This window comes from Paracidovorax avenae ATCC 19860, from assembly GCF_000176855.2.
Taxonomy (GTDB): domain Bacteria; phylum Pseudomonadota; class Gammaproteobacteria; order Burkholderiales; family Burkholderiaceae_C; genus Paracidovorax; species Paracidovorax avenae.
This window is the reverse complement of sequence record NC_015138.1, coordinates 1,744,473-1,853,784: the sequence shown is the minus strand read 5'-3', so window position 1 is coordinate 1,853,784 and position 109,312 is coordinate 1,744,473. Positions and strand designations below refer to the sequence as shown.

The window sequence follows — 109,312 nt, the reverse complement described above, 5'->3', positions numbered from 1 at the left end:
GGGGCGAAGCATGTGTCGGGGTTTCCGACCTCGATCTCACAGTCCTGCTGCGGGAGCCGCCTACCCCGGCGGCGCGGGAACGGCTGGAGGGCTTGCGCCGCACGCTGGAAGCGCGGCACCCCGAGGTGGTGAAGATAGATCTCGACATCGGCAGTTGCACGGAAGCGCTCGACCCAGGCCAGACGTACCGCTGGGGCTTCTGGCTGCGGCACCACTGCCGCTGCCTCTGGGGTGAAGACCGGTCGCGCAGCTTCGGGCCCTTCCGCCCTTCCAGAGACATCGCCCTGGCAATGAATGGCGATTTCGAAGCGGTACTGGGCGGCTACCTGGCACGCCTCGGCCGGGTCGGCAACTTGCGGGACAGGCGGGTGCTGCAGCGTGCCGCATCGCGCAAGCTGCTGCGCGCCACCCAGATCCTTCAAGACGTGTACTGTGGGGAATGGCCCTGGTCGCTGGACGACCATGCGCAGCTTTTCCGAAGGCGGCATCCCGACAGGGCCGCCGAAACCACCTTCTTCCTGACCGAAGCCTACCAGCCTGCTGCCGGGCGCGAAGAATTCACCGCGCGGCTGCAGGCCCTGGTGGCGTGGATGGCCGACCAGCACAGGGCCATTTTGCAGAAGACGTCCCCATCCAGCGAAGCGGCCGGGTGAGGCCCTGCGTTCCGGGTGCGCCCGTCAGATCGGCCGGGCCACCAGATCGTGCCCCTGCACGCCGACGATCTGCGCGCGCGTGAATTCGCCCACCTTGAGCTGCTTGCTGATCTTCTCGGGCGGAAGCAGGTGCACCACACCGTCGATCTCGGGCGCATCCGCATAGCTGCGGCCCGTGCCGCCCTTGCGGCCCAGGGCCGGCGCATGGTCCACCAGCACCTGCATGGTCGCGCCCACGCGGCGGCGCAGGCGCTCGATGGACACCTCTTCGGCCACGGCCATGAAGCGCGCGCGGCGCTCCTCGCGCACTTCCATCGGCAGCATGCCCGGCAGCTCGTTGGCCACGGCACCGTTCACGTCGCTGTAGGCGAAGCAGCCCGCGCGGTCGATCTGCGCCTCGCGCAGGAAATCGAGCAGGTGCTGGAACTCCTCTTCCGTCTCGCCCGGGAAGCCGGCGATGAAGGTGCTGCGCACCACCAATTCGGGGCAGGCCTCGCGCCAGCGCTGGATGCGCTCCAGGTTGCGCTCGCCGCTGGCCGGCCGCTTCATGCGCCGGAGCACGTCGGGGTGGCTGTGCTGGAAAGGCACGTCCAGGTAGGGAAGGATCTTGCCCGTGGCCATGAACGGGATCACCTCGTCCACGCTCGGGTATGGGTACACGTAGTGCAGGCGCACCCAGGCGCCATAGGGTTCGGCGATCTCGCCCAGCGTCTGCACCAGCTCCAGCATGCGCGTCTTCACGGGCTTGCCGTCCCAGAAACCGGTGCGGTACTTCACGTCCACGCCGTAGGCCGACGTGTCCTGGCTGATCACCAGCAGTTCCTTCACGCCACCTTCGAAGAGCGCCTTCGCCTCGCTCAGCACGTCACCCACGGGGCGCGAGACCAGGTCGCCGCGCATCGAGGGGATGATGCAGAAGGTGCAGCGGTGGTTGCAGCCCTCGCTGATCTTGAGGTACGCATAGTGCTTGGGCGTGAGCTTGATACCCGCCACGCCGAAATTGCCGGGCACGAGGTCGATGAACGGATCGTGCGGCTTGGGCAGGTTCTGGTGGACGGCGTCCATCACCTCCTGCGTGGCGTGCGGACCGGTGACGGCCAGCACGCTGGGGTGCATCTCGCGCACCAGGTTGCCGCCGCCCTCGCCCGCGCGCGCGCCCAGGCAGCCGGTGACGATCACCTTGCCGTTCTCGGCCAGCGCTTCGCCGATGGTGTCGAGGCTTTCCTTGACCGCATCGTCGATGAAGCCGCAGGTGTTGACGATGACGAGGTCGGCACCCTCGAAGGTCTTGGAAGTCTGGTAACCCTCGGCGCTCAGCTGCGTGAGGATGAGTTCGGAATCCGTGAGGGCCTTCGGGCAGCCGAGGCTCACGAACCCGACCTTGGGGGTTTTCGTGGGGGAGAGAACGTCGCTCATCCGCGTATTGTCCCAGTTCCGGCCGGAGGGCGCCGGCCTTTCGCGCGGATTGCGAGTCAGTCGGGCGCCCTCTCTTTCAATCTCTCAGCCGTTGAACGGACTCCGAATCGACAGGTGGCCCCTCCCTGCAGACGCGGACCCACTTCCGGAAGAAGGTTCACGCTTATGGCAGCCACTCCATGCGCAGGGCACGAATTCTCGTTCGACGCGGTCCTGGAGAACTGGGCCGAGGGGATGGACTACTGCGCCATTCCCGTGCCGGCCGAGATCACCGAGGAGCTCGGAACCAAGAGCCCCGTCCCTGTTCTGGCGCGAGTCAATGGTTCAGAACCGTTCCAGATCAGCCTGTTTCCTGTCGGCGGGGGGCGGCATTACATCCGGATCAAGGCCAAGGTGCGCAAGGAAGCGTCCATCCGGACTGGCGACCGCATCAAAGTGCAGATCACTGTTCTGGAACGCGGCAATGTGGAGGTTCCGGATGACCTGCTGGCTGCATTGCGGGCCGAAGGTGTGCTGCAGGCTTTCGAGGCCCTGCCACCTGGCAAGCGAAGCTTTCTGGTCCGTCGCATCGACGAGGCCGCCAGGGCGGAGACGCGCGCCAGGAGGGTTCAGGAGGGCGTGGAGGCCGCGCACGAGCGGCGAGAAAAGCTGAAGCCCGTGCGGTAAAACGCAGTGCGACTTCTCCCGCAGTTTCGTCAGTACCGTTGCCCTGAGTCACCCATTCCAATCACCGCTCACGCCCGCCTACCCATGCCCTGGCCTCCTGAATACCAAAGAGCCTCTGCCGACTTCGAGAAGTTCATGGTGGCCGCACGCGATCACGCGGGCCTGGCGACCACGCACATGGCCTGGAACATGGTGGCAGGAGTGCTGCACGCCTTCCGCCGGAGGCTCGCGCCCGATCAAGCCTTTCGCTTTGCGGACCAATTGCTGCCAGCGATACGAGGTCTTTTCGTCGAGGGCTGGAGGCCCGGCGAGAAAGTCGGGCGCATCGGCACGCGAGCCGAGATACTGGAAGAGGTCCGCTCTCTTCGGCGGGACCACAACTTCTCTCCCGATAATGCCATTGAGGCGGTCGGCTTTGCACTGGCCACAGTGGTTCCGGCCGATGCTTTCGCTCGAGCGCTGCAGGCGCTGCCTTCCGAACTGAGACAACTGTGGAGAAACTTTGATGATGCCGCCCCGGCATCCCCGGTCGTGACCTGACCCTTTGGCAATGGGTGTGCCATTGTGCGCCCCTGCACACGCGAGTTTCAGGCGCTCTGGTACCCCATCGACGTGGAGATGCGCGCGGCGATGCTGCTCACGATGCCCTTCACCTCGTCCAGCGTGGGATTGGCCTGCGCGTCGATGCGCTCGATGTAGGGCACGTTGAGCGCGGCGATCACCTGCCCTCCCACGCCCAGGATGGGGAAGGCCGCATTGGTCACGCTGCGGATCTGGCGGCTGGGCATGACGGCGTGCCCGTGCTCGCGCACCTGGCGCAGGATCTCGAACAGCTCGCCCGGGTCCATCGTCAGTTCGCCATCCACCTTGATGTGCGCGGCCAGCATGCGCGCGCGCTCCACCTCGTCGCGGAAGGCCAGCAGCACATGGCCGGACGATGTGTCCGTGAGCCCCAGCATCACGCCGATCTTGAGGCCGAACGACCAGCGCTCGGGGCTGTCCACCTGCGCGATGACCACCACGCGCCCGCCCTGGTACATGGCCAGGTGGCACGACTGCCGGGCGCGGTGCGCCAGCTCCTGCAGCAGGGGCTGCGCCACGGTGACCAGCGAGCGCAGCGCATGCTGGCGGTGCGACAACTCGAACATCTTGATCGAGAGCGTGTAGCGGTTGTTGTCGTCCACCATCACGTAGCCGCACCGCTGCAGGGTGACGGCGATACGGAAGATCTCGCTCACGCTGCGGCCCAGCTGCCGGGCCATCTCGTTGAGGGTGAGGCCGTCGCGCACCGAGGACAGCAGTTCCAGGATGGCCAGCCCTTTCTCGAGTGCCGGCGCGGCGTAGTGCGGGCTGCTGCGCCGGGTGCCCGGGTCTTCGTCCGTGGAGCCGTTGGCGGGTGGTGTGGTCATTCCAGTTCGCGCGACCAGGCGCGCGTGGCCTGCTGCTGCTCGCCCAGGCCCTGGATGCCCACGCGCATGGTGTCGCCGGCCTTCAGGTACACGGGCGGCTTCTGGCCCAGCCCCACGCCCGGCGGGGTGCCGGTGCTGATGATGTCGCCCGGCAGCAGCGACATGAACTCGCTGATGTAGCTCACCAGTTTCGCCACGCCGAAGATCATGGTGCGGGTGCTGCCGTCCTGGAAGCGCTTGCCGTTGACTTCGAGCCACAGGGCCAGCGCCTGCGGGTCGGCCACCTCGTCCCGGGTCACCATCCACGGCCCGATGGGCGAGAAGGTGTCGCAGCCCTTGCCCTTGTCCCACTGGCCGCCGCGTTCGAGCTGGTACTCACGCTCCGACACGTCGTTGACGATGGTGTAGCCGGCCACGTAATCCAGCGCCTCCGCTTCGGTGACGTACGAGGCCTTCCTGCCGATCACCACGCCCAGTTCCACCTCCCAGTCGGTCTTGACCGAGCCGCGCGGGATCACCACCGTGTCGTCGGGCCCGATGATGGACGAGCTGGGCTTGAGGAACAGGATGGGCTCGGCCGGGATCGGCGCGCCGGTCTCGGCCGCATGGTCGGCGTAGTTCAGGCCCACGCAGATGATCTTGCCCACGCGGGCCACCGGCGGGCCATGGCGCACCGGGCCGCTGACCGCGGGCAGGCTGGCCGCATCGATGGCGGCGAGCTTTTGCAGCGACGCGGGCGACAGCGCGGCGCCGTCGATGTCCGCCACCTGGGCCGACAGGTCGCGCAGCTGGCCCTGGGCGTCGATCAGGCCCGGCTTTTCCTGGCCGGGCTGGCCGTAGCGTACCAATTTCATGTTCGATCTCCTGGGAATGATGGGTGAGGTGCGTTGTCAGTTGGACCAGCCGCCATCGATCATGTGGATGGTGCCGGTGGTGAAGGATGACTCGTCGCTCGCAAGGTACACCACCAGCGCGGCCACCTCTTCGGCGCGGCCCACGCGGCCGATGGGCTGGCGCGCCACGAACGCGGCACGCACCGAGGCCTCGTCGGTGCCGGCCTGCTGCGCCTGGGCGCGGATGCGGCCCTGCAGCGAAGGCGATTCCACCGTGCCGGGGCAGATGGCGTTGCAGCGGATGCCCTGCTGCACGAAGTCGGCCGCAACGGCCTTCGACAGCCCGATCACCGCCGCCTTCGAGGCGCCGTAGGCGAAGCGGTTGGGCACGCCCTTCACGCTCGACGCGGCCGAGGCCATGTTGATGATCGAGCCGCCGCCGCCCGCCAGCATCGCCGGCAGGAACGCGCGGATGGTGCGGTACATGGCCTTGGCGTTCAGGTCGAAGCTGAAGTCCCAGTCCTTTTCCTCGCACTGCAGGATCGAGCCGCTGTGCACGAAGCCCGCGCAGTTGAACAGCACGTCCAGCTTGCCGGCGCGCCCGGCGAAGGCTGTGACGGCGGCGGTGTCGAGCACGTCCAGGCGTGCCGTCTCCAGCGCGGCCAGCCCTTCGCCCGCGGCCTCGGCGGCCAGTTCGGCCAGTGCCTGGTCGTCCACGTCGGTGGCCCACACGGTGGCGCCTTCGCGTGCCAGCGCCAGTGCGCTCGCCCGGCCGATGCCCCGGCCCGCGGCGGTGACCAGGGCCGTCTTTCCTTGCACTCGCTTCATGCGCATCCTTGCTTGAAAGTAGATTTCTCTAATGAAATCGAATTTTGAACTACACGCATGATGCTGGGTGGGCAAGACCGGAAGAATCCGGGTTTACCCGAAACCACAGAACCTATCTCGCGACCAAGGGAAAGCACCATCGATTTCTCTTGCAAAAATTGATTTCATCCATGAGAACTTCTGCACTGCTTGGAGCAAGAAATGGATGCATCGTGAAAATCAAATCCACCATTGAAAAGATTCCTGGCGGGATGATGCTGGTGCCGCTGCTGCTGGGCGCGGTGCTGCACACCTTCTGGCCCGGCACGGGCAAATATTTCGGCTCGTTCACCAACGGGCTCATCACGGGCGTGGTGCCGATCCTCGCGGTCTGGCTGTTCTGCCTGGGCGCGTCGATCCATGTCCGCGCCACCGGCACGGTGCTGCGCAAGTCCGGCTCGCTGATAGCGGCGAAGATCGGTACGACGTGGCTGGCGGCCTTCCTGCTTTCGCGCTGGCTGCCGGTGGAAGGCATTCAGTCCGGCTTCTTCGCCGGCCTGTCGGTGCTGGCCGTGGTGGCCGCCATGGACATGACCAATGCCGGCCTCTATGCATCGCTGATGGAGCAGTACGGCACCAGGGAGGAAGCCGGCGCCGCGGTGCTGATCGGCATGGAGTCCGGTCCCCTGGTGACCATGCTCATCCTGGGCGCCACCGGACGGGCCGTGTTCGAGCCGCACCTGCTGGTGGGCGTGCTCATTCCCTTCCTGGCCGGATTCGCGCTGGGCAATCTCGACCCGGAACTGCGCGAATTCTTCGGCAGGGCCACGCGGATCCTGATCCCGTTCTTCGCGTTTTCGCTGGGCAACACCATCGACCTGGCGGTGATCGTGCATACCGGCGTGCTGGGCGTCCTGCTGGCCGTCGCGGTGATGGCCGTGTCGGGCCTGGCCCTCGTCGTGGCCGACATCGTGCTCGGCGGCGGCCGGGGCACTGCGGGCATCGCGGCGTCGAGCACGGCGGGTGCCGCCGTCGCGACGCCGCACCTCGTGGCCCAGGCCGCGCCGCAGTTCGCTCCCGCCGCGCCTGCGGCCACGGCCCTGGTGGCGGCCTGCGTGGTGGTCACCGCCATCCTCACGCCGGTGGTCGTGACACTCTGGGCCTCGCGCGTGGCGCCGCGCATCCGGCCATGAGCCAGTGCGGCTACCGCTCGTGTGCAGAGGAATCGCCGCCGGCGCCCGAGGCCTGCTCGATCCACCGCTCCTTCGACGCCAGCAGGTGGTTGAACATCGCGGCAGACGCCTGCTGCGGGTCGCGGGCCTCCAGCGCCGCATAGATCTTCTCGTGCTCCTGCAGCGCGGATTCCCAGGTGCGGCTGGTTTCCGCGCCCCTGGAGACACGCGTGGCGATCTGCCCATGGCGGCCGTCGAACAGCTCCCCCACCATGCGCGCCAGGATGGAGTTGCCCGTCAGTTCTGCGATCGCCACGTGGAAGCGGCGGTCGCTGTCCACCGGCGATTGCCCCCGCCTGACGTCCTGGCGCATGCCGTCCATGCTGGCGCGCACCCGCTCCAGCCCCTGCCGCGTGGCCTGGGCGGCCGCCAGAGAGATGACCGCACCTTCCAGCACCGAACGGGCCTGCATCAGTTCGCTGGGGCTCTCGCCCAGCGCCAGGGGTTCGGCCGCATCCGCCGCAGGCATCGCGCACACATACACGCCCGACCCCATCCGGATCTCGACCCGGCCCTGGATTTCGAGCGCGATCAAGGCCTCCCGCAGCGAAGGCCGCGAGACGCTCAGTTGGATGGCCAGGTCGCGTTCGGAGGGAAGCCGTGCCCCTGGCGGGTAATTACCGCGCTCGATCAGTTGCCGGATCTGGTCAGCCACCTGCTGGTACAGACGGCGCGGGTCCGTGGCCTTGGGTGAAAAGAGCATGAGTCCTCCGCGTGTCCTATGTCTGCCTGCATGGCCAACTGGTAAGGCCACATTGTGGACCGAAGCTTAACCCAGGGTCGCAATGACCCCGCGAGTCCCGGAAAACACCCCCCTGGGGTTTCCACTGGTAAGACAGCTAGCGTTTCATGGCACATTGGCCTTACCAATGTGATCTGACCAAAACAGACTACCGTGCAAGCCGATCTCCCACCCAGCGCGAACGCTCGCCACGCGATGCCGCTCCTGAAGCTCGAAGGAATCCGCAAGGGTTTCGACGGCACGCCCGTGCTGCACGGCGTGGATTTCGAAGTCCACGCAGGCGAAGTGCATGCCCTGTGCGGCGAGAACGGCGCAGGCAAGTCCACCCTCATGAAGATCATGAGCGGGGTGTACCAACCCGATGGCGGAAGCATCGCCTTCCGCGGCGACCCGGTGAGGTTCCCCACGACCCAGGTGGCCGAGGGGCTGGGAATCGTCATCATTCACCAGGAACTGAACCTGATCCCGCACCTGTCGGTGGCGGAAAACATCTACCTGGCACGCGAGCCCCGGCGCGGCTGGTTCATCGACCGGGCACGGTTGCGCACGGATGCGCAGCGGTGCCTCGACCGGCTGGGGGTGAGCATCGGCCCGGATGTGCTGGTGAAGTCGCTGTCGGTGGCCCAGCAGCAGATGGTCGAGATCGCCAAGGCCCTCTCGATGAATGCCACGGTCCTGATCATGGACGAGCCGACCTCGTCACTGACCGAATCGGAGACGACACAGCTGTTCAAGGTCATCCACGAACTCAAGGCCGGCGGTGTGGGCGTCGTCTATATCTCCCACCGCCTCGACGAGATGGCGCAGATCGTGGACCGGGTGACCGTGCTGCGCGACGGCAGGTGCGCCGGCTGCTGCGCCTTCTCCGAGACCACGGTGGACGGCATCGTGGCGATGATGGTGGGGCGTGCGCTGGAAGACAAGTTCCCGCCGCGCACCCGCCAGCTGCAGCCGGAGACGATCCTGGAAGTGCGCGACCTGCACCGCAGGAGCGTTTTCGCCCCCGTGAGCTTCGATCTCCAGCGCGGCGAGATCCTCGGGTTCGCAGGCCTCATGGGCGCGGGGCGCACCGAGGTCGCCCGGGCCCTCTTCGGCGCCGACCCCAAGGATGGCGGCTCGGTCCGCCTGCACGGCCAGGAGCTCGCCATCCGCAGCCCCAGCGACGCGATCCGCCAGGGCATCGCCTACGTATCGGAAGACCGGAAGGCCGATGGCCTGGCGGTGAAGATGACGGTGGCGCAGAACATCACGCTGGCCCACATGGGCGCGGTGTGCGGGCGCGCCGGGTTCGTCGATTCCAGCGCCGAAACCGCGGCCGCGCAGCACTTCATCCAGTCGCTCGGCATCCGAACCTCGGGCCCGCACCAGGTCGCCAGGCTGCTCTCCGGCGGCAACCAGCAGAAGGTGGCCATCAGCAAGTGGCTGTTCCGCCAGGCCCGCGTGTTCATCTTCGATGAACCCACGCGCGGCATCGACGTGGGCGCCAAGTATTCGATCTACGAGCTCATGGACCGCCTGGCCGCCGAGGGCGTCGGCGTGATCCTGATCAGTTCGGAACTGCCCGAAATCATGGGCCTGACCGACCGCGTCGCCGTCTTCCACGAAGGGCGCCTCACGAAGGTGCTGCGAACCCAGGACACCCATCAGGAAGAAATCATGCATTACGCGTCCGGCTGCGGCACGGCCGGTGCCGCGCCCGCAGCGTCCCCCGCCCCCGTGCGCCTCTCCGCCCTCGAACCGATTGCCCCATGAACGACCGCCGTAAAGATCTCATCCAGAAGTTCGCCGCGCTGGCCGGATTGCTCCTGCTCGTGCTGGTCTTCTCCCTCACGAGCGAAGCCTTCTTCACCGTCGGCAACGGCATGACGGTGGCGCTCCAGGTCACGTCGATCGCGCTGCTGGGCGTGGGCGCCACCTTCGTGATCATCGCCGGCGGCATCGACCTCTCCGTGGGCTCGGTGCTGGCGCTGGCCGGGGTGCTGGCGGCACTGGCCGTGAAGGCCGGCATGCCGGTCCCCATCGGCATGGCGCTCGGCATCCTCGCCGGCGCGGCCTGCGGCGCGATCAACGGCCTGCTGGTGACCCAGGCGAAGCTGCCGCCCTTCATCGCCACGCTGGGCATGATGCTGGTCGCGCGCGGCGTGGCGCTGCAGATCACCGGGGCCCGCGCCGTGTCCGGCCTGGGCGAATCCTTCGGCGAGCTGGGCAACGGCTCGTTGTTCCGCATCGAGCGCATCGACGCCCAGGGCTTCCCGGACGTCACCTTCCCGGGCATTCCGTACCCGGTGGTGCTGATGGTCGTCATCGCCGTCGCGGCGTCCATCCTGCTCACCCGCACACGCCTGGGGCGGCACATCCACGCCGTCGGTTCCAACGCGGAAGCGGCCCGCCTGTCGGGCGTGAAGGTGAATGCCGTGGTGCTGTTCACCTACGTGGTCTCCGGCGCCCTGGCGGGCCTGACCGGCTGCGTGCTGATGTCGCGCCTCGTGACGGCCCAGCCCAACGAAGGCGTGATGTACGAACTCGACGCCATCGCGGCCTCCGTGATCGGCGGCACCTCGCTGATCGGCGGCGTGGGAACCATCTCGGGGACCGCCATCGGCTCGTTCGTGATCGGCATCCTGCGCAACGGGCTGAACATGAACGGCGTGTCGGCCTTCACCCAGCAAATCATCATCGGACTGGTCATCCTGCTCACCGTGTGGATCGACCAGCTGCGCAACCGGAAATAGCCCCTGGCAGCGGCTCCGGCGAAGGTTTCCTGCCCCCTGTGTGTATTCATCCTCGAGGAGACAAAAAGTGAAGAAGATCGTGACCCGCTTGCTGGGTTTGACCGCCATCGCCCTGGCGTGCGGCACCGCGTCGGCCGGTGAAATCGCCGTGATCGTCAAGACCGTCAATTCGACGTTCTGGCAGAACGTCAACAAGGGCGCGGAGGACGCCATCAAGGACGTCAAGGGCCATACCATGACGTTCTCCGGCCCCGCTTCCGAATCGGCCATCGCCGAGGAGGTGAACCTGGTCGAGAACGCGGTGAACCGCAAGGTGGCCGGCATCGTGCTCGCCCCCTCGGATCCGGATGCGCTCATCCCGGCCCTCAAGAAAGCCTGGGAGGCCCGCATTCCCGTCGTGCTGATCGACTCGATGGTGTCCGACGCCGGCAAGAACTACTACCAGTCGTTCCTGTCCACCGACAACAAGCTGGCCGGCGAGCTCTGCGCGAAGCAACTCATCGCCAGGATCGGCACCACGGGCAAGGTCGCGGTCATGTCGTACGTTGCCGGTGCCGGCTCCGAGATCGGGCGCGTCGGCGGCTTCAAGGACTACATCCAGAAGAACTCCAAGCTGCAGATCGTCGGCCCCTTCTACTCGCAGTCGCAGATGGCGACCGCGATGAACCAGACCACCGACGTGCTGGCTTCGCACCCCGACCTCAAGGGCCTCTTCGCGGCCAACGAGCCGACCGCCGTCGGCGCCGGCCGGGCGCTGGTGCAGTCCGGCAAGGCCGGCAAGGTGGTGGCCATCGGCTTCGACGGCAACGATGACCTGCAGAAGTTCGTGAAGGACGGCACGTTCGAGGCGATCGCCGTGCAGGGCTCCTACCAGATGGGCCACCTCGGCGTCAAAACCATCGCCGACATCCTCGGCGGCAAGAAGGTGCCCAAGGCGATCGACACCGGCGTGGTGATGGTCAACAAGGACAACATCGACAAGCCTGAAGCGAAGAAGGTTCTCTACTGACGAGCACCTGGGGGCGCAGCACTGGTGGGATGCGCCCCCGCCCCGCAAACCACACGCACCGAACCATGAAGGTCACAGAAACACGCCGCATCGGCGAAGGCCCCGCACGGCTCACGCGCTTCGGCGTGGGTTGCGGCACGCTGGCCGGGCTGTACAAGCCCACGTCCGAGGCAGACGCCCGGGCCACGCTGCAGGCGGCATGGGATGCCGGCCTGCGCTACTTCGACACCGCCCCTTTCTACGGGCACACGCTGAGCGAGCACCGCGTGGGCGCCTTCCTGCGCGAGCAGCCCCGCGATGCCTTCGTCATCAGCACCAAGGTCGGCCGGCTGATGCGCCCCGATTCCTCCGTGCAGCCGATGGACAACGGCTGGGCCGCCCCGCTGCCGTTCCGCCCGGACTACGACTACAGCTACGGCGGCGTCATGCGCTCGTTCGAGGACAGCCTGCAGCGGCTCGGCCTGCAGCGCATCGACCTGCTGTTCGTGCACGACATCGGCACCTACACCCATGGCGACCGGAACGCCGGGCACTGGAAGGCCCTCACGGCACAAGGCGGCTTCCGCGCGCTGGAAGAGCTCCGGGCCGATGGCCGCATCGCCGGCTTCGGCCTGGGCGTCAACGAAGCCCAAGTCATCCTCGACAGCCTGCAGGAGACGCGGCTGGACTGCTCCCTGCTCGCCGGGCGCTACACGCTGCTGGAGCAGCATAGCCTGCCGCTCATGAACACATGCCAGCGGCTCGGCAGTGCCATCGTCATCGGCGGTCCGTTCAACTCCGGGCTGCTGGTGGGCAACGGCAAGTTCGACTATGCGGATGCGCCGGCGGACATGCTGGCGCGTGCCCAGGCGCTGGACGAGGCGTGCGCCGCGCACGGCGTGGCCCTGCCAGCGGCCGCGCTGCAATTTCCGATGGCCCATGGCGCCGTGGCATCGTGCGTCTCCGGCGCGCGCAACCCGGCCCAGCTGGACCAGACCGTGGGCTGGTTCGAGCAGGACATTCCCGCAGCGCTCTGGGCCGACCTGCAGCAGCAAGGCCTGATCGCGGAAGGCTGCCCCGTTCCCGGAGCCGCGCCATGAGCCGGGCCGCCCGGGTGGACGCCCACCAGCACTTCTGGAAGCTGGCCGAGCGCCGCGGCAGCTGGCCCCCGCCCGAGCTGACGGCGATCCACCGCGACTTCGGACCCGCGGACCTCGAGCCGCACCGCCGGCAGGCCGGCATCGACGGCACCGTGGCCGTGCAGTCGATGCCCAACGAGAACGACACCCGCTATCTGCTGCACCTGGCAGCGGAAAACCCTTTCATCTGGGGCGTCGTGGGCTGGGTGGACATGAAGGCAACCGGAGCGGCCGAACACATCGCCGAGCTCGCGGCCGCCCATCCGAAGCTGCGCGGGTTCCGGCCCATGCTGCAGGACCTGCCGGACGATGACTGGATCGCCGATGCGCGCGTGGACGCCGCGGCCCAGGCGATGGCGGAGCAGCACCTGGTGTTCGACGCCCTCGTGCTGACCCGCCACCTGGAGGCGCTGGAAACCTTCGTGGCCCGGCACCCCCGGCTGCAGATCGTGCTGGACCACGGCGCCAAGCCGCCCATCGCCACCGGCGAGACCGGGCCCTGGCTGCAGCACATCGCCCGCCTGGCGGCTTTCCCGAATGTGGCCTGCAAGCTGTCCGGCCTGCTGACGGAAGCCGGCGATACCCCGACCGAGGCCGCGCTGCGCCCCTGCGTGCAGGCGCTCTGGCAGCACTTCGGCAGCGACCGGCTGCTCTGGGGCAGCGACTGGCCGGTGCTGCGGCTGGCCGGCGGATACGGGCAATGGCACGCCATGAGCCACTCGCTTCTCCGCGCCATCGATCCATCGATCACCCCAAGCGCGCTGGACGCCGTCTTCGGCGGCAACGCGATGCGCATCTACGGGCTGGACAGCCCATCCACCCACTGACGCCGCCCCTGCCGAGCGGCCCAACCGGCCATACCCATGCTGACCATCATCTGCGAATCCCCGAAGAACCTCCAGGCCCTGGAGCAACCGCTGCCGGCCCGTGCCGCGGGCGAAGTGCTGCTGCGCGTGAAACGCGTGGGCGTGTGCGGCACCGACCTGCACATCTTCACCGGCAACCAGCCCTATCTGGCGTATCCGCGCGTCATGGGGCATGAACTCTCCGGCGTGGTCGAAGAGGCCGATGCAGGCAGCGGCCTGGCCCCGGGCGACCCCGTCTATGTGATGCCGTACCTGTCGTGCGGGCACTGCGTGGCCTGCCGGCAGGGAAAGACCAACTGCTGCGTGCGCATCCAGGTGCTCGGCGTGCACCGCGATGGCGCGATGACCGAGTTTCTCTCGGTGCCGCAGGGCTTCGTCCACAAGGCCGAAGGCATCACCCTGGACCAGGCGGCGATGCTGGAGTTTCTTGCCATCGGCGCCCATGCCGTGCGCCGCGGCGCCGTGGCGGCCGGCCAGCGCGTGCTCGTCGTGGGCGCGGGCCCCATCGGGCTGGCCGCGATGATCTTCTCCAGGCTGCGCGGTGCCCAGGTCACGGCCATCGACGGGCGCCAGGACCGGCTGGATTTCGCCCTGCAGAAGGTGGGTGTCGCATCGGCCGTGGCGCTGGGCGATGGGGACGAGGCGGAACTCTCCCGGCTCACCGGCGGTGAATTCTTCGACGTCGTGTTCGATGCCACCGGCAACGCCGGCGCGATGGAACGGGGCTTCCGCTTCATCGCGCACGGTGGCCGCTACGTGCTCGTCTCGATCGTGCAGGGCGACATCCAATTCTCCGACCCCGAGTTCCACAAGCGCGAAGCCACGCTGCTCAGCAGCCGCAATGCCACGACGGAAGATTTCGAGACCGTCATGGCAGCCATGCGCGCCGGCCAGGTGCCGGACAAGGCCCTGGCGACGCACCGCATGGCGCTGGGCGACGTGCCGGCGCAATTCGCCGGCCTGCTCGACCCTGGGGCCGGGGTCATCAAGGCCATCGTGGAATGCTGAACGGGCAGCCAGCGATGACCGGTTTTCCCATTCTGCAGTTCGGCACCAGCCGCTTCCTGCAGGCGCACGTGGATCTGTTCGTGTCGGAAGCGGCACATGCCGGCCAGGCGCTCGGCGGCATCACCGTGGTGCAGACCACCGGCAATCCGCAAAGCTCGGCGCGGACCGCCGCGCTGGCCCGCGCCGAAGGCTACGAAGTGATCGTGCGCGGCCTCGTCAAGGGCACACCGTTCGAGCAACGCAAGCGCTCGACCTCGGTGCGCGAGGCACTCGATACCGCCACCGGCTGGCAGGCGGTCCGCGAACGGGTGCGGGGGCCCGTGCAGGTCATCGTGTCCAACACCGGCGACTCGGGCTGGGCCTTGTCGGACCAGGACGGTCCGCAGCTGCTGGCGCGGGGCAGCCCGGCGCCTCAGTCGTTTCCGGCCAAGCTCGCCGTGCTGCTGCACGACCGGTGGATCTCCCAGCCCCAGGCGCCGCTCACCGTGCTTCCCTGCGAACTGGTCTCGCGCAATGGGGACCGCCTGCGCGACCTGGTGGTTTCCATCGCCCGGTCCTGGAACAGTCCGCAAGGGCCCATCGACTGGCTGCAGACGCATGTGGTCTGGGGCAATTCGCTGGTCGATCGCATCGTCTCGGAAGCGCTGGAGCCGGTGGGTGCCGTCGCGGAGCCCTACGCCCTCTGGGCCATCGAGCGCCAGCCCCGCCTGCAGCTGCCTTGCCGGCATGGCGCCATCGTGGTGACCGACGACCTCGCCCGGTTCGAGCGCCTGAAGCTGTTCCTGCTCAACCTGGGCCACACCGTCCTCGCCGACCTGTGGCTCAGGCAGGACGCAAGGGACGAAGGCATGACGGTGCAGCAGGCCATGAACTCCCCCGGCATGCGCGATCCGCTCGAAGCCGTTTGGACGCAGGAGGTGCTGCCGCTCTTCGATGCGCTGGGCGAAGGCGATATGGCCCGCAGCTACCTGGACGACCTTCGCGACCGGCTGCTGAACCCGTTCCTGCAGCACCGCCTGGCCGACATCGCGCAGAACCACGAACAAAAGAAGGCACGCCGCATCCGGCCGGTGGTCGAGATGGGTGGCACGCAGTGCCCCCCGATAGCCCAGCCGCTGCTGCGCGGCGTACTCCACCCCTGAAGAAAGAGGCTCCACATGCAGAGAATGGGTATGGTGATCGGGATCAAGCCCGAGCACATCGACGAATACAAGCGCCTGCACGCGGCCGTCTGGCCCGCCGTGCTGGCGCGGCTGGCCGAGGCGCATGTGCGCAACTACAGCATCTTCCTGCGCGAGCCGGAGAACCTGCTGTTCGGGTACTGGGAGTACCACGGCACCGACTACGCCGCCGACATGGAAGCCATCGCCCAGGATCCGGAAACCCGCCGCTGGTGGACCTTCTGCGGCCCCTGCCAGGAGCCGCTGGCAAGCCGCCAGCCCGGCGAACACTGGGCCCACATGGAGGAGGTGTTCCATGTCGACTGATGCACTGGCGACGCAGTCGCTGCTCATCCTGAACGACCGCGACAACGTGGCTGTCGCGCGCACCGAACTCGGCGCGGGCATGGAGCTTCGGCTGGCCGGCGGCGAAGTACTGGAGGTGATGGCCACTGTGCCCGCCGGCCACAAGATCGCACTCAGGCCCATCGCGAAGGGCGATGCCGTGCTGAAGTACGGCCAGGTCATCGGCGCTGCCAGCACGCCGATCGGGGCCGGCGAGCACGTGCATGTGCACAACGTCGAGATGGGCGACTCCAGCCCCACCCACCTGGTGGGCCGCGCCTACGTCCCGACCGATCCCGTGGAGCAGCCTGCGACCTTCATGGGCTACGTCAGGGCCGATGGGCGCGTCGGCACGCGCAACTACATCGGCGTCATTTCTTCGGTGAACTGCTCCGCCACGGTCTGCAAGGCCATCGCGCAGGCCTTCACGGGCCCGGCGCTCGGTGCCTATCCGGGTGTGGACGGTGTCGTCGCCATCACGCACGGCACCGGCTGCGGCATGAGCGGTGAAGGCGAAGGCATCGAACTCCTGCGCCGCACGCTCAGCGGCTACATCGCCCACCCCAATTTCGCCGCGGTGCTGGTGATCGGACTGGGCTGCGAGGTCAACCAGGTCGAGGGCCTGACCGGCCGCCTGCCGTTGCCGGAAGGCCGGGTGCGCACCATGACCATCCAGGACGCCGGTGGCACCCGCGAGGCCATCGCCCAGGGCATCGATATCGTGCGCGACATGGCAGCGGCGGCATCCGGCGCCCGGCGCACTCAGGTGCCGGCATCGCACCTCGTGGTGGGGCTGCAGTGCGGCGGATCGGACGGCTACTCGGGCATCAGCGCCAACCCGGTACTGGGCGCGGCGGTCGACATGCTGGTGCGCCACGGCGGCACGGCCATCCTGTCGGAAACACCCGAGATCTATGGCGCCGAGCATTTGCTGACGGCGCGCGCCGCATCGGCCGAAGTGGCAGAACGCCTGATGGCGCGCCTGGCCTGGTGGGAGGCCTACACCCAGCGCAACGGCGCGAACATGAACAACAACCCCTCGCCCGGCAACAAGGCCGGCGGCATCACCACCATCCTCGAGAAATCGCTGGGCGCGGTGGCCAAGGGCGGTGGCAGCGGGCTGATGGATGTGGTCGAATACGCGCAGCCCGTGCACAGCCGGGGCCTGGTGTTCATGGACACCCCCGGCTACGATCCGGTGTCGGCCACCGGCCAGGTCGCGGGCGGTGCCAACCTCATCTGTTTCACTACCGGGCGGGGATCGACCTACGGGTGCAAGCCCACGCCGTCGCTCAAGCTCGCCACCAACACCGCGCTGTTCCGCAACATGGGCATGGACATGGACTTCAACGCCGGCGACGTGGTGGACGGAACGCTGGGCATCGCGCAGGCGGGCCGCCATCTTTTCGAACTGATGCTCGCCACGGCGTCCGGCGACCGCACGCTGAGCGAGACGCACGGTCTGGGCGACAACGAATTCGTGCCCTGGCAGCTCGGCGCGGTGATGTGACGCAACCCCGACGATGAACGAAACCGATTTCGACGTGGTGACGATCGGCGAGGCGATGGTGCTCTTCGCCGCGCAGGCGCCCGGCGCGCTCGAAAGCGTGACACGTTTCCAGCGTTTCAGCGCTGGCGCGGAGCTCAACGTGGCCATCGGCCTCGCGCGCCTGGGGCTGCGCGTGGGCTACCTCAGCCGCCTGGGCGATGACTCCTTCGGCCGCAGCCTGCTCGGTGCGATGCGCCAGGAAGGCGTCTGCACCACCCTGGTCGAGACGACACCGGCACAGCCGACAGGCTTCATGCTCAAGTCCCGCTCCGACGATGGCAGCGATCCGCAGGTGGAGTATTTCCGGCGCGGATCGGCTGCCAGCGCGATGGGGCCGCAAGACCTGCATCGTTTGGCCGCCGTCCGTGCGCGGCACCTGCACCTGACCGGCATCAGCCCGGCCCTGTCACCCGGTTGCCGCGAACTCGTGTTCGAAACCCTGCGCTGGGCGCGCGGCCAGGGCATGGGCATCTCGTTCGACCCGAACCTGCGGCCTCGCCTCTGGCCCTCGGCAAAAGAGATGGCCCGCACGGTCAACGCGCTCGCGGGCCTGAGCGACATCGTGCTGCCGGGCGTCACGGAAGGACGGATGCTGACGGGCCGGGACAGCCCCCCGGACATCGCCCGGTTCTATCTCGACGCGGGCGCAGGCGAGGTCCTGGTGAAGCTCGGCGCCGAGGGAGCGTGGTGCGCATGCCGGAACGGCACCGCGTCCCATGTTCCGGGTTTTGCGGTGGACAAGGTCATCGACACCGTCGGCGCCGGAGACGGCTTTGCCGTCGGCGTGATCAGCGCCCGCCTGGAAGGGCTCGACCTGCACGCTGCCGCCCGGCGCGCCAATGCGATCGGCGCCCGCGTGGTGCAGTTTCCCGGCGACAGCGACGGGCTGCCCACGCGGGCCCAGCTCGAAGAGGCCCTGGACGCGCACGGCGTGGACTGAACGGCCGGGAACGCAACGGGCCATTCGCCTGGCCATCCATCGATTCGCAGGGCTGCTCCTGGTGCACCGGTACCTGGCCATAGGATGGATGTGACCCGGACATCCCATTGCCATCCATGAAGAAAATCTCCTTCAACAATCCGTTTCGCAGCAACCGCACCCATGGGCACCAGGAAGCCCGGGGCGAAAGTTCCAGGAGCACTTCCCGGTCGCACTCTGGCAGCACCGAGAATTTCTACATCGGCCCCCCGACCGGGCAGAGGACGCCGCCCCGCCCCGGCTCACCCTCGGCGATGCGCCCCCGGGCCTCATTGCACGGCGTTGGCTCGCCCACCCGCGCCCCCCATGCGGCAAGCCCCTCAGGTCCGGCAGCACGGGGCGAAAGCTCCGGAGTCGCTTCCCGGCCGCATTCGGGCAGTACCGAGAATTTCTACGTCGGCCCCCCGCTCCTGCAGAGGACGCCGCCCCGCGCCCTCCATACGGCAGGCCCTTCAGGCTCCTCTGTCCATTCGCCCGGCCGCCCTGCACCGCAGGCAGAGGTACTCGGGTCGCTGACGACGATGCCGCTGCTCCCCCTGGACAGGATCTCCGGGATGACCCACCGCGATGGGTCAAAGATTCACAAGAACGTGGTCGGTGCGTTCGCCCGCGGAGCCGTGCTCCAGCCAGCCATACCCGGCCAACCCAGGCCGTGGGACCATACAAGAATGGACGTGGATGTCATGGCCACCTCCACGGACGGAGCCGTCCGGCGCTATCCCCCGATGTCAGATGCCCGTCGTGACTGGATGCCCGATGGAGCCATTTGCGACATTCCCGCGGCGCACGTGAAGCAGCGCATAGGCGGCCTCGAACTCACCCCGGACAAAAAAGAGGCGGCATTCATGGTCGATGGCCACCCCGTGAGTCCCCTGAAGCTGGGGAAATTCCAGGGCCATCCCCTGCCGGACGGCAAGCTGCTGGTCCTGCAGCCGGACCAATACCAGGGCGCAATGGCATGCGCCCTCATGCTGCTGCTGGACCAGGGACACCTTCAAGCCGGGAAAGCCGCCGACTTCGAGCCCGAGACAGGCCAGCGCGGTGCCTCCTTGCAAAGCGTCATCGGCAAACTGAAGGGCATGACCGGCCAGGAGCCGGTGGTGGTGACCCACGAGGCCAATTTCCACCAATTCGGCCGTCGCCACGCGGCAAGGAACGCCTTCTGGGAGAAGATGGCTGCCAGCATCAACACCGGCACCATGGGATCGGCCATCCTGCAAAAGGGGGACCACTACCTGATGCTCGACAACGTCAGGAAGGAAGGCGGAAGCTACCGCATCACGATCAGGGACCCGTTCCACGGCACATGCGTCGAATTCAAGGACACGCACGACTTCTTCAAGGACCTCGACCACTCCGAGGGGAAGGCCCTCCTCACCGCCATACTCCTCCCACGCCCCTGAGGCCCGGCATCGGCTCCACCAGCCCTTCAGCGCTTGATGCCGAAGGCGCTCAGCATCTGCTCGGTCTGCTTCTGCATCTGCTCCTGCATCTGCGTGAACATGGCCTGCGACTGGTCGCGGTACTGGCCCATCATGCCCTGGTAGAGCGGCGACTGCGGGTTCATGAACTGGGTCCACATCTCCGGCGTGAAGCCCTGCGACTGCTCCGCCATGCGCGCCTGGAAGTCGGAGAACATCTGCACGTTCTTCTCCAGGTAGGCGCCCATGAAGCCCTGCATGGCATGGCCGTAGAAGCGGATGATGTTGGCCAGCACGGTCTCGGTGAACATGGGGGCGCCACCCGCCTCCTCTTCCAGGATGATCTGCAGCAGGATGCTGCGCGTCAGGTCCTCGCCGGTCTTGGCGTCGCGCACGGCCACTTCCTCGCCGTCGATGACGAGTTGCTTCACTTCCGCCAGCGTGATGTAGGTGGAGGTGGAGGTGTCGTAGAGCCGGCGGTTCGGGTACTTCTTGATGACCCGCTGCGGACAGCGGGGCGATGGGGATTCGGACGGGGACTCGGACACGGCGGGCTCCTTGCGCACCTGGGGCCAGGAGGGCCCCAGAACTTTTCGTTATGGCTGTGCACCCGATTCTAGGGAGGGGCGCACTGCCGGGCCGCAAAGGAATACCCTGACGCGCCGGCGGGGTCACATCCATGGCCATTCCGCTGTGCGGCATGCGCCCCTCCATGTCGTAAGATGGGTGAGCCCCTTCTTCCACCGGCACCCATCCCTGGAGGCCTCTTGTTCCCACCCCTGTGCATGGCCCTGTTGGCCGCCGCGCTGCCTGCCAGCGCCGGATCCGCGCAGCCGTCGCCGGCGGCGGCGGGCGCCACGGTGCTCCCGGAGGGTGCCCGCCGCACCGAGGAGTGGCTCACCATCCACGGCTTTCCCGAGGTGCCCGACGGCGACCTGGTGCAGATCAACCCGACCGCCCAGCAGTGGCAGGACCAGATCGCGGTGGACCTGCGCGTGTCGCGCAGCGGCATGCGCATGAACTACCGCAACGTGCCCTACCGGTCGTACCAGGGCATGGCCGTGTTCGACTGCGTGCGTCGCAAGGGCTGGTACCTGTCTTTGCAGTACTACCAGGAGCCGCTGTGGCGGGGCCCCGCCACCGCCAGGCTCGACTTCAAGGAGCATGAGGCTCCCGTGACTTTCGCGGGCATGCCGGGCGAGCCCGCCGACAAGCTCGTCCGGGCGGCCTGCCGCAAGCGCTAGCGGGAACGGCCGGCCCGCGAAGGCCCACGGGCATCGTCGCCATCGACCGACAGGCACCTGCCCGCCCGGCACCTAGATTGGAAGCTTTCACGTTCACAGGAGCTTTCCCATGGCATCGTCACCCCCCAATCCATCCAACGCGGGCCGCCGCGTCGCCCTGCTCGTCACCGACGGCTTCGAGCAGGCCGAGCTGGCCGGCCCCCGCGACGCCCTGCAACGCGCAGGATTCGACGCGCAGATCGTGGCCCCGAAGCCGGGCCAGGTCCAGGGATTCAACCACGTGGACAAGGCCGACCGCTTCGATGTGGACCAGACGCTGGACCAGGCATCGCCCGACACGTTCGATGCCGTCGTGCTGCCCGGCGGCGTGGTGAATGCGGACGAACTGCGTACCAACGAGAAGGCCCGGGCCTTCGTGCAGGCGATCGACCGCGCCGGCAAGCCCGTGGCGGTGATCTGCCATGGCGCCTGGCTGCTGATCGATGCGGGCCTGGTGAAGGGCAAGACGCTGACCAGCTGGCCGAGCCTCGCCACCGACCTGCGCAATGCGGGCGCCCAGTGGGTGGACCGCCCCGTGCAGGTCGAGGGCCGCTGGATCAGCAGCCGCAAGCCCGACGACATCCCCCAGTTCAACGAGCAGATCCTGAAGACGCTGCAGCAGGGCGCCGGCGCGGAACGCGAAGCCCGCAGCTGACCCGGGGAGACGCACCATGGTGACCCAGCTCGACTCCCCCGACGGCAAGCCCCGCAAGGACCCTGGCCGACCCAGCCCCGCCTTCGTGGAAACGGACGACCGCCGCAGCATCGAGAAAAAGCCCCGCCCGCCCTCGCACGGCGACATCGCGCAGCCGGACCGGGAAGGCAACCGCCAGGACGGCCTCACAGACTGAAACGGCATGCCGGCCGCCCCGGCCTATCATCGTCCCACCATTCGAAGAGGCCCGCACACCGGGCCCTGTCCAGGGAGGGACCATGCCACCGTATCGACCCGCGCTGCCGGCTGGCCCGGCCCGCGCGATCCGCCACGCCATCCTCGCCGCCGCACTGGCCTGCCTGGCCGCGCCGGGCGGCGCCCAGCCGGTCTATCGCTGCGGCAATGCCTACGGCCAGCAGGCCTGCGATGGCGGCCGCGTGGTGGACACGACCCCGCAGTCCATCACATCCGGCCCTGCACCGGGAACCGCCACCGTCTATCTCTGCCGCGCCCGTGCGGGCGGCAGGTTCTGGACGCCCCGCCACTGCCATGAGCACGGCGCCTGGGTGGACCGGACCGAAACCGTGCCCGCAGGCATGCGATGGGAAGAGCAGCGCGCCGCCGCCACCGCCCAGCGCCGGCAGATGGCGGCGCTCGCAGCGCCTGCGCCCCGCAGGCACGCGGCCGAGAACCCGCGGCGAAAGCACCGGCCAGAAGGCCTTGGCGCTGGCTGCAGCCGCAAGACACCGGACCTCCGCGAACCGCAAGCCCCCGGCACCCACAGTCCTCGCACCAGGGAACGCTGCTGAGCAGGCAGCAGAAAAACTGTCTGTCGCGGCGCTCCTTTCCTGGAATTCCGCAAAGTCCCAACCACCCCGTATCTTGCGCGCCACGCAAATTGCAACAGCCGTCCCCAGAGAGCGGAAGCCTCGCGCTAGCGTAACTTTTTATTGCTAGGATCCATTCGATAAAGCTATCGACCCTACTGGCAATGAACAATTACATTATCAGCATGGCGAGGGGGGCCCTGCTGGCGCTGGCACTCACTGCCGGCGCCGCTCACTCCGACACGTTCCTGGACACGTTCGGCAATACCCAGACCCGGCTGCGTTCCCCCTACGTTCCTCAATTCGCGGCCAGCGGCACGGTCAGCTACTACCGATTTGCCAACCCGGCCGGCAGCTCGGACGAGCAGACGATCAACGACGGGACCTACACGGTCCTCAACCCGAACCGCGTGCGGACCACGGGTGGCGGTTTCTGGTGGGAAAACGGCCAGACCGGCCCCGCAGCGAATTTCACCGACCACACCGGAGACGGTGGCGCCGTGCTGATCGTGAACCTGGGCAACGTGCAAAACGCCGTTTACCGCCGCGTCGTCTCGCTGGAAGGCGGCAAGACCTATACCCTCACGGCATGGCGCTACATCATCGCCGGCCCGACAGACCTCTCCTTCGAATTGCGCGAGCCCAACGACACGGCCAGCCTGGGCGGCTCCCCCAGTTTCACGACGTCCGGCAACACCGGCGTGGGGCAATGGACGCCCCTGACCTGGAACTTCACCACGCCCGGCGTCTGCACCACCCGGCAGTACGCGGTCAGCGTGCGGAACAACTCGCCGGTGACCAACGGCAATGACCTGTTCCTGGACGACATTTCCATAACGGAGGCGAACGGAGGAGCCGCCGGCCAGGTGACCTGCCCCACGACCTCGGTGCCCACCGTCACGGCCGTCAACGACACCGGCACGACGCCGCCGGGCCGCCCGGTCACCATCGCGCTGCGGGCCAACGATGCGTCGTCCAACCCCACGGCCGCCGCGCTCGGCCTGCCCTCGCAGGGCAATACCCAGGCGCAGCACGGCACCGTGGTGTTCAACAACGACGGAACCGCCACCTACACGCCGAACACGGGCTACACCGGCAACGATGCGTTTTCCTACGATATCTGCACCGTGGCGTCGCAGACCAATCCCACCCCGTTCTGCTCCACCGCGTCCGTCGCGGTCAGCGTGGCGGTTCCCACCGTGACCGCAGGCGACGATACGGCATCGACGCCAATGGGTCGCCCGGCCACGGTCAACCTGCTGGCCAACGACACCTCGTCCAACCCCGCGGTGGCACCGCTCGGCACGCCATCGGCAGGCAGCGTCTCGCCGCGCAACGGCTCCGTGGTGTTCAACGCGGACGGCACCGCCACCTATACGCCGAACCCCGGCTTCACCGGCACGGACTCGTTCTCGTACAAGGTCTGCACGGTGGTATCGGCCGGCAACCCCACCGCCTCCTGCTCGGAGGCGACCGTCAACCTCGCCGTGACCCTGCCCGCCATCCTCGCCGTCCCCACCCTGTCGGAATGGGGCATCCTGCTGATGTCGTCCCTGCTGGCGCTGCTGGGCATCGGCGCGGCCCGCCGCCGCACGCGCTGATCCCCGCCTGCCTCCGCCACGGGGCCCGGCGGCGATGGCCTGGCCTACACTGGCGGGCCATCGCCACCGAGCAGAGAGAGAGACAGCCCCATGGCCACACATACCGCCACCGTCGCCTGGCAGCGCGGCGCCGACGATTTCCTGGACAAGCGATATCACCGCGCCCACACGTGGCAGTTCGACGGCGGGGCCACGGTGGCGGCCTCGTCCTCGCCGCACGTCGTGCCGCTGCCCTACTCCGACGCGGCCGCGGTCGATCCCGAAGAGGCCTACATCGCCGCGCTCTCCAGCTGCCACATGCTGTGGTTCATGGACTTCGCCAGCCGCGCGGGCTATCGCCTCGACAGCTACACCGATGCGGCCACCGGCACCATGGCGAAAAACGAGGCCGGCCAGATCGCCGTCACCCATGTACAGCTGCGCCCCGTCACGCGCTTCGATGCCGCGCATGCGCCGACCGAGGAGCAACTGGCGGCCCTGCACCACCAGGCCCATGCGGCGTGCTTCCTCGCGAACTCCGTGAAGACACGCATCGACTGCGAGCCTGTGCTGGAGACCAGCGCAAACTGAAAAGCCCTCTTTCGAGGGCTTTGCTTTTGGGCAGGAAGGGAAATTTCAGTCCTGATGGCTGGCGCATTTCCCGTCGGCCTTGCGGTAGCCCGGCCCACCACGCGAACCGCAACCACCCCGGCTTCCTCCCCCGCCTCCGCCCCCCGTGAACGAAGCCCGGCCACGGCCGCCGCCGCGCGACGAACTGCCGCCGCCTCGCCGGCCTCGTGCAGCCGCATCACCAGCCACGGCCCCCAGGAGCGCGGCCATCAATGCAGAACCCAGCAAACGGCGCTTCATGGCTCTTTCGTCCCTTCCTTGCCGGTGTGCGGATTCACATTGCCCTTGGTGCCCCAGTTGTCCAGCCTGGTGCCGTTCGGATTGGTCGCGTGGCTCGGTGCCACATAGGTACCGTCCTTGCGGGTGTATCCACTCACCGAGTGGCTGGAGCCGTGGGCGCTTCCGGCACTGGAGGTGTGATGGCTGCCGGAATGGCCACCGCCGTGGCCACCACTTCCCTTGGCGATGGCGAAAGAGCACAGCGACAACGCCGCGACCAGGATCAGGGATTTCTTCATGTTGTGTTTCCTCTCACGCCGAGATAGGCGCGATGGCATCCTGCATGGAAACATTCAGCAACACAAGGGCTGCTCGTCAAAGCAACTGCAGCGTTTTCCCGGAGAACCGGTGTACGGTTCGGGAGCAGGTGGTGGGTCCGGTCGCAACAGCCCGGGCCGCGGATTCCAGAGGGCACCGAACTACCGCCAACCTGCTCTGCGCACCCGCGCTCAACCGCGGCGCCGGATCGTGCCGATCGCGAACAACGCCAGCAGCGACGACATGACCACCATGCCCCACTCGGACAGCGTCGGGATGGCCGCCACGGCCGACGGTGCCGCCACGGGGGCCGCGGGCCCCCCGGCCGTCGCGGACGCCGCGGTGCACACCTCCGCGCCCGGGGTGGTGCCCGTCTGGGCCTGCGGTGTCACGCAGAAGAACAGGAACTGGCCCGCGTCCGGTGCGGTCGGGGTGTAGGTGTTGCCGGTCCCGACCGTGACACCGCCCGCGGGCGAGGTGCCGGATGCGCTGCGGACCCAGCGGAAGGTCGATACCGACTCCGCATCGTTCTGCGCATCGCCGTAGGTATAGGTGCCCGTCAGCGGAACGCCCTGCTGCGGGGCCCCGCCGATCGTGACGGCAGTGGCCACCGGCGCGGTGTTGGGGTCCACGACGATGGTCACGGTGGCCGTGTCGCACTGCGTGGCGTTGGGTGCCGGCAGGCACAGCCGGTACTGGAACGTGTCGGTGCCGGTCACGTTGGGATTGGGAGTGTAGGTGTAGTCCCCGGTGGCCGGGTCCATCGTGACCGTGCCGCGCGTGGGCGAGGAGGACACGGTGAACGTGGCCCCCTGCGGGAAAACGTCGTTGTTCGGCACGCTGGAGCTGACCGGCGTGTTGGGCGCGGTGCTCGCCCTGTCGTCCACGGCATCGAGCCCGACGGTGATCCGGACCGTGGCGTTCGCGCACTGGTCAGTGTCCGGCGCGGGCTTGCACACCGTGTAGTCGAAGGAATCAACGCCGGTGAAGCCCGGCGCGGGCGTGTAGGTATAGGTTCCGTCGTCGTTCATCACGACCGAGCCGTTCGCCGGGTCGGAGGTCTTCGTCCACCGGGCACCTGCCGGCGCCGTGTCGTTCGCTGCGGCATTGCCGGAGACCGGCGTGCCCATCCGCGTTGCGCTGGTGTCGTTGGACGCCCCGACGGCACCCGGCGGCAGCGCCACGGGCTGGCTGCCATAGTCCACCCACGACGTATCGACCGGCACCGGGTCCGCGATGGCAATGTTGTCCAGCTCGAAGTTCGCGCCCCGGATCTCGATGCGGCCGAAACGCACGCTCGTGCCCTGCAGCAGCAGGTTCACGTAGCCGTACGGCTCCCGGTCGTTCATGCCCGCGAAATTGGGGTTCGGGTTGCCGTAGTACGCGGCCTTCGCATACTGCTGCCCATCCAGTGCCGTGATGTTGCCGGGTCCCTGCAGCAGGTTGACCAGCGAGGCGGTGGTGAACTCGGCGAGCAGGTTGTTGTCCGTGTCGTAGAACCGGATGATGTTGGTCGCATCCCCCGCGGACCACCAGAAGCCCACGTACTGCCGGTTGCCGGTCAGCGTGACCGAGATCGTGCCGGAGCCCACCGACAGGAACTGCCCGGTGCCGCCCGCGCCGCCGTACTGCGACGCGGCAGCACGGTTGCCCGACGTGGCCGTGTAATCGCCGATGGCCCAGGTGCCCGAGGTACCGATCGCGCCGGCAGAAAGAAAACGCTCGACCGTGGCACCCGTGCGCGTCGTGTCCTGCTGGCCGGGGGCCGAGAGATACATGCCGAGCGTCTGTGCAGACACCCCGGGGCTCCAGAGGGCGGCCGATGCGGAGAGTGCGGCGAGTGCGAGTTTCCAGGATGGGCGGAGGGAACGGGAGCGGAAGCGGCCTTGGTTCATTGGGCTTTTCTCTGAAAGATGGCAATAAAAGACGTCGATGGCGGATGCGGTGCATCGCGGTGGAACGCTTTTACGGCGGATAGCTTTCAGTAATCGCCAGTTGACAATGATTGACGTTTCAAGGCCTTTGGGGGTGCGGTCGCGTTGCGAGAACACCTCGACCGTGGGCTGCGGCACCTTCGGGCGGCCAGGCCCGGGCGGGCTTCAGGCCGGGAGGCGGAACACCGAGACCGCGCCCACCAGCTGGTCGGCCTGCGCCTTGAGGCTGGAGGCCGCCGCAGCGCTCTCCTCCACCAGAGCTGCGTTCTGCTGGGTGGCCTGGTCCATCTGCGTGACGGCTTCGCCGACCTGCGCCACCCCGTCGCTCTGCTCGCGCGTGGCGATGCTGATCTCCGAGACGATGGACGCCACCTTCTGGATGAGCTCCATCGCTGCCTGCACCGCGGAGCCCGCCTGCTCCGCCTGCTGCGAGCCGTCCTGCACCCGGTGGGTGCTGGTGGCGATCAGCTCCTTGATGTCCTTGGCGGCCGCGGCGCTGCGCTGGGCCAGGCTGCGCACCTCGCCTGCCACCACGGCGAAGCCCCGGCCCTGCTCGCCAGCACGGGCCGCCTCCACCGCCGCGTTCAGCGCGAGGATGTTGGTCTGGAACGCGATGCCGTCGATCAGGCCGATGATGTCGGCAATGCGCCGCGAGGCTTCGTCGATGGAACGCATGGTGCCCACCATCGTGCCCACCGCCTCGCCGCTGCGCGCAGCGGCCGAAGCGGCATCCTGCGCCAGCGCGCTGGCCTGCCGGGCATTGTCGGAGTTCTGGCGCACGGTGGAGCCGAGCTCCTCCATCGATGCCGCGGTCTGCTCCAGGGCCGAGGCCTGCTCTTCCGTGCGCGAGGACAGGTCGATATTGCCCTGCTCGATCTCGGCGCTGGCCGTGGCCACGCTTTCCGCATTGGCGCGCACCCCGCCGACCACCTGCGACAGGCCGTCGCGCATGCCGGCCAGGGCCTCCATGAGCTGCGCGGCCTCGTCGCGGCCCCGGGGCACGATGGGCATGGTCAGGTCGCCGGAGGCCACGCCCTGCGCGATCACCACGGCCTCGCGGATCGGCCGCGTGATCAGGCCCGTGATCCACCACGCCAGCGCCACCGCGATGGCCACCGCAGCCGCCACGAGGCCCGCCAGCGTCCACACCGCGCGGCCATACACCGTGCGCACGTTCTGCTCGGCGATATCCGCGGACTTCCGGTTGAAATCGGCGAGCGTGCCCAGGGCGCCGGCCATGGCATCGAAAGCCTGCTCCGACTCCCCGAAGAACATCCGGGTCGCTTCGGCCCGCGCATCGGGCGGCAGCGCGAGCAGGCGGGCCTGCACCTTCGCATAGGCATCGCGCGCTGCACGGTACTCGCCGAACAGGCGCTGCTCCTCGCCGGGCGTGACCAGGGGGGCATAGACCTGCTCGGCCTCCGCGAACTGCGCCATGCGGTGCGCAAGCTCCTCGCGGCGCTTCGCCGTGGCCTCGGTCGGCTCCGGCAGGAACAGTTCGCTCTCGGTACGGCGCACGCGGTTGGCCGCAGTGCGGGCGTTGCCGATCGCCTGCACGCTCGGCAGCCAGTTGCTGGCCAGGTCTTCGGCACCGGCCTGGATGGTGTGCATCTGCATCCATGCGGCCAGGCCCATGGCCAGGGTCAATGCGGTGGTGAGGGCAAAGGCGATGGCCAGCTTGAGGCCGATGCGGAGGTGCTGGAGGTTCATGGCGCAGGTCCGGGAGGTGATGCGCCTATTGGGGAACCGGGTACCTGAATGGATGCTGACTTGGCGATGGGATCTGGCTATCGCGGGCTTAGCTTTGGCGACTTCCGGCCAGTGGAACTTGCTGTCGAGCCAGCATGGATCGCTCTTGCCAATGCACGGGAACCCATCACGAGTGCCCCTGTGAGTCGACACCGATGAGCCCGGGGCATCGTCCCGGGCATTGCCGGCACAGTTCACCAGCGATAGGTCGCGGTCGCGATCAGCCCGCGCTGGTCTCCGTAGAAGCAGGACTGGGCAGCGCCGTCGCAGTTCGACAGGTACGTCTTGTCAGTCAGGTTGCACACATCGAGCGCCAGGCTCCGCTGCTGGAAATCGCAGCTGACCATGGCGTCCAGCAACAGGTATGCCGGGACCTTGGCCGGCGTGATGCCTCCCTTGCCGCAGGTCGAGCCCGTATCGCGCGCGCCCACCTTGACGCCGCCGACGAAGCGGTAATCCGCCTCACACCGCCAGCTGGTGGCGGGGCACGGCCAGGGCTTGCCTACCGATCTGCTCGGGGTTGGCGCTGGCAGTGACGATGGCCCGCGGCGTGTAGCTGTAAGTGGCCGTGAAATTCATGCGGGGCATCGGCTGCATGGTCGAAGATCGCGATGCTGTACATGTCGCGCGTGCCGGTGGGCTGGCAGCGCAGGCCCGCCTCGTACTGACGTCTGGACTCGGGTTCGAAAGGCCGCTGGGTCACCGGGTTGACGGCAGTGACGGGACTGAAGGACTCGGTATAGCTGACGTAGGGCGCCAGGCCATTGGGAGCCAGATACACCATCCCGGCACGGCCGGTGAACTTGCCGTCCGAGACGCTGGTGACCGCCCCGCCACCGAGCCGGTCCACATGGTCGGTTCGTGCCCAGTCGTACCGACCGCCCAGCGTGAACTGCCAGCAGTCGTGACCTGCCCCCAGTAGCCGTACCAATCATTGGGAGAGAGGTCCAGGGTGTTGCAGGTTAACTGATCCTGCATCGATGGTGGATGGTTCGCGGTGCCTGGCTGCAAATGCGGCAGGTGGTATCCGGCCAATGCTCCCGTGGGGTCGCACTTCGTTGTAATCCTGACGCCACAGGACGATGACCTCCCTGGCCTGGGCCAAGGTCTCGAACCAGTTCTCGTTGAGGCATTCGTCCCTGAACCGGCCGTTGAAGCTCTCGATATAGGCGTTCTGGGTGGGCTTTCCCGGCTGGATCAGGACGTGCTCGATGCCTCGCGCCTGCAGCCAGGCCATGAAGGCCCGGCAGGTGAATTCCGGGCCGTTGTCGGTCCGGATGGCCTGCGGGTAACCTCTGAAGCATGCTGCGCGCTCCAGCACCCGGACGACGTAGGCTCCGGGCATCGACAGATCCACCGCGATGTCGATGCACTCGCGGGTGAAGTCATCGGTGATGGTCAGGCTTTGATTCGCCGGCCATTGGCCAGTGCGTCGCTGACGAAATCCAGGCTCCAGGTCTGGTTGGCACGCATGGCGGCAATCAGCGGTGTCCGCTCGCCGCGGTACTTCCTGGCCTTGTTGCGCTTGCGTACCGCCAGGCCCTGCTCGCGGTAGAGGCGATACACCTTCTTGTGGTTGGTGCCCGGGAATTCGCTGCGCAGCATGTCATGCACACGGCGATACCCGAAGCGCCGCCGCTGCATGGCCACGGCGTGGATGCGCTCGCGCAGCCGGACCGTGCAGGCGCCGGGCTGCGGCGGGTGGCGCCAGGCATCGCGGGAGAGCCCCGCAAGACGGCAGGCCCTGCGCTCGGAGATCTGTGCGTGCTCCAGCATCCGGGCAATGGCCTTGCGCCTGTCCTGCGGGGCTAGCGCTTTACCCCGAAGCCGATCTTCAGGGCTTCGAGATCCAAGTGAGCCTCGGCCAGCAGCTTCTTGAGCCGGGCATTCTCGACCTCCAGCTCCTTCAGGCGCCGGGCTTCCTCGGCATCCATGCCGCCGTACCTGGCTCGCCACTTGTAGAACGTGGGCTCGCTGAAACCGCCCTGCCGGCAGACCTCTTGACCGCCAGGCCCGCTTCGGCCTGCTTCAGGAAACCGATGATCTGCTGCTCCGTGAATCGACTCTTCCTCATGTCCGTCATTCTCCGAGTTGACGGACCTCACTTCCATTCGGGTGGTATGGCTGCCGGGAAGCAGACCACAGTCACTATCCAAAAAAATGATTAGAAATGGATAGAATGGCAGACAGAAGTTGCAGCCTTTCGTTTTTCTTATTACACTCTGCGTCACCACATCCATCCGACCGGAATGAGAGGCCGCATGAACGAACAGCAAACGCTTACCGACGGGGCGGAGGAAGACTCTGCCGATGAAAGCAAAGGACGTCAGCGCTCCACTATTGCCTTCCCCTACACCGACTACGAGGCAGCAGCCCAGTTGGCCGCCACCCTGCATAAGAATGCTGGGCATGGAGCATGTTCTCTTGTGCAGTTGGCCGCGTGGATGGATCAGAGCGTAAAGAGCAGCAGCTTTCGCACGCTTATCTCTGCGGCGCGTCTATTTGGGCTTCTCGATAGCGACGGAACGGAGAGCTATCGACTAACCACGCTGGGAACGCGTGTGGTCGATCCCGCTCAGGAACGGGCTGCAAAAGCTGAGGCGTTTCTTAGGGTCCCCCTCTTTGCGGCCCTTTTCGAAAAATACAAAGCTGGAGTCACCCCGCCAGCAACGGCGCTGGAACGAGAGATTGTCGGGCTTGGAGTTGGAGAAAAGCAAAAGGCTCGAGCACGCCAAGTGTTTGAAAGCTCTGCAGACCAGACTGGCTTTCGAGCATATGGAGCGAACCGATTGGTGATGCCTGCTGTCGTTGTGCCGGCACCGTCCAGCTCGGCCGCGCCAGCGACAGAAAGCACTGGCGCTGGCAACTCGTGCGGCGGGGGAAACGGTGGAGGCCCCAGTGACGGGCTGAATCTCGATCCGTTATTGATTGCGCTGCTTCAAAAAATCCCTCCCCAAGGATCAGCCTGGCCCAAGGATCGTCGCGTGCGATGGTTCAGAACATTCGCGATGAACGTGAGTGAAGTCTATGACACGGAAGATGATCCAGTTGAACTGAACATCACACCCTTGTAGGGCGGCACTTCACATCAGGAGAGGAAATGGCTAGAAGAGATTTCGACCTCAGCAGCCCCGGACTGCCCAGCTGAGGCGGGTAAAGGAAAGGCTTCGTGATGTTGTGTACCTTGGCCGGCAACACATCACGAAGCCCGTGGCAGTCCACTTAACCCACTTTACGACGCGAGGGCAGATGACTCGCTGAAAGTTACCAGTAACGTTGACGCGTTACTGTGATGGAACGTCATCGTGGTCTTACCGACCGTCAGGCGCCCATTCCTATGCAGGAATGAATAGTTTACTCACTGGGTAACGGTGCTGGCAAGAAAGACCTTGTGCCCTTTTGGGAGTTCAGCAATGAAAAGTTGCGCGTACCCCAAGGCAGTTCACGTTTGCGCATACGTTCGCCGCCGGTTTGGCCGCTTCGAGCACGTGCGTGAACACTGCCGCTCGTACCCTGGACAGATGAGCCTGTTCTAAGGGCTAGGAGCCCTTCCGCCCGGCCTATGCCGGTGCCAGCATTCTGCTGCTGGGTCGCCCGCCAAGTGCGGGCTTTTTTTCGCCCAACTTGTGAAACTACAGCTTCTAACCGGAATTTTCAAGGGCATTCATCCGGTGCCCGGGCCAAACGAGGACTGTGCAAGCTGTGCGAACAACCGCTGCACCACGGCCCCTACACCGCGATGCGCGGATCGAACCATCTGCCGCCAGGACAGGGGGGGGGGGCCGCCCTGGCGGACTTCGGCGATCGGCGCTTTCGCACCGAGGTGGCCTGCGGGGGCTGTCTGCACAGCAGGCGGTTCATTTCTCTCCCTAGCCTCCCGTTATTTGCCTAGAATTACCGTTTGGTAATTCGGCCACGAAAAAGGCCGGCTCGAGGCCAGCATGATCTGGGCTATGCGGCAATCGCCCCTGTTTGCCGAAAGTGATAGGCGACCGTAGCGAACCCTTGCATTAGTTCCCGGTCTTCCTCTGTCTGCATGTTCGCGATGTCATGAGACCCCGGCTCGTCAAGAATCCACATGAGCAGGTGCCCGTAAGTCCCGTCGCTAGTGTAGACGAGGTGACGATCGCTGGTCCGTCGCCACCCCTCACCCCACGCCCGGTCCCATTTCTTCAGTGCGACCAAGTCGCTTACGGGAACCAAATGAACATGGCGCAATGCATACTGCTCAAGACCGACTTTGGGGATTCTGTAACCGCCGTCCTTGCCAAAGAAGTAGCTTTCGTCCTCGCCTGCCCCGCCTAGCGACTTCCAGTGATCAAACTCGGCGGCAAATACTTCCGCATCTAGGCCGTTTTCTTGCATGAGCTCGCGCAGGCAGTTTGTCAACTGGGTAGTCAACGGAGCACCAGATCAAATCTTGACGCGAGAGAAAGCCTTGCGCGCAGACTCCTTGGTGAAAAGGTGTGCGTTTGCGGGATCAGAGATGAAGGCGAAGGTCCGGCGGGTCTTTTCCGGCATCTCCGGCTTGGCCCGGGACGAGCCAGCCGCGGCGCCGCCCCGCGTACTGGCAGCAGCACGGTTGGTAGGTTGGCGGTTGTAAGTTGCGGCGGTCATGGTGGTGATCCCTCGAACAAAAATTTTGTTGTATGGGGCCCATGTTAGCGAAAATTAGTTCCCTGCGTTAGGGCTAGCTGACAACACTTCTTAGGTGAAGGACTATTTTCGTCGTGCCCAGACTACGCTACCAGTGCAGATCCGGAGGCTATTTGCGCGGCTTCGAAGGGGCAACGGCGGCCGGCTGAGGGGTCTGTTGGCTTTCGATGAGCGAGTCCATTCCACCTTTTGCCTTCACCGCACTACCTCCCGAGATCATCTGCCCTCCCAGCCCACGCACTGCGCCCGGTGGAGACGACATCTTCACACCGGGAGTGCCTACCTCTCCAGACTCGATTCCTTCCACTAAGTGGCGTGTCACTTTGTCCAAGGCCTGTTCTAGGGTGCCTAGCTTCTTTCGAACCGAGCAATCGCCCCAGCCGACCAAGGCTGGAGCTCGTGCGCACGCTCATGGGCTCCAGGGAGAGGTGAATTGTGTTCCCCGGCTCCTGCGCCGAGCCCCGATGCAGCGGACCGTTGCGAGGCTGGAGGCGACGAAACCATGGCCGATGGTCGGCAGCCAGGATGCGATCGATCAAGAGCTGGGCCGCCGGATCTTCGAGAACCCGAACACTGACCGGCCGTGGAATAACGAGAGGTGCCAGCGGTACACGTTTTGGCAGCCGGCGCTGCGCGCATGCGGCATCCGCAGGCGCCGGGCATACCAGACGCAGCACACCTACGGCACCAACGCACTATCGGAAGGCGCCAACCCGGCCTACATCGCGCGGCAGATGGGCCACAAGAACGCCAAGATGCTGTTTATCGTCTACGCAAAATGGATCGACGACGCCGACCGCGGGAGGGAGAAAGCGAAGATCGAGCAGATGCTGGTAGAAATGAAAAAGCCGCCTGGAAACGGCGGCTTGATCGGGACTGGAACTTAACAAAGTTCCCCAAGAGTTTCCTAAGATTCCGAAGCCTGGTCAACTTCAGAAGGAAAACCTGGTAGGCGCGATTGGACTCGAACCAACGACCCCCACCATGTCAAGGTGGTGCTCTAACCAGCTGAGCTACGCGCCTGTGTGTATTCGAGAAGCGAGAGTATAGCAGCAAAAAACCGGCCGCCGGACAAAGCGGCGAAATCTGCTGCAACCCACCTCACCGCCGCCGCGCGGAGCGCACCCCCGGCACGGCGGCGACGATGGACAGCACCTTGTTCAGGCGCCCGGAGTCCGACACCTCCACGGTGAAGGTCATCCACGCCGTGCCTTTCACCGACTGGGTCTGCACGCCGATCACGTTGGTCTTCTCGCGCGCGAACACTTCGGAGATGTCGCGCAGCAGGCCCTGGCGGTCGGCGGCCTCGACGGCCACGTCCACGGGATAGAGGGCGGCAGGATGGCCGCCCTGCCCGCCTCCCTGGGCCCCGCCGCCGGATCCGCCAGCGCTGCCCCATTCGACGTCGATGACACGCTCGGCGCTGCGGGCGGCCATCTCGCGGAAGTTGCTGCAGTCCGCGCGGTGCACGCTCACGCCCTTGCCGCGCGTGACGAAGCCGCGGATCGGGTCCGGCGGCGCGGGCCGGCAGCACTTGGCCAACTGGGTCATGAGGGAGTCGATGCCCACCACCAGCACGCCGCCCTTGGGTGCGTTCTCGTTCGTGCGCGCCTTCTTGAGCAGCAGGTAGTCGTCGGGCTGCAGCACGGGCTCGGGCGGGCGCAGCAGGGTCTCGATGGTGCGCAGGGAGAATTCGTCCTTGCCGACCACCTCGAAGAGCGCGTCGGCGGTCTTGAAGCCGAGCTGCACGGCCAGGTCCTCCAGCCGGATGGCGGTCTTGCCTTCGCGCTGCAGCAGTTTTTCGACGGCCTCGCGGCCCCGCGCCACGGTCTCGTGCGTGGCCTGGGCGTTGAACCAGGCGCGCACCTTGGCGCGGGCGCGGTGGCTGGTGAGGTAGCCGAGTTCGGGGTTGAGCCAGTCGCGCGAGGGCCGGCCTTCCTTCACCGTGGTGATCTCCACCGTCTGCCCGTTCTGCAGCGGCGTGTTGAGCGTCACCATGGCGCCGTCCACGCGCGCGCCGCGGCAGCGGTGCCCCACGCTGGTATGCACCGCATAGGCGAAATCCACCGGCGTGGCGCCCTGGGGCAGTTCCACCACCTCGGCGTTCGGCGTCAGCACGTAGATGCGGTCCTCGAACAGTCCGCGGTGCTGCACCGCGCCGGACATGTCGCGCTCCCACGCCAGCAACTGCCGCAGCACGGCGATCTTGGCGTCGTACTCGCTGCTGGCGGACACGCCCACATAGCCCTTGGCACCGGCCTCCTTGTAGGCCCAGTGCGCGGCCACGCCATGCTCCGCGTGGTCGTGCATGGCCTGGGTGCGGATCTGGATCTCGATGGCCTTGCCGGCCTCGTCGCGCACCACGGTGTGCAGCGACTGGTAGCCGTTGGGCTTGGGTTTGGCGATGTAGTCGTCGAACTCCGCGTCGATGGGCTTGAAGTGCGAATGCACCCACGACAGCGCGGCGTAGCAGTCCTTCACCGTGGGCACGACCACGCGCAGCGCGCGGATGTCGAACACCTGGTCGAAGTCGAGCGACTTGCCGCGCATCTTCTTGACGATGCTGTAGATGTGCTTGGGCCGGCCCTGCACGGTGGCGCTGATGCTGCGCGCGCGCAACTCGGATTCGAGCCGGCCGCGCAACTGCTCCATGTACACCTCGCGCTCGGCGCGCTTCTCGTCGAGCAGGCGGGCGATCTGCTTGTAGGTGTCGGGCTCCAGGAAGCGGAAGGACAGGTCTTCCAGCTCCCACTTCATCTGCCAGATGCCGAGGCGGTTGGCGAGCGACGCGAACACCTGCAGCGCCTCGCGGGCGATCGAGGGCGAGACGGGCCGCTTGCTGGCCGCGTAGAAACGCAGCGTCTGCAGGCGCGACGCCAGGCGCAGCATGACCACGCGCAGGTCGCGCGAGAAGGCCAGCAGCATCTTGCGCACGTTCTCGGTGTGGGTGGCCGGGTCGTCCACCGCATGGCCGGCCAGCTGCGCCTCGCGCGCATGGTGCTGCACGCGCATGAGCTTGGTGGTTTCGACGGCGAGCGTGGCGAAGTTCTGGCCGAAGGCCTTGGCGATGACCTCCTCGGGCTTGTTCAGGTGCGAGCAGGCGTGCACGAGGTAGCTGGCGGCCTGCATCGCTTCCGAGCCGCCGATGGCCTTGAGGATGGCCGCCACGGCCTCGGCATGGGCGAAGGTGTTCTCGCCCGTCTCCAGGGTTTCGGCGGAGAGCAGCGGTTCGGCGAACGCCCGGGCGCGTGCCAGGGCGCCGGCCTGCTCCGGCAATGCAAGGGAGGTGGCGGCGATGAGCTGGGGCACGGCCTCCTGGCCGGCCATGGTGTGCGGTGGCTGGGGTGCGGCGACGCTTCTCACGGGCGTCCCTCCTGCGGGGCCCGGCCGTCCGCCGGGGGCGTGCCGAACAGGAACTGCTCGACCACATCGACCTGGGCGGCCGCCACCAGGGTAGGTGCATGGCCCACGCCGGCCCATTCCACCACCCGCGCCCGCGGCCCGCGCTGCGCCATGGCCTGCGCCGTGCCGGGCAGCAGCAGGTCGGATTCCGCTCCCCGCAGCACCAGGGTCTGCGCACGGATCGCGTCATAGAGCTGCCACAGCTGGGCATCGCCGGCGCGCGCGGACTCGGGCGTCAGGCCACGGAAGTTCTCGGCGATGGCGGGGTCGTAATGCAGGCGCACGGAGCCGTCCGGCTGCGGGCGCAACAGAGGTTCGGACAGCGCCTGCCATTCCTCGGCGGTGTGCGGGCCGAAGCCCGTGGAGACGACGCGCAGCCCCTCGACCGCGGCCGCCACGCCGGGGAAGTCCACCACGCGGCCCACGTACTGGCCGATGCGCTGCAGCGCCGCCCATTCCAGGGCGGGGCCGACATCGTTGAGCACGAGCCGCCGCACCGGCGCGGGCAGCGGCAGCTCCGGCTGGCCGCACAGCGCCATGCCGATGAGCCCGCCCATGCTGGTGCCGACCCAGTCCAGCACGCGCACGGGCGCACGGGCATGGAGGTGGCCGAGCAGCGCGAGCATGTCGGCCGCATAGACGGGAATCTGGTAGTGCGAGGCATCGGCCAGCCAGTCGCTGTGGCCGCGCCCGGCCACGTCCGGGCAGACGATGCGGGCATGCCGCGCGAGCCGGCGCGCCAGCACGTCGAAGTCGCGGCCCTGCCGCGTGAGGCCATGCACGCAGACGACCACTTGGGGGTGCGCGGGGTCGCCCGTGGCGTTCCACTCCCAGTACGCCATGCGGTGCCCGCCCTCGCCCTCCCTGGATGCGCCCCCGGGGGATGCCGCGGCACCGGGGCAATGTACGTAGTTCAGCGTAGGCTCTGTCATGGGGGGCAATCGTCTCTGGGCCGCTCGATAATGGCCCTTCGTTCATCCTAATTCATTCGGAGAGACCGGCATGCTTCTCACTGGCAAGACTGCGCTCGTGACGGGTTCCACCAGCGGCATCGGACTGGGCATCGCCAAGGCCCTGGCACGCGAAGGGGCGAACATCGTCCTGAACGGTTTCGGCGATGTGGACGGGCCCAGGTCGGAAGTGCTGGCGGCCGGGCACGCCGCGGGCGCGCAGGTGGCCTACCACGGGGCGGACATGGGCAGCGTGCCCGAGATCGAGGACATGATGAAGTACGCCGCCGCACAGTTCGGCCGGGTGGACATCCTCGTGAACAACGCGGGCATCCAGCACGTCGCGCGCGTGGAGGATTTCCCGGTGGAGAAGTGGGACGCGATCCTGGCCATCAACCTGAGCAGCGCCTTCCACACCTCGCGCCTCGCGCTGCCGGCCATGCAGGCCGCGAACTGGGGGCGCATCGTCAACGTGGCCTCGGTGCACGGCCTGGTGGGATCGGCGCAGAAGTCGGCCTACGTGGCCGCCAAGCACGGCATCGTGGGCCTCACGAAGGTGACGGCGCTGGAGAACGCCACCACGGGCGTGACCTGCAATGCCATCTGCCCGGGCTGGGTGCTCACGCCGCTGGTGCAGAAGCAGGTGGATGCCAGGGCCGCCGAACACGGCATATCCGACGAGGAGGCCACGCGCCTGCTGCTGGGCGAGAAGGAGCCCTCGATGCAGTTCACCACGCCCGAGGAACTGGGCGAGCTGGCGGTGTTCTTCTGCTCGCCCGCCGCGAACAACGTGCGCGGCGTGGCATGGAACATGGACGGGGGCTGGGCCGCGCAGTAGGCCGCGACAGCCCTTCCCCACGCTGGTCAGCGCAGTTGCACCGACCCGGAGACGTGGACCACCACCTGGGTCTTGCCGGCCTCGACCGGCACGGACTCGTCGGCGGACATCATGGACGACTTGGCCTGCATGGCCATCATGCGGGGCGCGCGCGGCCCGGGCGACATCTCGTCGCTGTTGACCGACACCTCGCGCAGCGAATAGCCCGAGAAGCCGAAGCCCTTGGCCAGTTCGCCCGCGCGGTTCTTGAACTCCTCGATGGCCCGGGTCTGGGCCTCGGCCTGGACACGCGCCCGGGCCTCCTTGGACAAGTCGAACGCGATCTGGCTGATGGGCATGGACTGGATGCGGCCGGCCGTGGTGGTGATGCGCGAGAAGTCGCGCCCCTGCAGCACCAGTTCGGCGCGCCCCTGCCAGGCTGTGATCTTGCCGTCCTTGCCGTAGCGCGGGTACAGGCCGAACTGGCCGGTGCGCACCTCCATCTGTTCGGGCTGCGCGGCGCGCTTGGCTTCGGCCAGCCCGGCATCCAGCGCCTGCCGCAACTGCGTCTGCACGGTGGATGCATCCGCGCCCTCGCGCGTGGCCGCCAGGGTCAGCACCAGCAGATCCTGCTGGACATCCACCGAGCCGCTCGCGGCGAGCTGCAGCACGTTCTGCGGTGCCGGCGCGGCCACGTTCTGGGCAAACGCCGTGCCCGACACGGCGGCGATGGCACAGGCTGCTGCCAGGGGGGCGAGGAATTTCATGAAGGGACTCCCTGTATGGAAAAAATCGTGTGAAAACCTGCATGCCGGACACGCGCATGCGGGCGGGCCGCCCACGGTAACGCACGCGGCGGCCCCTGGAGATGTCGCACGGACAACCCCGCTGATAGCCTCCGCAAAATTTGTAACACTTGGTCAAACCCGCCGGAAAAACGCGAACTTCGGGCGGCAAGGTGGTCAGAATCGGCTCTGTTACAAATAGGACCCAGGAAACTCATGGCCTCTACAACCAACCGTACCGACAAGATCCTCGTGGTGGACGACGACGCGCGCATCCGTGATTTGCTGCGCCGCTATCTGACCCAGGAAGGCTTCGAAGTCATGGTGGCGGAAGACGGCAAGGCGCTCAACCGCATCCTGCTGCGCGAGACGGTCGAACTGATCGTTCTGGATCTCATGATGCCCGGCGAGGACGGGCTCTCCATCTGCCGCCGCCTGCGCGCGGCCAACGACCGTACCCCGATCATCATGCTCACCGCCAAGGGCGAGGACGTGGACCGCATCGTCGGACTGGAAGTGGGTGCGGACGACTACCTGGGCAAGCCCTTCAATCCCCGTGAACTGCTGGCGCGCATCCACGCCGTGCTGCGCCGCCGCCCGCCGCAGGAAGCCCCGGGCGCCCCTTCGGGCGACAACGAGGTCGTGACCTTCGGCCCCTTCACCTTCGACCTGGGCACGCGCGCCCTGCAGAAGAACGGCGAGGAACTGCCCCTCACCACCGGCGAATTCGCCATGCTCAAGGCCCTGGTGCGCCACCCGCGCCAGCCGCTGTCGCGCGAAAAGCTGGCCCTGCTGGCCCGTGGCCGCGAGTTCGAGCCCTTCGACCGCAGCCTGGACGTGCAGGTCTCGCGCCTGCGCAAGCTGGTCGAGGTGGATGCCGCCGCCCCCCGCTACATCCAGACCGTCTGGGGCGTGGGCTACGTGTTCGTGCCGGATGGAGCGAGCTGATCCACGGCCGACCACCCCGCGCGCGGGCACCGGGCCGGCACCCTGTGCAGCCCGGTGCCCGCTGCCCTTCCGCGGCCTGCAGCGGCCCGGCTCTTCTCCTGACCTGACATGAGCGCCTCCCATGATGCGTCCACGGACGCCACCAGCCCCGCGCCACTGGAGACGACGCCGAACCGGCGTGCGTCCCAGCGCACGCGCGTCGGCCTGAATCTTTTCTGGCGCACCTTCTTCCTGCTCGCCCTGCTGCTGGTGGGCAGCATCCTGGCCTGGCTGCAGACGCTGCGCGCGCTCGAATTCGAGCCCCGCACCCTGCAGACAGCGCAGCAGATCGCCTCCCTCGTGAACCTGAGCCGTGCCGCGCTGGTGCATGCGGACGCCATCGCCCGCGTCTCGCTCATCAAGACCATGGCAGACCAGGAGGGCGTGCGCATCCTGCCCCGCGAGCCCAGCGACCGCTTCGACCTCGTGGACGACACCGCGCTGGGCGTGCGCCTGACCGAAGAGCTCACCGAGCGACTCGGCCCGGGCACCATCGTGGCCGGCAGCGTGAACGGCGAGAGCGGCCTCTGGGTGGGCTTCACCATCAACGGAGATCCCAACTGGCTGCTGATGGACCGCTCGCGCCTGAGCACGGCGGGCGGCAAGACCTGGCTGATCTGGCTCATCACCGCAGCCGCCCTGTCGCTGGCGGGCGCCGCGGCGATCGCGCGGCTCATCAACCGGCCGCTCAAGCAACTCTCCTATGCCGCCAACCGCGTGCGCGACGGCGACTTCGCTGCCAGCCAGCTCGACGAGGAAGTGGTGACCAGCGAGATCCGCGAGGTGAACATCGGCTTCAACCGCATGGCCCAGAAGCTCGCGAAACTCGAGCAGGACCGGGCGGTGATGCTGGCCGGCATCTCGCACGACCTGCGCACCCCGCTGGCGCGGCTGCGGCTGGAAACCGAGATGAGCGTGATCGACGACGTGGCCCGCGAGCACATGGTGGCCGACATCGTGCAGCTCGACGCCACCATCGACAAGTTCCTGGACTACGCGCGGCCGGACCACGTGACCCTCACGCCGGTGAACCTGCACGGGGTGGTGTCTTCCTGCGTGTATGCGGTGCAGGACCACCGCGAACTGCAGATCTCCATGAGCGTGCCGGAAGACCTGATCGTGCTGGCCGACGAGGTGGAACTGGCACGCGTGATCTCCAACCTGCTGGAGAACGCCCGCCGCTACGGCAAGACACCCGAGAGCGGCACGGCGTCGGTGGAGATCGCCGCCAAGGGGCGCGAGAAATGGGTGCTGGTGAAGGTGCGCGACCACGGCCCGGGCGTGCCGCCCGACCAGTTGAGCAACCTGACCAAGCCCTTCTTCCGCGGCAACTCCGCGCGCACGGCGGCAGCGGGCGCGGGCCTGGGCCTCGCCATCGTGGACAAGACCGTGCAGCGCATGGGTGGCATCTTCGCGCTGGCCAATTCCGGCTCCGGCGGCCTGGTGGCGCACATCCAGCTGCAGCGCGCCTCGCAATTGCCCGCCGGCAAGGACCCCAAGCAGCGGCTGCAGCGTCCGCAGATCAAGCGCCAGCTGCCGCCCGATGCCGCCAAGGGCGGCAAGCCCGTCAAGCCGGCGAAGGCCTGAACAGCAGCACGGCCGCGCGCGCCTCCATGGCCAGGCCCTGCCCCACGGGGCCCATGCGCTCGGCGGTCTTGGCCTTCACGTTCACCTGGTAGGGCTGCAGGCCCAGCGACCGGGCGATGCCTTCCCGCATCGCGGGGATGTGCGGCGCGAGGCGCGGCGCCTGGGCGATCACGGTGCTGTCGATGTTGCCGATCTCGTGGCCGCGCTCGCGCACGCGCCGTGCGGCCTCCACCAGCAGGACCATGGAATCGGCGCCTTTGAAGCGCTCGTCCGTGTCCGGGAAATGGCTGCCGATGTCGCCCAGCCCGGCGGCGCCCAGCAGCGCGTCGGTCACCGCATGCAGCAGCACGTCGGCATCGGAGTGCCCGAGCAGGCCCATGGTGTGGGGGATGTCCACGCCGCCGATCACGAGGCGGCGGCCCGGCACCAGGGCATGGATGTCCCAGCCCTCGCCGATGCGGAATGGGGGAAGCGTCATGGGCAGTTGCGCCTTTGTCTGTCAGAAGAAAGTCTTGCCCGGCAGCGGCGCGCCCTGGGCGAGCGGCCCGCCGAAGCGCTCCAGGGTGGCCGGCAGCAGGCGCTGCGCCAGCACGGCCTCGGCCAGGGCGAAGTCGTCCGGATAGGTGACCTTGAAGTTCTGCGCCCCGCCCGGCACGAGGCGCGGGTGCAGGCCCATGGCCTCCATGGCGCTGGCCTCGTCGGTGGCCTGCGCGCCATACCGCACGAGCGCGGATTCGAGGGTGCCCAGGCGGAACATCTGCGGGGTCTGGGCAAGCCATTTGTCGCTGCGGTCCACCGTGGAGGCGACGCGCACGCCGCCCGGCCCCTCGCTGGCCGTCTTGAGCGTGTCGGCCAGCTTGTGGGCCAGCAGGCCACCCACGCTGTCGTGCTCGCAGGCATCGATGAGGGCGTCGATCTGCGCGGTGGTCACCAGGCAGCGCGCCGCGTCGTGCACCAGCACCCAGTCGCCCTCCTCCGCCCCGCGCTCGCGCAGCGCACGCAAGCCCCCGAGCACGGTGTCGGCGCGGGTGGCGCCGCCGCAGGCGACGGCGAAATGGAGGCCGGGGGGATGGGCGTCGAAGAAGGCATCACCCGGCGCCACGGCCACCAGCGTGCCCAGCAGACGCCGCACGCCCGCGAATGCCGCCAGGGTATGCAGCACGAGCGGCAGCCCGGCCACCGGCTGGTACTGCTTGGGCACGCCGGCCGCGGCGCCCGGCGCCACGGCGCGGGCACCGGTGCCCGCACAGGGCAGCAGGGCCCAGAAACGGCCCGGCGTGGCCGGAGACAAAAGGGTCGGTCGGGGCGGCAGCAGGTCGCTCATGGGGCGGCCATTGTAGGAGCGCGGCGCGCCCTGGCCGGCCGGCATGCCCCGCGCGCCCCGCCGGAATGGCCGCCGCCCTAGAATGCCTGCATGGCCGCGCCGCACCGCGCACGGCCCGCGGCGCCCCGGTGCGCCCAGCCAGTCCCCGCTTCCCCCATGGACCTCCCCAAACTCATCCCCGGCAAACGTTTCACCATGCCGCGCCCCGTGGGCAGCGCGGACGCCCTGCTGCTCGCGCGCGTCGCGGAGCGCGAGAAGGCCGCCCGGCGCACCACCGCCATCGTCACGGCCGACGCCACCGACGCGCAGCGCCTGATCGACGAGATGGCGTTCTTCGCGCCCGGGTTGCGCTGCGCGCTGTTCCCCGACTGGGAAACGCTGCCCTACGACACGTTCTCGCCGCACCAGGACCTCATCAGCGAGCGCCTGGCCACGCTCTGGCGCATCAGCCAGAAGGACCGGGACACCGGCGCCGACGTGGTGCTGGTGCCGGCCACCACGGCGCTCTACCGCCTTGCGCCACCCTCGTTCCTCGCGGCCTACACCTTCCATTTCAAGGTGAAGCAGAAGCTGGACGAGGCGAAGTTCCGCGCCCAGCTCACGCTGGCGGGCTACAGCCACGTCTCGCAGGTGGTGGGCCCTGGCGAATACGCGGTGCGCGGCGGGCTGATCGACCTCTTCCCCATGGGCTCGCCCGTGCCCTACCGGGTGGACCTGTTCGACGACGAGATCGACTCCATCCGCACCTTCGATCCCGACACGCAGCGCAGCCTCTACCCCGTGCCCGAGGTGCGCCTGCTGCCCGGCCGCGAGTTCCCCATGGACGACGCGGCCCGGGCCAAGTTCCGCAGCCGCTGGCGCGAGTTGCTGGAGGGCGATCCCACGAAAAGCCGCATCTACAAGGACATGGGCAACGGCGTGGCCACCGCCGGCATCGAGTACTACCTGCCGCTCTTCTTCGACGAGACGGCCACCGTCTTCGACTATCTTGGAGAGGACGCCACGGTGGTATTGCACGGCGACCTGGAGCCGGCCTTCCAGCGCTTCTGGCAGGACACGAAGGAGCGCTTCCGCCTGGTGCAGGGCGACCCCGACCGGCCCGCGCTGCCGCCCGAATCGCTGTTCCTGGGCATCGAGCAGTTCTACACCCGCGCCAACGCGCATGCGCAGCTCGCGCTGCGGCCGGGCGTGGAGGACGTGGAGGACAACCCGCACTTCCAGAAGCTGGGCGATTTGTCGGTGGTGCGCGGTGCCGAGGATCCGCTGGCGCGCCTGCATGCGCACATCCGCAACACGCAGCACCGGGTGCTGCTGCTCGCCGAGAGCGACGGCCGGCGCGAGAGCCTGCTGGACTTCCTGCGCGCCTCGCAGCTGAACCCGCCGGCCTTCGATTCGCTGGCCGAGTTCCAGGGCCAGGCCGACGAGCGGGTGGGCATCGCCACGGCCGCCCTGGCCACGGGTTTCGCCTGGATCGAGGAAGGCATCGATTTCGTCACCGAGACGGAGCTCTTCGCGGCCGGCACCACCACGCGCCGGCGCAAGAAGCAGGAGCAGGTGAGCGATGTCGAGGCGCTCATCAAGGACCTGTCGGAACTCACGCTGGGCGACCCGGTGGTGCACAGCGCGCACGGCATCGGCCGCTACCGGGGCCTGATCCACATGGACGTGGGCCAGAAGAACCCCGACGGCACGCCCGCCATGCAGGAGTTCCTGCACCTCGAATACGCCGACAAGGCCGTGCTCTACGTGCCGGTCAGCCAGTTGCAACTCATCAGCCGCTACACGGGCGTGTCCGCCGACGAGGCGCCCCTGCACAAGCTGGGCAGCGGCCAGTGGGAAAAAGCCAAGCGCAAGGCCGCCGAGCAGGTGCGCGATTCCGCCGCCGAGCTGCTCAACATCTACGCGCGCCGCGCGGCGCGCGAGGGCCACGCCTTCCGCTACAGCCCCCAGGACTACGAGCAGTTCGCCAACGATTTCGGCTTCGAGGAGACGGCCGACCAGAACGCCGCCATCCACGCGGTGATCCAGGACATGATCTCGCCCCGCCCCATGGACCGGCTGGTCTGCGGCGACGTGGGCTTCGGCAAGACCGAAGTCGCCTTGCGCGCAGCCTTCGTGGCCGTGACCGGCGGCAAGCAGGTGGCGTTCCTCGCGCCCACCACGCTGCTGGCCGAGCAGCACTACCAGACGCTGGTGGACCGCTTCTCCAAGTGGCCGGTGAAGATCGCGGAGGTCTCGCGCTTCCGCTCCGGCAAGGAGATCACCGCGGCCATCAAGGGCATCGGCGACGGCACGGTGGACATCGTGGTGGGCACGCACAAGCTGCTGAGTGAATCCACCAAGTTCCACAACCTGGGCCTGCTCATCATCGACGAGGAGCACCGCTTCGGGGTGCGCCACAAGGAGCAGATGAAGCAGTTGCGCGCCGAAGTGGACGTGCTCACGCTCACCGCCACCCCCATCCCGCGCACGCTGGGCATGGCGCTGGAAGGCCTGCGCGACCTGTCGGTGATCGCCACCGCGCCGCAGCGGCGCCTGGCGATCAAGACCTTCGTGCGCAACGAGGGCACGGGCGTGATCCGCGAGGCGGTGCTGCGCGAGTTGAAGCGCGGCGGCCAGTGCTACTTCCTGCACAACGAGGTGGAGACCATCGAGAACCGCCGCCAGAAGCTCGAGGAGATATTGCCCGAGGCGCGCATCGCCGTGGCCCACGGCCAGATGCCCGAGCGCGAGCTGGAGAAGGTGATGCGCGACTTCGTGGCGCAGCGCTACAACATCCTGCTGTGCTCGACCATCATCGAGACCGGCATCGACGTGCCCACGGCCAACACCATCATCATGAGCCGCGCCGACAAGTTCGGCCTGGCGCAGCTGCACCAGCTGCGCGGCCGCGTGGGCCGCAGCCACCACCAGGCCTATGCCTACCTGATGGTGCCGGACGTGGACGGCCTGACCAAGCAGGCGGCCCAGCGTCTGGATGCGATCCAGCAGATGGAGGAGCTGGGTTCGGGCTTCTACCTCGCCATGCACGACCTGGAGATCCGCGGCGCGGGCGAGGTGCTGGGCGAGAACCAGAGCGGCAACATGCTGGAGGTGGGCTTCCAGCTCTACAACGAGATGCTGTCCGAGGCCGTGAAGTCGCTCAAGGCCGGCAAGGAGCCCGACCTGCTGAGCCCCCTGTCGGTCACCACGGACATCAACCTGCATGCGCCGGCCCTGCTGCCCGACGACTACTGCGGCGATGTCCACCTGCGCCTGTCGTTCTACAAGAAGCTCGCCACCGCGAAGACCGCGGACCAGATCGACGCCCTGCTCGAGGAAATCGTGGACCGCTTCGGCAAGCTGCCGCCGCAGGCGCAGACGCTGATCGACGTGCACCGGCTGCGCGTGCTGTCGCAGCCCTACGGGGTCATCAAGGTGGATGCGGCACCGGGCGTGACGAACATCACGTTCCGGCCCCAGCCGCCAGTGGACCCGATGCAGATCATCCACCTGATCCAGAAGAATAGGCACATCAAGCTCGCGGGCAACGAAAAGCTGCGCATCGAGCGCGAACTGCCGGACGCGAAGGACCGGGCGCAGATGGTGCGCGACGTGCTGCGCAGCCTGGGCCAGCCCCTGGGGGCCGCGCAGGGCGCTCCGGCCTGACGCCGCCCGCGCGGGGCGCGCCGCCGCGGACCGCCGGGGCGCCGGGAGCGCCGGTTGCCGGAGCTGCCCACGGATGCCCCCATGCCCCTCGAAGCCGCCATCGTCCTGATCGCCCTCGCCGCCGCGGCCGCCACCCGCCCGTGGCGCCTGCTGGCGGCCGGGCCCGCTACCCACGCTCCGGAAGGCCCCGGGGGCGCTCCAGAGGCACGGCAGGCATCGCCCCTGCTCACGCCGCTGCTGGCCACGCTGGTGTTCCTGCCCTGGATATGGGCCCTGCCCACGCTGCACGCCATGCCGCTGCAATTGCAGCTGTCGGGCGCCTGCCTCGTCGTGCTGATGGTGGGCTGGCCGCTGGCCGTGCCCGTGCTGGCCACGGTGGCGGCGATGGCGGCCCTGCTCTCGCCCGCCCTGACGTGGAGCGAGGCGCTGGGCCTGGCGGCCTGGCAGGGCGTGGTGCCCGCCACCCTCGCGCTGCTGCTGGGCGCGCTGCTGCGCCGGCTGGCCGGCACGCACCTCTTCGTCTATGTGCTGGGCCGTGCCTTCCTCGGCACGGCCCTGTGCATGTTCGCGGCCAGCGGCCTTGCGCTCTGGAGCGGCCATGGCCTGCCGGGCGTGGACCCGGGCCTGGCCATGGTCGCCCGCTGGCTCATGGCCTGGGGCGACGCAGTGGTGACGGGCATGCTCTGCGCGGTGTTCGTGGCCTTCCGGCCCGAATGGCTGGCCACGTGGTCGGACCGGCTGTACCTGCGCTCCTGAGGCGCCCGCGCATCAGATGGCCGAGTCAGGTGGCCGAGCAGGTGAAGCTGTCGGCCCGGGACGGGTCCCCCGTGCCGTTGTAGCGCGGGAACCGGGGGTACTCGCAGACAGGCCGCTGCAATACCGGCGTGGCGCCGTCCGCCGCGAAGCGCGTGGTGACCAGGTCCTGCGGCGCGGCGCCCCGCTCCACCCAGGCATCGAGCGCGCCCAGCAGGTCGATCGAGCGCGGATCGCCGCCCGGGCCGTCCAGGTTGTGGCCGACCGAGGGGGTGGCGAACATGCGGGCGAAGCCGCGCACGCGGTCATCCCCCAGGCGCTCGCGCACCGTATCGAAATACGCCGCGGTGCGATAGACCGACACGCAGGTGTCCGCCAACCCGTACCAGATCAGCAGCTTGCCGCCGTGGGCGGCGAACGCCGACAGGTCCGGATCGGTGGTGTCCATCATGCCGGCCAGGCGCAGGTACTGCGACGGGAACTGCGTGGGATCGTGGTCCAGCAGGCTGCGCTGCGGATTGCCCTCGGCCACCCGCGCACCTTCCTGGGCGGCCATGAAATTGAAGGAATCGCGGGCCTGGAAACTGCTGCCGAAAATGTAGTCCTTCCAGTCCGAGGTGGCCGCGCCGCCGCGGCCATAGCCTGGATAGCCGCGCTCGCCCCGCGACAGGGTGACGGGGATGTCGTGCGCGCTGTGGATCAGCCGGATGGATTCGATCTGCCCCGCGGTCAGGCAGGCATCGTTCTCGGCGCCCTGGCACAGCAGTTCGGTGGGCACGTAGTTGCAGGCCTGCACGTTGCCGATGATGCCGTCCTGCAGGCCGTCCAGCGCATCGCAGGCCGCGGTCTCGGCGCGCGCATAGAGCGCGATCTTCTCCGCGCTCAGCCAGTTCTCGGGCCGCGAGAAAATGTGCCGCAGCACCGTCGCCCCCAGGTTCACCTGGTGCGCCTGCTGGCTGATGGCCGGCTCCATGGCGATGACGCCGTCGTAGTCCTGCGGGTACTTCTGCGCGGCCGCCAGCGCCGAGCGGCCGCCATTGGAGTGGCCCATGTGGTAGCGCCGCACCGGGCGCTGGCCGTAGAAGCCCGTGGCGATGGCGGTGCCCACGTCGAGCACGAAGTGGTTGGCGTCGTAGGCATGGTTGCGCAGCGCCACGTCGCTGGAGGCCCAGCCGAAGCCGCGCGACGGGTGGCCCGAGTCGGAGCTGATCTTCACGTAGGGATGGGCCGAAGGGCCGGCCAGTTGCTGGTACCAGGGATCGTCGGTAGGGATGAATCCGTCGAACCCGCCCCCGCCGATGGTGAGGGTCTTGCGGTTCCAGGCGGCCGGCTCCGGCAGCTCCACCGCCCAGCGGATGGTGGACTCCGGCGACGACACGATCTGCCCGCGCACGATGCACGCGTCGGGCTGCGTGCCCGAGCCCTTGCGCAGTTCGGTGCGCGTGACCACCGCGCCGTGCGGCAGGGGTGATGCCGCCGCATAGGCCTGGCAGGACTCGGCCAGCGGCCGCGCGACCAGGCCGCCCCCGCCGTCACCGCTGCCGCAGCCGGCAAGGCCCAGGGCGGCCAGCACGCCCCAGGCCCCCAGGGCACCCCGGCGCCGGAGAGGGGCCGGCCGGAGGACGGAGCAGCCCTGCGGCGGCCCCGGGCGGGTTGCGACGGACGGGACGGATCCCGGGAGGCGCCCGCGGGCCGGCGTGGCCGCGGTGATGGGGTCTCGGCGGAACATGGGTGGAAGTCTCCTTGGTGCGTTGTGGCAGGCCGCCATGCGGCCTGCCGGCACGATAGGACGCCATGCCCGTGCGAAGACCCCTGCAAATGCAGACGGCTGGGGAAAATCCCGAGCCCGCGCTCAATGGCGCGGGCCGCGCAGCGCCGCCGCCAGTTCCACCTTGTTGCGCACGCCCAGCACGGCATAGGCACTGCGCAGGTAGGTCCGCACCGTGGCAGGCGATAGGCCCAGCAGACCGGCGATGGCCTTGTAGCCATGTCCGTGCGCGTACAGCAGGGCGGCGCTCATTTCGCGCGGGGCGAGCGGCGACTTGCGCTGCCGCGATGGCAGGCGCAGGCACACCAGGGCCCCGCAGGCCTCCAGGTGCAGGCGGCACGATCTGCCGACCTCCAGGCTGCCGGGCAACTGCCGCAAGGCCGCATGACACTCGGGGGGCAAGGCCGTGCCGGACCATCCGGGATGGGCCTGCGCCAGTGCCTGGCCCACGCGCAATCCCAGGAATAGCAGCCGGCCCTCCGTATCGGCCAGCGCGTAGCTGTCCCAGGCCCGGGCGATGGAGGCGCTCTGCAGGGTTTCGAGCATGTGCCGCCAGTGGTCCAGCAGGTGCGGGACGAACTCACCGAACAGCGCCGCATCCTGCCCGGAGAACGGCGGGGCCAGGGGCTTGCGGTACACGCAGACGAAAAACTGCAGGCCGCTGTCCGGCAGCGCCACGGTGAAGGCCATGCTGTGGAACAGACCGTGGCGCTCGCAGAAGGCCTCCACCCGCGGCGAAGCGGACAGCGGCTGCCCGCTGCAGGCATTGCCCACGACCACCTGCCCGAGGCTGTCCAGCGATGCCTGCGCGAATTCGTCCTCCATGGACAGCTGGTTCCACTCCTGGGCGAACTGCCGGCTGAGGCCGATGCTGCCGTGCAGCCAGTTGCGCGGAGCCACCTGGGGCGTGCCGGCCGACACCTCGCCCCACCACGCCATGTCGAAGGGCACCAGCGTGCGCAGGATGTCGAGCGCGTCTCGCAGCATGGCCTGCGGGGCACCCTGGCGCGCACGCTCGGACAGCCGCAGCAGGCCGGCGCTGAAGGCCTGCAGCGGGCCGATCGCCGGCAAGGCGCGGGCCGGTGCCTGGCGGGTGCATGCGCTCATGGCGGGGCCGTCCTGCACGGCCTCCCATTCCTGCAAATGCATGGGCCTGTCTCCTGGTGGGTCTGTGGTCCCCGGAGCGGGTCCGGGTACTGCCTCTTCGGGGGCGGATGGTACGGGAGCGCCACCGCGCCGCACAAGCCCGGGCCGGTACGGAGATAACATCGCCGACTTTCCGCCACCGCTGTTCCGAGCACCATGACCCATGCCACCGAATTCGCCCCCGGCCTTGTCCTGCAGGGCATCGAGCCCCCGCTGTCCCTGTCGGACTACAAGCTCATCGCCTTCGACATGGACTCCACGCTGATCAACATCGAATGCGTGGACGAGATCGCGGATGCCGCCGGGCGCAAGGCCGAGGTGGCCGCCATCACCGAAGCCGCCATGCAGGGCCTCATCACGGATTACAAGGAGAGCCTGCGCCAGCGCGTGGCGCTGCTGCGCGGCGTGGGCGTGGAGCACATGGAGCAGGTCTTCCGCGAGCGCCTGCGCTTCAATCCTGGTGCGAAGGAACTCATCACTGCCGCCAAGGCCGCGGGCCTCGCCACGCTGCTGGTGTCGGGCGGCTTCACGTTCTTCTCGGACCGGGTGCGCGCCGGCCTGGGCATCGACCTTTCCCGCGCCAACGTGCTGGAGATCGAGGACGGCAGGCTCACGGGCCGCATGGTCGATCAGCCCTGGGGCGACATCTGCGACGGCGCCGAGAAGCGCCGCACGCTGCTGGAAGTGGCCTCGCTGATGGGCATCGACCCGTCGCAGGCGATCGCGGTGGGCGACGGGGCCAACGACCTGCCCATGATGGGCGTGGCCGGCCTGTCCGTGGCCTTCCATGCGAAGCCTGCCGTGCGCGCGCAGGCCAGGGTGGCGATCAACGAGGGCGGCCTCGACCGGCTGCTGGAAATCCTGCGCTGAGCCGCCGGCTGTGCATAAGCAGCAGTCGCGTTATATGGGTATGACGATAAAAACGTGGTGAGGCTGCGGGAAACTACCTAGACTTCCGGGCCATGGGTGACAGCCCCGGCGCGGCCGGGACGCCCCGAACCAACCGAAGAAAGCCCTTGTCCCGATGCTGAAGAAAGCCCTCTCCGCCCTGGCCCTCGCCGCGCTCGCCGTCTCCGCCCACGCAGCCGATACCGTCCTCAAGGTGGCGGCCTCCGCCGTGCCGCACGCCGAGATCCTGAACTTCGTGAAGCCGCAGCTCAAGGCCCAGGGCGTGGACCTGCAGGTGCGCGAATTCAGCGATTACATCCAGCCCAACGCCGCGGTGGAAGACAAGCAGCTCGACGCCAACTTCTTCCAGCACCAGCCCTACCTGGACAGCTACAACAAGGACCGCAAGAGCAGCATCGTGGCGGTGCCGGACGGCAAGGTCCACGTGGAGCCCTTCGGCGCCTATTCGAAGAAGATCAAGTCCGTGAGCGAGCTCAAGGACGGCGCCACCATCGCCATCCCCAACGACCCGTCGAACGCGGGCCGCGCGTTGATCCTGCTGCAGAAGCAGGGCCTCATCACGCTCAAGGACCCGAAGAACATCACTGCCACGCCGATCGACATCGTCAAGAACCCGAAGAAGCTCAAGTTCCGTGAACTGGAAGCCGCCCTGCTGCCCCGCGCGCTGCAGGACGTGGACCTGGCCCTGATCAACACCAACTACGCGATCGAGGCCAAGCTGAACCCGACCAAGGACGCGCTGTTCATCGAAGGCAGCGATTCGCCCTACGCCAACCTGATCGCCGCCCGTGCCGACCGCGCCAACGACCCGGCGATCGCCAAGCTGGTGAAGGCGCTGCACACGCCCGAAGTGAAGAAGTTCATCCAGGACAAGTACCAGGGTGCGATCGTGCCGGCGTTCTGACCGCCTGCGCCATCCGCTGCACAAGGCGCCGCTTTCGCGGCGCCTTTTTCATTCCAGCCCCTGCCAGAGCCAGAACGACAGCGTGAGCATGATGGCGCCCGTGAGGCCATCCAGCAGCCGCCAGGCCATCGGCTTCGCGAACACGCCCTGCAATTGCCGCCCGGCGAAGGCGAGCATCAGGAACCACAGCAGGCTGGCCGATGCCGCGCCGGCCACGAAGACCCACTTGAGGTCGCCCTCCTGACGGGCACCGATGGAGCCCACGAGCACCACGGTGTCCAGGTACACATGCGGGTTGAGCAGCGTGATCGCGGCCAGGGTGCCCAGCACGCCCAGCAGGCCCTGGCGGGTGCGGTCGCCGTCGGTGCGCAGGCCGGCGCCGGCACCGAACAGGGCACGGTGCCACGCGAACAGCCCGTAGGCCAGCAGGAACACGGCTCCGCCCAGGGTGAGCACATGTGCGAGGCCCGGGGCGCTCTCCAGCAACCGCGCCATGCCGGCCACGCCGGCGCCGATCAGCACCGCGTCGGCCAGCACGCACAGGGCCACGCAGGCCCGCACGTGCCGCCCGGCGACCGCCTGGCGCAGCACGTAGGCGTTCTGCGCGCCGATGGAGACGATCAGGGACATGCAGACCGTGAAGCCGGCCAGCCAGGCGGCGGACGCGGCCCCGCCGGAGAACGGGGAAGAGGAAGGAAGAAGTGCCCACATGCAGCCGATTCTGGGCGAGTGTAAAAATTATGTAAACTTAAAAACTCTAACCATCATTAAGCATTACTTCATGCTGGACTACGCCGGACTCGAGGCCCTTGCGGCCGTGGTGCGCGAGGGCAGTTTCGAACGTGCGGCGCGGCGCCTGCACGTCACGCCTTCAGCCGTCTCGCAGCGCGTGAAGCAACTGGAAGAGCGTGCAGGACAGGTGCTGGTGCAGCGCGGCACGCCCTGCACCGGCACCGAGGCCGGACGCCGGCTGTGCCTGCACCTGGAGCAGGTGGCCCTGCTGGAGAACGAGCTGCGCCGGGCCCACCCCGCGCTGGTGCCCGATGCCCACGCCCCCGCACCCACGGTCAGGCTGGCGGTGAACGACGATTCGCTGTCCACCTGGTTCATGGACGCGATGGCGGCCTTCGCCGAGGGCGGCAACGAGCAACTGGACGTGCGCATCGACGACCAGGAGCACACCGCGCAGCGGCTGCGCGAAGGCGAGGTGATCGCCGCCGTGACGGCCACCGCCGGCGCCATCGCGGGCTGCAACACCTGGCCGCTGGGATCCATGCACTACGTGGCGGCGGCCAGCCCGGCATTCGTGCGCCGCCATTTCGGGCCGGACGCGGGCGGCGTGACCCCGGACACCATCGCGCAGGCGCCGATGATGGTGTACAGCCGCAACGACCGCCTGCAGGACCAGTGGCTGCAGCGCCAGGGCCTCGGCTCGCGCCGCCATCCGCCGCGGCACTTCCTGCCGTCCAACCAGGGCTTCCTGCGCAGCTGCGAGATGGGCATCGGCTGGGGCATGCACCCGACGGTGCTGATCGAGCGGCAGCTCGCGGACGGCACCCTGGTGGAGATGCTGCCGGGCACCGGCATGGACGTGGCGCTCTACTGGGCCCATCCGCGTTCGGCCCAGGCGGGGCTGGAGCGGCTCACGCAGTGCGTGATGGCCGCCGCGCACGACTGGCTGGACACCGGCCGCGGCCCACGGCGGGCGGGCGCTTCGCGCAAGCCGGGGAAGAAGTAGCAGCAGGCGCCACCACTCCGGACCCGGCCTGTAGGACCCCGCCGCAAAAGCGCAGCGCATGGCAGGAACGCGGCCATGGCGCACATTTCCCGCCCCCCTGCCGGGCTACCATGAATGCGGCCCCGTAGAGGTCCCCACGCATGGGGCATGCCCCTTCCGGTGCGATGAAAGAACCCGCGTGATGTCCCACTACGACCTGATCGTCATCGGCAGCGGCCCTGGCGGCGCGAGCCTCGCGCACCGGCTCGCGCCGACCGGCAAGCGCATCCTGATCCTGGAGCGCGGCGACTACCTGCGGCGCGAGGAAGCGAACTGGAGCGCGCAGGCCGTGTTCGTGGAAGGCCGCTACCAGGCGCGCGAATCATGGATCGACCGGGACGGGCACCGGTTCGCCCCGCAGCTCCATTACTGCGTGGGCGGCAATTCGAAGGTGTACGGTGCCGCGTTGCTGCGGCTGCGCGAGCGCGACTTCGGCGAGGTACGCCACCACGGCGGCATCTCGCCGGCCTGGCCGCTGGCCTATGCCGATTTCGCGCCCTGGTACGACGAGGCCGAGGCGCTGTTCCACGTGCATGGCCTGCGCGGGGACGACCCGCTCGATCCGGGCACCACGCCCTACCCTTTCCCGCCTGTAAAGCACGAACCCAGGATCGCGCAATTGAACGACAGGCTGCGTGGCATCGGCCTGCATCCCTTCCACCTGCCGCTCGGCATCCTGCTCGACCAGCAGGACGACGGCTTCGCGACGCCGACGAGCACCTGCATGCGCTGCTCGTACTTCGACGGCTTTCCCTGCCTGCTCAATGGCAAGGCCGATGCCCAGGTGATGTGCATCGATCCGATGCTGCGCGACCACCCCAACATCACGCTGTTGACCGGCGCCTATGCCTCGCGCCTGGAGACCGATGCCAGCGGCCGGCGGGTGGAGGGAGTGGTGGTCGAACGCGGCGGCCGCGAGGAGCGCTACACCGCCGGCACGGTGGTGGTGGCCTGCGGCGCTTTGTCGTCCGCCCTGCTCTTGCTGCGCTCGGCGAACGAGCGGCACCCGAGGGGCCTCGCCAATGGCTCGGACCAGGTCGGCCGCAACTACATGCGCCACGAGATGTCGATCGTGATGGCGGTGATGAAGGAGGTCAACGAGACGGTCTTCCAGAAGACGCTCGCGCTCGGCGACTTCTACTTCGGCAGCGACGACTGGGAGCATCCGCTGGGGCTGATCCAGATGTGCGCGACCAGCCATGCGGACCAGATCAAGGGCGAAGCGCCGCTGCCCGGGCTGATGAAGCACCTGCCCGAAATGCCGTTCGAAGAGATGGCCCGGCATTCGATGGACTTCTGGCTGCAGGCCGAGGACCTGCCCATCCCCGAGAACCGCGTGTACTACCGGGACGGCAAGGTGCACCTCGACGTGCGCGCGACCAATGAGGAGGCGCTCAAGCGCCTGCAGGCCAAGCTCAAGCAGGTGCTCGACGCGATTGGCTGGCCCGCGGTGCTGGTGGAGCGCTCGCTCTACCTCGGCAAGGACATACCGCTGTCCGGCACCGCGCACCAGGCCGGCACCTGCCGCTTCGGCACCGACCCGGCCACCTCGGTGCTGGACCTCGACTGCCGGGCCCACGAGGTGGACAACCTCTACGTGACCGACGCGAGCTTCTTTCCCTCGATCGGCGCGGTAAACCCCACGCTCACCATCATCGCGAACGCGCTGCGCGTGGCCGACATCCTGAAGGGGCGCCTGTGACCGCCGCCATCGTCGTGGCCTTCCTCGTGCGCTGCGTGATGGTGCTGATCTTCCTGCCCTTCAGCGCGCTCGACAAGCTGCTGGGCTTCGGCCATGCGGTGGGGCAGGCGCAGGAGATGTTCAGGCCGCGCTGGCTGGCGCGCGCCGTGATCCTGGCCGGCCTGGCGATCGAGGTGGTGTGCAGCATCTGCGTGGTCACCGGCGTTTCGGACCGGGCGGCGGCCTTCGCGATCGCGGGCTACTGCTTTGCGACCGCGGTGCTGTTCAAGCCGTTCTGGAAGCCCGGGGACTTCTGGTCGAACCCCGACGGCAAGGCGCGCGGGCTGTTCTGGGATTTCCTCAAGAACCTGGCGCTGGGCGCCGGCTTTTTGCTGCTGGTGGCCGGCACCGATGGTTCCGGCCTGCAGCCTTTTCTCGATGCGCCCCTCGCGTCGAGCCAACCCTACCGGAGCCCCTGAATGTCCGATCCCGGCCCCCGCCCGTCCGTGCCGTACCAGCACCTCTACACCGATGCCGACGGCGTCAGCCGCTTCCAGGCCTGCGCGCTCACCGACTACGAGCTGCACCGCGTCGGCGCCGCCGATCCGCAGTGGAACAACGCCATGGAGCGCGGCGATTCGACCGTCGTCTTCACCGTGCAGCCGGTCGGCTGGGTGGGCGAGTGGCACGAGAACCCGGCCCCGCAATGGATCGTCGTGCTCTCGGGCCGCTGGTGGATCGAGGCGATGGATGGCACGCGCATCGAGCAGGGCCCGGGCGAGTTCTCGTTCGGGGGCGACCAGGGGTGCGCCGAGGTCGATGGCAAAAAGGGCCACCGCTCCGGCACCGTGGGCGACGAGCCCTGCTGCCTGATGACGGTGCAGCTGCACCGCGCGCCGGTGCGCCGGCCATGCGAGCTGGGCTGAGTCCGGGTATGCCGCCATGCAGCATGAGACAGCACTGAACCGCATCGCCGCCTTCTGCCTGGTGGCCCGCGATAGTGCGGCCCTGGTGCGGTTCTACAAAGCGCTGGGCTTTGTCCAGGAAGCATCGGCACCTCGGCCGATCGCGGCCGGCGAGGCGGCGCTGCTCGGTCTCGCGGGCGGCGGCATGCGGTACGCGATGGGCCTGGGTGCAGCCCGGTTGTGGATCGACCAGTACGACCGGCCCGGCCGGCCCTACCCGGACGGCACGGACGCCGCGTCGCGCTGCTTCCAGCATTTCGCGCTGGTCACGAATGACATCGCTGCCGCCTGGGAGCGCGTGCAGGCGGCAGGGGCCACGCCGGTCAGCCGCGCCAGTCCGGTCACGCTGCCCGCCTCCACGGGCAGAGCCATTGCGGTCAAGTTCCGCGACCCGGAAGGGCATCCGCTGGAGCTGATCCAGTTTCCGGACGGCGAAAGCCGCGGGTGGCAGGGCCACGGCATTCTCGGCATCGACCACAGCGCGATCGCAGTGGCGGATGCAGAGCGGTCCTGCGCGTTCTACCGTGCCCACGGCCTGGTAGGAGGCAGCGCCACGCTGAACCACGGCCCGACGCAGGCCGCGCTCGACGGCCTGGACGATGTGCACGTGGACGTGGTGCCGATGCATCCCGCAGGGCCGGGGCCGCATGTCGAATTGCTGCACTACCGGCATCCGCAGGGCGCACCGGCGGAACCCTGGGCGATCCACGACGTGGCCGCGACCCGCATCGTCTGGCAGGGTTCCGGGCCCGCGGTGCTGCGCGATCCGGACGGGCATATCCACCAGATCGACGGCACTGCGCAAGCCCGCGCATAGCCCACCGCGCTGGCGCCGGCGTGCGCGGAACGCCCCGGCTTTCAGCCCTCCCGCAGGTCGATCGCGAGCAGCCGCGTCGATGCCGCGATGAAGAGCCGCCGGCCGCTGCTGCCGCCGAAGCAGACGTTGCACACCGTCTCCGCGATGGGAATCGCCCCGAGGTACTCCTGCCCGGCCGACCAGATGTGCACGCCGTCCGCCGCGCTGCACCAGACCCAGCCGCGGCCGTCCACCGCCAGGCCGTCGGGATTGCCCTGCGCGGGGGAGCAGAAGAAGCGCCGGTCGGCAAGCGCGCCGTCGGCGCCGACGGTGAAAGCCTCGACTTCGTGCCGGCTTCCCGGGGAACCGCCAGGGGCCTCGCCCAGCGCCATCGATGTGTCGGTCACATACACCGTGCGCCCATCGGGCGCGAGCGCCACTCCGTTCGGCTGCTCGAAATCGGCCATGCGCGCGAGCATGCCGGTGGCGGGATCGAAGCGGTAGAGGCTGCGGTGCGCCAGCTCGGGCTCGGCCAGCGCGCCCTGGGCGGGCATCACGATGCCGAAGACCGGGTCGGTGAACCACACCGCACCATCGGGCGCGACCGCCACGTCGTTCGGCGCATTGAGCCGCCGGCCCTCGTAATGCGTCACGACCGGCTCCGGCTCGCCCTGCAGGCCGGGCGCGGAGCGGCTGATGCAGCGGCGCCCGTGCTCGCAGTGATAGACGCTGCCGTCCGCGGCCACCGCATTGCCGTTCGGGAACCAGGCCGGGTCGATCAGCGATTCCACGCGGCCGTCTTCCTCATACCAGGCATTGATGCGCCGGTTGGGCACGTCGGAGAACAGCAGGCGCCGGTGCGATGCCTGCCACGCCGGGCCTTCAGCGTGGATGGCGCCCTCGTGCAGCACCCACAGCGGCGCGTCGGGCGCGAGCACATCCGCGAGGCGCGCGGCCCCGATGCGAATGCCCGGAAAATCCGGATCGGCCAGCGGCCTGCCCGGGCGGCGCAGCAGGCGGCCGGGCAGCAGGTTCTGGGTCGCAGGGTTCACGTCGGTTCCTTCCTCCGGCTGGTCCGCGGGCCGGCGTGCGCCAGGATACGCGGCGAACAGCGACGCACGTGGAAGCTGCGGACGCAAGGGTGTGCAGGCGCGTGCCGCCTGCGCGGGTCAGGGCTGTCCGGCCAGGGGGGCGCGCACCGGCAACCCGGGCACCGGCACCACCGCCAGCGCGCGCCGGCGTCCGGGCGAGGTGGCTCCTGCGGCGGCGGGCCGTGCCACCAGGTCGGCCAGCGTCACGCCGTCGAGCACCGCCAGGAAGCTCTGGGTGGCCTGCGCGAGCGCGCCGCGCAGCAGGCAGTGCCCGGTGAGTCGGCACTGGTTCACCGCCGGATCGAAGCATTCCACCATGTCGAAGTCGCTCTCGGTGAGGCGCACCACGTCACCCAGGCGGATGTCGGCGGCAGGCACGCGCAGGCGAAGCCCCCCACCCCGCCCGCGCGTCGTGTCCAGCAGGCCCTGCGCGGCCAGCGCCTGGACGATCTTCATGAGGTGGCTGCGCGAGATGCCGTGCTGCCCCGCCACCTCGGTGATGGTCACGGGCTGCGCGCGCCCCTCGCAGGCGGCGCAGTACATCAGCACGCGCAGGGCGTAGTCGGTCCATTGGGTGAGGCGCATGGCGTTTGCGTTGGATCAATCCGAAAGAGTCTCTTGGGATGAATCTTATTGCATAAAATATTCATCACAAATGAATCTTTAAGGAACCACCATGAATGCACGCCGTCCCGATGCTTCGCCCGCCGCCACGATCGACTCCCGGCAGGCGCTGGGCCAGATCGCCGTGTCCCTGCCCGGCGCCACGGCGGTGTTCCGCAGGCTGCACCTGGATTTCTGCTGCGGCGGGCAGGTGAGCCTGGCGCAGGCCGCGGCCGACAAGGGCCTGGACCTCGCCGCGCTGCAGGTCGAGCTTGGCGCCCTGCAGCGCGATGGCACGGCGCCCGACCCTGCCCTGGACACCGGCGCGCTGCTCGATCACGTCGTGGTGCGCTACCACGAGGTGCACCGCGCGCAGTTGCCGGAACTGGTCCGCATGGCGCGGCGCGTGGAGGCGGTGCACCGGGAGCATCCGCAGGTACCGGCGGGCCTGGCCGACCTGCTGGAGGCCACGCAGGGGGAACTGCTGTCGCACATGCTCAAGGAAGAGCGGGTGCTGTTTCCCATGCTCCGGGGCGGCGGCGATGCCTTCGCGGGCCCGCCCATCGCCATGATGCGCGCCGAGCACACGGAGCACGGTGAGACGCTGGAGCGGCTCGCGGCCCTCACCGGGCAGATGACGCCGCCGCCAGGCGCCTGCAACACCTGGCGCGCGCTCTACGCGGGGCTGGAGCAGTTCCGCGACGACCTCGTCGAGCACATCCACCTGGAGAACAACGTGCTGTTCCCGCGCTTCGACGGCACGGCCGCCGCGCCCCAGGGCTGCGGCGCGGGTGCTGGCGCAGGCGCGTGCGGCTGCCGCTGACCGCCGGCCTGCCGCCCTGCCGCGCGGCGATCGACACCGTGCAGGACAATCCCTCCCTCGCCATGCCCGAACAAGCCCCTCCTCCCGACATCCTCGCCCCCACCCCGCTGGACCATGACGCCATCGCCGCGCTGGTCCACGGGTTCTACGCGGACGTGCGCGCCCATCCGCTGCTCGGCCCCGTCTTCGAGGAGGCGCTGGGGGACCGATGGGAGCCGCACCTCTCGCGGATGGTGGATTTCTGGGCCACGGTGGCGCTGGGCGCGCGGAGCTACCGCGGCAACGTGCAGCAGCGCCACGCGGCCCTGCAGGGCGTGACGCCCGCGCATTTCGCGGCGTGGGTGGGGCTGTGGAAGCAGCACACGGAACGCCGCTTCGCGCCGGACGTCGCCCACGGCCTGCAGCAGGCGGCGCACGGCGTGGCGCGCAACCTGTTCCGTGCCCTGGTGGGGCGGCTGCCGGATTTCGCGGGAAACGCCGGGCACGGGCACTGAGGCCGCCCTGGGCCGGCCCGCCCCCCGGTCAGCCCTTGCGGGCGGCGCGCAGCGGTGCCAGCAGGTCCGACAGGCCGTTTTGGTCGATCTCGTGCATCAGCGCGAGCAGGCGGCCGATGTCGCCGGGCGGAAAGCCCTCGCGGGCGAACCAGTTCAGGTAGTTGCCGGGCAGGTCGGCGATCGCCGTGCCCTTGTGCTTGCCGTAGGGCATGACCACCGTGACGAGCCGCTCGAGCTGTGCCGGGTCCATGTCCGTCCGCCCCTCACCCGCCCGCGCGCTTGACCTTGTGGCCCAGCGCCTGGAGCGCCTGCATGACGCGCTCCACATGGTCGCCCTGCACCTCGATCACGCCGTCCTTGGCGGTGCCGCCCGTGCCGCAGGCGGCCTTGAGCTGCTTGCCCAGCTGGGCCAGTTCGGCCGCGGGCAGTGCCACGCCCTTCACCACGGTCACCGCCTTGCCGCCGCGCCCCTTGGTCTCGCGCGAGACGCGCACGATGCCATCGCCCGCCGGCACCGCGGCCGCACGCGCGGCGGCGCAGGCGCATTGCGCGACCGGCTGGCGGCACGCAGGGCACATGCGGCCGGATTCGGTCGAATAGACGAGGCCGCCCAGGTCGCTCAGGCGCATGGAAGGCTCCGCTGGAGGCCGGCGGCAGGGTGGAAAACGGAGGTCGCGGCAGGAATGGGCATGGCGCGATTATCCGGGGCATGCGGCGGTGCCGCACAATCCGCGGGGAGCGCCCTCGCACTCCCTCGCGTTTTCCCGTCGTTGTTTCCATGGCCGCGGCGCCTTCCATGCCCCGGCCCCCTGCCCTCCTGCCCGCCATGCCCTTTGCCGCCCTCGGCCTTTCGCCCGCCCTCGTCCATGCTGCCGGGGCCCTGGGCTTCGATACGCCCACGCCCATCCAGGTACAGGCCATTCCCGCCGTGCTGGACGGACGCGACGTACTGGGCCGCGCGCAGACCGGGTCCGGCAAGACGGCCGCCTTCGGCCTGCCGCTGCTGCAGCGACTCCTGCCGCAAGCGCAGCAGGCCGGCGCCCGCCCCGGACCGCGGCGCCCACGCGCCCTGGTGCTGGTGCCCACGCGCGAATTGGCCGCGCAGGTGGGCGAGGTGCTGCGCGAACTGGCGGGCCACCTGCCCGGGCCGCGGCTGAAGATCGCGATCGCATTCGGCGGTGTATCCATCAACCCGCAGCTGATGGCGCTGCGCGGCGGCGCGGACGCGGTGGTGGCCACGCCGGGCCGGCTGCTGGACCTCGTGGAGCACAACGCCCTGTCGCTCTCGCAGGTGCAGGCGCTGGTGCTGGACGAGGCCGACCAGCTGCTGGACCTGGGCTTCGCCGAGGAGCTGCAGCGCGTGCTCGCCTTGCTGCCGGCGCAGCGCCAGAACCTGCTGTTTTCCGCCACCTTCGAGCCGGGCGTGGCCCGGCTGGCCGAGGGCCTGCTGCGCGATCCGCTGCGCATCGAGATCGCCGAAGCGCCCGGTACCGCGCCCGACATCGCCCAGCGCGCCATCGCGGTGGAAGGCCCGCGCCGCACCCAGCTGCTGAAGCAGTTGCTCACGCAGGAGCCCGGCTGGACGCGGGTGCTGGTGTTCGTGGCCACCCAGTACGCTGCCGAGCATGTCGCGGAAAAGCTCTACCAGTCCGGCATCTACGCATCGCCCTTCCACGGCGGCCTGAGCCAGGGCACGCGCCGGCAGGTGCTGCAGGAATTCCGCGACGAGCGCTGGCAGGTGCTGGTGACCACGGACCTGGCCGCGCGCGGCATCGACATCGCCGGGCTGCCGGCCGTCGTGAACTACGACCTGCCTCGCGCCGCGGCCGACTACGTGCACCGCATCGGCCGCACGGGGCGTGCCGGCGCCAGCGGCGTGGCGGTGAGCTTCGTCACGCCCGAGGCCGCGCCCCACTGGCAGTTGCTTGCCCGGCGCCACGGCCTGCAGGCGCTGCCGGTGGAACAGGTGGCGGGATTCGAGGTGGCGCTCGCACCCGCAGCGCAGGAGGCCGGCACCCAGGAAGATGCGCCTGCGCGCCCGGGAAAGCTGCCGCCGGGCACGGGCGGCATCAAGGGCCGGCGTCCGAGCAAGAAGGACAAGTTGCGGGCCGCTGCTGCCGCCGCGGCGCAGGCAGGCGGCACCGGGGAACCCACGGCGGATTGAAGCTGGCCGCCCGCCAGGTGGCGTCAGTCCCCGCCGTCGCCTCCGCCATCCGCGCCGCCGTCGGCACCGTCGCCATCCTCGTCATGCGGGCCGTCGCCGCCGGAGTCCGCCGGGCGCACGGCCGGCTTGCGGGGCATGCATTCGCCGGGCCTGGCGACGATCTCGACGTAGAACTGCGCATCGCCGGACTGCGCCACGCCGTCGATCAGGCGGGTGATGTCTTCCACCTGCACGCTGCGCGCATCGTCCTGCGTGCGGCCGAAGCGGCAGTCGAAGTCCCAGAAGCGCGCGCCCTCGGGCAGCGCGCGGCGGCGCTCGCGGCGCAGGTAGCGGTGGATGTCGTGGCGGGCCGCATCCAGCAGCCGGTCGCGGTTCTTGCCATCGATATGGAGCACATAGGTCTTTCGCATGTGCCCATCGTAACCTGCCCGGGCCTGCGTACTATGATTTCAATAGCAACGTGCGGCGGATGGGCTCGCTCCGCAGTAGCCTGGAGCGGGTCTAGACGCGCGGCGGAGAGGGATATGCCGGGTCCCTGTAGCCCGGCGTGGAAGGATGGCCCGGCGCCACCATGCCGTCCACCAGGGCTTCGTCTTCCTGCGTGACGGTGTACTCGAGCGCAGGCCCGTAATCCTGCCATTGGGCCAGGGTGCGCGGGCCCGCGATGACGGCGCTGACCGCCCGGTGCGCCAATACCCAGGCCGTGGCGAACTGGGCCAGCGTCACGCCGCGGGCCTCGGCGTGCCGCTTCAGCTCCTGCGCCAGCACCAGCGATTCGTGCCGGAACTCGGTCTCCGCGATGCGCTTGTCGCCCCGCCCTGCGCGCGTGCCCGGCGGGGGCGCCTCGCCCGGCAGGTACTTGCCGGTGAGCACGCCGCGCGCAATGGGGCTGTAGGGCACCACGCCCAGGCCGTGGTGCGCGCAGGCCGGCAGGATCTCGACCTCCGGCATGCGGTTGAGCAGGTTGTAGTAGGGCTGGCAGACCACGGGCCCGGGCATGCCGATGCGCGCGGCACCGTGCACCAGTTCGGCGATGCGCCAGGCGCGGAAGTTGGAGACGCCCCAGTAGCGGATCTTGCCCGCGCGCAGCAGCGCATCGAGGGCGAAGAGCGGCTCCTCGAGGTCCATGCCCAGGAAATCGCGGTGCAGGTAGAGGATGTCCACGTGGTCGGTGCGCAGGCGCGCGAGGCTGGACTCCACCTCGCGCAGCATCCAGCTGCGGGAATAGTGGCTCTCGTTCACGCGGTCGGACATCCGGTTGCCCAGCTTGGTGGCCAGCACCCATTCGTGCCGCTGGCCCGCCAGCAGGTCGCCCAGCATCGATTCGGAAGCGCCCCTGGTATAGACATCCGCCGTGTCGATGAAATTCACGCCGCGCCCTCGCGCATCGGCCACGATGGCCGCGGCCTCGTCCCGGCCGGTCTGGTCGCCGAACATCATGGTGCCCAGGCAGAGGGCGGAGACCTGCAGGTTGCTGCGGCCGAGGCGGCGGTATTGCATGGGGCGGGCCTTTCAGGGCGAAGGGAGCACGAAGGATGCGGGAACGGGAAGAAGCAGCGCAGGGCCGCTGCGCGGCGGAGGCCAGGGGGATCAGTAGTGCGGCGGGATCTCGTCGCGCAGGCTGCCGCCGGTCGCGGTGCCGCCCGGCTCGGGCAGTTGCTGCCGCAGCGCCACCAGGGCGCGCTGCAGCGCATCGATCTGCTGCTGCTGGCGATAGACGGTGACGTTGAGCTGGTCCAGCAGGTCCTCGGCGTAGCTGGCCTTGATCTCCAGCTCGTCGAGGCGTTCGGATGCGGTGCGGTCGGGGCCCGGCATGGCTCAGCCTCGCAGCGCCTGGCCGAGGCGCGCCACGCCCTCGCGGATCCTGTCCACGTCGGCCGTCGCGAACGACAGGCGCAGCGTGGCATGGTCGGGGTTCGCGCAGAAGAACGGCGTGCCGGGCACGAAGGCCACGCCCTTGTCGATGGCCAGCTTGGCCAGCACGTTGCCGTCGGCCACCGCGCCGCCCGCACCGGTCAGCCGTGCCCACACGAACAGGCCGCCCTGGGGCTGCACGAAGTCGATCGCCTCGCCCAGCTCGCGGCGCAGCGCATCGCCCATGGCGCGCGCGCGTTCGGCATACACGGCGCGCACCTTCTCCAGCGTGGCCGGCATGCGGCCGGAACGCAGGTACTGCGCGGCCGTGGCCTGCGCGAAGGTGCTGGTGTGCGCGTCGCTGAATTGCTTGCACATGGTGGCCTTGGCCAGCAGCTCGGCAGGCGCGATCAGCCAGCCCACGCGCAGGCCGGGGCTCAGGACCTTGCTGAGGCTGCCGCAGTGCGCCAGCAGTTCGCGGCTGCCGGGCACCGTGGCCGACAGTGCCAGCAGGCTGGGCGGCGGCGCCTCGCCGAAATACAGGTCGCCGTAGGGATCGTCCTCGACGATCAGCACCTGGTGGCGCACGGCCAGCTCCAGGATCCTGCGGCGGCGCTCCAGCGACAGCAGCGCCCCGCTGGGGTTGCCGAAGGTGGGGATGAGATAGACGAACTTGGGGCGATGCTCCACGATGAGCCGCTCGAGCGCGTCGGCATCGACGCCGTGGCCATCCACGGGCGCGCTCACCAGCTCGGCGCCGTAGAGGCGGAAGCACTGGATGGTGGCCAGGAAGGTGGGGCCTTCCACGATCACCTTGTCGCCGGGGCTGATGAGGGTCTTGCCCAGCAGGTCGAGCGCCTGCTGGCTGCCGGTGGTGACGATCAGGTCCTCGGGCCGCACGCCCTGCGCGCCCTTGGAGGCCATGAAGGCCGAGAGCTGTTCGCGCAGCGGGTTGTAGCCCTCGGTGGCGCCGTACTGCAGCGCCGTGCCGGGCTCTTCACTCAGCGCCCGCTCGCTCGCCTCGCGGATGCCCTCGACGTCGAACATCGCACTGTCGGGAAAGCCGCCGGCAAAGCTGATGATGCCGGGCTTGCCCAGCAGCTTGAACAGCTCCCGGATGGCAGAGGTTTCGACGTTGTTCAGGCGGTCTGCGAATTGCATGGCGTGTTCACGGTGTGGTGGCGAAAGACCCCCATTGTCGCCAATGGCCGCGCATGTTTCATGCGTGCGGCGCGCTGCGGGACAATGCACGGGCCAACCGCATTGAGAACGACGCCCCACACCACCATGAAGACCGCGCAGATCGAACCCTTCTTCGCCGCGCTGAAGGCCGCCAATCCCCAGCCCAACACCGAGCTGGAATACACCACCGTCTTCGAGCTGCTGGCCGCCGTGCTGCTGTCGGCCCAGGCCACCGACGTGGGCGTGAACAAGGCCACGCGCAAGCTGTTCCCGGTGGCGGGCACACCGCAGGCCATCCTCGACCTGGGCCTGGAAGGGCTGGAGGGCTACATCAAGACCATCGGCCTGTACCGCAGCAAGGCCCGCCACCTGATGGAGACCTGCCGCATCCTGGTGGAGCGCCACGGCGGCATCGTGCCACGCACGCGCGAGGAGCTGGAAGCCCTGCCCGGCGTGGGCCGCAAGACCGCCAACGTGGTGCTGAACGTGGCCTTCGGCCAGCCCACCATGGCGGTGGACACGCACATTTTCCGCGTGAGCAACCGCACGGGCCTCGCCCCCGGCAAGAACCCGCTGGCCGTGGAAATGCAGTTGCTGAAACGCGTGCCCGCCGAATATGCCGTGGATTCGCACCACTGGCTCATCCTGCTGGGCCGCTACGTCTGCCAGGCGAGGAAGCCGCGCTGCTGGGAATGCGTGGTGGCGCCGTGGTGTGACTACCAGCCGAAGACGCCGGCGCCCTGAGGGCGGGCGCCATTCCTCTCTTCCTTCCTTCTTTTGGCCGGGCGTTGCGAACCGGGAGTGACCGGCTTGTCCGCCTGGGGTTCGCGCGGGGGCAAGTGGTTGAGGGCAAAGGGAATTTTTACTGGGTGGCGGACGGGGCGCGCAGGCTGCGGGTCGGTTGGGCGGGGTTCGCGGATGCGTGGGAGAAATGGCTGGAGTGGCGCGGGTTTATAAAGGTGCCGTCGCGCCCTGTGCGGGCGCGTGGGTTGAAACACCAGCTCCTGGTAGTCGATGGTGTGAACACCATCCGTCGCGCCCTGTGCGGGCGCGTGGGTTGAAACCCGCGACGGCCTGGCCCTGTTCGACGAGGTGCGCGTCGCGCCCTGTGCGGGCGCGTGGGTTGAAACGGCTGCGCCCTTCTGCGCGGCCTCTTGGGTCGCGTCGCGCCCTGTGCGGGCGCGTGGGTTGAAACGCTTTGGCTGCCTGCCACGAGTAGCCGGCCTGCTGTCGCGCCCTGTGCGGGCGCGTGGGTTGAAACTACCCTGGGTGACACTAGCAGCCGCGCGAACCTGGTCGCGCCCTGTGCGGGCGCGTGGGTTGAAACACGCGCGTCATCGGCGGCGTGGACCAGCTGGCCGGTCGCGCCCTGTGCGGGCGCGTGGGTTGAAACCTCGCCAACGCCGTGCCGAGCGTGGCCGAGGAAGCCGTCGCGCCCTGTGCGGGCGCGTGGGTTGAAACTTCGGTGAGCGGCGCATGCCAACGCAGTCCGTGCAGGTCGCGCCCTGTGCGGGCGCGTGGGTTGAAACCCTGACTTGGGGGTATGGGGCATTGCCCCATGTTGGGTCGCGCCCTGTGCGGGCGCGTGGGTTGAAACACCGTGAGCGCAAGCGTGCGGTTGATCGGCGGGAGGTCGCGCCCTGTGCGGGCGCGTGGGTTGAAACGTAAATGTTGGTTTGTTTGCCCACCTCTTTGGTGCGTCGCGCCCTGTGCGGGCGCGTGGGTTGAAACCACTCCGGGTGACTGCTCAGCGAGGTCCATGGGAGTCGCGCCCTGTGCGGGCGCGTGGGTTGAAACCGCCCGGCCGTTGCCGCGCAGCAGCATGGATGCCAGTCGCGCCCTGTGCGGGCGCGTGGGTTGAAACGGGGCGCTGGTGGATGGCATCCGGGCCGAGGCCGAGTCGCGCCCTGTGCGGGCGCGTGGGTTGAAACTCCATTGCGCAGGTTGCCTTTGCGGTGGCCCTGACGTCGCGCCCTGTGCGGGCGCGTGGGTTGAAACCCGTACCGAAGCTCAGCACGGACCCACGGCGAGTCGTCGCGCCCTGTGCGGGCGCGTGGGTTGAAACGCCCCTGTTTTAGCTGTGGCAGCACATGGTAAGCGTCGCGCCCTGTGCGGGCGCGTGGGTTGAAACTGCGCTCCGGGCTCCCACGCCAGTCGCTGCTGAGGGTCGCGGCTTGTGCGGGCGCGTGGGTTGAAACTTGAACTTGGCGAGGTTGTTCTCGTGGCTCTGGTGTCGCGCCCCGTGCGGGCGCCTGGGTTGAAACGAGATCGAGCTGCGGGAAACGGATCTGTCGCTCAAGGTCGCGCCCCATGCGGGCGCGTGGATAGAAACGGCGTGTCGCTGGAATCCTGCGAGAGGACTGCGTGTTGGTGCTTGGGTTAAAACTGCTCCAAACGTGGATCAGTGACGCGCTTTGCGACGTCGCGCACAGTGAGGGGCGGGTGGGTGAGACTACCCCCTTACAAGGCGTAGGTCGGCAGTTCAACGTCGCGCCCTGTATGGGCGCGCGTATTGAAACGACGAGAGGCGTCGCGGCAAGATGTCCGTTATCGGTCCAAGCGCAGTGCGTGCGTGAATGCGGCCAACCGCCCGACCTGCCCCGCCCCACGCATTTTCGGGCGCTCTCACATCGCAGGCTCGCGCATCCCCATCCGCATCGCCACCCGCCGCTCCACCGGCAACCCATGGGCAGCCTCCACGTCCATCACCCCCTGCAGCCGCGGCCCGGGCGACGAGACCGGGCGGAACCCCAGCCTCGCATAGGCCGGCGCGCTCCACGGCAGGTCGGCGAAGGTGGTCAGCGTCAGCGCGACCAGGCCCTGCGCCGCGGCATGCGCCTGCGCGGCCAGGATAAGCCTCGTGCCGATGCCCCTGCGCTGCCATTCCGCGTGCACCGACAGTTCCCAGAGATGCAGTTCCTGTCCGAAGGCCTCGGCGTCCAGAAAGCCGACCAGGTGGCCGGGCGCTGCCTCGGCCACCCAGACGGCGCCCCGCAGGATGAGCCGCTCGTGTTCCGCACGCGCCATGCCGGGGCCGTCGGCCAGCCATTCCAGGCCGGCCGCGCCACGGAACAACCCGGCTGCGGATTGCTCGATGGCCGGCATGTGGGCCACATCCTGCAGCGTGGCGAGGCGTATCCGCACGGCGTGCGGCTGCACATGGCGCGGGGCAGCGGCGACCGCCATCAGGCCCGCAGTTCCTTCAGCAGCTTGCCCACGTCCAGGCCGCGGGCGCGCTCCTGGATTTGGGGCGCATAGCGCTGCTGCAGGCCCTTGGCCTCTTCGGCCGTGCGCGCGAAGGCGGACTTGAGCGCATCCGTGCCCAGGGTGCGGCCACCGGCGTAGTAGCGCTGCGCGACCTTGCCCAGAGCGTAGGTGGTGGCGAAGGAGAATGCGGACCCGGTGGCGGCGCTGCCCACGGCGCGGCCCAGGCCGCCCATCACCTTGCCCAGCAGGCCGCCGACCAGCTTGCGGCCGAACTGCTCGACGTACTGCGAGGTGAGGCCCACGCCCACGGTGGCCAGGAAATCGGTGATGTGGCCCTTGTCGAGCTCGTAGCCATGGACCTTGCCGATGCGATAGACCAGCCGCGTCTGCAGCGGGATGATGGCCATGGAGGCGAGCGACTGCGGCAGCAGTTCCAGCGCGCCGTTCAGGATGGCGGCATTGAGCACCATGGAATCGATCTCCGCATCGCTCACCGAGGCCGCGCGCTGGCCGGGCGTGCCCGCGCCGTCCTGCGCGGATGCGGCCGCCGCGCCGGAAGCCACGGGCGCCGCGGCGACGGCCAGCGCGGCCGGGGGCACGTCCTCTCCCTCCACGGGCGCGGCCCGCACAGGTGCGCCGGCCAGGGCATCGGCCTGCTCGGTGACGGCGCCGGCATCGGACGGCGCGATGGCCAGGGCCGCGCGCAGCCGCTCCAGGAACGCTTTTTCCTGGGCATTGCAGACGCCGTCGGCATCGCACACGCCCACGGCCATCTCGAAGGCCAGCAGGCGCTGCGCGGGCGTTTCGAGCGCGGCGACGGCGTCTTCCAGGCGCGCACGGCCGAGCAGCACGTCCTGGTAGGTCTTCATCAGATCGGCCCCGCTGGCGGCGCCCAGGGATTGGGCCAGCTCGCGGATGTGCTCCCGCTCGCGTTCGTCCTTGTGGTCGTCGGCGAAGGCGGCCATCAGGGCCAGGGTCATGACGGCGCGGGTCTGTTCAGGCTGCATGCGAAGGGATCCTTGTCGGTGACGGTGGAAGGTGGTGGGTGGGAGCGAAGGCCGCCGCGCCACGCGATGGCGGAGCCACGGCTGCCTGCCCGACAGAGCGTAGCCGGTGCCGTTGGTTCCCTCCGCCGGCAGCCCATGCCGAAGCGGTGTAGGCCGGAACCCCTTGCCTCCCCGCGGATTTACGCTCCTCGAACGATAGCACCGCAGTGCGCTGCGGCCGGGCCGGAACGCATGGGCGGTTGACTGACATCAAGCCCTCCGCGGCGCTCGCACAATACCTGCCGGCCAGAAACAACATCACACACTCTGCGTGCCGGCCCTGCGGCGCGCGCGGCCAGAAAGGCATCTTCTCCATGAGCACGCACACCCCTTCCGCGGCCGGCACGCCGCACCCCGAACCCCGCGCCTACACCGCCGAAGAGAAGCGCCACCGGGTCTTCTCGATCATGGCGGCCTCGTCGGGCAACCTCGTGGAATGGTTCGATTTCTACGTGTATGCGTTCGCGGCGCTGTATTTCGCGCCGGCGTTCTTCCCGAAATCCGATCCCACGGCACAGCTGCTGAACACGGCGGGCGTGTTCGCCGCGGGCTTCCTCATGCGGCCCATCGGCGGCTGGCTGTTCGGCCGCATCGCGGACCGCTACGGACGCAAGACCTCGATGCTGATCTCGGTCACCATGATGTGCGCGGGCTCGCTGGTGATCGCCTGCCTGCCCACCTATGCGGCCATCGGTGCCTGGGCGCCCTTCCTGCTGCTGGTGTGCCGGCTGTTCCAGGGCCTGTCGGTGGGCGGCGAGTACGGCACCACGGCCACCTACATGAGCGAGGTGGCGCTGCGTGGCCAGCGCGGCTTCTTCTCGTCGTTCCAGTACGTGACGCTGATCGGCGGGCAGTTGCTGGCGGTGCTGGTGATCGTGATCCTGGAGACGCTGCTGTCCGATGCCGAGCTCAAGGCCTGGGGCTGGCGCATCCCGTTCGTGATCGGCGCCATCTCGGCGGTGGTCGCGCTGATGCTGCGCCGCACGCTGCACGAGACGCAAAGCGACGAGAACAGGAAGAAGGACGACGCCGGCACCATCGGCGGCCTCTTCCGCCACCACAAGGCGGCCTTCTTCACGGTGCTGGGCTACACGGCCGGCGGCTCGCTGATCTTCTACACCTTCACGACCTACATGCAGAAGTACCTCGTGAACACGGTGGGCCTGCCGATCAAGACGACCAGCTACGTGATGACCGGCGCGCTGTTCCTCTACATGTGCATGCAGCCCGTTTTCGGGGCGCTGTCGGACCGCATCGGCCGCCGCAACAACATGCTGCTGTTCGGCGCGCTGGGCGCCATCGGCACGGTGCCGATCCTCACGACGCTGCAGCACGTGACGAGCCCGGTGGCCGCCTTCGCGCTGATCGTGGTGGCGCTGGCCATCGTGAGCTTCTACACCTCGATCAGCGGCATCGTGAAGGCGGAGATGTTCCCGCCCGAAGTACGCGCCCTGGGCGTGGGCCTGGCCTACGCGGTGGCCAACGCGATCTTCGGCGGCTCGGCGGAGTACGTGGCGCTGGGGCTGAAGACGCTGGGGCACGAGTCGGCGTTCTTCTGGTACGTGACGGCGATGATGGTCGTGGCTTTCCTGGTGAGTCTGCGGCTGCCGCGGCAGGCGAGCTATCTGCACCACGATCATTGATCGATCTGGCAAGAAGATCCTTGGCGTTGCATTAAGGCCGGGCGCTTGTCCATGCCCCGCCGCTGCTGTTCCAATGTCCCTCACTACAAGATCCTGGAGAGGGAGAAATGGCAGAACAGCGGTATGCCGATGCCATGCGGGCAGGCGGCAGTTGCCCGGTGGAGCCGGGCAGGAAACGGCCGGCGTGTGCAGGCGGGCGGACCACGGTGTGGCGATGGGCCCGGTCACTGTGGTGCACCGGCCTCTGCTGCGCCGCGGCCTGTGCAGTGGCCTCCGTGGAGCCTTACCGCCTGCTCACGGAGCAGGAAACGGGGGACGCGCGCATCGTCGTGCAGCATTTGCGGCAGTCGCCCGATGCAGGCTCGATGAAGGCGGCGCAACGATTGCGGCGGCAGGGGGAACGGCAGATGCAGCGCGGGAACTGGCCGGCTGCGTTCAGGCTCTTCGGCAAGAGCATGGTCCGCTATCCTGCGCCCGAGGCGCTGGCAGGGTATGCCGACGCCGAAATCCGCATGCTGGCGCAGATGCACGCCCGGCAACCCCGTGCGGATGCCACCATGCGCGCGGATGTGCGGCACGCGGTGCGCTTCTATGAGTCGTCGCTCGCGGCCGACACCGTCCTGGGATCCCTCCCGAGCAAAGAGCGCTCGCGGATCGAGCGCAATGCGGGCTGCCTGCGCGCGTTCATCCGGACGGGCGACCAACCTGCGTCCTGCGAACCCCTGCAGTGGTACGCCTCCGGGCGCTGAACGGGCACGCCCGTCCGAGCGTCAATCGCCGGAGCGGCCCCTGCCCATTTTCCACAGGGCGTCCGATACGTTCTGCCACGCCACGTCGCAGCCGGGTGACCCGCCTCCGGCCGGCCGCGGCGCCTGCAGGGTCCACCACGCGCCGGCCTCCACGCTGTCGATGACGGGCACGTCCACCCGGGGCTGCACGGCCTTCGCCATGCCCGCGAGCCCTGCCCCGCCCAGCACCACGGCCTGCACGCCGGGCTCGCGCGCCATGGCCTGGCACGCCCGGGCGAGCAAGGCCTGCGCTCCGGCGGGATCGGCCGCCAGTTCCGCACCCGAAGGGGCCACGGTGCGGATGACGGTCAACCGGTCCGCATGGCCCAGCGCCTGCGCGAGCCGCAGCAGCATGGCCTCCCACCGCTCCCCGCCCGTGACGATGCCGAAGCGGCCATGGCGCGCGGCCGCCAGGAAGGACGCCTCGGCCAGCCCGGTGACCGGCGCCGGGCTGCACTCGCGCAGCGCGAACAGGCCCGGGTCGCCGAAGCAGCCGATCAGCACGGCGTCGGGCACGGGCTGCGGCGCCGCGAGGGCTTCGGCCCAGGCGTCCAGGACCGCGTGGCCGGCGACGGCGTAGCTGGCCTCGCAGGCGATGTAGGGCGCGCCGAAGCGTGCGGTCACGGTGCGCACGGCCGCATGGGGGCCGGCGGCGCCCTGCACGTGGCGCTGTAGCAGCGCGCTGACGGCGGTGGAGGTGTTGGGATTGATGACCAGCAGCGTGCGCGCATGGCCCTGCGGCGCAGGGGACGCGCCGCTCATGCGCCGCCCCCGAGCAGTTCCACGAGGTCCGGGGCGCCGGCGTCCGGCGGCTCGAACGCCAGTTGCGATTCGATGCGAGCGAGGTGGTCCAGCATGCGCCGGCCGGCCTCCGCCGCGTCGCGCAGGCGGATGGCGTCGATGAGCGCGCGGTGCTCGCGGCAGCCGCAGGCGGTGGCCTCCTCGCGCGCCTGGGCATGGCTGGGGCTGTAGGCCATGAGGACGAGCGAGGTGCGGGACACGAGTTCGCTGAGGATGCGGCCCAGGGTGGCATGCCCGGCCGCCTGGGCGATGTGCAGGTGGAAGTCGCCCGAGAGGCGGATGGCGCGGCGCATGTCGCCGCCCCGGCGGGCCGCCTCCTCCTGCGCCACGGTGTCCACGAGGCGCGCCACGTCGGCGGGCGCGGCGCGCTGCACGAAGAGCGCGACGAGGCGCGGCTCGATGAGGCGGCGGGCCTCGAACACCTCGCGGGCCTCGTCCACCGTGGGGCGGGCGATGGAGGCGCCGCGCCGCGGCGTGAGCGTCACCACCTGCTCGCCGGCCAGGCGCACGAGCACCGGCCGCACCCGGGTGCGGGATACGCCGAAGGCCAGGGCCAGCTTGTCTTCCACGAGCTTGGTGCCGGGCGGCAGGCGGTGGTCCAGGATGGCGGAGACCATGCGTTCGTACATCTGCTGGTCGCTCAGCCCCTCGGCACCGCTGCCGGGTTCCTCACCGGGCTCCTCGCCGGCCGGCCAGGGCCTGGCCGGGCGCGCCGCAGCCCTGGCGCTGGCCGCGCTGCCGGAGTTGCGCCGCCGCGGCGGCAGGCCGGTGCTCATCGTGCGCGCCCTCCGCGCCGCCGCAGCATCCAGGCCAGCGAAAGCGCCGCACCCATGACCGCGAACGAGACCACGGTGGTCACCGTGCCCAATGCGTAGATGGCGGGGGTGGTGACGGTGGTGGTGAGGCCCTGCAGTTCGAGCGGCAACGTGTTCACGTCGCCGATCGCCTGGGAGGTCCGCGCGATCTCGTCCCAGCTCAGCGTGAACCCGAACATGCCGATGCCCACCACCGAGGGCGCGATGAGCGGCAGCACCACGTGCCGGAAGCCCTGCCAGGGCGTGGCGCCCAGGTCGCGCGCAGCCTCTTCGTAGGCCGGATTGAAGCGGTTGAACACGGCGAACATGATGAGCAGGCCGAAGGGCAGCGTCCAGGTGAGGTGCGCGCCCAGCGCGGAGGTGAAGAGGCCCAGCGAGGTGCCATAGCCCTCCAGCACCTCCTGCCAGCCCAGCCGCTCCAGCACCGCCTTGGCGCCGGTGTCGATCAGGCGGAACTCCAGCCCGATGCCGAGCGACACGATGATGGACGGCATGATGAGGCTGGCCACCACCATGAGGAACAGCAGGTTGCCGCCCGCGAGGCGCTTGCGGAAAGCCAGCCCCGCCAGCACCGAGAACGCCACGGTGCAGGCCATCACGGCCAGGCCCAGGACCAGCGAGCGGCGCAGCGCCGCGCCGATGTCCACCACGCCGAGGCCTTCGGCGAGCTGGCGGAACCAGTGCAGCGACAGCCCGCGCAGCGGGAAGGTGAGGCCGCCCTCGGGGCCCTGGAAGCTCAGGATGAAGATCACCAGCATCGGCCCGTACATGAACAGCACGAACAGGGCGAAGACGCAAGCGAGCGGCCAGAAGCTGGCCGGGCGGGGTTCGCGGGGACGGGCCATCACAGCTCCTTGCGCAGGTCCACGAGGCGGGTGAGGCCCCAGATGATCATCAGCACGATCGCCAGCAGGATCACCGCGTTGGCGGCCGCGAGCGGGAACTGCAGGTACGAGGTCTGCACCTGGATGATCTTGCCCACCGAGGCGATCTGCTGCCCGCCCATCACGCCGATGGTGACGAAGTCGCCCATGACGATGGTGATGACGAAGATAGATCCGATGACGATGCCGGTGCGCGACAGCGGCACGACCACGTTCCACAGCGTCTGCCAGCCGCTCGCGCCCGCGTCGCCCGCGGCTTCGATCAGGCTGCGGTCGATGCGCATCATGCTGTTGAAGATGGGCACGATCATGAACATGGTGTAGAGGTGCACGAACGCGAGCACCACCGAGAAATCCGAGAACAGCAGCCACTCGATGGGCGAATCGATCAGGCGCATCTGCATCAGCGTCTGGTTCACCAGGCCATTGCGCCCGAGCAGCGGCACCCAGGAGATCATGCGGATCACGTTCGACGTCCAGAACGGAATGGTGCAGAGCACGAACAGCAGCGTCTGCAGCCCCGCCGACCGCACGTGGAACGCCAGGAAATACGCCACCGCGAACCCCAGCACCAGCGTGATGCCCCACACCAGCAGGCTGAACTTGAGCGTGGAGAGGTAGGTGCCCAGCGTGACACACAACTGCCCCAGGTTGCCGCACCCTTCGAAGATGGACACGTAGTTCTTGAACGTGAACCCGGGCAGCAGCTCGTACTCGCTGAAATCCCAGAAGCTCACCATCAGCACCAGCCCCAGCGGCACCAGGAAGAACAGCACGAACACCAGCGTGAGCGGCGCCGCCTGCCACCAGGCGGCAACACCCTGCTTCGCCGGCATGCGGGCAGCAATAGGAGGAGAAACGGCAGTGCTCATAAGAACCCTGAACAGAGAAGCAACAGGAACATCCCAAGACCGCGGCACCGGGCGCGCCCTCCGGAAAGGCAGAGCCTCACCCATCAGAAGGCCGCGGAGCAGGCCAAGCCAGCACACGCCGTGGAACGGGCTTCACCCGGCCACCAGCGTGGTCCCCCTTCTCTCGCCGCGCGCAGCGCGGCGAGAGAAGGGGGAAGCGGCGCCAGCCGCTCAGGGGGTAGCCCTCATGCCGCAACGAACTCGTTCCACTTCTGGACCATGTAGTTGTTCTCGTCCATCACCGCGTTCCAGCAGGCGATGGCGCCCATGCGGGCCTCGTAGCTGCCGCCGTCGCGCACGGTGCCGGCCTTGGCGAGCACCTGGCCCTGCGGGCTCAGGATGTCCTTCTCGGCGGGCTTGCCTTCCATCCAGTAGGCCCACTCGTAAGGCTCCATCTTGGCCTTGGCGGTTTCCAGCACGGCGCTGTAGTAGCCCTGGCGGTTCAGGTAGGCGCCGGCCCAGCCGTCGAGGAACCAGTTGATGAACTCGTAGGCGCCGTCGAGCTTGCGGCCCGAGAGCGTGGCGGGCACGCCGAAGCCGGCCGCCCAGGCGCGATAGCCTTCCTTGAGCGGCTGGAAGTTGCAGGCGATGCCCTTGGTGCGCACGGCGGTGACGGCGGGGCTCCACATGGACTGGATCACCACCTCGCCGGAGGCCATGAGGTTGACGCTCTCGTTGAAGTCCTTCCACAGCGCGCGGAACTGGCCGGCCTTCTTGGCCTCGATCAGCGTCTTGATCGTGAGGTCGATCTCCTTCTTGGTCATGTTGCCCTTGTCGGGGTACTTGTAGAGGCCCATGGCCTCCACCACCATGGCCGCGTCCATGATGCCGATCGAGGGGATGTTGAGGATGGCGGCCTTGCCCTTGAATTCGGGGTTCAGCAGCTCGGCCCAGGAGGAGATGGGGCGCTTGATGAGGTCGGGCCGGATGCCCAGCGTGTCGGCGTTGTACACGGTGGGGATCAGCGACATGAACTGCGTGGGCGATTTCGCGAAGACCTTGCTCTTCTCGCCTTCGAGGAACATCACTTTCTTGGGTGCCGTGCCCTGGTCGCCCACGGCCTTGCCGGCGACGGTGCCCTGGGTGAAGAGCGTGGTGATCTTGTCGGCGTTCTTGATGCGCCTGGTGTCGATGCCCTTGAGATTGCCCGTGGGCACGATCTTCTTGAGCGAGAAGTATTCGGTATCGATCAGGTCGAAGCTGTTGGGCGCGGTCACCGCGCGCTTGGTGACGTCGTCGGTGGTGACGGCCACGTACTGGATCTCGATGCCGGTGTCGGCCTTGAACTTCTCGGCGATGGCCTTGTCCTGGTTCACCGCCGTGCCGAGGTAGCGCAGCACGATCTTCTCCTGCGCATGGATGGCCGGGAACACGCCCGCGGCGAGGATGCCCGCCGTGCCCTGCAGCAGCGTGCGGCGGCGCAGCGCCGGGCCATCGGCGGAGGACGGGGAATCGGAAATCACGTCGGACATGGATCAGCTCCTTGGTTGGGGACGGGGACAGGGAATGCAGAAGGGGAAGGCGGGCCGGCCGGTCAGTGCGGCGCGGGGCCCAGCGGGTGGGCGATATCGGCGGTCCAGTGCAGCAGGGCCGCGTCCCCCACCTGCCAGGGACGCGCGGCGAAGGCCTGCTCGGACACCATGGCCGAATAGGCGGCGGTCGCGGTGGCGGGGCCGGCCTGCGCGCCGGCGCCCGGCAGCGCGGGCGGAACCTCGTCCCGCAGTCCGATGAGCACGTGCGTGCCCTGGTATTCGACGTCCGTCACGCGGGCCGCGAGGTGCATGCCGCCTGCGGGCAGCGGCGTGCCGGGCGGATCGATGCGGATGCGGTCGGTGCGCACGCCCACGGGACCGGCGGGGGTGGCCAGTACGTTGTGGCCGCCCATGAAGCGCGCGACGAATTCGCTGGCGGGGCGGTTGTAGATGTCGTGCGGCGAGCCGGCCTGCTCGATGCGGCCGTGGTTCATCACCACCATGGTGTCGGCCAGGGCCATGGCCTCTTCCTGCGAATGCGTGACGTGGATGAAGGTCAGGCCCAGCTCCTTCTGCCAGCGCCGCAGCTCGGCGCGCATCTGCACGCGCAGGAACGGATCGAGCGCGGACAGCGGCTCGTCGAGCAGCAGCACGCGCGGCTCGGTAATGAGCGCGCGCGCCAGCGCCACGCGCTGCTGCTGCCCGCCGGAAAGCTCGCCCGGCTTGCGCTGGGCCAGATGGCCCATGGCCACGCGCTCCAGCAGGTCCTGCGCGCGCCGGTGGCGCTCGGCACGGCCGACGCACTTCATCTTGAGGCTGAAGGCCACGTTGTCCAGCGCCGTGAGGTGCGGGAACAGGGCGAAGCTCTGGAACATCATGGCCGTGCCGCGCGCGGCGGCGGGCAGGTCGGTGATGTTGCGGTTGTCGAGCAGCACGTCGCCGCTGGTGACCGACTCGTGCCCGGCGATCATGCGCAGCGTGGTGCTCTTGCCGCACCCCGACGGGCCCAGCAGGCAGCAGTAGCTGCCGCTCGCGATGCGCAGGTCGATGCCATCGACCGCGGGCTGGCCGGAGGCATAGCGCTTGGTCAGCGCGACGATCTCGATGGCGGCGGGTGCCGGAGCAAGGGTGGGGGCGTCCATGCGCTGGCAGTACGCAAACCGCATGCCAGCGCCGCATACGGTTTGCGCACCGTTTTGTATACAAATCACGCCACCCAACTGCATGCCACGCACCAGGGTGGCGGCGCACGCACCGGGAATGGGCGGGGAACGGGCGAAGCCGGCGCCAGGCGGGGGCGCCCCGCCGCTTCGCGGGGCGGCACGCGGCTTCGGGTCGGGAGCCCGGCGGGCAGGGCCGCGCGGCGATCATCGCGCCCAACAGTACAGCGGGGGCGGCGTACCGCTCCTGCAGACCCGATTGGAGCTTCCCATGACCGATGTCCGGTTCAGACATTCCACCGGCGTGGCGCCTGCCGCGGCACGCCACTCCACCTTCGCTCCCGAATCCGCGCCCGAGCGCCCGCGTTCCGTTTTGTCCAGCAGCACCGGCCTGTTCGGGCGCGGCGGCATGCAGGCCGCGCACGGTGGTGCCGGCATGCAACCCCGCTCCGCGCTGCCCGGCATGGCGCAGCACGGGCATGCCAGCCGGGGCTTCCACCCCGGTGCGGCCCTGCACGGGCCGGCGCACGGCTTCGGGCATGCCGCCCACCTGCAGCCGCCCGCGCACATGCCGCCGCCGATGCATTTCCAGGCTTTCCAGCCGCCTGCCTACGCCGCGCCGCACTACGGGATGGGCCACGGGGGCCACGCGGCCTACCCGACGGCGGGCCATGCGCTGCCGGCGTTCCAGCAATTCAACCCGCACCATCTGGCGCAGCAGAGCAGCGCCTTCCACTACCAGGCGCCGGCGCACGGCGTGGGGGCTTCGGGTGGGCGGTCGCTCAACTCCTTCATCTACGGCGCATCGATGCTGCAGTCCACGCTGATGTCGCCCATGGCGGCGCTGGATTACTTCTCGCACCGGCTGAACCCGTTCTCCGCATTCAGCACTTTCGTGAGCTTCCCCCACTTCTTCTGAGGAAAGGCCCCGCCCCATGGACGCCACCACCGCGCCGGATGCCCCGGCCCGCACCGCCCTGCCCGCTTTCGTGATGCCGCCGGACAGCCCCGGCGAACCCTTCGACGCGCGGGCGCTGCTCGCGCGCTACGTGCTGCGCGATTTCAGCCAGGCCGTGGCGGAGGTGGAGCAGGCGCTGCTGGCTTCGCAGGGCGATGGGGCCAACGCTTCGGCAGAGGCGCCCGGCGAGGAAGCCCGCCGGGAATTCGCGCGCCAGTTCGTCGCCGGGGCCTGGCTCAACCGCCACAACCCTGGCTGGGATCCGCGCCGGCCCGAAACGCACCAGCCCCTGCCGGACGACCCGCTGGTGGCACTGCTGCAGGAGATGGCCGGCCGCGAGGCCGGCGCCACGGCCTGATCAGTCGCGCTGGCGCGAAACGCCGGCCTGCTCGAAGCTCGCCATCTCGCGCAGGATCGCGCAGGCGGAAACGAGCAGCGGCCACGCCAGCGCCGCGCCCGAGCCCTCGCCCAGGCGCAGGCCCAGGTCCAGCAGCGGCTCGGCGCCCAGCGCCGCGAGCAGGTGCGCATGCCCCGGCTCGCCGGAGCGGTGCGAGAACACGCAGCAGTCCAGCACGGCCGGATCGATCCGGCTGGCCACCAGCACCGCGGCGCTGGTGATGAAGCCATCGACCACGACCACGCGGCGCTCCGCCGCGGCCTGCAGCACGGCGCCCGCGAGGGTCGCCACCTCCAGCCCGCCCAGGGCGGCCAGCGCATCGAGCGGCGCGGTGGCGGCAGCATTGGCCTCCAGCGCCTGCCGCAACACGGCCCGCTTGCGCGCGATGCCGTCGGCGTCCAGACCGGTGCCGGCCCCGGTGCAGTCCTCCAGCGCGATGCCGCACAGGCGCGCGAGCAGCAGGCTGGCCACCGAGGTGTTGCCGATGCCCATCTCTCCCAGCAGCAGCGCATTGCCCGGCAGGGCGCGGACGATGGAGCGGCCGTTCTCCACGGCCTGGGCGCACTGCTGCGCCGTCATGGCGGGGCCCGCCGACGCATCGGCGGTGCCGGCCGCCACCCGGCAGTGGCTCAGCAGGCGCGGCATGCCCGGGGCACCGTCGCGCGGCGGGACGGGTGCCGCCACGCCGCAGTCGGCCACCGTGAGGGCCAGCCCGTGCTGGCGCGCGAGCACGCTCACCGCCGCGCCGCCCGCCAGGAAGTTCTCCACCATCTGGGCGGTGACCTCGCTGGGATAGGCCGAGACGCCGCGCGCGGCGATGCCGTGGTCCGCCGCGCAGACCAGCATCTGCGGAGCGTTCAGTTCCGGCGACTCGGTGCCGAGGATGCAGCCGATGCGCACGGCCAGCGCTTCGAGCCGGCCGAGCGCGCCCAGCGGCTTGGTCTTGTGGTCCATGCGGTGGCGCAGGCGCGCGGCCAGGGCAGCATCTTCGGGCCGTGCCGTGGCAGCGGCCGGGGTGGAGGACTTCGTGGTCATGGAGGGGCTTTCGGGTTCCAGGAAACGCACCGCGGCCGGGCGCGGTGCCGCGATCATCATCGGCCGGCGCGCTGCACCGCGCGCCAGGCGGGGTCGAACCATTCGTCCACGCCGCGCGCCAGCCGGTCGAACACCGCGTCCAGCGTGGGCACGTCAGCGCCGAAGAGCGCGCGCAGCGCGTCCGCATCCTCGAACAGGCCGTGCAGGTACAGGCCCAGCACGTTGCCGCGCGCGTTCTGCCACGCCAGGCCGGGAATCGCCTGGTGCGCCACATCGCCGGCCGCGGCCATGGCCGGGTGCTGTGCGGTGCGGCCGTGGTGGATCTCGTAGCCCTGCACCGCCACGCCCGAGAGCGCGCTCCAGGCGCCCTGCAGCGCGCCGAAGGCGGTGCGCGTGCGGCGCACGGTCTTGGCCGGCTCGAACGCAGTGACCAGCGGCAGCAGGCCCAGGCCGGGCGCATTGCCGTCCACGCCATGGGTGTCGATCAGCGCCTCGCCCAGCATCTGCAGGCCGCCGCAGATGCCCAGCACGCGGCCGCCGCGCGCGGCGTGGGCGGCAATGGCGGCATCCAGCCCCTGGGCGCGCAGCCAGGCCAGGTCGGCCGCGGTGGCCTTGGAGCCGGGCAGCACGATCCAGTCGGCACCGGCCACCTCGGCCGGGCTGCGCGCCCATACGAGCCGCAGGCCCGGAACGCCCTTGAGCGGCTGGAACTCGTCGAGGTTGCTGATGCGCGGATACGCCACCACCGCCACGGTCGTGTGCACCGCGCCACCGGCGCCCGCGCGCACGTGGCCGGCATCGTCGAACACGCCGTCCTCTTCCGGCAGGCCGTGGCGCCACTGCATGGGGATGGTGGCCACCGTGGGCACGCCCGTGCGCTCGCGCAGCATGTCCGGCGCAGGCGCGAGCAGCGCGGCGTCGCCGCGGAACTTGTTGAGCACGAAGCCCTGGATCAGCGCGCGCTCGTCCTCGGGCAGCAGCGCCCAGGTGCCGTAGAGGTGGGCGAAGGCGCCGCCGCGGTCGATGTCGGTCACCAGCAGCGCGTGCGCGCCCGCATGCCGCGCCACGCGCATGTTGACGATGTCGTTCGCGTGCAGGTTGATCTCGGCCGGCGAGCCCGCGCCTTCGATCACCACGACGTCGTTTTCGGCCCGCAGCGCATCGAGCGCCGTGGCCACGTGCGGCCAGACGTGCACGCTGCGCCCGCGCCAGGGCATGCGCGTGAGTTCTTCGCTCACCTGCCCCATCAGCACCACCTGGCTGCGCGTGTCCGCCTCGGGCTTGAGCAGCACCGGGTTCATGCGCACCTCGGGCTCGGCGCGCGCGGCCAGCGCCTGGAAATACTGCGCGCTGCCGATCTCGCCCTGCCCTCCTCCCGGCGCCGCCACCACGCGCGCGTTGTTGCTCATGTTCTGCGCCTTGAACGGCGCGACGCGCAGGCCCTGGTCGCTGAACCAGCGGCACAGCGCGGTGGCGAGCCAGCTCTTGCCGGCGCCGCTGGAGGTGCCGAGCACCATGATGCAGCGGGCGGTCATGCGGCCCCCGGCAGGTTGCAGTCTGGCCATCGGCCTGCACGCGGGTGGCGGGTCGCGCGCGCGGGCCGGCGGAACCGTTCGGATGCGGGACGGGGATGGTCTGGGATGGGGATCACGGCACGGCGGCAGGCAGGGTGGGCGCCCATCCAGGCAGGTGTCCACCCGGATAGCGCAATGCGCCTATTGTCCCCTGCGCCGCGGTGCCTGAAAGTGCGTTGGCCGGCCCGGCCTACGGCTCAGCCCTGCGGCGGCTGCCCGTTCGATGCCGACACGCCGCCATCCACCGGCAGCACCACGCCGGTGACGAAGCCGGCGTCCGGGCTCGCGAGGAAAGCGATCACGGAGGCGATCTCCTCGGGCTCGGCGCCGCGGCCCAGCGGGATGCGTTCGGCGAACTTGGCGAGCAGTTCGGGATCGCTCTTGATGTCCTCGGTCATGCCCGTGAAGGTGAGGCTGGGCGCCACGGCGTTCACGCGCACGCCGTCCTTGCCGTGGTCCAGCGCGAGCGCGCGGGTGAAGTTGGAGACGGCGCCCTTGGAGGTGTTGTAGAAGCTCATGTCCCAGTCGCCGCCCAGGCCCGAGACCGACGAGGTATTGACGATGCAGCCCCGGGTCTTCAGCAGGTGCGGCATGGCGACGCGCGCGCCGTGGAACACGCCGGAGACATTGGTGGCCAGGACGCGCTGCCAGTCCTCCAGGCTGGCCTCCGTGACCTTGCCCTGCACGGCGATGCCGGCGTTGTTCACCATGACGTCGAGGTGGCCGAAACGCTCGACGGTGGCTGCCACCAGGGCCTGGACGTCTTCGAACTTCGAGACGTCCGCCGGGTGCGCGAGCGTGCGGTCCGCCGGCAGGTCGGCGCGCGTGGCGGCGAGCTTGTCGTCGCTCAGGTCGGCGATGGCGACCATCGCCCCTTCCTGCGAGAAGCGGCGCGCGGTGGCGGCGCCGATGCCGGAGCCCGCCCCGGTGACGATGACGACCTTGCCGGCGAAGCGCCGGGACGGGTCGGCGGAAGTGGACTGCGGGGATGGGGATGCCATGGGACGTTCCTTTCGTAGGGTCTGCGTGGAAAGCAAACGTCCATTCTTCGCGCGGTCCGCCCCCGCGTCCGTGCGCCTTCGGCACCGTATGCCTGTCGGAGGGCATCCCGCCTGCCAGCCCGAACGCACACCGGGCGGAGGGCGCCGGACTCTTCAGCGCCGGACCATGCGGTCCATGATGTGCTCCAGCGCCGCCGCCGCGTCCGTGCAGCGCCCGGTATGCACGGGCGAGGTCTGGATGATCGCGCTGCGCCGCGCGGTGAGCCAGTGGAAGCGGGCCCGGTAGGGCAGCGCCGCGATCGGACCGCAGCCCGCATCGCCCGCGCAGATGGCCACGATGGCGCCCAGGTGGCGCCGCACCGTGTCCAGGTCGGCCTGCGGGTCGAGCGCGAGCAGGCGTGCCTCGTCGAGCGCGGTCGCGGCCTGCAGGAAGCCGGACCGCTGGCACGAGAGGATCACGCCGGCATTGATGAATTCCTCGCGCTCCACGCGCGGCACCACGCGCACGATGGCGTAGTCATAGACGTCAGCCGCGTGCATCGATCGCCCCCTGCAGCCAGGCCTGCCGGCCCGCGAGCCGCGCCAGGAAGTAATCGACATAGGCCTGCCGGTGCGCTGCCGGATCGGCGAGCGGCCCGTCGCCCTGCCCGCCCCCGTGGCCCTCTGCCGCCTGCGCCAGGAACAGGTCGGGCACCTCGGCCAGCACCGCCTGCAGGCATTGAGGGGTCAGGCGCGCCGCCAGTCCGGCATCCACTGCCGCCAGTTCCGTGGCCTGGGACAGCAGCACGTGGTCGGCGATCGGCGCGAACGGTCTGGCGGGCTGCGCCACCGCGCCGTTCCAGGCGTGGTGGAAGGTGAGCGATGCGCCATGGTCGATCAGCCACGGGTTGCGGTGCCACACCAGCAGGTTGGTGTTGCGCGCGGTGCGGTCCACGTTACCCACGAGTGCGTCGAACCAGACGAGGCGCGAGGCGAAACCGGGCGTGACGCGGTCCACCGCCGGATCGAAGTTCACGGCGCCGGAGAGATAGTCGAGCGCCACGTTCAGCCCGGCGCTCGCGCGGATCAGGTCCTGGATCTCGGGGTCGGGCTCGGTCTGCGCGAGCGCCGGGTCGAGCTGGGCCAGCACGATCTCGGGCACGGGCAATTCCAGCGCACGGGCGATGCCGCCGGCGATGATCTCGGCCATGAGCGCGCGCACGCCCTGCCCGGCGCCACGGAACTTGAGGACATAGACGCCGAGGTCGTCGCCCTCGACGACGGCCGGCATGGAGCCGCCCTCGCGCAGCGGCGTGACGTAGCGGCTTACGGTGATGGAACGCACGGCAGGGCTCCGGGACCGGGGTGGAGGGATGGCATGGATGGCGGCAAAAGCGGCAATGGTAGCGAGGCGCCAACGACGGCCACCGGCCTCATGCCGCGGTGGCCGGCCGCGCTGCCTGCCATGCGGCTTGCAATGCCTGCTGCGATGCCGGCGGCAGCACGCCGAGCCGCACGCAGCCGGGCAGCCCGAAGCTGCCGCAGTCGCGCAGCTTCACACCCTGCAGCCGCAGGGCCTGCAGACAGGGCGCCAGGTCGGCCACCGGGGGGCGGGCCACGAAATAGTTGGCACGGCTTCCGGCCAGCACGGCCCAGCCCATGCCTTCGCACAACGCCTGCTGGGCCGCCTTCCATACGCGCAGCGTGCCCAGCGACGCGGCAAGCCACTCCTGCACCTGCGGCGCCGTCCAGGCCGACAGCATCGCGACCCCGTGCGCGCCGATCGGCCAGGAGGGCGCCAGCGCCTGCAGCGCCTCCAGCTCGCGCTGCGGTACGCAGGCCGGCGCGATGGCATAGGCAGCGCGCACGCCCGTGAGGCCCAGGGCCTTGTTGGGCGTCCAGAGCTGCCATGCGTTCGCGGGCAGCGGGCCACCGGCGGACTCCAGCCGCAGCGGCGCGTAGGCGCAATCGACGATGCGCAGGTCGGTATCCGGCGCGCCGCTATCGATGGCAGCCCGCGCGTGCCATGCCTCCAGGCCAGGATCGGGCGTGCCGAGCGGACTGCCGGGTTCGCAGGCCCAGTGCAGCACGGCCTTCCCGGAATCCTTCTTCGCACCCTCCTCCGCTCCCGGCCCCGGGGACGCGAGCAGCGGCAGGCCCCAGGCCCGGGCCGCGCGCGCATAGTCGCCATAGGCATGCGCGGGCACCGCCACCCCGGCCACGCCCTGCCGTGCGGCCCACGCCGTGAAGCGGTGGATGAATTCGCTGGCGCTCGCGGCCGGCAGGATGCGCCCGGGCGCCACGCCGTGCCATGCGCCCAGGGCCTCGCGCAGCGCGGTGTAGGCCGGATCGGGATAGCGCGCGGCATCGGCCCCGCGCACGGCCGCCAGGGCGGCCGGACAGGGCCCGCAGGCATTCGCGTTGGTGGAAAAATCATGCAGCGGAACGCCCAGGGCATCCGGGCCGCCATGCACCGGCAAGCCCTGTGCGCCCGCGCCGCCGTCGAGCGCCTGTCGCGTCATCGCAGCACGCCTCCCAGTGCGACGTGCAGGGCGATATGCAGGCCGACGCGCAGCCACTCCAGCGCCCAGAGCGCGGCCAGGGCAAGCGGCAGGCACCATGCCACGGCGCGGGCGGCCAGCGCGGCGGCCCGGTGGGTGTCCGGCGGCGCCGCCGCCCTGCCGCGGCGGTGCAGGGTGTACACGCCGGGCTTGCACAGCCGCACATCCAGCGCGAGCGCCATCGCGGCCATCGGCCAGCCGCTGTTGGGCGACGGCGTCCGGCGCGCCTGCCGGGCCACCGCGGCCCAGCGCACGCGGCGCCCGCACAGCGCCAGCAGCACCGCGGTAATGCGCGCGGGCACCCACGAGAGCACGTCGTCCGCGCGCGCCGCCCACTTGCCGGCCCATTGCCAGTAGCGCCCGCTACGCATGCCGGGATAGCCCCACATGGCATCCGCGGTGTTGGCGAAGCGGTAGAGCGCCGCGCCGGGCAGCCCCAGCAGCATGAACCAGAAAAGCGGCGCCACCACGGAATCGTTCAGGTTCTCGGCCAGCGACTCGATGGCGGATTCGCGTACCTGCACGGCCTGCAGCGCGTGGACGTCGCGGCTCACCAGGCGCGACAGCCGCTCGCGCCCGGCCTCCAGCGATTGCGCCAGGGCATCCTCCACGGCCACGACCTCGTCGCGCAGCATGCGCCAGGCCAGCAGGGGCTTGAGCAGCAGGGCCAGCACGGGCACCGCCAGCCATGCGGGCAGTTGGAGTGCCGCGTGCTGCAGCGCCACGGCGGCACCGGCCACCACCGAGGCCATCAGCAGCCAGGCCGCAGCGCCCAGCACGAAAGCCCGGGCATCCGCGGCCACCGGCTGCGCGGGCGCGATGCGATCGCCCCACCAGTGCAGCGCACGCCCCATCCAGACCACCGGGTGCAGGGCCACCGGCGGCTCGCCACACCAGCGGTCGATCACCAGCGCGGCCGCAAGGGCGGCGGCCCAGGGCAGCGCGGCCAGCAGGGCCTGCAGCAGCGGGGAGCCGCCGTCAGCCACCCTCGGCACCCCCATCTTCGCCGCCGGACAGCCAGGGCGCCGGGCGCCCCCAGGCCCCGTCGAACACCACCGATGCCAGCGGCGCGCGGCGCGCCCAGCGCTCGCGCTCCAGCATGGGCGATGGATAGAAGCCATGTACCGGCCCCAGGCAGAGCAACGCGACCGGCTCGGCGCCGTGCGGCAGGCCCAGCAGGCGCGCGACGTCGAGGGGATCGAAGATCGACACCCAGCCCATCCCCAGCCCTTCCGCGCGCGCGGCCAGCCAGAGGTTCTCGATGGCGCAGCCCACCGAGGCCACGTCCATGTGGGGCATGGTGCGGCGGCCGAACACGTGGGCGTCGCGCCCGTCGGCCAGCACCACCGCGATCAGTTCCGCCGCATCGAGGATGCCCTCCAGCTTGAGCCGCAGGAACTCATCCTGCCGCCCCGCGCCCTGCACCGCCGGCCCGGCCGCATCCGGCGCGGGGCTGGCCAGCACCTCGGCCGTGCGCAGGCGCTCGGCATCGACGCAGGCGTGCAGCGCGCGCCGCAGCGAGGCGTCGGACACGCGGATGAAGCGCCAGGGCTGCATGAAGCCCACGCTGGGCCCCTCGTGCGCGGCGCGCAGCAGGCGCTCGAGCACCGCGGGTTCGACGTGCCCGCCCGCGAAGTGGCGCATGTCGCGCCGCTCGCGGATGGCGCGGTAGATGGCCTCGCGCTCCGCGGCGCTGTAGGCCTCGCCCGCTGCCGCACCGGATTCGCCGGGTGCCATGCCATTGCCGTCCATATGCAAGCGTCAGTCCTCGATGCCGCGCTGCGCCGGCACACCGGCCCGGAACGCATGCTTGACCAGGCCCATCTCGGTGACCGTGTCCGCCAGGTCGATCAGTTCCTGCGGGCAGCGGCGCCCCGTCAGCACCACATGCACGTCGCGCGGCCGATGGCGCAGTGCCTGCAGCACCTCCTGCAGCGGCACCCAGCCGTAGATGAGCGGATAGGTGATCTCGTCGAGCACCACCAGGAAATGCCCCCCGCCCAGGATGGCATCCCGGGCACGCTCCCAGCCGGCGCGGGCCAGGGCGGCCGAATGTTCCAGGTCACGGCTCTTCCAGCTGAAGCCGTCGCCCAGGCCCTCGATGGGAATGCCGAGCTGTTCGAAGACGCGGTGCTCGCCGAAGCGCGCGCTGGGCACCTTCATGAACTGGAAGATCTTCACGGGCTTGCCGCGACCGTGCGCGCGCAGCGCGAGGCCGAAGGCCGCCGTGCTCTTGCCCTTGCCGTCGCCGGTATGCACCAGCACGAGGCCGCGGCGCTCGCCGTCCGGCTTGTCCGAGCGGCGCTCGGTGGGAGGAGATTCGATCTGCATGCGGAAGAAAAATGAATGAGGGAAGGAGAAATGAAAGGCCTGGCCAGGGAGCGGTGTCAGCCGCCTGGCGCGACCGGACCGACGCACGGCACCGCCACGCGCAGGCCGTCCACCTCGCGCACGCGGATGCGATGGCCGAACACGGCTTCCAGCGCCGCGTGGGTGGCGGGATCATCGCCCGGACCATGGTGGAGCACCCGGCCTTCGGCCAGGATCACCAGCGCATCGGCCTGCAGCGCGAACGACACCTCGTGCAGCACGCTCACCACCGCGCAGCCCTGCCGCACCAGACCACGCACGGTCTGCAGCCAGTCGGCCTGGTGGGGCGGGTCGAGGTGGGCGAGCGGCTCGTCCATGAGCAGCACCGGGGCCTGCACGGCCAACGCACGGGCCAGCAGCACGCGCTGGCGTTCGCCGCCGGAGAGTTCGGCAAGCGGGCGGTGGCGCCATGCCCAGGCCTGCGTGGCCTCCAGCGCAGCGCGCACGGCGGCATGGTCCGCCGGGCTGGGCGGTGCGAGCCAGGGCTGGTGCGGCAGGCGGCCCAGCATGGCGATATCGTAGGCGGGCAATCCATCGGAGCCGGCCTCGCCCTGCCCCAGCCACGCGAGCTGGCGCGCACGCTTCCGCGCGCCCCATCGCGGCAGCGGACGGCCCATCAAGTCGATGTGGCCGCGCACGGCGCCGCCCGGCAGCAGGCCCGCCAGGGCCTTGAGCAGGGTCGATTTGCCGGCGCCGTTCGGTCCGACCACGCTGGTCCAGCGGCCGGCGGGAATGCGCAGGTCCACGTCGCGCAGCACGGGCGTGCCGCCGAAGGATGCGCAGAGGCCGGACGCCTGCAGGGCAATGGTGCGGTCCATGCGCTCAGCCTCCCCGGCCCAGCTGGGTGCGGCGGTGCATGAGCCACAGCAGGTAGCTGCCGCCCAGCGCCGCCGTGAGCACGCCCACGGGCAGCTCCTGCGGCGCGACGATCCAGCGCGCGAGGATGTCCGCAGCCAGCAGCAGCACCGCGCCCATGAGGCTGGATAGCACCACATGGCGCTGGTGGGTGGTCGGTGCGATGGAGCGCACCAGGTGCGGAGCGGCCAGGCCCACGAAGGCGATCAGGCCCGTCTGCGCCACCGCGGTGCCGGTGGCCAGCGCCATCGCCGCCACCAGCCCCGCGCGCATGGGCGCGAGCGGCAGGCCCAGGCTGGCCGCCGTGGCCTCGCCCAGCACCAGCCCGTCCAGCGCACGCGCCAGCACCCAGGCGGTGCCGGCGCCGAGCGCCCAGGCCCCGGCCATCAGCCCGCAGGCGATCCAGCCCACGAAAGCGGTGCTGCCCAGGGTAAAGGCCTGCATGGCCTGCAGGATCTCGGGCGACGCCAGCTCCACCAGATCGCGCGCGGCGCCGAGCACCACGCCCACGATCACGCCCGCCAGCAGCAGCCGCAGCGTGTGCTGCACGCCGCGCGCCAGCACCAGCGTGAGCAGCACGGCCGCCACGGCGCCGAAGAAGGCCATGCCCGTCACGCCCAGCCGCGCGAGCCACTGCGATGCGCCGGGCGACAGCCCGAACAGCGCCATGGCCAGCGCGCCCCCGAGCGCCGCGCCCGAGGCGCTGCCGAGAAGGTACGGGTCCGCCAGCGGATTGCGGAACAGTCCCTGCGCCACCGCGCCGGACAGGCCGAGCAGCGCCCCTGCGAGCCAGGCGCCCAGCGTGCGCGGCAGGCGGATGTCCCAGAGGATCTGCCGGGCCACGGGGTCGGCATCCGGGCCCCAGGCCAGTCCGATGCCGGTGCTGCCCACGCTCGCGCCCAGCATCACCAGGGCCGCGCCGGCCAGCAGCAGTCCCGCGGCCAGCCACGCCGCCCGGCGGGCGCCGCCGGCATCCCCGGCCCCGTCGTCCACCGTCCTCATGGCGCCTTGTCCGCGAGGCACCGCGCCATGATGCGCGCGGCATCCGCCATGCGCGGTCCGGGGCGCACCGCCACGTCGGCCTCGCGCGGGGAGAACACGCAGACGCGCTGCCCCTGCACCGCGCGCAGGCTGTCCCAGCCCGGGTACGGCACCAGGGCCTGCATGCTGCTGTTGCCCACCATGATGATTTCCGGCTGCGCCCGCACGACGAACTCGGGGTTCAGCCGCGGAAACGGCCCCAGTTCAGGCGGCACCACGTTGCGCGCGCCCAGGCGGGCCAGCGTCTCGCCGATGAAGGACGAGGTGCCGGCCGCGTACGGCCCCCGGCTCACCTCGAAATACACGCGCGCGCCGCGCGCGCGCTCCGGCAGCGACTGCGCGGCCGCCTGCACGCCCGCGTCGATCTCGCGCCACACGCGGTCGGCGCCCTGCTGCGGCGGCACGGCCAGCAGCGTACCCAGGGTGCGCAGCACCGCGCGCACGTCGGCATGCGTCTTGGGCTCCAGCGCCACCACGGGAATGCCCAGCGCTTCGAGCCGGTCGCTCGCGCGCGAACTGGTCGCCAGCAGCACCACGTCCGGCCGCTGGGCGGCGATGGCTTCGATGTTCGGATCGATGCCGCCGCCCATCTGCGGCAGCGCGCGCACGGATTCGGGCCAGTTGGAGTAGCGGTCCACGCCCACCAGCCGCGCGCACTGCTGCAGTGCGCAGACCGATTCGGTGAGCGAGGGCAGCAGGCTCACGATGCGCTGCGGCGGCCGCGCGAAGGCGATGCGGCGGCCGCGGCCGTCGGTGATCGCCACGCCGCCCGCGGGAGCGTCCGGCCCCGCGGAGGCCACAGAGGCCGCGGTGGCGGGCTTCGGAGGGACCTGCGCCAGCGCCGGCACCGGCGCGCCGGCAGCCCCTGCCAGCAGGGCCACCGCCCCCAGGCGCTGCAGGAAAGGAATCACGCGGCACCACCGGTTCATGGCTGCGGCGCCTCCTTCAGCGCGAGCGGCAGTCCGGCCGCCATGAGGGTGACACGTGCGCAGGCCCCGGCCGTGCGCTGGTTGAGGCGCCCCAGCGCATCCACGAACGCGCGCACCTCGCGGCCCAGGGGGATGACGCCCAGCCCGATCTCGTTGCCGACCAGCACCACCGGCCCCGGCGCCTGCCGGATGGCCTCCAGGAAGGCCCGGCACTGGGGCCCGAAGTCGCCCGGCGGTGGTGCCTCCGGCAGCGGCATCAGCCACTGCGTGAGCCACAGCGTGAGGCAGTCGACCACCACCAGGGTCCCCGCCCGCGAGCAGCGCGCCAGTGCGCCAGCCACGTCCAGCGGCTCCTCCAGCGTCTCCATGCCCGGCACGCGCACCGCGCGCTCGCGCTGGTGGCGGGCGATGCGCTCGCGCATCTCGTCGTCCCAGGCCCGGCCGGTGGCGATGAGCACCGCGCCGTGAGCGCCGGAGGCCTCCATCCAGGTGCGCGCCAGCATCTCGGCCCGGCGCGACTTGCCGCTCTTCTGCCCGCCCAGGATGAATTCGCTGCGCGCGACCGACAGCCGAGCGCCCGGCATGCCGCCGCCGACGCCATCGCCCGCGAAAGGGGCGGCCGGGGCCGTCATGCGGTGGCCTCCGGAGCCGCCGCCGGCACCGGCTCCGCCAGTGCGCCCCCGGCGCCGAACAGCGCCGCCACGGCCCGGGGGCTGGAGGGGAACCAGGCGTGGAAATAGCTCGCGTGGATGCTGCCCTGCCGGTAGAGCGCCTCGCCCGCGCCGCCCTCGCCCGGATCCGGGCGGCGGGTGCGCGCGCGCACGGGGGCGCTGCTCTCGCAGGTCGAGTAATGGAAGGTGTGGCCACGCAGCACATGGCCGTCCAGGTCCAGCTGCTGCGGCCCCAGCGCGGCCAGGCGCCGCTGCATGGCCACATGGCCCGGCAGCAGCCCCCAGAGCGGCTTGCGCGTGCCGTCCGCGAGGGTGATCGATTCGAAGAGCGCCATCATGCCGCCGCATTCTGCCCATACGGGCCGGCCGGCCTCCACGTGGGCCCGCAGGCTGCGCTGCATGCCGGTGTTGGCCGCCAGGCGGTCGGTGTGCAGCTCCGGATAGCCGCCGGGCAGCCACACGGCGTCGCAGGCCGGCAACTCCGCATCCTGCAGCGGCGAGAAGCGCCGCACGCTTGCGCCCAGGGCCTCCAGCGTCTGCAGGTTGGCCCGGTAGACGAAGCAGAACGCGGCATCTCCGGCCACCGCCACGGTGCGGCCGGCCAGCAGCGGCGGCACCGCGGCGCGCGGCGCGGGCGCGGCGAACTCCACGGCAAACCGGTCCTGCCATTCCTGCGGCGACAGCCGGCCCAGGGGCGTCTGCGCCAGCGCATCGGCGGCCAGGTCGATGCGCGCCAGGCCGTCGGCCAGTTCGTGCGCGGCCACCAGGCCCAGGTGCCGCTCGGGCAGCAGCCCCGCCCGCTGGCGGCCCGGTGGCGCGTCGCCTGCTGGCGCATCCGCCGCAGGCGGGGCGACGCGCGCCAGGGCGCCCATCCAGTCGCCCGCATCCGCCAGGCTCTCCTGCAGCATGCCGGCATGCCGGGCGCTGCCCACGCGGTTGGCCAGCACCCCTGCCCAGGGCAGGCCCGGGCGGTAGTGCCGCAGGCCCCAGGCCAGCGCGCCGAAGGTGCCCGCCATGGCGGAGGCATCCACCACCGCCAGCACCGGCAGGCCGAAGCGCTGCGCGAGGTCCGCGAGGCTGGGCGTGCCGTCGAACAGGCCCATCACGCCCTCGACCAGGATCAGGTCGGCCTCCTGCGCCGCGGCGTGCAGCCGTTCGGCTGCGTCCTGTTCGCCGGTCATCCAGAGATCGATGGCATGCACCGGCGCGCCGCTGGCCTGCTCCAGCCAGCACGGGTCGAGGAAATCCGGCCCGCACTTGAACACGCGCACGCGCCGCCCCTGCCGCACGTGCAGGCGCGCCAGCGCGGCGGTCACGGTGGTCTTGCCCTGCCCCGACGACGGCGCGGCGATCGCGATCGCCGGACAGCGGATGCTGCCCGCCGTGCCGGCGGCCCTGCTCATCGCGGCGCCCACTTCAGGCCTACATAGAACGTGCGGCCCGCCTGCGCATAGGTGCGCGCGGTCTGGTAGTTCCTGTCGGCGAGGTTGTCCACGCGCGCGAGCAGCGTCGTGTCCTGCGCCACGCGCGTGCTGGCATACAGGTTGACGAGCGTGTAGCCGCCCAGCACCGCGGTGTTGGCGGCGTTGTCGAAGCGCCGGCCCTCGGCCTGCACCTCGGAGCCCACCGTCCAGCCGGCGATGCGCGTGTCGGCACCCAGCGTCGCGTGGCGCCTGGCACGGCGGGGCAACTGGCGGCCGGTGGTGTCGTCGCGGTGGTTCTGCAGGTCCACGGATGCGCGCAGCTGCACGCCGCCCAGGGTGTGCTGCGCGGACAGCGTCACGCCCTCGTACTTCGCCCGGCCCGCGTTGGCATAGCAGCCGAACTCATCCTGGCACGGGCCGGCCTCGCCGAAGACGATGAGGTTCTTCACGCGGTTGCGGTAGGCCACCACGGACGCGCTGCTCGCACCCTGCGCCCAGCGCAGCCCCAGTTCCACGTTGCGGCCCTCTTCCGGCTTCAGCGACGCGACGCCGTAAGGGCTGAAACGCTGGTAGAGCGTGGGGGCGCGGAACGCGGTGCCGGCCGATGCCGTGGCCCGCCATTGCGGCGTGATCGCATAGCCATAGGCGATGCTGCCGGTGTTGTGGCCCCCGAACTCGCTGTCCGAATCATGGCGTGCGTTGATCTGCAACGCATGCGGGCCGGCGGTGAAGCCGTAGCCCAGCGCCAGCGCGTCCTGCGAACGGTCGCCATCGAGGCCACCGTTGCGCAGCTGGTCCTCGCGGCGCTCCAGCGCGGCGGTGAAGAGGTGCGCACCCTCGCGCCACTCGTTCTGGAACAGGTAGCCACGCAGGCGCGTATCGGCGGTGTAGGGCGAGGGGCGCGTCTCGTAGCGCTCGCGCGAATCCGTGACCGACAGGCGGGTGGTGTAGCGGTCGCTCCATTGCGCCCGCCAGTTCAGCCCCAGCGCATGCATGCGATGCAGGGCGCGGTCGTCGTTGCCCAGGGGCGTGGTGTCGTAGCCTGCGTTGGTGTCGGCGCCCAGCAGCGTGCCTTCGAGGCGCTGGCGCGGATCGATCTGCAGGCCCACGCGTGCGTTCACGGCGGAGCGGCGCAGGCCGTCCTTGTCGGGGTTCTGGCCCGCGATGGGCCGTGCGTTGAAGCCGTCGCTGATCTCGCGCTCGAAGCCCAGCGCGTAGTCCACCGCGCGGCCCTCGCCCGCCGAGCCGCTCACGCCGGCCTCGGCCTTGTAGGTGCCATGGCTGCCGGCGCCGATGCCCACGTAGGGTTGCGCCGGGCCCTCGCCCTTGCGCGTGAAGATCTGGATCACGCCGCCCACGGCGTCCGAGCCGTACACCGCGGCGGCCGGCCCGCGCAGCACCTCGATGCGGTCGATGAGGCCCAGCGGGATCGCCTCCCAGGGCGCACCGCCCGTGGTTTGCGAATCCACGCGCACGCCATCGATATAGACGGCCGTGAAGCGCTGCTCCGCGCCGCGCAGGTAGACGCTGGTCGTCGTTCCCGGCCCGCCGTTGCGCGAAATCTCGATACCCGGGACGCGGGCCAGCACGTCGGCGAGACCCGTGGCACCGCTGGCCTCGATGGTGTCGCGGTCCACGATGGAGACGTCGGCCACGAGATCGGCCAGGGGCTGGGGCGTGCGGTTGGCGGTCACCACGACCTCGCCCATCGGGGCGGCGGTGGCGGCATGCGCTGCCGGGGCCAGCGCCATGCCCGTGGCGAGCAGGACCAGCGTGGCAGGCGCATGGAGGAACGGAAAGGCAGCACGTGCGCCGGCGGCGCCGCGGAAGCGGGGAATCGGAGAATGCATGGAAGCGATCGCAGAAAACGAGCCCGCGCCGGCCTCCCCGCCGGCATTGGGCGACACGGCCGCGCCCAGGCTGATGGCTCTGGGCACGGCCTCCGTGTTGGCCGGTATCCGGGCTGGTGGACGACACGCTCCTGCGCCTTCCCAGGCGCTTGTTCAAGGCACCCAGTGGCTATGTGCAGGAGGCGGCGAAAGCCGCCCCGCCGGAAGGGGCGGGCAGCTTTCTTTCCACGGACCGTTGCGGGGGCAGCGCAGGCACGGCGCGTCCGTGGCGGACGGCGCCTCCCTGCTTCCCGTTGAACCGCGGCCTGTGAACCAGGCCGCTGGCACCAACGCAGCGGATTCTAGGACGTTTCGATACATATTCCCCCGCCCGGCCCCAACCCTACAATCCGTGCATGGATTCACCCTCCCCCCTCGACCAGATCACCGAGCGCGTGGAGCGGCTGCTCGTGCGCCACGCCGAGCTGCAGCGCGCCAACGCCCTGCTCACCGCCCAGGTGGTCTCGCTCACGCAGGAGCGCGACTCGCTCCGGTCGCGCCTGAACACGGCCCGCACGCGCATCGACGCGCTGCTGGAGAAAATGCCGCCCCCGCCGGCCGATGCCCCGGCCACCCCGACCGACCTGCCCAAGGAGGCCGAATGAACCAGATCGAAGTGCAGATCATGCAGCAGAGCTACCGCCTCGCCTGTCCGGAAGGCCAGCAGGAACGGCTGCTGCAGGCGGTCGAGCGCGTGGATGCGGCCATGGTCCGCATCCGCGATGCCGGCAAGGTGCGCGCGCGCGAGCGCATCGCCGTGCTGGCGGCCCTGAATCTGGCCTTCGAACTGGCCGACCAGGCCCGTGCGGCAGCCTCGCCCGCCGAGGCGCCGGCCGCGCAGGAGCCCCCGGGCCTTCCCCCTTCGGCGGATGGGTACGCCGCCGCGGATACGTACGCGGCAGCGGATGCGCAGGCGGCTCCGGCTGGCCCCGCGCCGGCCGCCGACGGACCTGCCCAGCGCAGCCTGCTGGCCGACGGCGAGGCACCGGACGGCGACGCGCTGCAGGCGCTGCTGCGGCGCCTGGACCATGCGCTGGGCGAGGACGGACGGCCGGCCTGACCCTGCACTTCCAAAGGGCGATTTGCGCGCCTACAATGGGGGCGTCTGCAGTGCCGCCGGGCTTTATATTTCCTTGAACCAATGCTCCATGAGCAAGGGCTTGGTACATTGCCCGGTGAGCGTGATCATCTCGCGTCAGATGAACCCAACGCCTGGCTGCCCTCGCCCCCCTGAACCCCCGGTTCAGGATGACGGTCCGGCGGCTACTGCGGACACCTTCTTCCCCGAGCGCCGCGGCAACCCCGCGGCGCTTTTGCGTTGCGGGCCGTGCCTGCAGGCACGGCCCGCCGCAGCGGGCTCATGCCGGGGCGCAGCTCCCCTGTGCATCCCGCGCCACCAGGGCTCGGAAGTCCTCCGCGGGCAATCCCGGCGCCACCAGGAACCCCTGGAAGTAGTGGCACTGCATGGCCTGCAGCGCCTCGCGCTGCTGCGGGGTCTCGACACCCTCGGCCACCACCTGGATGCGCAGCGCCCGGCCGATGTGCACGATCGCCTCGATGATCGCCCGGTCGCTCTCGTCGTCCGGCAGGCCGCGCACGAACGACTGGTCGATCTTGAGCTTGTGGATGTGGAGCTTCTTGAGATAGGCCAGGCTCGAATAGCCCGTGCCGAAATCGTCGATCGACAGGCCCACGCCCAACTCGGCCAGGGCCGCGAGGCGCTGCGCCATTTCCTGGGCATCCTGCAGCAGGATGGTCTCGGTCAGCTCCAGCTCCAGCAGCGACGCCGGCAGCCCGTGGCTGCGCAGCAGCGACACGAGGCGCTCCACGAAACCGGACTGCCGGAACTCCAGCGCGGACACGTTCACCGCCACCACCAGGGGCGTGCCGGCCTGCATCCACCGGGCCGCCTCGCGGATCGCCTGCTCCAGCACCCAGGCGCCCAGGGTCACGATGTAGCCCGACTCTTCCGCCAGCGGGATGAAGACGCCCGGCGACACCGCACCCAGGCCAGGATCGTTCCAGCGCAGCAGTGCCTCGGCGCCCACCACCCGGCCCGAGGCCATCGCCACCTGCGGCTGGTAGTGGACGGCGAAATCACCGCGGTCCAGCGCCTGCCGCATCGCATGCTCCAGCTGCATGCGCGAGAGCATGTCGGCATTCATCTGCGGCTGGTAGAAACCGTAGCTGCCCCGGCCGCGCTCCTTGACCCGGTACATGGCGGTGTCCGCCTGCTTGATCAGGTCGTCCAGCGTCTCGCCGTCCCGGGGGTGCAGCGCGATGCCGATGCTGCACTGGATGGAAAAGCCCATGCCGTCGAGCATGAAGGGCTGGCGCATGTCCTCCAGGATGCGGTGCGCCACCGACTCGGCCATGGATTCGTCGCCCGCATCCAGGTGGAGCACGAACTCGTCGCCGCCCAGGCGGCACAGCATGTCGCTCTGCCGCAGGCAGCCCTGCAGGCGCTGCGCCACGAGCTGCAGCACCCGGTCGCCGAAGAGATGCCCCAGCGAATCGTTGATGATCTTGAAGCGGTCGAGGTCGATGAACAGGATGGCGAAGCCGCCGCCCTGGGCGCGCGCGGTTTCCAGCGCCGAGGCGACGCAGCGCGACAGCAGCAGGCGGTTGGGCAGCCCGGTGAGCACGTCGCTGTATGCCAGCTGCTCGATGCGCTTTTGCGCGGCATGCTGCAGGGTGAGGTCGCGGAAGGAGTACACGCGCCCCATGGGCCGGCCCTGGCTCATCTGCGGCACCGAACGGCGCTCGATCACGGTGCCCGTGCGCAGGTGCAGGATGTCGAGAGTCTCCTCCTCCGGGAACTGCGCGATGCCCAGCAGCCGCGCGCGGTAGGCATCGGCATCGATGACCTGGTCTGCCATGTGCGCCTCCACGGCCGCGTCGTCGCGCTGCACGAGCAGGTCTTCCGGCATGTTCCACAGCCAGGCCATGCGCTGGTTGAAGGCCCGCACCCGGCCCCCCATGTCGCAGACCAGCATACCGTCGGCGGCGGAGTCGAGCGTGGCCCGCAACTCCGAGAGCAGCCTCTCCAGTTCACCCTGTATGGATGCCTGCTCGCTGCGGTCCAGCATGCCCAGCACCAGCAGCGGCATGCCCTCCGGCGACTCGACGGCGGCGACGCGGCGGTCCACCGGCACGAGGGAGCCGTCGGGGCGCAGCATGCCCGAATGCGAATGGATACCCGCCCGCAGCCCGGCCAAGTCCTGCGACCAGAACGCGAGATCCTCGGGCGTGCAGGCCAGCAGGTGCACCGGCCGCCCTTCCATGGCTTCCTGCGGCCGGCCGGCCAGTTCCGCCGCGGCCCGGTTGCACATCACCACGTTCAGCGACTGCGCATCGACCAGCCAGAGCGCCTCGCGCAGGCCCGCGAACAGCGACCGCCACGCGACATCGATGCCAGGGCGGTTCACTGCGGCACCTCGTCCGGGCCCGCCACCAGCGCCCTCTCGAAGAAGTAGCAAATGCGCTTGCGCGGCGACAGGTAATCCAGTGCGTCGCGCGGCAACTGCGCCGGGCGCAGGCTGCGGCGGATGCCCAGGTCCGGCGAGCGCTCCAGGTCGAGCACCAGCGCCTCGTCGCGCGGCACGCTGCCGTCGTGCACGATCACCTGCGGCCGCAGCGGCCGGGCCGAATCCACCGCCACCACGATGGCATAGCGTTCATTGGTGAGCTGCACGATCGATCCCGCGGGGTACACCCCCATCAGCCGGATGAAGCACTGCAGCACCTGGGCGTCGAAACGGGACTTGTGCTGGGCGAACAGCACGGACAGCGCCTCGTGCGGCGTCAGCGGGGCCGCGCCGCGCAATGGGTTGCACAGCCGGTCATAGTGGTTCACCAGCGCGAGCACCTGGCCCGCCCGGCCCAGGTCGGTCCCCCGCAGCCCGAGCGGGAAACCGCCGCCATCGGCCCGTTCGTGGTGCTGGGCGATGGCCGAGACCACCGCCCGGCCCAGGCCCATGCGCTGTGCCAATACCACGGATTCGCCCACGTGCGCCTCGTAGAGGGCCTGGTCGGCCGGGCCCAGCGCGGCGCTGGGCTGGGCGACGTGCGGCGGCAGGGAGATCTTGCCCAGGTCGTGCAGCAGCGCCGCGATGCCCAGGTCACCGAGGTCGTCCCCGCGCATTCCCAGCGACTTGCCCAGCAGCAGGGACAATACCGCCACGTTGACGGAATGCAGCGCGGCGCGCGTGCCGGCCCGCTCCGACAGCAGGCGGACCGCGGAATCGCCGTGGGCCATGAGTTCGTCCACGCAGCCGCGGACCAGGGACTCGGTGGCCTTGCGCGCCTCGGCCGGATCCTGCTCCACGTGCAGCGCCAGGCGCTCGTACACCCGCGTGGCCCGCGCGAACTGCTCGTCGCAGCGGGCCAGGGCGCGGCGCTGGGCCTCCAGGCGCGCATGGAGCACACCCGCCGGTTCGGCACCCGATGGGGTGCCGGAACCGGCGCCGGACATGGGGGCTGGTTCCGCAGAACCTGGTGGCGCGGATGCGGGAGCCTCCATTGCCGCGCGCACCGCGGCATCGCTGCGCCCTGGCACCCATCGCACCTGCTCCAGCCCCAGGGATTGCAGGGTGGCGATCTGGTCTCCGGACGCGATCCGGAAGCTGCTCACCGGAAAAGGATGGTTCATCCATCCCAGTTCCAGCTGGATGTACATGCCGACGCGCAGCAGGGCGACGTCGATGAGGAGGGAGGAGTTCACGGGGAGGTCACGAAATAAGAGAGGCGCGTAACGCCTCTCATTCGAAACCATTATCACCAGTTCGTGAGCAGCTGTTTCCGAGTCCGCGACAAATGTACCGCTTCAGCGACACCAGGGCTCCAGTGCCTGGCGCCCCACGTCCATCCAGAGCGCCCAGGCGGCCACGGCCGCCAGCAGCACGCCGGCGAACCGCGTTCCCCACGTGGCGCGCGCAGCATCCACCCGTGAGCGGAGCCGCCGCCAGGCCCAGGCGCCACCCAGCAGCCAGAGCGCGCCGCCGCCGCCGAATGCGGCCATCGCAGCGGCCCCCTGCGCCGGGTTGCCGGCCAGCGCTGCCACCAGCAGGGCCGAATACAGCAGCCCGCACGGCATCAGGGCCCACGCCAGCCCGGCCACCGCGAGGCCGCCTGGAGCGCGCACGCCGGGGCCGACGCGGGCCCAGACCGCGCGGCCGGCCCGCTCCACCCAGGCCGGCTGGCGCGCCTGCAGGGCCATCAGGATGCCCCAGGCCAGCATGCCCACGTGCAGCAGCGTCCACGCCGGCCGCAGGGCCGCGGACTGCTGGGTCAGCCAGGCCAGTCGGTCCATCGCCAGCGCCGCGGCGGCCCCGGCCAGCCCGTAGCCGGCCATCCGGGCGAGGTGGAAAACCGCGGTGCGCGCCGCGCCGCCGCGCAGCAGGCCGCCCGGTCCGGTCGCCGCCGGCGCGGCGCAGGCGGCGGGCGCCCCTGCCGTGGCATGCACGGAGCCGTACCGGCGCAGGGGCGCCAGGGCAGCCGCCCCGCCGCCCTGCGGCCCGCCCACGATCGCGGCGCAGGGGGCCGCGCACATCGCCAGGCAGTGCGGCCCGCCCGCCAGTCCCATGGCGAAGGCCGTCCAGATCAGTGCGTCGGGCATGGCGGCTCCTGCAAGAAAGAAAAGGGCTCTCAGATGATCCGGGAGAACCGTGCGCGGTTGCGGTCCGCCTGCAGGTAGCGGTCGAACACCATGGCCACGCCGCGCACGAAGAACCAGCCCATCTCCGTCACGCTGATGCCGTCCTCGCCCACCGTGACGAGGCCGTCGCCGGCCATGCCTTCGAGCACCTCGATTTCCGCGGCGAAATACCGCCGGAAATCGATCAGCCACGACTGCTCCATCGGCTCGAACAGCACCTCGCCCTGGCACATGAGGGCCATGATGACGGAGCGGCGCACGAGGTCGTCACGCGTCAGCGCGAGGCCGCGCACCACCGGCAGCCGGCCCTGGTTGATGAGGTCGTAGTACTCGTCCAGGGTCTTGGCGTTCTGGCTGTACGTGGCGCCGATGCGGCCGATGGCGGACACGCCCAGCGCGATCAGGTCGCAGTCCGGCTGGGTGCTATAGCCCTGGAAGTTGCGGTGCAGCCGGCCCTGCCGCTTGGCCACGGCCAGCGCGTCGCCCGGCAGCGCGAAGTGGTCCATGCCCACGTACACGTAGCCCGCCTCCTGGAAGGCGTTGAGCGAGCGCGACAGCATCGACACCTTGGCGGAGGCCATCGGCAGCTCGGCCGACACGATGCGCCGCTGCGGCTTGAAGCGCTCGGGCAGGTGGGCGTAGGCATAGAGCGCGATGCGGTCGGGCCGCAGTTCGCACACCTGGGCCAGGGTGCGGTCGAACGACTCGGGCGTCTGCCGCGGCAGGCCGTAGATCAGGTCCACGTTGACGGACTCGAAGCCGATCCGCCGCGCCTCCTGCACCAGCGCGAAGACCTGCTCGGCCGGCTGCACGCGGTGTACCGCCTTCTGCACGGCCGGATCGAAATCCTGCACGCCGAAGCTCAGCCGGTTGAAGCCCAGCTCCGCCAGCCGCGCGAGCCGCTGGGCATCCACCGTGCGGGGATCGACCTCGATGGAATACTCCCCCCCGGGCACGAGCGTGAAGCTGCGGCGCAGCATGTTCATCAGCTCCTGCAGCGCGTCGTCGCCCAGGAAGGTGGGACTGCCGCCGCCGATGTGCAGCTGGCTCACCGCATGGCCGGGCGCGCAGTGCGCCATGTGCAGATCGATCTCGCGGCTGAGGTAGCGCAGGTACACGTCGGCGCGCTCGGGGTGGCGCGTGATGATCTTGTTGCACGCGCAGTAATAGCACAACGATTCGCAGAACGGGATGTGCACATATAGCGAGAGGGGCACGGCCTTGGCGGCCGAGCCGAGGCGGCGCTGCTGCAGCGCCAGCACGTACTCGTCCGCGCCGAAGGCCTCCACGAACCGGTCCGCGGTCGGGTAGGAGGTATAGCGGGGGCCCGGCACGTCGAAGCGGCGCAAAAGCTCGGGAGTCACAGCGTTCATGGTGCGGAATTCCTTATCGATTCACAATGTGCCCCATGTCCCGCGCCCGTGTCCTTGACGCCGGTCAAGCATTTGGACGCGCGTCGCTGCGACAATTGACGCATCACAGTCGCCCGCCACATTCTTCCTGCACGCCTGCGCTCCTGCCATGCGTCCGCACCGTGGCTGGCCTGCATGCACAGCGAGATAGAACACAGAAGGGAAGGCTGCTCATCCATGAATCCGCACACCATCAAGGTCGCCTGCTCGAACTGCAACCTGCGCGAGCTCTGCATGCCGCTGGGCCTGAACGAGCAGCAGCTGCAGCGCATCGATGACATCGTCGCCACGCGCCGCAAGGTCAAGCGCGGCGGCACGCTGTTCCGCAACGGCGAGGCCTTCACGTCGCTCTTCGCCATCCGCACGGGCTTCTTCAAGACCTGCGTGGCCACCGAGGACGGGCGCGACCAGGTGACGGGCTTCCAGATGGCCGGCGAGATCATCGGGCTCGACGGCATCGTCAGCGACCACCACACCTGCGACGCCGTCGCGCTGGAGGACGCCGAGGTGTGCGTCATGCCCTTCGAACGCATCGAGGAGCTGTCGCGCGAAGTCACGGCCCTGCAGCACCACGTCCACAAGATCATGAGCCGCGAGATCGTGCGCGAGCACGGCGTAATGCTGCTGCTGGGCAGCATGCGCGCCGAGGAACGCCTCGCGGCCTTCCTGCTCAACCTCGTGCAGCGCCTGCATGCGCGGGGATTCTCGCAATCCGAACTGGTGCTGCGCATGACGCGCGAGGAGATCGGCAGCTACCTGGGCCTCAAGCTGGAAACCGTGAGCCGCACCTTCTCGAAATTCGTCGAGGAAGGCATCGTCGAGGTCAAGCAGCGGCACGTGCGCATCGTCGAGCCGGATGCGCTCAAGCGGATCGTCAATAGCCAAGCCTGTAACTGACATCCCCCTGAGGCGCTGCGCGCCTTCCCCCTTCTCTCGCCGCGCTGCGCGCCGCGGGAAGGGGGACGACACCAGTGGCCCGGCGAAGCCGGTTCCACGGCGTCTGCTGGCGTGGCCTGCTCCGCGGCCTTCTGATCGGCACGGCCGCGTATCTTCGTGGGCCTTGCGCTACGCGAATGCTCTGCGTGAAAACCCAGAACCCTCACCAAGCAGCCGCCAGGCCCCTGTCGCCACGACGGCCTTTTTGCCTGCAAGCCATCACATGCGCTGACAGCCGCCCCGCCCTCACTGCGAAAACTTGCCGCACTCCATCGGGCGCTCGCCCGTGGGAACGGGGCAGCGGTTGAGCTCGAAGGGCGACATGGACAGCAGCGTGGTGAGGGCGCTGGAGAGCATGCACAGCGCCCAGAACACGAAGAACGCCACCGTATAGACGCCCTCGCGCGAGAGGGCGAGGGGTTGGTCGGACCAGTGCAGGGCGGCCGGGTCCACGAAGGCGAATACCACCATCTCGATCAGTCCTGCCACCAGGAAGGCGGGCCAGGCGATCCACATCCAGCGTTGGGTTCTCATCGCGATCTCCTCCTTTGCAGTCATCGGTGTCGAAAACGAACGGAACACATCGGGCTCCGGTGCCCGCCAGGCCAGCCGCGGTACTCAGCGCGGCTGGTCCCCTGCCGGCGTGGCCGCGTGGTTGCGCGCCTTCATCGCCGGCTCCATGGCCGCGGCACGCGCGCGCTCCCGCTCGAGCGTGCGGTTGATCTCGATGCCCTGGCGGTAATAGTCCTCCGCCACCACCGGATCAGGCTGCCGCACGGCCAGCCATGCCGTTGTCGTGCCGGCGACCACCACGATCGCGGGCCCGGCGATCACCATCCACACGTGGCCGAACTTCCACCAGGGCTGGGCCGCCACGGCGGCCGATGTCGTTTTTTGCGCCATCTCGAACTCCTTCCTTCGTCACCACGGCCCCATCACACCACAGGGTTGCAGGGGCCTGCCATACTGAATAACACCAACCGCCCTCGCCGCTTCAGCGCGGCACGAGGAAGATGGATTTCTCTTTCACGCGGGCCTTCGTCTCCAGGGACTGCACCTCGAAGGCCACCGGATGCGAGCCCGGCGCGGCCGAGCCGTACGGGATCTGCAGCCGCACTGCCACCCAGCGCGATTGCGCTGCGCCGATCTCCACCTCGGCCTCCGACGCGACGGCCAGCCCTTCCAGTCCGGACGCCGCGATGCGGTAGCGCTGCGGCGCCTCGGTCGCGTTCATGATTTGCAGGCTGTACACGTTCTCCAGCCGGCCGCCCGCGACGATGCGCGAGAGCGCCGCACGGTCCCGCACCACGTCCACCTTGAGCGGCGTGCGCAGCGTCAGGCTCGTGAGCATGCCGATGCACAGCGCCACCAGCACCGCCGTATAGATGAGCACGCGCGGCCGCAGCACGCGGCGCAGCATCTGCGACTGCGTCCAGCGGTTCGCCACGCCGTTCTGCGTGGAGTAGCGGATGAGCCCGCGCGGGTACTTCATCTTGTCCATCACGGTGTTGCACGCATCCACGCACAGGCCGCAGCCGATGCATTCGTACTGCAGGCCGTTGCGGATGTCGATGCCCACGGGGCAGACCTGCACGCACAGCGTGCAATCGATGCAATCGCCCAGGCCCCTGGCCCGGTGGTCCACCGACTTGTTGCGCGGGCCGCGCGGCTCGCCGCGGATCTCGTCGTACGTGACAATGAGGGTGTCCTTGTCGAACATCGCGCTCTGGAAGCGCGCATAGGGACACATGTACTTGCAGACCTGCTCGCGCAGGAAGCCGGCGTTGCCGTAGGTGGCGAAGCTGTAGAACGCCACCCAGAAGAGCTGCCAGGAGCCTTGCAGCGCCATCAACTCGGTGCCCAGCTCGCGGATGGGCACGAAGTAGCCCACGAAGGTGAAGCCCGTCCAGGCCGCGACCGCGATCCAGAGGAACTGCTTGAGCGCCTTCTTGCGGACCTTCTCGAAGGTCCAGGGCCCGTTGTCGAGCCGCAGGCGCGCGCTGCGGTCGCCTTCCACCTTGTGCTCGATCCACATGAACATCTCGGTGTAGACGGTCTGCGGGCAGGCAAAACCGCACCAGAGCCGGCCCGCCACCGCGGTGAACAGGAACAGCGACAGCGCCGAGATGATGAGCAGGCCCGTCAGGTAGATGAAGTCCTGCGGATACAGCACCAGGCCGAAGAGGTAGAAGCGCCGCGCGCCCAGGTCGAACAGCACCATCTGCCGCTCGCCCCACTGCAGCCACGGCAGTCCGTAGAACACCAGCTGCGTGAAAGCGACCATGGCCCACCGCCAGCGCGCGAACACGCCGGCGATGGACCTCGGGTAGATCTTCTTCTGGGCTTCGTAGAGGGAGACGACTTCGGCCTGTGCCGATCCGCCGTCCGCCGGAACGGGGGCGATCGGGATGACCTTGCGCGGCTGTCCGTCAGGGGGCTTCATGTGGGTTCTGCTTTGCTCTGTGGGCCGGCGGTCTCGTGTCGTGGGAGCAGGGATTGCGCGTGGGACCGTCAGGGGCGGCGCGCCGGCCGGCGGCGCCCCTGGATGCGGTCCCTCGGTTCAGTTCGCCGGGGCCGCCGCGGCGGTGTTCGCGCCCGGCTTGTTGGACAGGCCCCAGACGTAGGCGGTCAGCACGCCGATCTGCGCATCGGTGAGCTTGCCGGCCTGCGCGGGCATCTGGTTCACCTTGCCGTTGTTGATCATGGCGGTGATGGCGCCCTCGCCCCAGCCGTGGAGCCAGATGTCGTCGGTCAGGTTCGGCGCGCCCAGCGCGGTGTTGCCCTTGCCGTCCATGCCATGGCAGGCCGCGCACACCGTGAACTTGGACTTGCCCAGCGAGGCGCGCAGCGAATCGTGCGGGCTGCCCGACAGGCTCAGCACGTAGTGCGCGAGGTTGCGCACGTCCTCGGCCGAACCGACGGCCGCCGCCATGGGGGGCATGGTGCCGATGCGGCCCTTCTCGATCGTCTCGCGGATGTTGGCGGGTGCGCCGCCGTGCAGCCAGTCGTTGTCGGCCAGGTTCGGGAAGCCCTTGCTGCCGCGCGCGTCGGAGCCATGGCACTGTGCGCAGTTGTTCATGAACAGGCGCTCGCCGATGGCCATGGCCTCGGGGCTGGCGGCGGCCTGCTCGGTGCTCATCGCGGCGAAGCGCGCGTAGAGCGGCTCCAGTTCGGCACGGGCCTTGGCCATTTCATTTTCGTACTCGCCGCGCTGCGACCAGCCCAGCTGGCCGCTGAAGCGTCCCAGGCCCGGATAGGCGGCCAGGTAGCCCAGGCCGAACACGATGGTGATGACGAACAGCCACATCCACCAGCGCGGCATCGGGTTGTCCATCTCGGTGAGATCGCCGTCCCAGACGTGGCCCGTGGTGTTGTCCGCGCGCGGCTCGACCTTCTTGCGCGCGGTGATCCACAGCAGGATGAGACAGCCGGCGATGCCGCCGAGGGTCAGTGCGACGACGTACACCGACCAGAAATTGTGGGTGAAGTCACTCATGGTTCTTCTCGTTCTCGAAAGAATTCAGTGGAGCGTCCGGCTCGGTGAACGGCAGCTGCGCCGCCTCCTCGAACCGGGACCGGTTGCCGCGGGAGAACGTCCAGGCCAGGATTCCGAGGAACAGGGCGAACGAGATCAGCGTCGCGGCGATGCGCACGGTGGTGATGTCCATGGCGGTCTCCCCTTACTTGAGCGCGCGGCCCATGACCTGCAGGTAGGCCACCAGCACGTCCAGCTCGGTCTTGCCCTTGACCTCCTCGGCCGCACCGGCGATCTGCTCGTCGGTGTAGGGCACGCCCACGGTGCGCAGCGCCTTCATGCGGGGTGCGGCGACGGACGGGTCCACCGGGGTTTTCTCCAGCCAGGAGTAGGCGGGCATGTTGGACTCCGGCACCACGTCGCGCGGGTTGTTCAGGTGGATGCGGTGCCATTCGTCGCTGTACTTGCCGCCCACGCGGTGCAGGTCGGGGCCCGTGCGCTTGCTGCCCCACTGGAACGGGTGGTCATAGACGAACTCGCCGGCCACGGAGTAGTGGCCATAGCGCAGCGTCTCGGCGCGGAACGGGCGGATCATCTGCGAGTGGCAGTTGTAGCAGCCCTCGCGCAGGTAGATGTCGCGCCCCAGCAGCTGGGTGGCCGTGTAGGGCTGCACGCCGTTGACCGGCTCGGTGGTGGACTTCTGGAAGAACAGCGGCACGATTTCCGCCAGGCCGCCGATGGCCACCACCAGCACGATCAGCACGATCATGAGGAAGTTGTTGGTCTCGATCTTCTCGTGGGAGAAGCCGGCTTTTGTCGTTGTGTTGTCGGACATGAAAGCGCTCCAGGGTTTCAGGCGTGGGCAGGTGCCACGGCCGGGATCTGCACCTTGACCGAGCGGCCGGCCATGGCGGTCTTCCACACGTTCCAGGCCATCACCACCATGCCCGCGAGGTAGAGCAGGCCGCCGGCGAAGCGGATGACGTAGAAGGGATAGGTGGCCTTCACGCTCTCGACGAAGGTGTAGGTGAGCGTGCCGTCGGCATTTACCGCGCGCCACATCAGGCCCTGCATCACGCCGGCGATCCACATGGCGGCGATGTAGAGCACGATGCCGATGGTGGCCATCCAGAAGTGCAGCTCGATCGCCTTGATGGAGTGCATCTTCTCGCGGCCGAACAGGCGCGGCACGAGGTAGTAGAGCGAGCCCATCGTGATCAGGCCCACCCAGCCGAGGGCGCCGGCGTGCACGTGGCCCACGGTCCAGTCGGTGTAGTGGCTCAGGGCGTTCACCGTCTTGATGGACATCATCGGGCCCTCGAACGTGGCCATGCCGTAGAACGACAGCGACACGATCAGGAAGCGCAGGATGGGATCGTCGCGCAGCTTGTGCCAGGCGCCCGAGAGGGTCATGATCCCGTTGATCATCCCGCCCCAGCTGGGCGCCAGCAGGATCAGCGAGAACACCATGCCCACGGACTGCGTCCAGTCGGGCAGCGCGGTGTAGTGCAGGTGGTGGGGACCCGCCCACATGTAGGTGAAGATCAGCGCCCAGAAGTGCACGATCGACAGGCGGTAGCTGTACACCGGGCGGCCGGCCTGCTTCGGGATGAAGTAGTACATCATTCCCAGGAAGCCGGCCGTGAGGAAGAAGCCCACGGCGTTATGGCCGTACCACCACTGCACCATCGCGTCCTGCACGCCGGCGTAGGCCGAGTAGCTCTTCATCCAGCCCGCGGGCACTTCCGCGCTGTTGACCACGTGCAGCAGCGCCACGGCGAGGATGAAGCCGCCGAAGAACCAGTTGGCCACGTAGATGTGCTTCACGCGGCGCTTGCCCACGGTGCCGAAGAACACGATGGCGTACGACACCCACACCAGCGTGATCAGGATGTCGATCGGCCACTCGAGCTCGGCGTATTCCTTGCCCGTGGTGTAGCCTAGCGGCAGGCTGATGGCCGCGGCCACGATAACCGCCTGCCAGCCCCAGAACGTGAACGAGGCAAGCCGGCCCGCGAACAGGCGCACCTGTCCCGTGCGCTGCACCACGTAGTAGCTGGTGGCGAACAGCGCGCAGCCGCCGAACGCGAAGATCACCGCGTTGGTGTGCAGCGGGCGCAGGCGGCCGTAGCTGAGCCACGGAATGCCGAAGTTGAGTTCGGGCCAGGCGAGCTGCGCGGCGATGACCACGCCGACCAGCATGCCGACCACCCCCC

General features: G+C 69.4%; 109 protein-coding genes, 1 tRNA gene, 2 pseudogenes, 1 CRISPR repeat array and 1 riboswitch (2 of these 114 only partly in view). Of the genes and pseudogenes, 46 read left to right on the top strand and 66 right to left on the bottom strand.

From position 1 onward, the window contains the following. A protein-coding gene (locus ACAV_RS08240) for a nucleotidyltransferase domain-containing protein (protein ID WP_013594109.1) crosses the window boundary here: on the top strand, positions 1-653 show its 3' portion. It extends 169 nt beyond the left edge of the window; the window shows 653 of its 822 coding nt (coding positions 170-822); the start codon falls outside the window, past its left edge; it ends in the stop codon at positions 651-653. Between the two features lie 24 nt (positions 654-677). Here the strand turns inward: ACAV_RS08240 and rimO are convergent, their stop codons facing one another. Continuing rightward, entirely contained in the window at positions 678-2,069 is a 1,392-nt protein-coding gene (gene rimO, locus ACAV_RS08235) for a 30S ribosomal protein S12 methylthiotransferase RimO (protein WP_013594108.1), read from the bottom strand. 165 nt (positions 2,070-2,234) lie between these two features. On the opposite strand from rimO, the gene ACAV_RS08230 reads away from it, so the two are divergent. Together ACAV_RS08230 and ACAV_RS08225 are read left to right on the top strand one after the other, a co-directional pair. Then, positions 2,235-2,735, top strand: coding sequence for a YdeI/OmpD-associated family protein (locus ACAV_RS08230; protein ID WP_013594107.1), 501 nt, complete (start codon positions 2,235-2,237; stop codon positions 2,733-2,735). Positions 2,736-2,819: 84 nt separating this feature from the next. Beyond that, positions 2,820-3,275, top strand: a complete 456-nt coding sequence (locus tag ACAV_RS08225) for a DUF2267 domain-containing protein (protein ID WP_013594106.1) — start codon at positions 2,820-2,822, stop codon at positions 3,273-3,275. Between the two features lie 47 nt (positions 3,276-3,322). On the opposite strand, the gene ACAV_RS08220 is transcribed toward ACAV_RS08225, so the two are convergent. Genes ACAV_RS08220 through ACAV_RS08210 form a run of 3 tightly spaced genes read right to left on the bottom strand, consistent with a single transcriptional unit; the run spans position 3,323 to position 5,805 of the window. Next, on the bottom strand, positions 3,323-4,144 hold the full coding sequence (locus tag ACAV_RS08220) for an IclR family transcriptional regulator (protein WP_013594105.1): 822 nt from the start codon (positions 4,142-4,144) through the stop codon (positions 3,323-3,325). Beyond that, positions 4,141-4,998 (bottom strand): fumarylacetoacetate hydrolase family protein, encoded by an 858-nt coding sequence (locus ACAV_RS08215; RefSeq protein ID WP_013594104.1) that lies wholly within the window; start codon positions 4,996-4,998, stop codon positions 4,141-4,143. Before ACAV_RS08215 ends, ACAV_RS08220 begins: the two co-directional genes overlap by 4 nt. Positions 4,999-5,034: 36 nt before the next feature. Next, positions 5,035-5,805 carry an SDR family oxidoreductase gene (locus ACAV_RS08210; protein ID WP_013594103.1) on the bottom strand — a complete coding sequence of 257 codons (771 nt, stop codon included), beginning with the start codon at positions 5,803-5,805 and terminating at the stop codon, positions 5,035-5,037. A gap of 212 nt (positions 5,806-6,017) precedes the next feature. Here ACAV_RS08210 and kdgT point away from each other — a divergent pair, with 212 nt between their 5' ends. Further along, on the top strand, positions 6,018-6,977 hold the full coding sequence (gene kdgT / locus ACAV_RS08205) for a 2-keto-3-deoxygluconate transporter (protein ID WP_013594102.1): 960 nt from the start codon (positions 6,018-6,020) through the stop codon (positions 6,975-6,977). Between the two features lie 10 nt (positions 6,978-6,987). Here the strand turns inward: kdgT and ACAV_RS08200 are convergent, their stop codons facing one another. After that, complete coding sequence (locus ACAV_RS08200) at positions 6,988-7,719, bottom strand: FadR/GntR family transcriptional regulator (protein WP_013594101.1); 732 nt, start codon at positions 7,717-7,719, stop codon at positions 6,988-6,990. A 234-nt stretch (positions 7,720-7,953) separates the two neighbouring features. Here ACAV_RS08200 and ACAV_RS08195 point away from each other — a divergent pair, with 234 nt between their 5' ends. The 11 genes from ACAV_RS08195 to ACAV_RS08145 all read left to right on the top strand — a co-directional run bounded on the left by ACAV_RS08195 (position 7,954) and on the right by ACAV_RS08145 (position 19,927). Further along, complete coding sequence (locus tag ACAV_RS08195; RefSeq protein ID WP_013594100.1) at positions 7,954-9,510, top strand: sugar ABC transporter ATP-binding protein; 1,557 nt, start codon at positions 7,954-7,956, stop codon at positions 9,508-9,510. Then, a complete protein-coding gene (locus ACAV_RS08190; RefSeq protein WP_013594099.1) occupies positions 9,507-10,490 on the top strand; it encodes an ABC transporter permease in 984 nt (327 codons plus the stop codon). Before ACAV_RS08195 ends, ACAV_RS08190 begins: the two co-directional genes overlap by 4 nt. A gap of 67 nt (positions 10,491-10,557) precedes the next feature. Further along, positions 10,558-11,499 (top strand): ABC transporter substrate-binding protein, encoded by a 942-nt coding sequence (locus tag ACAV_RS08185; RefSeq protein WP_013594098.1) that lies wholly within the window; start codon positions 10,558-10,560, stop codon positions 11,497-11,499. A 65-nt stretch (positions 11,500-11,564) separates the two neighbouring features. Next, a complete protein-coding gene (locus ACAV_RS08180; protein WP_013594097.1) occupies positions 11,565-12,578 on the top strand; it encodes an aldo/keto reductase in 1,014 nt (337 codons plus the stop codon). Then, positions 12,575-13,444: an amidohydrolase family protein gene (locus tag ACAV_RS08175; RefSeq protein WP_013594096.1), complete on the top strand. Its 870-nt coding sequence runs from the start codon at positions 12,575-12,577 to the stop codon at positions 13,442-13,444. Before ACAV_RS08180 ends, ACAV_RS08175 begins: the two co-directional genes overlap by 4 nt. Positions 13,445-13,480: 36 nt before the next feature. Then, complete coding sequence (locus ACAV_RS08170) at positions 13,481-14,491, top strand: zinc-binding alcohol dehydrogenase family protein (protein ID WP_013594095.1); 1,011 nt, start codon at positions 13,481-13,483, stop codon at positions 14,489-14,491. Positions 14,492-14,505: 14 nt separating this feature from the next. Further along, positions 14,506-15,633: a mannitol dehydrogenase family protein gene (locus tag ACAV_RS08165; protein ID WP_157768738.1), complete on the top strand. Its 1,128-nt coding sequence runs from the start codon at positions 14,506-14,508 to the stop codon at positions 15,631-15,633. 15 nt (positions 15,634-15,648) lie between these two features. Next, a complete protein-coding gene (locus tag ACAV_RS08160; protein WP_013594093.1) occupies positions 15,649-15,978 on the top strand; it encodes an L-rhamnose mutarotase in 330 nt (109 codons plus the stop codon). Further along, a complete protein-coding gene (locus ACAV_RS08155) occupies positions 15,968-17,506 on the top strand; it encodes a UxaA family hydrolase (RefSeq protein ID WP_013594092.1) in 1,539 nt (512 codons plus the stop codon). Before ACAV_RS08160 ends, ACAV_RS08155 begins: the two co-directional genes overlap by 11 nt. A gap of 13 nt (positions 17,507-17,519) precedes the next feature. Then, positions 17,520-18,485 carry a sugar kinase gene (locus ACAV_RS08150; RefSeq protein ID WP_013594091.1) on the top strand — a complete coding sequence of 322 codons (966 nt, stop codon included), beginning with the start codon at positions 17,520-17,522 and terminating at the stop codon, positions 18,483-18,485. Positions 18,486-19,207: 722 nt separating this feature from the next. Beyond that, the gene (locus tag ACAV_RS08145; RefSeq protein WP_157768737.1) at positions 19,208-19,927 is read left to right on the top strand and encodes a hypothetical protein; all 720 of its coding nucleotides are present in this window, start codon (positions 19,208-19,210) and stop codon (positions 19,925-19,927) included. Between the two features lie 26 nt (positions 19,928-19,953). Here the strand turns inward: ACAV_RS08145 and phaR are convergent, their stop codons facing one another. Next, positions 19,954-20,493, bottom strand: a complete 540-nt coding sequence (gene phaR, locus ACAV_RS08140; protein ID WP_013594089.1) for a polyhydroxyalkanoate synthesis repressor PhaR — start codon at positions 20,491-20,493, stop codon at positions 19,954-19,956. 237 nt (positions 20,494-20,730) lie between these two features. On the opposite strand from phaR, the gene ACAV_RS08135 reads away from it, so the two are divergent. The 6 genes from ACAV_RS08135 (at position 20,731) to ACAV_RS08110 (ending at position 24,881) form a co-directional block, all read left to right on the top strand. Further along, positions 20,731-21,189 (top strand): surface-adhesin E family protein, encoded by a 459-nt coding sequence (locus tag ACAV_RS08135; protein ID WP_049791068.1) that lies wholly within the window; start codon positions 20,731-20,733, stop codon positions 21,187-21,189. A 109-nt stretch (positions 21,190-21,298) separates the two neighbouring features. Next, positions 21,299-21,883: a type 1 glutamine amidotransferase domain-containing protein gene (locus ACAV_RS08130; RefSeq protein ID WP_013594087.1), complete on the top strand. Its 585-nt coding sequence runs from the start codon at positions 21,299-21,301 to the stop codon at positions 21,881-21,883. A gap of 16 nt (positions 21,884-21,899) precedes the next feature. After that, positions 21,900-22,079, top strand: a complete 180-nt coding sequence (locus tag ACAV_RS08125) for a hypothetical protein (protein ID WP_013594086.1) — start codon at positions 21,900-21,902, stop codon at positions 22,077-22,079. An 82-nt stretch (positions 22,080-22,161) separates the two neighbouring features. Beyond that, complete coding sequence (locus ACAV_RS23795) at positions 22,162-22,692, top strand: hypothetical protein (RefSeq protein WP_013594085.1); 531 nt, start codon at positions 22,162-22,164, stop codon at positions 22,690-22,692. Between the two features lie 182 nt (positions 22,693-22,874). Continuing rightward, entirely contained in the window at positions 22,875-24,311 is a 1,437-nt protein-coding gene (locus ACAV_RS08115) for an Ig-like domain-containing protein (protein WP_013594084.1), read from the top strand. A gap of 90 nt (positions 24,312-24,401) precedes the next feature. Then, positions 24,402-24,881 carry an OsmC family protein gene (locus tag ACAV_RS08110; RefSeq protein ID WP_013594083.1) on the top strand — a complete coding sequence of 160 codons (480 nt, stop codon included), beginning with the start codon at positions 24,402-24,404 and terminating at the stop codon, positions 24,879-24,881. A 275-nt stretch (positions 24,882-25,156) separates the two neighbouring features. Here the strand turns inward: ACAV_RS08110 and ACAV_RS08105 are convergent, their stop codons facing one another. From ACAV_RS08105 to ACAV_RS24325, 7 genes and pseudogenes are all read right to left on the bottom strand, one after another. Further along, a complete protein-coding gene (locus tag ACAV_RS08105) occupies positions 25,157-25,438 on the bottom strand; it encodes a hypothetical protein (protein ID WP_013594082.1) in 282 nt (93 codons plus the stop codon). Positions 25,439-25,648: 210 nt separating this feature from the next. Next, positions 25,649-27,256 carry an IPTL-CTERM sorting domain-containing protein gene (locus ACAV_RS08100; RefSeq protein WP_244875530.1) on the bottom strand — a complete coding sequence of 536 codons (1,608 nt, stop codon included), beginning with the start codon at positions 27,254-27,256 and terminating at the stop codon, positions 25,649-25,651. A gap of 300 nt (positions 27,257-27,556) precedes the next feature. Further along, a complete protein-coding gene (locus ACAV_RS08095) occupies positions 27,557-29,101 on the bottom strand; it encodes a methyl-accepting chemotaxis protein (protein WP_013594080.1) in 1,545 nt (514 codons plus the stop codon). 233 nt (positions 29,102-29,334) lie between these two features. Further along, on the bottom strand, positions 29,335-29,571 hold the full coding sequence (locus ACAV_RS25055; RefSeq protein WP_041828649.1) for a TonB-dependent receptor: 237 nt from the start codon (positions 29,569-29,571) through the stop codon (positions 29,335-29,337). 31 nt (positions 29,572-29,602) lie between these two features. After that, positions 29,603-29,737 carry a hypothetical protein gene (locus tag ACAV_RS25175; protein WP_280512902.1) on the bottom strand — a complete coding sequence of 45 codons (135 nt, stop codon included), beginning with the start codon at positions 29,735-29,737 and terminating at the stop codon, positions 29,603-29,605. A 61-nt stretch (positions 29,738-29,798) separates the two neighbouring features. Continuing rightward, positions 29,799-29,990, bottom strand: a pseudogene (locus ACAV_RS25050) (TonB-dependent receptor domain-containing protein); the annotation flags it as partial. Between the two features lie 81 nt (positions 29,991-30,071). Further along, positions 30,072-31,214, bottom strand: a pseudogene (locus ACAV_RS24325) (IS3 family transposase). 187 nt (positions 31,215-31,401) lie between these two features. On the opposite strand from ACAV_RS24325, the gene ACAV_RS24525 reads away from it, so the two are divergent. Further along, positions 31,402-32,214, top strand: coding sequence for a hypothetical protein (locus ACAV_RS24525; protein WP_013594079.1), 813 nt, complete (start codon positions 31,402-31,404; stop codon positions 32,212-32,214). Positions 32,215-33,091: 877 nt separating this feature from the next. On the opposite strand, the gene ACAV_RS08075 is transcribed toward ACAV_RS24525, so the two are convergent. Further along, positions 33,092-33,541 carry a type II toxin-antitoxin system YafO family toxin gene (locus tag ACAV_RS08075; protein WP_041828647.1) on the bottom strand — a complete coding sequence of 150 codons (450 nt, stop codon included), beginning with the start codon at positions 33,539-33,541 and terminating at the stop codon, positions 33,092-33,094. A gap of 12 nt (positions 33,542-33,553) precedes the next feature. After that, entirely contained in the window at positions 33,554-33,757 is a 204-nt protein-coding gene (locus ACAV_RS24520; protein WP_013594077.1) for a hypothetical protein, read from the bottom strand. A gap of 503 nt (positions 33,758-34,260) precedes the next feature. Between ACAV_RS24520 and ACAV_RS08070 the strand changes: the two genes are divergently transcribed. Beyond that, on the top strand, positions 34,261-34,683 hold the full coding sequence (locus tag ACAV_RS08070; protein WP_041828646.1) for a site-specific integrase: 423 nt from the start codon (positions 34,261-34,263) through the stop codon (positions 34,681-34,683). Between the two features lie 59 nt (positions 34,684-34,742). On the opposite strand, the gene ACAV_RS08065 is transcribed toward ACAV_RS08070, so the two are convergent. The 3 genes from ACAV_RS08065 to ACAV_RS08055 all read right to left on the bottom strand — a co-directional run bounded on the left by ACAV_RS08065 (position 34,743) and on the right by ACAV_RS08055 (position 38,130). Next, positions 34,743-34,819 (bottom strand) — tRNA-Val (locus ACAV_RS08065). A 78-nt stretch (positions 34,820-34,897) separates the two neighbouring features. Then, complete coding sequence (locus ACAV_RS08060) at positions 34,898-37,123, bottom strand: RelA/SpoT family protein (RefSeq protein ID WP_013594076.1); 2,226 nt, start codon at positions 37,121-37,123, stop codon at positions 34,898-34,900. A 32-nt stretch (positions 37,124-37,155) separates the two neighbouring features. Next, a complete protein-coding gene (locus tag ACAV_RS08055; RefSeq protein WP_013594075.1) occupies positions 37,156-38,130 on the bottom strand; it encodes an alpha/beta fold hydrolase in 975 nt (324 codons plus the stop codon). A 70-nt stretch (positions 38,131-38,200) separates the two neighbouring features. On the opposite strand from ACAV_RS08055, the gene ACAV_RS08050 reads away from it, so the two are divergent. Beyond that, the gene (locus ACAV_RS08050; protein WP_013594074.1) at positions 38,201-38,986 is read left to right on the top strand and encodes a 3-hydroxybutyrate dehydrogenase; all 786 of its coding nucleotides are present in this window, start codon (positions 38,201-38,203) and stop codon (positions 38,984-38,986) included. 26 nt (positions 38,987-39,012) lie between these two features. Here the strand turns inward: ACAV_RS08050 and ACAV_RS08045 are convergent, their stop codons facing one another. Then, entirely contained in the window at positions 39,013-39,732 is a 720-nt protein-coding gene (locus ACAV_RS08045) for an SIMPL domain-containing protein (RefSeq protein WP_013594073.1), read from the bottom strand. A 234-nt stretch (positions 39,733-39,966) separates the two neighbouring features. Here ACAV_RS08045 and ompR point away from each other — a divergent pair, with 234 nt between their 5' ends. Together ompR and ACAV_RS08035 are read left to right on the top strand one after the other, a co-directional pair. Next, a complete protein-coding gene (gene ompR, locus ACAV_RS08040) occupies positions 39,967-40,698 on the top strand; it encodes an osmolarity response regulator transcription factor OmpR (RefSeq protein WP_011794721.1) in 732 nt (243 codons plus the stop codon). A 108-nt stretch (positions 40,699-40,806) separates the two neighbouring features. Then, positions 40,807-42,324, top strand: coding sequence for a sensor histidine kinase (locus ACAV_RS08035; RefSeq protein ID WP_013594072.1), 1,518 nt, complete (start codon positions 40,807-40,809; stop codon positions 42,322-42,324). On the opposite strand, the gene ispF is transcribed toward ACAV_RS08035, so the two are convergent. After that, complete coding sequence (gene ispF / locus ACAV_RS08030) at positions 42,305-42,802, bottom strand: 2-C-methyl-D-erythritol 2,4-cyclodiphosphate synthase (RefSeq protein WP_013594071.1); 498 nt, start codon at positions 42,800-42,802, stop codon at positions 42,305-42,307. The genes ACAV_RS08035 and ispF overlap by 20 nt on opposite strands. Positions 42,803-42,823: 21 nt before the next feature. After that, positions 42,824-43,648, bottom strand: a complete 825-nt coding sequence (gene ispD / locus ACAV_RS08025) for a 2-C-methyl-D-erythritol 4-phosphate cytidylyltransferase (protein WP_041829063.1) — start codon at positions 43,646-43,648, stop codon at positions 42,824-42,826. Positions 43,649-43,804: 156 nt separating this feature from the next. On the opposite strand from ispD, the gene mfd reads away from it, so the two are divergent. Then, positions 43,805-47,296: a transcription-repair coupling factor gene (gene mfd, locus ACAV_RS08020; protein ID WP_013594069.1), complete on the top strand. Its 3,492-nt coding sequence runs from the start codon at positions 43,805-43,807 to the stop codon at positions 47,294-47,296. Positions 47,297-47,377: 81 nt separating this feature from the next. Then, complete coding sequence (locus tag ACAV_RS08015; RefSeq protein ID WP_013594068.1) at positions 47,378-48,052, top strand: hypothetical protein; 675 nt, start codon at positions 47,378-47,380, stop codon at positions 48,050-48,052. A 25-nt stretch (positions 48,053-48,077) separates the two neighbouring features. On the opposite strand, the gene ACAV_RS08010 is transcribed toward ACAV_RS08015, so the two are convergent. Together ACAV_RS08010 and ACAV_RS08005 are read right to left on the bottom strand one after the other, a co-directional pair. Then, positions 48,078-49,778, bottom strand: coding sequence for a tannase/feruloyl esterase family alpha/beta hydrolase (locus ACAV_RS08010; RefSeq protein ID WP_013594067.1), 1,701 nt, complete (start codon positions 49,776-49,778; stop codon positions 48,078-48,080). A 123-nt stretch (positions 49,779-49,901) separates the two neighbouring features. After that, entirely contained in the window at positions 49,902-50,966 is a 1,065-nt protein-coding gene (locus ACAV_RS08005; protein WP_013594066.1) for a helix-turn-helix transcriptional regulator, read from the bottom strand. A 153-nt stretch (positions 50,967-51,119) separates the two neighbouring features. On the opposite strand from ACAV_RS08005, the gene serB reads away from it, so the two are divergent. Together serB and ACAV_RS07995 are read left to right on the top strand one after the other, a co-directional pair. Next, the gene (serB, locus tag ACAV_RS08000; RefSeq protein WP_013594065.1) at positions 51,120-51,833 is read left to right on the top strand and encodes a phosphoserine phosphatase SerB; all 714 of its coding nucleotides are present in this window, start codon (positions 51,120-51,122) and stop codon (positions 51,831-51,833) included. Positions 51,834-51,987: 154 nt separating this feature from the next. Further along, positions 51,988-52,776, top strand: coding sequence for a MetQ/NlpA family ABC transporter substrate-binding protein (locus ACAV_RS07995; RefSeq protein WP_013594064.1), 789 nt, complete (start codon positions 51,988-51,990; stop codon positions 52,774-52,776). A 48-nt stretch (positions 52,777-52,824) separates the two neighbouring features. On the opposite strand, the gene ACAV_RS07990 is transcribed toward ACAV_RS07995, so the two are convergent. Beyond that, positions 52,825-53,487 (bottom strand): LysE/ArgO family amino acid transporter, encoded by a 663-nt coding sequence (locus tag ACAV_RS07990; RefSeq protein ID WP_013594063.1) that lies wholly within the window; start codon positions 53,485-53,487, stop codon positions 52,825-52,827. A gap of 70 nt (positions 53,488-53,557) precedes the next feature. On the opposite strand from ACAV_RS07990, the gene ACAV_RS07985 reads away from it, so the two are divergent. The 5 genes from ACAV_RS07985 (at position 53,558) to ACAV_RS07965 (ending at position 58,016) form a co-directional block, all read left to right on the top strand. Then, positions 53,558-54,514 carry an HTH-type transcriptional regulator ArgP gene (locus ACAV_RS07985; protein ID WP_013594062.1) on the top strand — a complete coding sequence of 319 codons (957 nt, stop codon included), beginning with the start codon at positions 53,558-53,560 and terminating at the stop codon, positions 54,512-54,514. Between the two features lie 181 nt (positions 54,515-54,695). After that, positions 54,696-56,255 (top strand): GMC oxidoreductase, encoded by a 1,560-nt coding sequence (locus tag ACAV_RS07980; RefSeq protein ID WP_013594061.1) that lies wholly within the window; start codon positions 54,696-54,698, stop codon positions 56,253-56,255. Beyond that, the gene (locus tag ACAV_RS07975; protein WP_013594060.1) at positions 56,252-56,713 is read left to right on the top strand and encodes a DoxX family protein; all 462 of its coding nucleotides are present in this window, start codon (positions 56,252-56,254) and stop codon (positions 56,711-56,713) included. Before ACAV_RS07980 ends, ACAV_RS07975 begins: the two co-directional genes overlap by 4 nt. Then, complete coding sequence (locus tag ACAV_RS07970; protein ID WP_013594059.1) at positions 56,714-57,160, top strand: cupin domain-containing protein; 447 nt, start codon at positions 56,714-56,716, stop codon at positions 57,158-57,160. Positions 57,161-57,176: 16 nt separating this feature from the next. Beyond that, the gene (locus ACAV_RS07965) at positions 57,177-58,016 is read left to right on the top strand and encodes a VOC family protein (protein WP_013594058.1); all 840 of its coding nucleotides are present in this window, start codon (positions 57,177-57,179) and stop codon (positions 58,014-58,016) included. A 41-nt stretch (positions 58,017-58,057) separates the two neighbouring features. Here ACAV_RS07965 and ACAV_RS07960 read toward each other — a convergent pair whose 3' ends face one another. Both ACAV_RS07960 and ACAV_RS07955 read right to left on the bottom strand, forming a co-directional pair. Beyond that, on the bottom strand, positions 58,058-59,047 hold the full coding sequence (locus tag ACAV_RS07960; protein ID WP_013594057.1) for an SMP-30/gluconolactonase/LRE family protein: 990 nt from the start codon (positions 59,045-59,047) through the stop codon (positions 58,058-58,060). 117 nt (positions 59,048-59,164) lie between these two features. Beyond that, entirely contained in the window at positions 59,165-59,671 is a 507-nt protein-coding gene (locus ACAV_RS07955; RefSeq protein WP_013594056.1) for an RrF2 family transcriptional regulator, read from the bottom strand. A 91-nt stretch (positions 59,672-59,762) separates the two neighbouring features. Between ACAV_RS07955 and ytfE the strand changes: the two genes are divergently transcribed. Together ytfE and ACAV_RS07945 are read left to right on the top strand one after the other, a co-directional pair. After that, the gene (gene ytfE, locus ACAV_RS07950) at positions 59,763-60,512 is read left to right on the top strand and encodes an iron-sulfur cluster repair protein YtfE (protein WP_013594055.1); all 750 of its coding nucleotides are present in this window, start codon (positions 59,763-59,765) and stop codon (positions 60,510-60,512) included. Positions 60,513-60,574: 62 nt separating this feature from the next. Continuing rightward, positions 60,575-61,006, top strand: a complete 432-nt coding sequence (locus ACAV_RS07945; protein WP_049791238.1) for a group III truncated hemoglobin — start codon at positions 60,575-60,577, stop codon at positions 61,004-61,006. Positions 61,007-61,034: 28 nt separating this feature from the next. On the opposite strand, the gene ACAV_RS07940 is transcribed toward ACAV_RS07945, so the two are convergent. Together ACAV_RS07940 and ACAV_RS07935 are read right to left on the bottom strand one after the other, a co-directional pair. Continuing rightward, a complete protein-coding gene (locus ACAV_RS07940; protein ID WP_013594053.1) occupies positions 61,035-61,256 on the bottom strand; it encodes a DUF3820 family protein in 222 nt (73 codons plus the stop codon). Between the two features lie 13 nt (positions 61,257-61,269). Continuing rightward, complete coding sequence (locus ACAV_RS07935) at positions 61,270-61,635, bottom strand: translation initiation factor Sui1 (protein ID WP_013594052.1); 366 nt, start codon at positions 61,633-61,635, stop codon at positions 61,270-61,272. 197 nt (positions 61,636-61,832) lie between these two features. Here ACAV_RS07935 and ACAV_RS07930 point away from each other — a divergent pair, with 197 nt between their 5' ends. Then, positions 61,833-63,170 (top strand): DEAD/DEAH box helicase, encoded by a 1,338-nt coding sequence (locus ACAV_RS07930; RefSeq protein WP_041829060.1) that lies wholly within the window; start codon positions 61,833-61,835, stop codon positions 63,168-63,170. Positions 63,171-63,193: 23 nt separating this feature from the next. Here the strand turns inward: ACAV_RS07930 and ACAV_RS07925 are convergent, their stop codons facing one another. The 4 genes from ACAV_RS07925 to ACAV_RS07910 all read right to left on the bottom strand — a co-directional run bounded on the left by ACAV_RS07925 (position 63,194) and on the right by ACAV_RS07910 (position 66,185). Continuing rightward, positions 63,194-63,580 (bottom strand): DUF6172 family protein, encoded by a 387-nt coding sequence (locus ACAV_RS07925; protein ID WP_013594050.1) that lies wholly within the window; start codon positions 63,578-63,580, stop codon positions 63,194-63,196. A gap of 91 nt (positions 63,581-63,671) precedes the next feature. Continuing rightward, entirely contained in the window at positions 63,672-64,670 is a 999-nt protein-coding gene (locus tag ACAV_RS07920) for an aldo/keto reductase (RefSeq protein WP_013594049.1), read from the bottom strand. 90 nt (positions 64,671-64,760) lie between these two features. Further along, complete coding sequence (locus tag ACAV_RS07915; RefSeq protein WP_013594048.1) at positions 64,761-64,985, bottom strand: SlyX family protein; 225 nt, start codon at positions 64,983-64,985, stop codon at positions 64,761-64,763. A gap of 3 nt (positions 64,986-64,988) precedes the next feature. Continuing rightward, on the bottom strand, positions 64,989-66,185 hold the full coding sequence (locus ACAV_RS07910) for an aminotransferase-like domain-containing protein (protein WP_013594047.1): 1,197 nt from the start codon (positions 66,183-66,185) through the stop codon (positions 64,989-64,991). A 126-nt stretch (positions 66,186-66,311) separates the two neighbouring features. Here ACAV_RS07910 and nth point away from each other — a divergent pair, with 126 nt between their 5' ends. Further along, the gene (gene nth, locus ACAV_RS07905; RefSeq protein ID WP_013594046.1) at positions 66,312-66,950 is read left to right on the top strand and encodes an endonuclease III; all 639 of its coding nucleotides are present in this window, start codon (positions 66,312-66,314) and stop codon (positions 66,948-66,950) included. 220 nt (positions 66,951-67,170) lie between these two features. Further along, a CRISPR array of direct repeats spans positions 67,171-68,538; the repeat unit is 32 nt; unit sequence GTCGCGCCCTGTGCGGGCGCGTGGGTTGAAAC. A 293-nt stretch (positions 68,539-68,831) separates the two neighbouring features. Here the strand turns inward: nth and ACAV_RS07900 are convergent. Together ACAV_RS07900 and ACAV_RS07895 are read right to left on the bottom strand one after the other, a co-directional pair. Next, positions 68,832-69,392: a GNAT family N-acetyltransferase gene (locus tag ACAV_RS07900; protein WP_013594045.1), complete on the bottom strand. Its 561-nt coding sequence runs from the start codon at positions 69,390-69,392 to the stop codon at positions 68,832-68,834. Continuing rightward, positions 69,392-70,420, bottom strand: a complete 1,029-nt coding sequence (locus ACAV_RS07895; protein ID WP_013594044.1) for a YcjF family protein — start codon at positions 70,418-70,420, stop codon at positions 69,392-69,394. The genes ACAV_RS07900 and ACAV_RS07895 overlap by 1 nt, the downstream gene beginning before the upstream one ends. 353 nt (positions 70,421-70,773) lie before the next feature. On the opposite strand from ACAV_RS07895, the gene ACAV_RS07890 reads away from it, so the two are divergent. Both ACAV_RS07890 and ACAV_RS07885 read left to right on the top strand, forming a co-directional pair. Beyond that, on the top strand, positions 70,774-72,102 hold the full coding sequence (locus ACAV_RS07890; RefSeq protein WP_013594043.1) for an MFS family transporter: 1,329 nt from the start codon (positions 70,774-70,776) through the stop codon (positions 72,100-72,102). A gap of 275 nt (positions 72,103-72,377) precedes the next feature. Then, a complete protein-coding gene (locus tag ACAV_RS07885) occupies positions 72,378-72,851 on the top strand; it encodes a hypothetical protein (RefSeq protein ID WP_225981550.1) in 474 nt (157 codons plus the stop codon). 21 nt (positions 72,852-72,872) lie between these two features. Here ACAV_RS07885 and ACAV_RS07880 read toward each other — a convergent pair whose 3' ends face one another. The 6 genes from ACAV_RS07880 to ACAV_RS07855 form a co-directional block, all read right to left on the bottom strand. Then, positions 72,873-73,652, bottom strand: coding sequence for an aspartate/glutamate racemase family protein (locus ACAV_RS07880; protein ID WP_013594041.1), 780 nt, complete (start codon positions 73,650-73,652; stop codon positions 72,873-72,875). Continuing rightward, positions 73,649-74,467: a GntR family transcriptional regulator gene (locus ACAV_RS07875; protein ID WP_013594040.1), complete on the bottom strand. Its 819-nt coding sequence runs from the start codon at positions 74,465-74,467 to the stop codon at positions 73,649-73,651. Before ACAV_RS07875 ends, ACAV_RS07880 begins: the two co-directional genes overlap by 4 nt. After that, complete coding sequence (locus ACAV_RS07870; protein WP_013594039.1) at positions 74,464-75,351, bottom strand: ABC transporter permease; 888 nt, start codon at positions 75,349-75,351, stop codon at positions 74,464-74,466. Before ACAV_RS07870 ends, ACAV_RS07875 begins: the two co-directional genes overlap by 4 nt. Continuing rightward, positions 75,351-76,226 (bottom strand): ABC transporter permease, encoded by an 876-nt coding sequence (locus ACAV_RS07865; RefSeq protein WP_013594038.1) that lies wholly within the window; start codon positions 76,224-76,226, stop codon positions 75,351-75,353. The genes ACAV_RS07870 and ACAV_RS07865 overlap by 1 nt, the downstream gene beginning before the upstream one ends. 260 nt (positions 76,227-76,486) lie before the next feature. After that, complete coding sequence (locus ACAV_RS07860) at positions 76,487-77,773, bottom strand: ABC transporter substrate-binding protein (protein WP_013594037.1); 1,287 nt, start codon at positions 77,771-77,773, stop codon at positions 76,487-76,489. A 62-nt stretch (positions 77,774-77,835) separates the two neighbouring features. Continuing rightward, the gene (locus ACAV_RS07855) at positions 77,836-78,915 is read right to left on the bottom strand and encodes an ABC transporter ATP-binding protein (protein ID WP_041828641.1); all 1,080 of its coding nucleotides are present in this window, start codon (positions 78,913-78,915) and stop codon (positions 77,836-77,838) included. A 289-nt stretch (positions 78,916-79,204) separates the two neighbouring features. Here ACAV_RS07855 and ACAV_RS07850 point away from each other — a divergent pair, with 289 nt between their 5' ends. Beyond that, positions 79,205-79,852: a hypothetical protein gene (locus ACAV_RS07850; RefSeq protein ID WP_013594035.1), complete on the top strand. Its 648-nt coding sequence runs from the start codon at positions 79,205-79,207 to the stop codon at positions 79,850-79,852. Positions 79,853-79,868: 16 nt separating this feature from the next. Further along, a complete protein-coding gene (locus tag ACAV_RS07845) occupies positions 79,869-80,249 on the top strand; it encodes a hypothetical protein (protein WP_013594034.1) in 381 nt (126 codons plus the stop codon). Here ACAV_RS07845 and cobT read toward each other — a convergent pair whose 3' ends face one another. The 15 genes from cobT to ACAV_RS07770 all read right to left on the bottom strand — a co-directional run bounded on the left by cobT (position 80,250) and on the right by ACAV_RS07770 (position 95,578). Then, complete coding sequence (gene cobT / locus ACAV_RS07840; protein ID WP_041829053.1) at positions 80,250-81,323, bottom strand: nicotinate-nucleotide--dimethylbenzimidazole phosphoribosyltransferase; 1,074 nt, start codon at positions 81,321-81,323, stop codon at positions 80,250-80,252. A 56-nt stretch (positions 81,324-81,379) separates the two neighbouring features. Further along, the gene (locus tag ACAV_RS07835) at positions 81,380-82,858 is read right to left on the bottom strand and encodes a cobyric acid synthase (protein WP_013594032.1); all 1,479 of its coding nucleotides are present in this window, start codon (positions 82,856-82,858) and stop codon (positions 81,380-81,382) included. A gap of 236 nt (positions 82,859-83,094) precedes the next feature. After that, a complete protein-coding gene (gene budC / locus ACAV_RS07830; RefSeq protein ID WP_013594031.1) occupies positions 83,095-83,898 on the bottom strand; it encodes a meso-2,3-butanediol dehydrogenase in 804 nt (267 codons plus the stop codon). Positions 83,899-84,051: 153 nt separating this feature from the next. Next, positions 84,052-84,438, bottom strand: coding sequence for a DUF3037 domain-containing protein (locus tag ACAV_RS07825; RefSeq protein ID WP_013594030.1), 387 nt, complete (start codon positions 84,436-84,438; stop codon positions 84,052-84,054). Continuing rightward, complete coding sequence (locus tag ACAV_RS07820) at positions 84,425-85,222, bottom strand: HipA family kinase (RefSeq protein WP_013594029.1); 798 nt, start codon at positions 85,220-85,222, stop codon at positions 84,425-84,427. The genes ACAV_RS07825 and ACAV_RS07820 overlap by 14 nt, the downstream gene beginning before the upstream one ends. A gap of 88 nt (positions 85,223-85,310) precedes the next feature. Further along, entirely contained in the window at positions 85,311-86,399 is a 1,089-nt protein-coding gene (locus ACAV_RS07815; RefSeq protein WP_013594028.1) for an aminotransferase class I/II-fold pyridoxal phosphate-dependent enzyme, read from the bottom strand. After that, positions 86,396-87,439, bottom strand: a complete 1,044-nt coding sequence (gene cbiB / locus ACAV_RS07810) for an adenosylcobinamide-phosphate synthase CbiB (protein WP_013594027.1) — start codon at positions 87,437-87,439, stop codon at positions 86,396-86,398. The genes ACAV_RS07815 and cbiB overlap by 4 nt, the downstream gene beginning before the upstream one ends. Next, the gene (bluB, locus tag ACAV_RS07805; protein ID WP_013594026.1) at positions 87,417-88,175 is read right to left on the bottom strand and encodes a 5,6-dimethylbenzimidazole synthase; all 759 of its coding nucleotides are present in this window, start codon (positions 88,173-88,175) and stop codon (positions 87,417-87,419) included. Before bluB ends, cbiB begins: the two co-directional genes overlap by 23 nt. 24 nt (positions 88,176-88,199) lie before the next feature. Further along, positions 88,200-88,769, bottom strand: coding sequence for a cob(I)yrinic acid a,c-diamide adenosyltransferase (gene cobO / locus ACAV_RS07800; protein WP_013594025.1), 570 nt, complete (start codon positions 88,767-88,769; stop codon positions 88,200-88,202). A 56-nt stretch (positions 88,770-88,825) separates the two neighbouring features. Then, positions 88,826-89,626 carry an ABC transporter ATP-binding protein gene (locus ACAV_RS07795; RefSeq protein WP_013594024.1) on the bottom strand — a complete coding sequence of 267 codons (801 nt, stop codon included), beginning with the start codon at positions 89,624-89,626 and terminating at the stop codon, positions 88,826-88,828. Between the two features lie 4 nt (positions 89,627-89,630). After that, a complete protein-coding gene (locus ACAV_RS07790) occupies positions 89,631-90,665 on the bottom strand; it encodes a FecCD family ABC transporter permease (RefSeq protein WP_013594023.1) in 1,035 nt (344 codons plus the stop codon). Next, complete coding sequence (locus ACAV_RS07785; protein ID WP_013594022.1) at positions 90,662-91,633, bottom strand: ABC transporter substrate-binding protein; 972 nt, start codon at positions 91,631-91,633, stop codon at positions 90,662-90,664. Before ACAV_RS07785 ends, ACAV_RS07790 begins: the two co-directional genes overlap by 4 nt. Further along, positions 91,630-92,265 (bottom strand): bifunctional adenosylcobinamide kinase/adenosylcobinamide-phosphate guanylyltransferase, encoded by a 636-nt coding sequence (locus ACAV_RS07780; RefSeq protein WP_013594021.1) that lies wholly within the window; start codon positions 92,263-92,265, stop codon positions 91,630-91,632. Before ACAV_RS07780 ends, ACAV_RS07785 begins: the two co-directional genes overlap by 4 nt. Further along, positions 92,262-93,707 (bottom strand): cobyrinic acid a,c-diamide synthase CobB, encoded by a 1,446-nt coding sequence (locus tag ACAV_RS07775; protein WP_013594020.1) that lies wholly within the window; start codon positions 93,705-93,707, stop codon positions 92,262-92,264. The genes ACAV_RS07780 and ACAV_RS07775 overlap by 4 nt, the downstream gene beginning before the upstream one ends. Then, positions 93,704-95,578: a TonB-dependent receptor domain-containing protein gene (locus tag ACAV_RS07770; protein WP_049791066.1), complete on the bottom strand. Its 1,875-nt coding sequence runs from the start codon at positions 95,576-95,578 to the stop codon at positions 93,704-93,706. The genes ACAV_RS07775 and ACAV_RS07770 overlap by 4 nt, the downstream gene beginning before the upstream one ends. Positions 95,579-95,660: 82 nt before the next feature. Then, a riboswitch (cobalamin riboswitch) is annotated at positions 95,661-95,924 on the bottom strand. A gap of 49 nt (positions 95,925-95,973) precedes the next feature. On the opposite strand from ACAV_RS07770, the gene ACAV_RS07765 reads away from it, so the two are divergent. After that, positions 95,974-96,222 (top strand): hypothetical protein, encoded by a 249-nt coding sequence (locus ACAV_RS07765; protein ID WP_013594018.1) that lies wholly within the window; start codon positions 95,974-95,976, stop codon positions 96,220-96,222. Continuing rightward, entirely contained in the window at positions 96,219-96,677 is a 459-nt protein-coding gene (locus ACAV_RS07760) for a cell division protein ZapA (protein WP_013594017.1), read from the top strand. Before ACAV_RS07765 ends, ACAV_RS07760 begins: the two co-directional genes overlap by 4 nt. Positions 96,678-96,975: 298 nt before the next feature. Here the strand turns inward: ACAV_RS07760 and ACAV_RS07755 are convergent, their stop codons facing one another. Genes ACAV_RS07755 through hemN form a run of 4 tightly spaced genes read right to left on the bottom strand, consistent with a single transcriptional unit; the run spans position 96,976 to position 102,646 of the window. Beyond that, complete coding sequence (locus ACAV_RS07755) at positions 96,976-99,045, bottom strand: putative bifunctional diguanylate cyclase/phosphodiesterase (protein ID WP_013594016.1); 2,070 nt, start codon at positions 99,043-99,045, stop codon at positions 96,976-96,978. Beyond that, complete coding sequence (locus ACAV_RS07750) at positions 99,042-100,391, bottom strand: cyclic di-GMP phosphodiesterase (RefSeq protein WP_013594015.1); 1,350 nt, start codon at positions 100,389-100,391, stop codon at positions 99,042-99,044. Before ACAV_RS07750 ends, ACAV_RS07755 begins: the two co-directional genes overlap by 4 nt. 51 nt (positions 100,392-100,442) lie before the next feature. Further along, positions 100,443-101,234: a sulfite exporter TauE/SafE family protein gene (locus ACAV_RS07745; RefSeq protein ID WP_013594014.1), complete on the bottom strand. Its 792-nt coding sequence runs from the start codon at positions 101,232-101,234 to the stop codon at positions 100,443-100,445. A 29-nt stretch (positions 101,235-101,263) separates the two neighbouring features. After that, positions 101,264-102,646, bottom strand: coding sequence for an oxygen-independent coproporphyrinogen III oxidase (gene hemN, locus ACAV_RS07740; protein WP_013594013.1), 1,383 nt, complete (start codon positions 102,644-102,646; stop codon positions 101,264-101,266). 216 nt (positions 102,647-102,862) lie between these two features. Here hemN and fnr point away from each other — a divergent pair, with 216 nt between their 5' ends. Further along, positions 102,863-103,582, top strand: coding sequence for a fumarate/nitrate reduction transcriptional regulator Fnr (fnr, locus tag ACAV_RS07735; protein ID WP_013594012.1), 720 nt, complete (start codon positions 102,863-102,865; stop codon positions 103,580-103,582). A 285-nt stretch (positions 103,583-103,867) separates the two neighbouring features. On the opposite strand, the gene ACAV_RS07730 is transcribed toward fnr, so the two are convergent. The 7 genes from ACAV_RS07730 to ccoN form a co-directional block, all read right to left on the bottom strand. Beyond that, positions 103,868-104,155 carry a hypothetical protein gene (locus tag ACAV_RS07730; RefSeq protein ID WP_013594011.1) on the bottom strand — a complete coding sequence of 96 codons (288 nt, stop codon included), beginning with the start codon at positions 104,153-104,155 and terminating at the stop codon, positions 103,868-103,870. A gap of 84 nt (positions 104,156-104,239) precedes the next feature. Next, entirely contained in the window at positions 104,240-104,524 is a 285-nt protein-coding gene (locus ACAV_RS07725; RefSeq protein WP_013594010.1) for a FixH family protein, read from the bottom strand. 91 nt (positions 104,525-104,615) lie between these two features. Continuing rightward, a complete protein-coding gene (ccoG, locus tag ACAV_RS07720) occupies positions 104,616-106,064 on the bottom strand; it encodes a cytochrome c oxidase accessory protein CcoG (protein ID WP_013594009.1) in 1,449 nt (482 codons plus the stop codon). Between the two features lie 117 nt (positions 106,065-106,181). Then, complete coding sequence (ccoP, locus tag ACAV_RS07715; RefSeq protein WP_013594008.1) at positions 106,182-107,117, bottom strand: cytochrome-c oxidase, cbb3-type subunit III; 936 nt, start codon at positions 107,115-107,117, stop codon at positions 106,182-106,184. Further along, positions 107,110-107,289, bottom strand: coding sequence for a CcoQ/FixQ family Cbb3-type cytochrome c oxidase assembly chaperone (locus ACAV_RS07710; protein ID WP_013594007.1), 180 nt, complete (start codon positions 107,287-107,289; stop codon positions 107,110-107,112). Before ACAV_RS07710 ends, ccoP begins: the two co-directional genes overlap by 8 nt. A 12-nt stretch (positions 107,290-107,301) precedes the next feature. After that, on the bottom strand, positions 107,302-107,931 hold the full coding sequence (gene ccoO / locus ACAV_RS07705; RefSeq protein WP_013594006.1) for a cytochrome-c oxidase, cbb3-type subunit II: 630 nt from the start codon (positions 107,929-107,931) through the stop codon (positions 107,302-107,304). A gap of 17 nt (positions 107,932-107,948) precedes the next feature. Continuing rightward, on the bottom strand, positions 107,949-109,312 hold the 3' portion of the coding sequence (ccoN, locus tag ACAV_RS07700) for a cytochrome-c oxidase, cbb3-type subunit I (protein WP_013594005.1). 76 nt of this gene lie beyond the right edge of the window; only the last 1,364 of its 1,440 coding nucleotides appear in the window; the start codon falls outside the window, past its right edge — the gene reads right to left on this strand; the stop codon is at positions 107,949-107,951.

What these genes read in the sequence shown, in the direction of transcription:
- ACAV_RS07790 (WP_013594023.1), bottom strand. Translation starts at nt 90,665, where the DNA reads ATGAGGACGGTGGACGACGGGGCCGGGGATGCCGGCGGCGCCCGCCGG.
- ACAV_RS07750 (WP_013594015.1), bottom strand. Translation starts at nt 100,391, where the DNA reads ATGGTTTCGAATGAGAGGCGTTACGCGCCTCTCTTATTTCGTGACCTC.
- ccoP (WP_013594008.1), bottom strand. Translation starts at nt 107,117, where the DNA reads ATGAGTGACTTCACCCACAATTTCTGGTCGGTGTACGTCGTCGCACTG.
- rimO (WP_013594108.1), bottom strand. Translation starts at nt 2,069, where the DNA reads ATGAGCGACGTTCTCTCCCCCACGAAAACCCCCAAGGTCGGGTTCGTG.
- ACAV_RS08210 (WP_013594103.1), bottom strand. Translation starts at nt 5,805, where the DNA reads ATGAAGCGAGTGCAAGGAAAGACGGCCCTGGTCACCGCCGCGGGCCGG.
- ispD (WP_041829063.1), bottom strand. Translation starts at nt 43,648, where the DNA reads ATGAGCGACCTGCTGCCGCCCCGACCGACCCTTTTGTCTCCGGCCACG.
- ACAV_RS08155 (WP_013594092.1), top strand. Translation starts at nt 15,968, where the DNA reads ATGTCGACTGATGCACTGGCGACGCAGTCGCTGCTCATCCTGAACGAC.
- ACAV_RS07920 (WP_013594049.1), bottom strand. Translation starts at nt 64,670, where the DNA reads ATGCAATACCGCCGCCTCGGCCGCAGCAACCTGCAGGTCTCCGCCCTC.
- bluB (WP_013594026.1), bottom strand. Translation starts at nt 88,175, where the DNA reads ATGGCACCCGGCGAATCCGGTGCGGCAGCGGGCGAGGCCTACAGCGCC.
- ACAV_RS08130 (WP_013594087.1), top strand. Translation starts at nt 21,299, where the DNA reads ATGGCATCGTCACCCCCCAATCCATCCAACGCGGGCCGCCGCGTCGCC.
- fnr (WP_013594012.1), top strand. Translation starts at nt 102,863, where the DNA reads ATGAATCCGCACACCATCAAGGTCGCCTGCTCGAACTGCAACCTGCGC.
- ACAV_RS08195 (WP_013594100.1), top strand. Translation starts at nt 7,954, where the DNA reads ATGCCGCTCCTGAAGCTCGAAGGAATCCGCAAGGGTTTCGACGGCACG.
- ACAV_RS07990 (WP_013594063.1), bottom strand. Translation starts at nt 53,487, where the DNA reads ATGTGGGCACTTCTTCCTTCCTCTTCCCCGTTCTCCGGCGGGGCCGCG.
- budC (WP_013594031.1), bottom strand. Translation starts at nt 83,898, where the DNA reads ATGGCATCCCCATCCCCGCAGTCCACTTCCGCCGACCCGTCCCGGCGC.
- ACAV_RS07995 (WP_013594064.1), top strand. Translation starts at nt 51,988, where the DNA reads ATGCTGAAGAAAGCCCTCTCCGCCCTGGCCCTCGCCGCGCTCGCCGTC.
- ACAV_RS07970 (WP_013594059.1), top strand. Translation starts at nt 56,714, where the DNA reads ATGTCCGATCCCGGCCCCCGCCCGTCCGTGCCGTACCAGCACCTCTAC.
- ACAV_RS07900 (WP_013594045.1), bottom strand. Translation starts at nt 69,392, where the DNA reads ATGGCGGTCGCCGCTGCCCCGCGCCATGTGCAGCCGCACGCCGTGCGG.
- ACAV_RS08215 (WP_013594104.1), bottom strand. Translation starts at nt 4,998, where the DNA reads ATGAAATTGGTACGCTACGGCCAGCCCGGCCAGGAAAAGCCGGGCCTG.
- ACAV_RS07965 (WP_013594058.1), top strand. Translation starts at nt 57,177, where the DNA reads ATGCAGCATGAGACAGCACTGAACCGCATCGCCGCCTTCTGCCTGGTG.
- ACAV_RS07875 (WP_013594040.1), bottom strand. Translation starts at nt 74,467, where the DNA reads ATGAGCACCGGCCTGCCGCCGCGGCGGCGCAACTCCGGCAGCGCGGCC.
- mfd (WP_013594069.1), top strand. Translation starts at nt 43,805, where the DNA reads ATGGACCTCCCCAAACTCATCCCCGGCAAACGTTTCACCATGCCGCGC.
- ACAV_RS08230 (WP_013594107.1), top strand. Translation starts at nt 2,235, where the DNA reads ATGGCAGCCACTCCATGCGCAGGGCACGAATTCTCGTTCGACGCGGTC.
- ACAV_RS07930 (WP_041829060.1), top strand. Translation starts at nt 61,833, where the DNA reads ATGCCCTTTGCCGCCCTCGGCCTTTCGCCCGCCCTCGTCCATGCTGCC.
- ACAV_RS07785 (WP_013594022.1), bottom strand. Translation starts at nt 91,633, where the DNA reads ATGAACCGGTGGTGCCGCGTGATTCCTTTCCTGCAGCGCCTGGGGGCG.
- ACAV_RS08145 (WP_157768737.1), top strand. Translation starts at nt 19,208, where the DNA reads ATGGCCACCTCCACGGACGGAGCCGTCCGGCGCTATCCCCCGATGTCA.
- ACAV_RS07780 (WP_013594021.1), bottom strand. Translation starts at nt 92,265, where the DNA reads ATGACGGCCCCGGCCGCCCCTTTCGCGGGCGATGGCGTCGGCGGCGGC.
- ACAV_RS07945 (WP_049791238.1), top strand. Translation starts at nt 60,575, where the DNA reads ATGCCCGAACAAGCCCCTCCTCCCGACATCCTCGCCCCCACCCCGCTG.
- ACAV_RS07870 (WP_013594039.1), bottom strand. Translation starts at nt 75,351, where the DNA reads ATGGCCCGTCCCCGCGAACCCCGCCCGGCCAGCTTCTGGCCGCTCGCT.
- ACAV_RS08045 (WP_013594073.1), bottom strand. Translation starts at nt 39,732, where the DNA reads ATGAAATTCCTCGCCCCCCTGGCAGCAGCCTGTGCCATCGCCGCCGTG.
- ACAV_RS07765 (WP_013594018.1), top strand. Translation starts at nt 95,974, where the DNA reads ATGGATTCACCCTCCCCCCTCGACCAGATCACCGAGCGCGTGGAGCGG.
- ACAV_RS07730 (WP_013594011.1), bottom strand. Translation starts at nt 104,155, where the DNA reads ATGAGAACCCAACGCTGGATGTGGATCGCCTGGCCCGCCTTCCTGGTG.
- ACAV_RS07815 (WP_013594028.1), bottom strand. Translation starts at nt 86,399, where the DNA reads ATGACGCGACAGGCGCTCGACGGCGGCGCGGGCGCACAGGGCTTGCCG.
- ACAV_RS07745 (WP_013594014.1), bottom strand. Translation starts at nt 101,234, where the DNA reads ATGCCCGACGCACTGATCTGGACGGCCTTCGCCATGGGACTGGCGGGC.
- ACAV_RS08200 (WP_013594101.1), bottom strand. Translation starts at nt 7,719, where the DNA reads ATGCTCTTTTCACCCAAGGCCACGGACCCGCGCCGTCTGTACCAGCAG.
- ACAV_RS07915 (WP_013594048.1), bottom strand. Translation starts at nt 64,985, where the DNA reads ATGCCGGGCCCCGACCGCACCGCATCCGAACGCCTCGACGAGCTGGAG.
- ACAV_RS07860 (WP_013594037.1), bottom strand. Translation starts at nt 77,773, where the DNA reads ATGTCCGACGTGATTTCCGATTCCCCGTCCTCCGCCGATGGCCCGGCG.
- ACAV_RS07890 (WP_013594043.1), top strand. Translation starts at nt 70,774, where the DNA reads ATGAGCACGCACACCCCTTCCGCGGCCGGCACGCCGCACCCCGAACCC.
- ACAV_RS07935 (WP_013594052.1), bottom strand. Translation starts at nt 61,635, where the DNA reads ATGCGCCTGAGCGACCTGGGCGGCCTCGTCTATTCGACCGAATCCGGC.
- ACAV_RS08005 (WP_013594066.1), bottom strand. Translation starts at nt 50,966, where the DNA reads ATGCATTTGCAGGAATGGGAGGCCGTGCAGGACGGCCCCGCCATGAGC.
- cobT (WP_041829053.1), bottom strand. Translation starts at nt 81,323, where the DNA reads ATGACCACGAAGTCCTCCACCCCGGCCGCTGCCACGGCACGGCCCGAA.
- ACAV_RS07980 (WP_013594061.1), top strand. Translation starts at nt 54,696, where the DNA reads ATGTCCCACTACGACCTGATCGTCATCGGCAGCGGCCCTGGCGGCGCG.
- ACAV_RS23795 (WP_013594085.1), top strand. Translation starts at nt 22,162, where the DNA reads ATGCCACCGTATCGACCCGCGCTGCCGGCTGGCCCGGCCCGCGCGATC.
- ACAV_RS07910 (WP_013594047.1), bottom strand. Translation starts at nt 66,185, where the DNA reads ATGCAATTCGCAGACCGCCTGAACAACGTCGAAACCTCTGCCATCCGG.
- ACAV_RS08010 (WP_013594067.1), bottom strand. Translation starts at nt 49,778, where the DNA reads ATGTTCCGCCGAGACCCCATCACCGCGGCCACGCCGGCCCGCGGGCGC.
- nth (WP_013594046.1), top strand. Translation starts at nt 66,312, where the DNA reads ATGAAGACCGCGCAGATCGAACCCTTCTTCGCCGCGCTGAAGGCCGCC.
- ACAV_RS07775 (WP_013594020.1), bottom strand. Translation starts at nt 93,707, where the DNA reads ATGAGCAGGGCCGCCGGCACGGCGGGCAGCATCCGCTGTCCGGCGATC.
- ACAV_RS08035 (WP_013594072.1), top strand. Translation starts at nt 40,807, where the DNA reads ATGAGCGCCTCCCATGATGCGTCCACGGACGCCACCAGCCCCGCGCCA.
- ACAV_RS08125 (WP_013594086.1), top strand. Translation starts at nt 21,900, where the DNA reads ATGGTGACCCAGCTCGACTCCCCCGACGGCAAGCCCCGCAAGGACCCT.
- ACAV_RS08115 (WP_013594084.1), top strand. Translation starts at nt 22,875, where the DNA reads ATGAACAATTACATTATCAGCATGGCGAGGGGGGCCCTGCTGGCGCTG.
- ACAV_RS08225 (WP_013594106.1), top strand. Translation starts at nt 2,820, where the DNA reads ATGCCCTGGCCTCCTGAATACCAAAGAGCCTCTGCCGACTTCGAGAAG.
- ACAV_RS08165 (WP_157768738.1), top strand. Translation starts at nt 14,506, where the DNA reads ATGACCGGTTTTCCCATTCTGCAGTTCGGCACCAGCCGCTTCCTGCAG.
- ACAV_RS07850 (WP_013594035.1), top strand. Translation starts at nt 79,205, where the DNA reads ATGACCGATGTCCGGTTCAGACATTCCACCGGCGTGGCGCCTGCCGCG.
- ACAV_RS24520 (WP_013594077.1), bottom strand. Translation starts at nt 33,757, where the DNA reads ATGACCGCCGCAACTTACAACCGCCAACCTACCAACCGTGCTGCTGCC.
- ispF (WP_013594071.1), bottom strand. Translation starts at nt 42,802, where the DNA reads ATGACGCTTCCCCCATTCCGCATCGGCGAGGGCTGGGACATCCATGCC.
- ccoG (WP_013594009.1), bottom strand. Translation starts at nt 106,064, where the DNA reads ATGAAGCCCCCTGACGGACAGCCGCGCAAGGTCATCCCGATCGCCCCC.
- ompR (WP_011794721.1), top strand. Translation starts at nt 39,967, where the DNA reads ATGGCCTCTACAACCAACCGTACCGACAAGATCCTCGTGGTGGACGAC.
- ACAV_RS08060 (WP_013594076.1), bottom strand. Translation starts at nt 37,123, where the DNA reads ATGGCCGGCCAGGAGGCCGTGCCCCAGCTCATCGCCGCCACCTCCCTT.
- ACAV_RS08095 (WP_013594080.1), bottom strand. Translation starts at nt 29,101, where the DNA reads ATGAACCTCCAGCACCTCCGCATCGGCCTCAAGCTGGCCATCGCCTTT.
- cbiB (WP_013594027.1), bottom strand. Translation starts at nt 87,439, where the DNA reads ATGGGGGTGCCGAGGGTGGCTGACGGCGGCTCCCCGCTGCTGCAGGCC.
- ACAV_RS08150 (WP_013594091.1), top strand. Translation starts at nt 17,520, where the DNA reads ATGAACGAAACCGATTTCGACGTGGTGACGATCGGCGAGGCGATGGTG.
- ACAV_RS07760 (WP_013594017.1), top strand. Translation starts at nt 96,219, where the DNA reads ATGAACCAGATCGAAGTGCAGATCATGCAGCAGAGCTACCGCCTCGCC.
- ACAV_RS08175 (WP_013594096.1), top strand. Translation starts at nt 12,575, where the DNA reads ATGAGCCGGGCCGCCCGGGTGGACGCCCACCAGCACTTCTGGAAGCTG.
- ACAV_RS07865 (WP_013594038.1), bottom strand. Translation starts at nt 76,226, where the DNA reads ATGCCGGCGAAGCAGGGTGTTGCCGCCTGGTGGCAGGCGGCGCCGCTC.
- cobO (WP_013594025.1), bottom strand. Translation starts at nt 88,769, where the DNA reads ATGCAGATCGAATCTCCTCCCACCGAGCGCCGCTCGGACAAGCCGGAC.
- ACAV_RS08055 (WP_013594075.1), bottom strand. Translation starts at nt 38,130, where the DNA reads ATGACAGAGCCTACGCTGAACTACGTACATTGCCCCGGTGCCGCGGCA.
- ACAV_RS07795 (WP_013594024.1), bottom strand. Translation starts at nt 89,626, where the DNA reads ATGGACCGCACCATTGCCCTGCAGGCGTCCGGCCTCTGCGCATCCTTC.
- ACAV_RS08050 (WP_013594074.1), top strand. Translation starts at nt 38,201, where the DNA reads ATGCTTCTCACTGGCAAGACTGCGCTCGTGACGGGTTCCACCAGCGGC.
- ACAV_RS07725 (WP_013594010.1), bottom strand. Translation starts at nt 104,524, where the DNA reads ATGGCGCAAAAAACGACATCGGCCGCCGTGGCGGCCCAGCCCTGGTGG.
- ACAV_RS08110 (WP_013594083.1), top strand. Translation starts at nt 24,402, where the DNA reads ATGGCCACACATACCGCCACCGTCGCCTGGCAGCGCGGCGCCGACGAT.
- ytfE (WP_013594055.1), top strand. Translation starts at nt 59,763, where the DNA reads ATGAATGCACGCCGTCCCGATGCTTCGCCCGCCGCCACGATCGACTCC.
- hemN (WP_013594013.1), bottom strand. Translation starts at nt 102,646, where the DNA reads ATGAACGCTGTGACTCCCGAGCTTTTGCGCCGCTTCGACGTGCCGGGC.
- ACAV_RS24525 (WP_013594079.1), top strand. Translation starts at nt 31,402, where the DNA reads ATGAACGAACAGCAAACGCTTACCGACGGGGCGGAGGAAGACTCTGCC.
- ACAV_RS07835 (WP_013594032.1), bottom strand. Translation starts at nt 82,858, where the DNA reads ATGACCGCCCGCTGCATCATGGTGCTCGGCACCTCCAGCGGCGCCGGC.
- ACAV_RS08220 (WP_013594105.1), bottom strand. Translation starts at nt 4,144, where the DNA reads ATGACCACACCACCCGCCAACGGCTCCACGGACGAAGACCCGGGCACC.
- ACAV_RS07825 (WP_013594030.1), bottom strand. Translation starts at nt 84,438, where the DNA reads ATGCACGCGGCTGACGTCTATGACTACGCCATCGTGCGCGTGGTGCCG.
- ACAV_RS08105 (WP_013594082.1), bottom strand. Translation starts at nt 25,438, where the DNA reads ATGAAGAAATCCCTGATCCTGGTCGCGGCGTTGTCGCTGTGCTCTTTC.
- ccoO (WP_013594006.1), bottom strand. Translation starts at nt 107,931, where the DNA reads ATGTCCGACAACACAACGACAAAAGCCGGCTTCTCCCACGAGAAGATC.
- ACAV_RS07880 (WP_013594041.1), bottom strand. Translation starts at nt 73,652, where the DNA reads ATGAGCGGCGCGTCCCCTGCGCCGCAGGGCCATGCGCGCACGCTGCTG.
- ACAV_RS08160 (WP_013594093.1), top strand. Translation starts at nt 15,649, where the DNA reads ATGCAGAGAATGGGTATGGTGATCGGGATCAAGCCCGAGCACATCGAC.
- serB (WP_013594065.1), top strand. Translation starts at nt 51,120, where the DNA reads ATGACCCATGCCACCGAATTCGCCCCCGGCCTTGTCCTGCAGGGCATC.
- ACAV_RS07710 (WP_013594007.1), bottom strand. Translation starts at nt 107,289, where the DNA reads ATGGACATCACCACCGTGCGCATCGCCGCGACGCTGATCTCGTTCGCC.
- ACAV_RS07940 (WP_013594053.1), bottom strand. Translation starts at nt 61,256, where the DNA reads ATGGACCCGGCACAGCTCGAGCGGCTCGTCACGGTGGTCATGCCCTAC.
- ACAV_RS08190 (WP_013594099.1), top strand. Translation starts at nt 9,507, where the DNA reads ATGAACGACCGCCGTAAAGATCTCATCCAGAAGTTCGCCGCGCTGGCC.
- ACAV_RS07855 (WP_041828641.1), bottom strand. Translation starts at nt 78,915, where the DNA reads ATGGACGCCCCCACCCTTGCTCCGGCACCCGCCGCCATCGAGATCGTC.
- ACAV_RS07955 (WP_013594056.1), bottom strand. Translation starts at nt 59,671, where the DNA reads ATGCGCCTCACCCAATGGACCGACTACGCCCTGCGCGTGCTGATGTAC.
- ACAV_RS08015 (WP_013594068.1), top strand. Translation starts at nt 47,378, where the DNA reads ATGCCCCTCGAAGCCGCCATCGTCCTGATCGCCCTCGCCGCCGCGGCC.
- ACAV_RS25175 (WP_280512902.1), bottom strand. Translation starts at nt 29,737, where the DNA reads ATGCAGCCGATGCCCCGCATGAATTTCACGGCCACTTACAGCTACACG.
- ACAV_RS07925 (WP_013594050.1), bottom strand. Translation starts at nt 63,580, where the DNA reads ATGCGAAAGACCTATGTGCTCCATATCGATGGCAAGAACCGCGACCGG.
- ACAV_RS08070 (WP_041828646.1), top strand. Translation starts at nt 34,261, where the DNA reads ATGCAGCGGACCGTTGCGAGGCTGGAGGCGACGAAACCATGGCCGATG.
- ACAV_RS08180 (WP_013594097.1), top strand. Translation starts at nt 11,565, where the DNA reads ATGAAGGTCACAGAAACACGCCGCATCGGCGAAGGCCCCGCACGGCTC.
- ACAV_RS07845 (WP_013594034.1), top strand. Translation starts at nt 79,869, where the DNA reads ATGGACGCCACCACCGCGCCGGATGCCCCGGCCCGCACCGCCCTGCCC.
- ACAV_RS08135 (WP_049791068.1), top strand. Translation starts at nt 20,731, where the DNA reads ATGGCCCTGTTGGCCGCCGCGCTGCCTGCCAGCGCCGGATCCGCGCAG.
- ACAV_RS07770 (WP_049791066.1), bottom strand. Translation starts at nt 95,578, where the DNA reads ATGCATTCTCCGATTCCCCGCTTCCGCGGCGCCGCCGGCGCACGTGCT.
- ACAV_RS07985 (WP_013594062.1), top strand. Translation starts at nt 53,558, where the DNA reads ATGCTGGACTACGCCGGACTCGAGGCCCTTGCGGCCGTGGTGCGCGAG.
- ACAV_RS08170 (WP_013594095.1), top strand. Translation starts at nt 13,481, where the DNA reads ATGCTGACCATCATCTGCGAATCCCCGAAGAACCTCCAGGCCCTGGAG.
- ACAV_RS07895 (WP_013594044.1), bottom strand. Translation starts at nt 70,420, where the DNA reads ATGCAGCCTGAACAGACCCGCGCCGTCATGACCCTGGCCCTGATGGCC.